This window comes from Brevibacillus sp. WF146, from assembly GCF_001673705.2.
Taxonomy (GTDB): domain Bacteria; phylum Bacillota; class Bacilli; order Brevibacillales; family Brevibacillaceae; genus Brevibacillus; species Brevibacillus thermoruber.
Genome location: NZ_CP109943.1, coordinates 143,787 through 240,000, shown reverse-complemented (window position 1 = coordinate 240,000; position 96,214 = coordinate 143,787). Strand labels below are relative to the sequence as shown.

General features: G+C 57.7%; 102 protein-coding genes, 2 tRNA genes, 1 rRNA gene, 1 other RNA gene, 1 pseudogene and 2 other annotated features (2 of these 109 only partly in view). Of the genes and pseudogenes, 85 read left to right on the top strand and 22 right to left on the bottom strand.

Annotation, left to right across the window (positions count from 1 at the left end):
* Positions 1-238: ribosomal RNA gene (locus A6764_RS01410) — 23S ribosomal RNA — on the top strand (it extends 2,736 nt beyond the left edge of the window).
* A gap of 99 nt (positions 239-337) precedes the next feature.
* Here A6764_RS01410 and A6764_RS01405 read toward each other — a convergent pair.
* Positions 338-1,342 carry a YaaC family protein gene (locus A6764_RS01405; protein WP_065067557.1) on the bottom strand — a complete coding sequence of 335 codons (1,005 nt, stop codon included), beginning with the start codon at positions 1,340-1,342 and terminating at the stop codon, positions 338-340.
* Between the two features lie 170 nt (positions 1,343-1,512).
* Between A6764_RS01405 and guaB the strand changes: the two genes are divergently transcribed.
* From guaB to A6764_RS01360, 9 genes are all read left to right on the top strand, one after another.
* Positions 1,513-2,973 carry an IMP dehydrogenase gene (guaB, locus tag A6764_RS01400; protein WP_029098099.1) on the top strand — a complete coding sequence of 487 codons (1,461 nt, stop codon included), beginning with the start codon at positions 1,513-1,515 and terminating at the stop codon, positions 2,971-2,973.
* A 177-nt stretch (positions 2,974-3,150) separates the two neighbouring features.
* On the top strand, positions 3,151-4,455 hold the full coding sequence (locus A6764_RS01395) for a D-alanyl-D-alanine carboxypeptidase family protein (RefSeq protein ID WP_264622368.1): 1,305 nt from the start codon (positions 3,151-3,153) through the stop codon (positions 4,453-4,455).
* A gap of 104 nt (positions 4,456-4,559) precedes the next feature.
* Positions 4,560-5,444 carry a pyridoxal 5'-phosphate synthase lyase subunit PdxS gene (gene pdxS, locus A6764_RS01390; RefSeq protein WP_029098097.1) on the top strand — a complete coding sequence of 295 codons (885 nt, stop codon included), beginning with the start codon at positions 4,560-4,562 and terminating at the stop codon, positions 5,442-5,444.
* Positions 5,445-5,454: 10 nt separating this feature from the next.
* A complete protein-coding gene (pdxT, locus tag A6764_RS01385; RefSeq protein ID WP_029098096.1) occupies positions 5,455-6,045 on the top strand; it encodes a pyridoxal 5'-phosphate synthase glutaminase subunit PdxT in 591 nt (196 codons plus the stop codon).
* A gap of 111 nt (positions 6,046-6,156) precedes the next feature.
* Positions 6,157-6,384 (top strand) — a binding site (T-box leader).
* Positions 6,385-6,538: 154 nt separating this feature from the next.
* Positions 6,539-7,828: a serine--tRNA ligase gene (serS, locus tag A6764_RS01380; protein WP_044899310.1), complete on the top strand. Its 1,290-nt coding sequence runs from the start codon at positions 6,539-6,541 to the stop codon at positions 7,826-7,828.
* Between the two features lie 189 nt (positions 7,829-8,017).
* Positions 8,018-8,170 carry a hypothetical protein gene (locus A6764_RS01375; RefSeq protein ID WP_160297131.1) on the top strand — a complete coding sequence of 51 codons (153 nt, stop codon included), beginning with the start codon at positions 8,018-8,020 and terminating at the stop codon, positions 8,168-8,170.
* A 96-nt stretch (positions 8,171-8,266) separates the two neighbouring features.
* Positions 8,267-9,877: a malate synthase A gene (gene aceB, locus A6764_RS01370; protein ID WP_065067559.1), complete on the top strand. Its 1,611-nt coding sequence runs from the start codon at positions 8,267-8,269 to the stop codon at positions 9,875-9,877.
* An 18-nt stretch (positions 9,878-9,895) separates the two neighbouring features.
* Positions 9,896-11,176 carry an isocitrate lyase gene (gene aceA / locus A6764_RS01365; protein ID WP_143863694.1) on the top strand — a complete coding sequence of 427 codons (1,281 nt, stop codon included), beginning with the start codon at positions 9,896-9,898 and terminating at the stop codon, positions 11,174-11,176.
* 85 nt (positions 11,177-11,261) lie between these two features.
* Positions 11,262-11,338, top strand: a tRNA-Arg gene (locus A6764_RS01360).
* 762 nt (positions 11,339-12,100) lie between these two features.
* Here A6764_RS01360 and pdaA read toward each other — a convergent pair.
* The 3 genes from pdaA to A6764_RS01345 form a co-directional block, all read right to left on the bottom strand.
* Positions 12,101-12,862 (bottom strand): delta-lactam-biosynthetic de-N-acetylase, encoded by a 762-nt coding sequence (gene pdaA, locus A6764_RS01355; protein ID WP_255309726.1) that lies wholly within the window; start codon positions 12,860-12,862, stop codon positions 12,101-12,103.
* Positions 12,863-13,067: 205 nt separating this feature from the next.
* Positions 13,068-13,220: a hypothetical protein gene (locus A6764_RS01350; RefSeq protein ID WP_176703319.1), complete on the bottom strand. Its 153-nt coding sequence runs from the start codon at positions 13,218-13,220 to the stop codon at positions 13,068-13,070.
* Between the two features lie 7 nt (positions 13,221-13,227).
* On the bottom strand, positions 13,228-13,377 hold the full coding sequence (locus tag A6764_RS01345) for a hypothetical protein (protein WP_176703320.1): 150 nt from the start codon (positions 13,375-13,377) through the stop codon (positions 13,228-13,230).
* 85 nt (positions 13,378-13,462) lie between these two features.
* On the opposite strand from A6764_RS01345, the gene A6764_RS01340 reads away from it, so the two are divergent.
* Complete coding sequence (locus A6764_RS01340) at positions 13,463-13,795, top strand: winged helix-turn-helix transcriptional regulator (RefSeq protein WP_029098090.1); 333 nt, start codon at positions 13,463-13,465, stop codon at positions 13,793-13,795.
* A gap of 134 nt (positions 13,796-13,929) precedes the next feature.
* Here A6764_RS01340 and A6764_RS01335 read toward each other — a convergent pair whose 3' ends face one another.
* Both A6764_RS01335 and A6764_RS01330 read right to left on the bottom strand, forming a co-directional pair.
* Complete coding sequence (locus tag A6764_RS01335; protein ID WP_065067562.1) at positions 13,930-14,466, bottom strand: ImmA/IrrE family metallo-endopeptidase; 537 nt, start codon at positions 14,464-14,466, stop codon at positions 13,930-13,932.
* A gap of 110 nt (positions 14,467-14,576) precedes the next feature.
* A complete protein-coding gene (locus A6764_RS01330) occupies positions 14,577-14,930 on the bottom strand; it encodes a helix-turn-helix domain-containing protein (RefSeq protein ID WP_029098088.1) in 354 nt (117 codons plus the stop codon).
* A 166-nt stretch (positions 14,931-15,096) separates the two neighbouring features.
* Between A6764_RS01330 and A6764_RS01325 the strand changes: the two genes are divergently transcribed.
* On the top strand, positions 15,097-15,315 hold the full coding sequence (locus A6764_RS01325) for a helix-turn-helix domain-containing protein (protein WP_029098087.1): 219 nt from the start codon (positions 15,097-15,099) through the stop codon (positions 15,313-15,315).
* 62 nt (positions 15,316-15,377) lie between these two features.
* The gene (locus A6764_RS01320) at positions 15,378-15,572 is read left to right on the top strand and encodes a hypothetical protein (RefSeq protein ID WP_029098086.1); all 195 of its coding nucleotides are present in this window, start codon (positions 15,378-15,380) and stop codon (positions 15,570-15,572) included.
* A gap of 66 nt (positions 15,573-15,638) precedes the next feature.
* On the opposite strand, the gene A6764_RS01315 is transcribed toward A6764_RS01320, so the two are convergent.
* From A6764_RS01315 to A6764_RS01285, 7 genes are all read right to left on the bottom strand, one after another.
* Positions 15,639-16,556, bottom strand: a complete 918-nt coding sequence (locus A6764_RS01315) for a DUF7916 family protein (RefSeq protein ID WP_065067563.1) — start codon at positions 16,554-16,556, stop codon at positions 15,639-15,641.
* Between the two features lie 114 nt (positions 16,557-16,670).
* A complete protein-coding gene (nagE, locus tag A6764_RS01310) occupies positions 16,671-18,113 on the bottom strand; it encodes an N-acetylglucosamine-specific PTS transporter subunit IIBC (RefSeq protein ID WP_065067564.1) in 1,443 nt (480 codons plus the stop codon).
* 240 nt (positions 18,114-18,353) lie between these two features.
* Complete coding sequence (locus A6764_RS01305) at positions 18,354-18,617, bottom strand: HPr family phosphocarrier protein (RefSeq protein WP_065067565.1); 264 nt, start codon at positions 18,615-18,617, stop codon at positions 18,354-18,356.
* Positions 18,614-19,123, bottom strand: coding sequence for a PTS sugar transporter subunit IIA (locus tag A6764_RS01300; RefSeq protein WP_065067566.1), 510 nt, complete (start codon positions 19,121-19,123; stop codon positions 18,614-18,616). The genes A6764_RS01305 and A6764_RS01300 overlap by 4 nt, the downstream gene beginning before the upstream one ends.
* 131 nt (positions 19,124-19,254) lie before the next feature.
* Positions 19,255-20,118, bottom strand: a complete 864-nt coding sequence (gene glcT, locus A6764_RS01295) for a glucose PTS transporter transcription antiterminator GlcT (protein WP_044899298.1) — start codon at positions 20,116-20,118, stop codon at positions 19,255-19,257.
* 247 nt (positions 20,119-20,365) lie between these two features.
* Positions 20,366-20,866 (bottom strand): ribonuclease H-like YkuK family protein, encoded by a 501-nt coding sequence (locus tag A6764_RS01290; RefSeq protein ID WP_035296550.1) that lies wholly within the window; start codon positions 20,864-20,866, stop codon positions 20,366-20,368.
* A 160-nt stretch (positions 20,867-21,026) separates the two neighbouring features.
* Entirely contained in the window at positions 21,027-21,530 is a 504-nt protein-coding gene (locus tag A6764_RS01285) for a DinB family protein (protein WP_029098079.1), read from the bottom strand.
* Positions 21,531-21,641: 111 nt separating this feature from the next.
* Between A6764_RS01285 and A6764_RS01280 the strand changes: the two genes are divergently transcribed.
* Positions 21,642-22,241, top strand: coding sequence for a nitroreductase family protein (locus tag A6764_RS01280; RefSeq protein ID WP_044899295.1), 600 nt, complete (start codon positions 21,642-21,644; stop codon positions 22,239-22,241).
* On the top strand, positions 22,241-22,720 hold the full coding sequence (tadA, locus tag A6764_RS01275; RefSeq protein ID WP_035288896.1) for a tRNA adenosine(34) deaminase TadA: 480 nt from the start codon (positions 22,241-22,243) through the stop codon (positions 22,718-22,720). The genes A6764_RS01280 and tadA overlap by 1 nt, the downstream gene beginning before the upstream one ends.
* Here the strand turns inward: tadA and A6764_RS01270 are convergent.
* Complete coding sequence (locus A6764_RS01270) at positions 22,711-23,451, bottom strand: pseudouridine synthase (RefSeq protein ID WP_044899294.1); 741 nt, start codon at positions 23,449-23,451, stop codon at positions 22,711-22,713. The genes tadA and A6764_RS01270 overlap by 10 nt on opposite strands.
* Before the next feature lie 142 nt (positions 23,452-23,593).
* Between A6764_RS01270 and A6764_RS01265 the strand changes: the two genes are divergently transcribed.
* The 4 genes from A6764_RS01265 (at position 23,594) to A6764_RS01250 (ending at position 26,581) form a co-directional block, all read left to right on the top strand.
* Positions 23,594-23,685 (top strand) — tRNA-Ser (locus A6764_RS01265).
* Between the two features lie 261 nt (positions 23,686-23,946).
* On the top strand, positions 23,947-24,255 hold the full coding sequence (locus A6764_RS01260) for a transposase (protein WP_065068439.1): 309 nt from the start codon (positions 23,947-23,949) through the stop codon (positions 24,253-24,255).
* Positions 24,252-25,133: an IS3 family transposase gene (locus A6764_RS01255; protein ID WP_264622264.1), complete on the top strand. Its 882-nt coding sequence runs from the start codon at positions 24,252-24,254 to the stop codon at positions 25,131-25,133. The genes A6764_RS01260 and A6764_RS01255 overlap by 4 nt, the downstream gene beginning before the upstream one ends.
* Before the next feature lie 407 nt (positions 25,134-25,540).
* Positions 25,541-26,581, top strand: a complete 1,041-nt coding sequence (locus tag A6764_RS01250; protein ID WP_141669827.1) for a hypothetical protein — start codon at positions 25,541-25,543, stop codon at positions 26,579-26,581.
* A gap of 98 nt (positions 26,582-26,679) precedes the next feature.
* On the opposite strand, the gene A6764_RS01245 is transcribed toward A6764_RS01250, so the two are convergent.
* Both A6764_RS01245 and A6764_RS01240 read right to left on the bottom strand, forming a co-directional pair.
* The gene (locus tag A6764_RS01245) at positions 26,680-27,900 is read right to left on the bottom strand and encodes an IS256 family transposase (RefSeq protein WP_065068429.1); all 1,221 of its coding nucleotides are present in this window, start codon (positions 27,898-27,900) and stop codon (positions 26,680-26,682) included.
* Positions 27,901-28,319: 419 nt separating this feature from the next.
* Positions 28,320-28,874 carry a hypothetical protein gene (locus tag A6764_RS01240; protein WP_065067567.1) on the bottom strand — a complete coding sequence of 185 codons (555 nt, stop codon included), beginning with the start codon at positions 28,872-28,874 and terminating at the stop codon, positions 28,320-28,322.
* Positions 28,875-29,521: 647 nt separating this feature from the next.
* Between A6764_RS01240 and A6764_RS01235 the strand changes: the two genes are divergently transcribed.
* The 4 genes from A6764_RS01235 (at position 29,522) to arsC (ending at position 31,952) form a co-directional block, all read left to right on the top strand.
* Complete coding sequence (locus tag A6764_RS01235) at positions 29,522-29,953, top strand: hypothetical protein (protein ID WP_065067568.1); 432 nt, start codon at positions 29,522-29,524, stop codon at positions 29,951-29,953.
* Positions 29,954-30,081: 128 nt separating this feature from the next.
* A complete protein-coding gene (locus A6764_RS01230; RefSeq protein WP_035296559.1) occupies positions 30,082-30,411 on the top strand; it encodes an ArsR/SmtB family transcription factor in 330 nt (109 codons plus the stop codon).
* A 35-nt stretch (positions 30,412-30,446) separates the two neighbouring features.
* On the top strand, positions 30,447-31,493 hold the full coding sequence (arsB, locus tag A6764_RS01225) for an ACR3 family arsenite efflux transporter (RefSeq protein ID WP_413541965.1): 1,047 nt from the start codon (positions 30,447-30,449) through the stop codon (positions 31,491-31,493).
* 33 nt (positions 31,494-31,526) lie between these two features.
* On the top strand, positions 31,527-31,952 hold the full coding sequence (gene arsC, locus A6764_RS01220; protein WP_065067570.1) for an arsenate reductase (thioredoxin): 426 nt from the start codon (positions 31,527-31,529) through the stop codon (positions 31,950-31,952).
* A 68-nt stretch (positions 31,953-32,020) separates the two neighbouring features.
* Here arsC and A6764_RS01215 read toward each other — a convergent pair whose 3' ends face one another.
* The gene (locus A6764_RS01215) at positions 32,021-32,434 is read right to left on the bottom strand and encodes an ArsI/CadI family heavy metal resistance metalloenzyme (RefSeq protein ID WP_065067571.1); all 414 of its coding nucleotides are present in this window, start codon (positions 32,432-32,434) and stop codon (positions 32,021-32,023) included.
* A 69-nt stretch (positions 32,435-32,503) separates the two neighbouring features.
* On the bottom strand, positions 32,504-32,830 hold the full coding sequence (locus tag A6764_RS01210) for an ArsR/SmtB family transcription factor (protein ID WP_051188101.1): 327 nt from the start codon (positions 32,828-32,830) through the stop codon (positions 32,504-32,506).
* Positions 32,831-33,030: 200 nt separating this feature from the next.
* Here A6764_RS01210 and A6764_RS01205 point away from each other — a divergent pair.
* Positions 33,031-33,255 (top strand): annotated as a pseudogene (locus A6764_RS01205) (cation transporter); the annotation flags it as partial.
* Between the two features lie 43 nt (positions 33,256-33,298).
* On the opposite strand, the gene A6764_RS01200 reads toward A6764_RS01205, so the two are convergent.
* The gene (locus A6764_RS01200; protein ID WP_065067572.1) at positions 33,299-33,607 is read right to left on the bottom strand and encodes a DUF4870 domain-containing protein; all 309 of its coding nucleotides are present in this window, start codon (positions 33,605-33,607) and stop codon (positions 33,299-33,301) included.
* Between the two features lie 266 nt (positions 33,608-33,873).
* On the opposite strand from A6764_RS01200, the gene hmpA reads away from it, so the two are divergent.
* The 11 genes from hmpA to A6764_RS01145 all read left to right on the top strand — a co-directional run bounded on the left by hmpA (position 33,874) and on the right by A6764_RS01145 (position 45,104).
* Complete coding sequence (gene hmpA / locus A6764_RS01195) at positions 33,874-35,094, top strand: NO-inducible flavohemoprotein (protein WP_264622367.1); 1,221 nt, start codon at positions 33,874-33,876, stop codon at positions 35,092-35,094.
* A gap of 216 nt (positions 35,095-35,310) precedes the next feature.
* Positions 35,311-36,606: an NCS2 family permease gene (locus A6764_RS01190; RefSeq protein WP_035296578.1), complete on the top strand. Its 1,296-nt coding sequence runs from the start codon at positions 35,311-35,313 to the stop codon at positions 36,604-36,606.
* Between the two features lie 410 nt (positions 36,607-37,016).
* A complete protein-coding gene (locus A6764_RS01185; RefSeq protein WP_065067575.1) occupies positions 37,017-38,762 on the top strand; it encodes an HD domain-containing phosphohydrolase in 1,746 nt (581 codons plus the stop codon).
* Between the two features lie 70 nt (positions 38,763-38,832).
* An RNA gene (ffs, locus tag A6764_RS01180) (signal recognition particle sRNA large type) lies at positions 38,833-39,098 on the top strand.
* A gap of 188 nt (positions 39,099-39,286) precedes the next feature.
* Positions 39,287-40,720, top strand: coding sequence for a PAS domain-containing sensor histidine kinase (locus A6764_RS01175; protein ID WP_029098064.1), 1,434 nt, complete (start codon positions 39,287-39,289; stop codon positions 40,718-40,720).
* 125 nt (positions 40,721-40,845) lie between these two features.
* Positions 40,846-42,543 carry a DNA polymerase III subunit gamma/tau gene (gene dnaX / locus A6764_RS01170; protein ID WP_143863707.1) on the top strand — a complete coding sequence of 566 codons (1,698 nt, stop codon included), beginning with the start codon at positions 40,846-40,848 and terminating at the stop codon, positions 42,541-42,543.
* Between the two features lie 32 nt (positions 42,544-42,575).
* Positions 42,576-42,887 carry a YbaB/EbfC family nucleoid-associated protein gene (locus A6764_RS01165; protein WP_029098062.1) on the top strand — a complete coding sequence of 104 codons (312 nt, stop codon included), beginning with the start codon at positions 42,576-42,578 and terminating at the stop codon, positions 42,885-42,887.
* Positions 42,888-42,900: 13 nt separating this feature from the next.
* Positions 42,901-43,497: a recombination mediator RecR gene (gene recR, locus A6764_RS01160; RefSeq protein ID WP_029098061.1), complete on the top strand. Its 597-nt coding sequence runs from the start codon at positions 42,901-42,903 to the stop codon at positions 43,495-43,497.
* Positions 43,498-43,607: 110 nt separating this feature from the next.
* A complete protein-coding gene (locus tag A6764_RS01155) occupies positions 43,608-44,582 on the top strand; it encodes a CPBP family intramembrane glutamic endopeptidase (RefSeq protein WP_065067577.1) in 975 nt (324 codons plus the stop codon).
* A 15-nt stretch (positions 44,583-44,597) separates the two neighbouring features.
* On the top strand, positions 44,598-44,834 hold the full coding sequence (locus A6764_RS01150; protein ID WP_029098059.1) for a DUF2508 family protein: 237 nt from the start codon (positions 44,598-44,600) through the stop codon (positions 44,832-44,834).
* A 3-nt stretch (positions 44,835-44,837) separates the two neighbouring features.
* Positions 44,838-45,104: a pro-sigmaK processing inhibitor BofA family protein gene (locus A6764_RS01145; RefSeq protein ID WP_029098058.1), complete on the top strand. Its 267-nt coding sequence runs from the start codon at positions 44,838-44,840 to the stop codon at positions 45,102-45,104.
* Between the two features lie 4 nt (positions 45,105-45,108).
* On the opposite strand, the gene A6764_RS01140 is transcribed toward A6764_RS01145, so the two are convergent.
* A complete protein-coding gene (locus A6764_RS01140; RefSeq protein ID WP_264622500.1) occupies positions 45,109-45,627 on the bottom strand; it encodes a hypothetical protein in 519 nt (172 codons plus the stop codon).
* Positions 45,628-45,930: 303 nt separating this feature from the next.
* On the opposite strand from A6764_RS01140, the gene A6764_RS01135 reads away from it, so the two are divergent.
* The 16 genes from A6764_RS01135 to rsmI all read left to right on the top strand — a co-directional run bounded on the left by A6764_RS01135 (position 45,931) and on the right by rsmI (position 58,867).
* Complete coding sequence (locus A6764_RS01135) at positions 45,931-46,878, top strand: NAD-dependent epimerase/dehydratase family protein (protein ID WP_065067579.1); 948 nt, start codon at positions 45,931-45,933, stop codon at positions 46,876-46,878.
* Positions 46,875-47,840: a lysylphosphatidylglycerol synthase transmembrane domain-containing protein gene (locus A6764_RS01130; RefSeq protein WP_264622366.1), complete on the top strand. Its 966-nt coding sequence runs from the start codon at positions 46,875-46,877 to the stop codon at positions 47,838-47,840. Before A6764_RS01135 ends, A6764_RS01130 begins: the two co-directional genes overlap by 4 nt.
* The gene (locus tag A6764_RS01125) at positions 47,818-49,338 is read left to right on the top strand and encodes an alkaline phosphatase family protein (protein ID WP_065067580.1); all 1,521 of its coding nucleotides are present in this window, start codon (positions 47,818-47,820) and stop codon (positions 49,336-49,338) included. Before A6764_RS01130 ends, A6764_RS01125 begins: the two co-directional genes overlap by 23 nt.
* Positions 49,292-50,014, top strand: coding sequence for a glycosyltransferase family 2 protein (locus A6764_RS01120; RefSeq protein ID WP_029098054.1), 723 nt, complete (start codon positions 49,292-49,294; stop codon positions 50,012-50,014). Before A6764_RS01125 ends, A6764_RS01120 begins: the two co-directional genes overlap by 47 nt.
* Before the next feature lie 92 nt (positions 50,015-50,106).
* Positions 50,107-51,120 carry a Rossmann-fold NAD(P)-binding domain-containing protein gene (locus tag A6764_RS01115; RefSeq protein WP_065067581.1) on the top strand — a complete coding sequence of 338 codons (1,014 nt, stop codon included), beginning with the start codon at positions 50,107-50,109 and terminating at the stop codon, positions 51,118-51,120.
* A gap of 48 nt (positions 51,121-51,168) precedes the next feature.
* On the top strand, positions 51,169-51,351 hold the full coding sequence (locus A6764_RS01110) for a sigma factor G inhibitor Gin (protein ID WP_029098053.1): 183 nt from the start codon (positions 51,169-51,171) through the stop codon (positions 51,349-51,351).
* A 105-nt stretch (positions 51,352-51,456) separates the two neighbouring features.
* Positions 51,457-52,944, top strand: a complete 1,488-nt coding sequence (locus tag A6764_RS01105) for an aminotransferase class I/II-fold pyridoxal phosphate-dependent enzyme (RefSeq protein WP_264622365.1) — start codon at positions 51,457-51,459, stop codon at positions 52,942-52,944.
* Between the two features lie 7 nt (positions 52,945-52,951).
* A complete protein-coding gene (gene tmk / locus A6764_RS01100) occupies positions 52,952-53,608 on the top strand; it encodes a dTMP kinase (protein WP_029098051.1) in 657 nt (218 codons plus the stop codon).
* Positions 53,609-53,748: 140 nt separating this feature from the next.
* Positions 53,749-54,078 carry a cyclic-di-AMP receptor gene (locus A6764_RS01095; protein WP_029098050.1) on the top strand — a complete coding sequence of 110 codons (330 nt, stop codon included), beginning with the start codon at positions 53,749-53,751 and terminating at the stop codon, positions 54,076-54,078.
* A 93-nt stretch (positions 54,079-54,171) separates the two neighbouring features.
* Positions 54,172-54,618, top strand: coding sequence for a YaaR family protein (locus A6764_RS01090; RefSeq protein ID WP_035296924.1), 447 nt, complete (start codon positions 54,172-54,174; stop codon positions 54,616-54,618).
* A gap of 10 nt (positions 54,619-54,628) precedes the next feature.
* Positions 54,629-55,609: a DNA polymerase III subunit delta' gene (holB, locus tag A6764_RS01085; protein ID WP_035296603.1), complete on the top strand. Its 981-nt coding sequence runs from the start codon at positions 54,629-54,631 to the stop codon at positions 55,607-55,609.
* Positions 55,610-55,612: 3 nt separating this feature from the next.
* Positions 55,613-56,428, top strand: a complete 816-nt coding sequence (locus A6764_RS01080; protein ID WP_029098047.1) for a PSP1 domain-containing protein — start codon at positions 55,613-55,615, stop codon at positions 56,426-56,428.
* Between the two features lie 49 nt (positions 56,429-56,477).
* Complete coding sequence (yabA, locus tag A6764_RS01075; RefSeq protein ID WP_029098046.1) at positions 56,478-56,843, top strand: DNA replication initiation control protein YabA; 366 nt, start codon at positions 56,478-56,480, stop codon at positions 56,841-56,843.
* 119 nt (positions 56,844-56,962) lie between these two features.
* A complete protein-coding gene (locus A6764_RS01070) occupies positions 56,963-57,730 on the top strand; it encodes a tRNA1(Val) (adenine(37)-N6)-methyltransferase (protein WP_029098045.1) in 768 nt (255 codons plus the stop codon).
* Complete coding sequence (locus tag A6764_RS01065; RefSeq protein ID WP_065067583.1) at positions 57,681-57,986, top strand: GIY-YIG nuclease family protein; 306 nt, start codon at positions 57,681-57,683, stop codon at positions 57,984-57,986. Before A6764_RS01070 ends, A6764_RS01065 begins: the two co-directional genes overlap by 50 nt.
* Positions 57,983-58,867 carry a 16S rRNA (cytidine(1402)-2'-O)-methyltransferase gene (gene rsmI, locus A6764_RS01060; protein WP_029098043.1) on the top strand — a complete coding sequence of 295 codons (885 nt, stop codon included), beginning with the start codon at positions 57,983-57,985 and terminating at the stop codon, positions 58,865-58,867. Before A6764_RS01065 ends, rsmI begins: the two co-directional genes overlap by 4 nt.
* A 93-nt stretch (positions 58,868-58,960) precedes the next feature.
* On the opposite strand, the gene A6764_RS01055 is transcribed toward rsmI, so the two are convergent.
* Positions 58,961-59,212, bottom strand: coding sequence for an AbrB/MazE/SpoVT family DNA-binding domain-containing protein (locus A6764_RS01055; protein WP_029098042.1), 252 nt, complete (start codon positions 59,210-59,212; stop codon positions 58,961-58,963).
* Between the two features lie 436 nt (positions 59,213-59,648).
* Positions 59,649-59,902: a binding site (T-box leader), on the top strand.
* 47 nt (positions 59,903-59,949) lie between these two features.
* Here A6764_RS01055 and metG point away from each other — a divergent pair.
* The 12 genes from metG to spoVG all read left to right on the top strand — a co-directional run bounded on the left by metG (position 59,950) and on the right by spoVG (position 70,990).
* Positions 59,950-61,980 (top strand): methionine--tRNA ligase, encoded by a 2,031-nt coding sequence (gene metG, locus A6764_RS01050; RefSeq protein WP_029098041.1) that lies wholly within the window; start codon positions 59,950-59,952, stop codon positions 61,978-61,980.
* A gap of 19 nt (positions 61,981-61,999) precedes the next feature.
* Positions 62,000-62,779, top strand: coding sequence for a TatD family hydrolase (locus tag A6764_RS01045; protein ID WP_044899275.1), 780 nt, complete (start codon positions 62,000-62,002; stop codon positions 62,777-62,779).
* A 462-nt stretch (positions 62,780-63,241) separates the two neighbouring features.
* Complete coding sequence (locus tag A6764_RS01040) at positions 63,242-64,327, top strand: resuscitation-promoting factor (protein WP_029098039.1); 1,086 nt, start codon at positions 63,242-63,244, stop codon at positions 64,325-64,327.
* Between the two features lie 152 nt (positions 64,328-64,479).
* The gene (gene rnmV / locus A6764_RS01035; protein ID WP_029098038.1) at positions 64,480-65,034 is read left to right on the top strand and encodes a ribonuclease M5; all 555 of its coding nucleotides are present in this window, start codon (positions 64,480-64,482) and stop codon (positions 65,032-65,034) included.
* Positions 65,031-65,933, top strand: a complete 903-nt coding sequence (gene rsmA, locus A6764_RS01030; RefSeq protein ID WP_065067584.1) for a 16S rRNA (adenine(1518)-N(6)/adenine(1519)-N(6))-dimethyltransferase RsmA — start codon at positions 65,031-65,033, stop codon at positions 65,931-65,933. Before rnmV ends, rsmA begins: the two co-directional genes overlap by 4 nt.
* 289 nt (positions 65,934-66,222) lie before the next feature.
* A complete protein-coding gene (veg, locus tag A6764_RS01025) occupies positions 66,223-66,495 on the top strand; it encodes a biofilm formation stimulator Veg (protein WP_029098036.1) in 273 nt (90 codons plus the stop codon).
* A gap of 173 nt (positions 66,496-66,668) precedes the next feature.
* Positions 66,669-66,851 (top strand): small, acid-soluble spore protein, alpha/beta type, encoded by a 183-nt coding sequence (locus A6764_RS01020; RefSeq protein ID WP_029098035.1) that lies wholly within the window; start codon positions 66,669-66,671, stop codon positions 66,849-66,851.
* A 271-nt stretch (positions 66,852-67,122) separates the two neighbouring features.
* Positions 67,123-68,280, top strand: a complete 1,158-nt coding sequence (locus tag A6764_RS01015; RefSeq protein ID WP_065067585.1) for a YdcF family protein — start codon at positions 67,123-67,125, stop codon at positions 68,278-68,280.
* Positions 68,281-68,368: 88 nt separating this feature from the next.
* The gene (gene ispE / locus A6764_RS01010) at positions 68,369-69,247 is read left to right on the top strand and encodes a 4-(cytidine 5'-diphospho)-2-C-methyl-D-erythritol kinase (protein WP_029098034.1); all 879 of its coding nucleotides are present in this window, start codon (positions 68,369-68,371) and stop codon (positions 69,245-69,247) included.
* Positions 69,248-69,304: 57 nt separating this feature from the next.
* Positions 69,305-70,135 carry a pur operon repressor gene (purR, locus tag A6764_RS01005; RefSeq protein ID WP_029098033.1) on the top strand — a complete coding sequence of 277 codons (831 nt, stop codon included), beginning with the start codon at positions 69,305-69,307 and terminating at the stop codon, positions 70,133-70,135.
* A gap of 7 nt (positions 70,136-70,142) precedes the next feature.
* The gene (locus tag A6764_RS01000; protein WP_029098032.1) at positions 70,143-70,526 is read left to right on the top strand and encodes a RidA family protein; all 384 of its coding nucleotides are present in this window, start codon (positions 70,143-70,145) and stop codon (positions 70,524-70,526) included.
* A 176-nt stretch (positions 70,527-70,702) separates the two neighbouring features.
* Positions 70,703-70,990, top strand: coding sequence for a septation regulator SpoVG (gene spoVG / locus A6764_RS00995; protein WP_029098031.1), 288 nt, complete (start codon positions 70,703-70,705; stop codon positions 70,988-70,990).
* Positions 70,991-71,143: 153 nt separating this feature from the next.
* On the opposite strand, the gene A6764_RS00990 is transcribed toward spoVG, so the two are convergent.
* Positions 71,144-72,163, bottom strand: coding sequence for a CobW family GTP-binding protein (locus A6764_RS00990; protein ID WP_065067599.1), 1,020 nt, complete (start codon positions 72,161-72,163; stop codon positions 71,144-71,146).
* Between the two features lie 254 nt (positions 72,164-72,417).
* Here A6764_RS00990 and glmU point away from each other — a divergent pair, with 254 nt between their 5' ends.
* The 22 genes from glmU to A6764_RS00880 all read left to right on the top strand — a co-directional run.
* The gene (gene glmU, locus A6764_RS00985; protein ID WP_065067586.1) at positions 72,418-73,800 is read left to right on the top strand and encodes a bifunctional UDP-N-acetylglucosamine diphosphorylase/glucosamine-1-phosphate N-acetyltransferase GlmU; all 1,383 of its coding nucleotides are present in this window, start codon (positions 72,418-72,420) and stop codon (positions 73,798-73,800) included.
* Between the two features lie 24 nt (positions 73,801-73,824).
* Positions 73,825-74,775, top strand: a complete 951-nt coding sequence (locus tag A6764_RS00980) for a ribose-phosphate diphosphokinase (RefSeq protein ID WP_035296614.1) — start codon at positions 73,825-73,827, stop codon at positions 74,773-74,775.
* A gap of 89 nt (positions 74,776-74,864) precedes the next feature.
* Positions 74,865-75,488: a 50S ribosomal protein L25 gene (locus tag A6764_RS00975; protein WP_065067587.1), complete on the top strand. Its 624-nt coding sequence runs from the start codon at positions 74,865-74,867 to the stop codon at positions 75,486-75,488.
* Positions 75,489-75,681: 193 nt separating this feature from the next.
* A complete protein-coding gene (pth, locus tag A6764_RS00970; protein WP_029098026.1) occupies positions 75,682-76,248 on the top strand; it encodes an aminoacyl-tRNA hydrolase in 567 nt (188 codons plus the stop codon).
* Positions 76,249-76,363: 115 nt separating this feature from the next.
* Complete coding sequence (locus tag A6764_RS00965) at positions 76,364-76,594, top strand: anti-sigma-F factor Fin (RefSeq protein WP_029098025.1); 231 nt, start codon at positions 76,364-76,366, stop codon at positions 76,592-76,594.
* 108 nt (positions 76,595-76,702) lie between these two features.
* Positions 76,703-80,251, top strand: a complete 3,549-nt coding sequence (gene mfd / locus A6764_RS00960) for a transcription-repair coupling factor (protein WP_035296623.1) — start codon at positions 76,703-76,705, stop codon at positions 80,249-80,251.
* A gap of 36 nt (positions 80,252-80,287) precedes the next feature.
* Positions 80,288-81,364 carry a peptidylprolyl isomerase gene (locus A6764_RS00955; RefSeq protein WP_044899267.1) on the top strand — a complete coding sequence of 359 codons (1,077 nt, stop codon included), beginning with the start codon at positions 80,288-80,290 and terminating at the stop codon, positions 81,362-81,364.
* Between the two features lie 283 nt (positions 81,365-81,647).
* A complete protein-coding gene (gene spoVT / locus A6764_RS00950) occupies positions 81,648-82,190 on the top strand; it encodes a stage V sporulation protein T (protein WP_029098022.1) in 543 nt (180 codons plus the stop codon).
* Between the two features lie 142 nt (positions 82,191-82,332).
* A complete protein-coding gene (locus A6764_RS00945; protein WP_065067588.1) occupies positions 82,333-83,970 on the top strand; it encodes a putative polysaccharide biosynthesis protein in 1,638 nt (545 codons plus the stop codon).
* Between the two features lie 30 nt (positions 83,971-84,000).
* Positions 84,001-85,476: a bifunctional methyltransferase/pyrophosphohydrolase YabN gene (gene mazG / locus A6764_RS00940; RefSeq protein WP_065067589.1), complete on the top strand. Its 1,476-nt coding sequence runs from the start codon at positions 84,001-84,003 to the stop codon at positions 85,474-85,476.
* A 21-nt stretch (positions 85,477-85,497) separates the two neighbouring features.
* Complete coding sequence (locus A6764_RS00935) at positions 85,498-85,791, top strand: RNA-binding S4 domain-containing protein (RefSeq protein ID WP_029098019.1); 294 nt, start codon at positions 85,498-85,500, stop codon at positions 85,789-85,791.
* A 91-nt stretch (positions 85,792-85,882) separates the two neighbouring features.
* Entirely contained in the window at positions 85,883-86,551 is a 669-nt protein-coding gene (locus A6764_RS00930; protein WP_029098018.1) for a tetratricopeptide repeat protein, read from the top strand.
* A gap of 165 nt (positions 86,552-86,716) precedes the next feature.
* Complete coding sequence (locus A6764_RS00925; RefSeq protein WP_255309727.1) at positions 86,717-88,744, top strand: copper amine oxidase N-terminal domain-containing protein; 2,028 nt, start codon at positions 86,717-86,719, stop codon at positions 88,742-88,744.
* Positions 88,745-88,979: 235 nt separating this feature from the next.
* Positions 88,980-89,264, top strand: a complete 285-nt coding sequence (gene yabP, locus A6764_RS00920; RefSeq protein WP_029098016.1) for a sporulation protein YabP — start codon at positions 88,980-88,982, stop codon at positions 89,262-89,264.
* Positions 89,261-89,833: a spore cortex biosynthesis protein YabQ gene (gene yabQ, locus A6764_RS00915; RefSeq protein WP_029098015.1), complete on the top strand. Its 573-nt coding sequence runs from the start codon at positions 89,261-89,263 to the stop codon at positions 89,831-89,833. The genes yabP and yabQ overlap by 4 nt, the downstream gene beginning before the upstream one ends.
* A 21-nt stretch (positions 89,834-89,854) precedes the next feature.
* Entirely contained in the window at positions 89,855-90,163 is a 309-nt protein-coding gene (locus A6764_RS00910; protein ID WP_029098014.1) for an FtsB family cell division protein, read from the top strand.
* Between the two features lie 42 nt (positions 90,164-90,205).
* Entirely contained in the window at positions 90,206-90,571 is a 366-nt protein-coding gene (locus tag A6764_RS00905; protein ID WP_065067590.1) for a S1 RNA-binding domain-containing protein, read from the top strand.
* 294 nt (positions 90,572-90,865) lie between these two features.
* Positions 90,866-93,340: a stage II sporulation protein E gene (gene spoIIE / locus A6764_RS00900; RefSeq protein WP_065067591.1), complete on the top strand. Its 2,475-nt coding sequence runs from the start codon at positions 90,866-90,868 to the stop codon at positions 93,338-93,340.
* A 72-nt stretch (positions 93,341-93,412) separates the two neighbouring features.
* Positions 93,413-94,168 carry a VWA domain-containing protein gene (locus tag A6764_RS00895; protein ID WP_029098011.1) on the top strand — a complete coding sequence of 252 codons (756 nt, stop codon included), beginning with the start codon at positions 93,413-93,415 and terminating at the stop codon, positions 94,166-94,168.
* Entirely contained in the window at positions 94,158-95,081 is a 924-nt protein-coding gene (locus A6764_RS00890; RefSeq protein ID WP_176703322.1) for a serine/threonine protein kinase, read from the top strand. The genes A6764_RS00895 and A6764_RS00890 overlap by 11 nt, the downstream gene beginning before the upstream one ends.
* A gap of 16 nt (positions 95,082-95,097) precedes the next feature.
* Complete coding sequence (locus tag A6764_RS00885) at positions 95,098-95,847, top strand: threonine/serine exporter family protein (RefSeq protein ID WP_065067601.1); 750 nt, start codon at positions 95,098-95,100, stop codon at positions 95,845-95,847.
* A gap of 6 nt (positions 95,848-95,853) precedes the next feature.
* Positions 95,854-96,214 carry the 5' portion of a threonine/serine exporter family protein gene (locus A6764_RS00880; protein ID WP_035288859.1) on the top strand. The gene runs 95 nt beyond the window's last position, so only the first 361 of its 456 coding nucleotides appear in the window; the start codon lies at positions 95,854-95,856; the stop codon falls past the right edge of the window.

Here is a 96,214-nt window from a genome sequence, read left to right as displayed (position 1 = left end):
GGACCGGGATGGACGCACCGCTGGTGCACCAGTTGTTCCGCCAGGAGCACAGCTGGGTAGCTATGTGCGGACGGGATAAGCGCTGAAAGCATCTAAGCGTGAAGCCCCCTCCAAGATGAGACTTCCCACAGCGTCAAGCTGGTAAGACCCCTCAAAGACGATGAGGTTGATAGGTTCGGTGTGGAAGCGCGGCAACGCGTGGAGCTGACGAATACTAATCGGTCGAGGACTTATCCACTCCATAATCCACTGCCAACCATGCGTATCCAGTTTTCAGGGAATGAGGTACGGCCTTCTCAACAATGTCGTTGGGAAGGCTGTTTTGTTTTGCCCCCTCTTATTCGCAAAAGAGGGGGTTGTTTTTTTGCATTTGCTTCAGAATAACCATAGGCAGGGTGTGCGCATGGCTATCGAGAAAGCACTCCACGAGATATCGCTCCGCATAGGCGGGAGATAGGGCCAACTCCCCCCACCACTCCGTTTCGTACCGGCAGAGCATGCTGAGCACGTACAGAATCAGGTAGTGGCTGGCCCAGATTGGCAGAAGAAGCGTTTCCGGCGCACCGTTCCAAAAGTACAGGGAGCCGTGATGAAAAGAAAACAGCGGGTGCCTCTCCCATTCCGAAAGAGCGGTCGAAGGGACAACAGCTTCCTTGCCGGTGCCGTCCACCCATTGAAACAGGAAAGCGTCGCAGCCGTCGGGAGCAAGCCGCCGTACATACTGCCGAAACGTCTCGGGAGAATACGCAAGCGGCCCGTCAGAACCGGCGGGGAACGTCACCCGGAACACGGTCCCCTGTTTGTCGTCGTGCAGCTGCGCGATGTCCAGACCAACGCGGACCCACGGCGATTTCCTTCCGGTAACGGCTGCATACGGACCGCCCAACTCCGACAAGGACGCAAACAGCTCATCCAGCGAGTACCGATCCTGCAGGGGCGTAGGGCCGAATAGACGGGCCAGATGGGCGAACAACCCTTCCTTTTGCGGACGCACTTCATCCTCCAACAGGTGGTAAGCACCGCGCTTCCGCTTGCGTGTGGTCACGCCGTGCTGCAGCACGCGGCTGTTTTGCGGATAGTCGGGGTCGCAGGTAATCAGCCATCCTTTCAGCAGATGCACATACCCGTAAAACAGCAGCAGCGGCCGAACCGAAAGCGAGGCGCCATGAGCCGTCTCGTAAAACTGCCGCGCCTGCTGCCAGGTGTAAAGAAAACGGGTGCTCTGGTGGAACGCCAATCGATCGGGGTGCGGCAGCCCCCTGGTTTGGTAGCAGTGGGACAAATACCTGCGCGCGGCTGGCTCCGTTTCCAGCAAGCGCAGCGCGGACCAAGCATCCTGCATCGACATCACCTTTGGTTAACTTTCGTATTATGGTAACGCTTTCCTGATGTTTTTTTTGATTTATCTGGATAATTGATGGTATACCCGAACGATACAAGCTTTCCTTGACAGTAAATTAAGCCGTTTGTTACACTGGCGATAAAATATTTTGGCGAAAGGAGCTTATTACTGTGCGGGAAGACAAATTCGTGAAAGAAGGTTTGACGTTTGACGACGTTCTCCTCATTCCGGCCAGATCGGAAGTGCTTCCCCGAGACGTCGACATCACGACGAAGCTGAGCGAAAACGTTACCTTGAACATTCCCCTGATCAGCGCCGGCATGGACACGGTGACAGAATCTAAGCTCGCTATTGCCATGGCTCGTCAAGGCGGTATCGGGATTATTCATAAAAACATGACCATTGAACAACAAGCCAGCGAAGTGGACCGCGTCAAGCGTTCGGAAAGCGGCGTCATTACCAATCCGTTCTCGTTGACTCCGGACCATACCGTCGCCGATGCGGACGAGCTCATGGGCAAATACCGCATTTCCGGCGTCCCCATCGTCGATGAGCAGAACCACCTCATCGGGATTCTTACCAACCGTGACCTCCGTTTTGTGCACGACTTCTCCACTCCCATTAAAGATGTCATGACCAGAGAAAATCTGGTGACGGCTCCTGTCGGAACGACGCTGCAGCAGGCGGAAGCCATCCTGCAAAAACACAAGATCGAGAAGCTGCCCCTGGTGGACGAAAACAACGTTCTCAAAGGGCTGATTACCATCAAGGACATCGAGAAGGCGATCCAGTACCCGAACGCGGCCAAGGACAAGCAGGGACGTCTGCTTTGCGGTGCGGCAGTCGGAGTGTCGGCCGACACGTTTGAACGGGCGGAAGCGCTGGTGAAGGCCGGCGTTGACGTGCTGGTAGTGGATACCGCACACGGCCACTCCGTCAACGTCATCAATACGGTGAAAAAGCTGAGACAAGCCTATCCGGACCTCACCATCGTGGCGGGAAACGTGGCTACCGGAGAGGCGACCCGCGACCTGATCGAAGCAGGCGCCTCCGTGGTAAAAGTAGGGATCGGGCCCGGCTCCATCTGTACCACCCGCGTCGTGGCCGGTATCGGCGTACCGCAGATTACCGCCATTTACGACTGTGCCCGCGTTGCCCGCGAGTACAATATTCCAATTATTGCCGACGGCGGCATCAAATACTCCGGTGACCTGACAAAAGCGATCGGAGCGGGCGCGTCGGCAATCATGATCGGCAGCCTGTTCGCCGGAACCGAGGAAAGCCCGGGCGAATTCGAGATTTACCAAGGCCGCCGGTTCAAGGTGTACCGCGGCATGGGGTCGATCGGCGCGATGAAAGCGGGCAGCAAGGACCGCTACTTCCAGGAAAACGAACAAAAACTGGTTCCGGAAGGCATCGAGGGCCGCGTCCCGTACAAAGGACCGCTGGCTGACGTTGTCTATCAATTGATCGGCGGACTGCGTGCCGGCATGGGCTACTGCGGGGCCAAAACCATTCAGGACCTGATCGACAACGCCCAGTTCGTCCGCATCACCGGTGCCGGTCTGCGGGAAAGCCACCCGCACGACGTGCAGATTACCAAAGAAGCACCCAACTACTCCATTTCCTAGGACGATCGACGCAAAAACCCCTTTCACGATTGGAAAGGGGTTTTTTTCTAGTCTCCGACACGGACAAACAGGTCGAAACAAGCTTCAAGGAAGGCCTGCTTGTATGGTACACTTACATTTGTGTGCTCATGCCAATCGTGGCGAAGAACGACAGAAACGGGAGAGTGAGTAAAGCAAATGAAACAAAAAAGATGGACAAGGCGATTGATGGGGCTGTTCCTTTCTGTCGCTGTGTTTTTGACCGCGTGGGGCGGCATGGCCGTTGGCGCAGGAGCCGCACAGCCCAACCTGCAGTTGGCGGTTAAATCGGCCATTCTGGTGGAAGCGTCCACGGGCAAGGTGCTGTACTGCAGCAATCCGGACGTGCCGCTGCCGCCGGCCAGCATGAGCAAGATGATGACCGAGTACCTCGTGCTGGAAGCGATTAAACAAAAGAAAATCAAGTGGGACGAAAAGGTCCCGGTGAGCGAATACGCCTTTTACATCGCAAAAATGCCGGATTCCGCCGGCGTCTACCTGAACATGGGCGAGTCCCATACCGTCAAGGATCTGTACAAGGCCATGGCGATCGTGTCCGCCAACGACGCGACCGTGCTGCTTGCGGAAAGAGTGGGCGGCAGCGAAGCCAACTTCGTGGCGATGATGAATAAAAAGGCCAAGGAACTGGGGATGAAAAACACCTCGTTCGTGACGTCGACCGGTTTGCCCACCGACGATCTGGGACCGTACGCACCGCAAACCGAACAAAAGGAAAACATGATGTCGGCACGCGACTCCGCGATCCTGGCCCGCGCGCTGATTCGCGATTTCCCGGAAGCATTGGAATACTCCAAAATTCCGGTGCTGGCGTTCCGTGAAGGTATGCCAAACGAGATCAAAAAGAAAAACTACAACTGGATGCTTCCCGGACTTCTCAACTACTATCCGGGGGTAGACGGCTTGAAGACCGGCTATACGCAGGCGGCGGGACACTGCTTCACCGGTACGGCAACGCGGGACGACATGCGCCTGATCAGCGTCGTCATGGGGGCAAACGGCGAGACGAAGCGCTTCGAAGAGACCAAAAAGCTGTTGGACTACGGCTTCAGCAACTTCAAGCTGACCAAACAGTTGGAGAAGGGAGCCGCGGTGAAAGGCTATGAAACCGCGCCGGTGAAAAACGGTGTGGACCTGACCGTACCGGCTGTAACGGGCGAAGAGGTAACCGTCCTGACCAAAATCGGCGAGGACACCAAGTTTACGCCGGTCGTGACCTTCCAGGATCTGAATGCGCCGCTGACGAAAGGACAGGTCATCGGGAAAGTGGCCTTTAAAGAAGAAGGGGCAAAGGACAGCGACTACCTGCAGCCGGAGGACGCGGCCAAGGCGGGCGTCAACCTCGTGGCCGGTCAAGATGTGGAGGAAGCGAGCTGGATTCGCCTGTTCTTCCGCAGCATCATCCAGTTTATTAGTAACATTTTCAGCAGCGTCACGGGCAAATAGGTGGTTGTGCCGAAAATCGCACTTCGTTTACAATGGTGAATATTAAGACAACGTTTGCAACAAACGTGCAGATCCTGAGTCCACTTGGGTAGGAGGCAAAAAGCATGGTACAAGTAGGAACGTCCCGCGTTAAAAAAGGTATGGCTGAAATGCAAAAAGGCGGCGTCATCATGGACGTCGTGAATGCCGAACAAGCAAGGATTGCGGAAGCGGCCGGTGCCGTGGCCGTTATGGCACTGGAACGCGTACCGTCTGATATTCGCGCGGCCGGCGGCGTGGCGCGCATGGCTGACCTGGGCATCGTGGAAGAAGTAATGAAAGCCGTATCCATCCCGGTCATGGCCAAGGCACGGATTGGCCACTTCGTTGAAGCGCGCGTGCTCGAGGCGATGGGCGTCGACTACATCGACGAGAGCGAAGTGCTCACTCCTGCCGACGACATGTTCCATATCAACAAAAAAGACTTTACGGTTCCGTTTGTCTGCGGCGCCCGCGATCTCGGCGAAGCACTTCGCCGCATCGGTGAAGGCGCATCCATGATCCGCACCAAAGGGGAGCCGGGTACCGGCAACATCGTGGAAGCGGTTCGCCACATGCGCACGATGCAGGCGCAGATCCGCAAAGTGCAAAGCATGTCCTACGACGAACTGATGGCGGAAGCGAAAAACCTGGGTGCTCCGTACGAACTTCTGGAATACGTTCATAAAAACGGCAAGCTGCCGGTCGTCAACTTCGCCGCCGGCGGTGTGGCTACGCCGTCCGACGCTGCGCTGATGATGCAGCTCGGGGCAGACGGCGTGTTCGTCGGCTCCGGTATCTTCAAATCGGAGAATCCGGAGAAATTTGCCCGCGCCATCGTCGAAGCGACGACGCACTACACCGACTACGATCTGATTGCCCGCGTCTCCAAAGGACTGGGTACGGCTATGCCGGGCATCGAAATCTCCAAACTGCGCGAAGCGGATCGCATGCAAGAGCGCGGCTGGTAAGGTGGACAACATGAAAATTGGCGTACTTGCCCTGCAGGGGGCTGTTGCTGAACACATCCGCATGCTGGAAGAGGTCGGAGCAACAGCGGTCCCGGTGAAAAAAGTGGAAGAGCTCGACGATCTGGACGGTCTGGTGATCCCCGGCGGGGAAAGCACCACGATCAGCAAGTTGATGCACAAATACGGCTTCATGGAAGCCATCCGCCAGTTTGGCGAAGCCAAAAAGCCGATTTTCGGCACATGCGCCGGCGCCATCCTGCTGGCCAACCGCATCAATGGCCAGGAAGACTGCCACCTCGGTCTGATGGACATGAAGGTGGAGCGCAACGCGTTTGGACGTCAAAAGGAGAGCTTTGAAGTCGATCTGCCCGTGGCGGGCATCGCTCCCGATTTTCCGGCTGTCTTCATTCGGGCGCCGTACATCATGGAACTGGGAGAAAACGGTCAGGTGCTGGCGAAGTACGAAGACAAAATCGTCGCCGCCCGCCAAGGCCATTACCTGGCGGCTGCCTTCCACCCGGAACTGACGGAGGATGCGCGCATCCACAAATTCTTCCTCGACATGGTGAAGGAGTACCGGGCCGATAAAGTTCAGGCCTGATCCCACACCGCAGCAAAAACCGGTACCGTCCGTGGTGCCGGTTTTTTTGTCAACCGCCTCCTTTACACAGGTATAGAACCTGTAGTACAGTTAACAATAGAAGTACGGATAAGGAATGCGATGATGAGGCTAGTACTTTGCATGAGCCAGGCCCAGAGAGTCGGTGGCGGGTGAAAACCGATCCGGCGTGCAAAGGAATCCACCTCGGAGTGGCAAAGGTTCAAACTTTGCCCGGAACCGTCCCGTTACGACGGATGAGAGTGGGCAAATGCGGATGGAAACGTACGACGCATTTGTCAACAAGGGTGGCAACGCGGGTATACGACACTCGTCCCTTACAGAGGGGACGGGTGTTTTTTACTGTCCTGCCCGCAGGTGCGTCTGATGCGGGAAGTGTGCCGCAGGAACGCGCGCTTTCCGATCGCCCTGCAAAAAGGGGTTCGACTGGACAAAAGAAGCTTTCCAGTGATCATAGGGATTAGGAGGGATTTCCATGCTTGACGTGAAAGTTTTGCGCAGCGATTTGGAAGAGGTAAAACGCCGGTTGGCACATCGCAACGAAGACATTTCCGCGCTGGACCGGTTTGCCGAAACGGATGAAAAGCGGCGCCAGGTGATTCAAGAAGCGGAATCGTTGAAAAATAAACGAAACACGGTCTCCGAACAGGTGGCGATCATGAAGCGCAACAAGGAAAACGCCGACCACCTGATCGCCGAAATGAAACAGGTAAACGAGCGCATCAAGGCGCTGGACGAAGAACTGCGCCAGTTGGACGAACAATTGGAGCAGATCTTGTTGAGCCTGCCCAATCTGCCGCACGAGAGCGTGCCGATCGGTACGTCGGAAGAAGACAACGTGGTGGCCTGGACCTGGGGCGAACCGCGCCGTTTTGCGTTTGAGCCGAAGCCGCACTGGGAGCTGGCTGCCGATCTGGGCATCCTCGACTTTGAAGCGGCGGCGAAAGTAACCGGCAGCCGGTTTGTCTTTTACAAGGGGCTGGGCGCGCGTCTGGAGCGGGCGCTGATGAACTTCATGCTGGATCTGCATACCGGCGAACACGGCTACGAAGAGATTTTGCCGCCGTACATCGTCAACCGCACCAGCATGACCGGCACCGGCCAGCTTCCCAAATTTGAGGAAGACGCCTTCAAGCTGGAGGGGCCGGATTACTTCCTGATCCCGACAGCCGAGGTGCCGGTGACCAACATGCACCGCGACGAGATTCTCGACGCAGCCGACCTGCCGCTCTATTACGCCGCGTACAGCGCTTGTTTCCGTTCCGAAGCGGGCTCGGCCGGCCGCGATACGCGCGGACTGATTCGCCAGCACCAGTTTAACAAGGTGGAGCTGGTGAAGTTCGTCAAACCGGAAGACTCCTACGACGAGCTGGAAAAACTGGTGAAAAACGCGGAAAAAGTGCTGCAGCTCCTCGGCCTGCCGTACCGCGTGATGAGCATGTGCACCGGCGATCTCGGGTTTACCGCCGCGAAAAAGTACGACCTGGAGGTATGGATCCCGAGCTACAACACCTATCGGGAAATCTCCTCGTGTTCCAACTTTGAGGACTTCCAGGCGCGCCGGGCCAACATCCGGTTCCGCCGCGACGCGAAGAGCAAGCCGGAGTTCGTCCATACGCTCAACGGCTCCGGTCTGGCAATCGGCCGCACCGTGGCCGCTCTGCTGGAAAACTACCAGCAGGAGGACGGCTCCATCGTCATTCCGGAAGTACTGCGTCCGTACCTGGGCGGCCTGGAAAAGATCGCGCCGAAGGAAAGCCGCTGACGGCGTGCGGCGCACAGACAACCAGCATAGGGAAAAACGGCTCTCTGTCCACGGGATGGAGAGCCGTTTTTGTTTGTGACATCAGCGGCGGAATTTTTTGAAAATGCTGTTGCTTTGTACGAATCCCTGTTATATAATAAAAACAAAACAGTTGATTATTGTATTAATACAGGAATGGAGGGAACGATAATGAACTGCTCTCGGTGTGAAGGAAACGGCGAACAAAATTGTCCGCAGTGCGGCGGGGCCGGCTATGACGAGCACGGGGTGGCGTGCCATCATTGTCACGGTGACGGCTGTGTAAGCTGCAGCCACTGCAGCGGCAGCGGGTATCTGGATTAAGGCCATTTTTTTTTGCTGGTGCTGTACTATAATAGTCTGCATCATTTGTCGTCTGTATCATAATAACGTTCCGGTTCAGGAGAGGAGGAACCTGCTTTGACTACGCTGCACACCAACCATTATCCTGCCGAAGTGACCATCACCGGCGAGCTGCCGCCGCAGTATGGGGAAATTCTCACCCCCGACGCGATTCGATTCTTGATCAAACTGGAGCGGGCGTTTGGCGAGAGGCGGCGGGACCTGTTGAAACAGCGGAGCAAACGGCAGGAGGAGATTGACTGCGGGAAGCTGCCCGATTTTTTGCCCGAGACCGCCCACATTCGCAAGGCTGATTGGACAGTGGCTCCCCTGCCGCCCGACCTGCAGGATCGCCGGGTGGAAATTACCGGTCCGGCCGGCGACCGCAAGATGGTGATCAACGCGCTCAACTCGGGAGCCCGGATGTTTATGGCCGATTTTGAAGACGCCAACTCGCCGACATGGGCCAACACAATCCAGGGACAAATCAACATGCGGGATGCGGTGAGACGCACCATTACCTACACCAGTCCGGAAGGCAAGCAGTACGCGCTGAAGGACAAAACGGCTGTGCTGATCGTCCGTCCGCGCGGCTGGCATCTGGAGGAAAAACACGTGCTGCTGGATGGGCAGCCGCTCTCCGGCAGTCTGTTTGACTTCGGACTGTATTTCTTCCACAACGCCCATGTCTTGCGGGAAAACGGATCGGGCCCGTACTTTTACCTGCCCAAATTGGAGAACCACCTGGAAGCCCGGCTGTGGAACGACGTCTTCCTGTTCGCCCAGGACGAACTGGGGATTCCGCGCGGCACGATCAAGGCGACGGTGTTGATCGAAACGATCCTGGCCGCGTTTGAAATGGATGAGATCCTGTACGAGCTGCGGGAGCACAGCGCCGGACTCAACTGCGGCCGTTGGGACTACATTTTCAGCTACATCAAAAAACTGCGCAACCAGCCCGATGTCATCCTCCCCGACCGCGCTTTGGTGACGATGACGGTGCCGTTCATGCGGGCGTATACCACGCTTGCGGTCAAGACGTGCCACAAGCGGCAGGCGCCCTGCATCGGGGGAATGGCGGCGCAAATCCCGGTGAAAAACGATCCGGTCAAAAACGAAGAGGCGCTGGCCAAGGTGCGGGCCGACAAGGAGCGGGAAGCCTACGACGGCCATGACGGCACGTGGGTGGCCCACCCCGGATTGGTGCCGGTGGCGATGGAAGTGTTTGACCGCCTGATGCCGGAAGCCAACCAGATCTGGTACAAGCGGGAGGATGTGCAGGTCACGGCTGCCGATCTGCTGGCGGTGCCGGAAGGGCCGATTACGGAAGAGGGGGTGCGGACCAACATCAGCGTCGGCATCCAGTACATCGAAGCCTGGCTCCGCGGCCACGGCGCCGTGCCGATCAACAACCTGATGGAAGACGCGGCTACGGCGGAAATTTCCCGCGCCCAGGTCTGGCAGTGGATTCGCCACCGCCGGGGCGTGCTGCCGGACGGGAGGAAGATTACCGCCGGACTGGTCAAACAGTGGTTGAGCGAGGAACTGCAAACGTTGAAACAAGCCATCGGCCGGGAACGGTACGAGAGCGGCAAATACCAGTTGGCGGGCGAATTGTTTCTGCGGCTGGTGACGGCTGACGAATTCGAAGAGTTCTTGACCATCCCGGGCTATGGCTATCTTGAATAAAAAAAGGAGTGGAAGAGGATGAACAAGCAAGAGGCGATCAGACAGTTGGAGGAAAGCTGGAAGGCGGAGCGCTGGAAGGGAATTGTCCGCCCGTATACGGCAGAGGACGTCGTCCGGCTGCGCGGTTCGGTGCAGATTGAACATACCTTGGCGAGATTGGGGGCGGAGCGGCTGTGGCACCTGCTCAACACGGAACACCACATCAAGGCGCTGGGGGCCCTCACCGGCAACCAGGCGATCCAGCAGGTGAAAGCGGGCTTGAAAGCCATCTACCTGAGCGGCTGGCAGGTAGCGGCCGACGCCAACCTGGCCGGGCACATGTACCCCGATCAGAGCTTGTATCCGGCCAACAGCGTTCCCCAGGTGGTCAAGCGGATCAATCAGGCGCTCCAGCGCGCCGACCAGATCCAGCAGGCGGAAGGGACCGGCGACATCTACTGGTTTGCGCCGATCGTGGCTGACGCGGAAGCGGGCTTCGGCGGACCGCTCAACGTGTTTGAGCTGATGAAAGGCATGATCGAAGCGGGAGCCGCCGGCGTTCACTTCGAAGACCAGTTGGCTTCGGAGAAAAAGTGCGGCCACATGGGCGGCAAAGTGCTGATTCCCACGCAGTCGGCCGTCCGCAATCTGGTCGCAGCCCGCTTTGCCGCTGATGTGATGGGCGTGCCGACCGTGATCGTCGCCCGCACGGATGCCAACGGCGCCTTTTTGATCACCAGCGACATCGACGACCGCGACAAGCCGTTCCTCACCGGCGAGCGCACACCCGAAGGATTCTTCCGCATGCGCGGCGGGCTGGACGCGGCCATCGCCCGCGGCCTCAGCTACGCGCCGTACGCTGATCTGATCTGGTGCGAAACCTCGGAGCCGAACATGGAGGAAGCACGCCGGTTCGCGGAAGCGATCCACGCGCAATTCCCGGGGAAATTGCTCGCGTACAACTGCTCCCCGTCGTTCAACTGGAAAAAGAAGCTGGATGAAGATTCCATCGCCCGCTTCCAGGATGAACTGGGCGAGATGGGCTACAAGTTTCAGTTCGTCACTCTGGCCGGCTTCCATACGCTCAACCACAGCATGTTTGAGCTGGCCCGGGGCTACCGCGAGCGCGGCATGGCCGCCTACTCCGAGCTGCAGCAGGCGGAGTTCGCGAGCGAGGCGTACGGCTATACCGCGACCCGCCACCAACGGGAGGTCGGCACCGGCTACTTCGACGAAGTGGCACAGGTGATCGCCGGCGGCACTTCGTCGACCACGGCCTTGAAAGGCTCCACCGAGGAAGAGCAGTTTACCCATAGCTGATGAAACGGAGGACCGGGGCATTGTCCCTGGTCCTCCCATTTGCAAAAAGTCGTCATCCTTCATATAATTAAGGTAGGTGCATTACGTCCTCGTAGCTCAGCAGGATAGAGCAGCAGTTTCCTAAACTGCGTGTCGGAGGTTCGAGTCCTCTCGGGGACGCCATAAAAACCGCGCGATGGCGCGGTTTTTTCTCTTTTTACGGATTGTGCTGCTGCAGAAATAGCACCCCCATAGAATCCAAACAGGCATCGCCAGAATGACACTAAGACTGATCATTTTTTATCATGAAAGTTCCTCCTTTGGTTGTAAAAACAGACCAGTTTTCCTCTTTCTTGTAATGAATCTGAAAGGAAAACGTATATGGCTATCTCACGGGATGATCCAGTTCCACTTTGGCCGAGACACACTGCAACCTTTATTAACCCCCTGATTGTAGCGTATGGCGCAGGTATTCCACTACAAAAAACTGGCAATATTTTATTAAGAATTCACACAATTTTAACATCGGGCTTATTCATTGCTCCCATTTATGAGATACAATGAAAATGACTACCGTGAGAAGAAAGGGGTATACTCATTGAACTTGGTATTGACCGAAAGACAATGTCGAGTATGTCAGGTTCGTCTAACGGAGTACGAAATTGAAAATAACAACGAGCTTTGCATGGATTGTTATAAAGAAAACCGTGAAGATACAGGAACGAAATCGGACCTGGGCAAAAAACCGTCTCTCTGATGGGAGACGGTTTTTTCGTGGCGTCCAATCCGTGTATGGGCGGTTTGGGTTCAGAAGAAAGGCGGCTTCAGTCGGGGAAGAACGCGTCGGTTTTTTCCGTGTCAAAAGCGGCATCGCTTCAAACAAACGCGCCGCTTTTTCCATGACAGGGCAGGGACGAACAGGCAGCCCTTTCCCGGCAAGCCGCTTTACGGAACAGGTGTCGGGGGCTGCTGCGGGACCAACTGATCCAGGCTCTTGAATTCGTACCCCTGCTTGCGCGCCTCGTCGATGATTGCGCCCAGCGCTTCCGCGTTGTCGCGGGAGACGGCGTGCAGCAGGATGACGGCACCCGGGTGAAGCTGCGAGATGACGTTGTCGTACGCGTACCGCCAGCCTCTCTGCACCTTGGTGTCCCAGTCTTTGTAGGCAATCGACCAGAAGACGCTGGTATAGCCCAACTCCTTGCAGGCGGCAAGGGAGCGGTCGCTGAAAATTCCCCGGGGCGGACGCAAAAAGCGCATCTCTTTTTGACCAGTGATCCGGGCAACTTCCGTCTGTACGTTTTCCAACTCCTCCCTGATGCGGGCGTTGGGAATTGTCGTCATGTCGGGGTGGCTCCAGGAGTGGTTTCCGATGAGATGCCCTTCGTCCGCCATCCGTTTGACCAGTTCCGGCTGGTCCTTCACGTAATGTCCGGTCACAAAAAAAATGGCCGGCACCTTTTTGGCCTTGAGCGTGTCCAAAATTTGCCCCGTGTAGCCGTTTTCGTACCCGTTGTCAAAGGTAAGAAACAGTTCTTTTTTGGTCGTATCCCCCAAAAAGATGGCCCCGTGCTTCTCCACAACGGACTTGAATCCTTCCTGGTCGATGGAAGGAAGCTGGCCGTCCCTGCTCTTTTTAAAGCCAAAATGGTACGCCGTATCCGGATGGGCAGCCGCATGTGCCGTAACGATGGTAACGAGCAGCAAGACAGCGGAAAGAATGGTGAAGCGCTTCAAGGTAACCCGCCCTCCTTTGTGACAATAGGCTTCCCTTTTTCTCCTAGCGATATTGTCCCAACAACGTTGGCAAGTTATGTACCTACCGTGACCAGGCTCTTTTGGAAAAAAACAACGCGACGCCACAAACAAAACGGCCTTCCCCTGCCGCATGGACCGGGAAGGCCGGACGTCCTCAGACCTCCTCCCAGGGAACGGGTCGAGGGGCCGGAATGGGATACTGCTCGGAGCGATCGGGGGTTCCGGCTCGGGTCTTGTCAACGGAACCGACCGGAACCTTGTCTTCCACTTCAAAAATGGCCTTGGCCCTGTCCTTTTGGCCGGGCATGGAGCACTCACCTCCTGACGATTCCATTCACTAGCATGCCGATCTGCAGGAGGCGGCATACGGGCGGGGGAATGGCCGCGTTTTCCGGCCCCATTTGAAATGGGCTGCAGCCGTGGACGGCATACGTCATGCCCGCCATTACGGGAATCGACAGCACGGCTCATTCCGCCTGATTGTTACAGTCCAGGTTTTGATGCAAGTAAAAAAGAGCGGTATACTGAATGAAGAATGAGGTGATTTCCATGAAGCAGTCTTCTTTGTGCCCGAAGTTTGAAAAAGCCATGCATCTGCTTGGCAAGCGTTGGACAGGGCTGATCTTGCACCAGCTTCTTTCGGGACCGCAGCGTTTTTGTGCGATTGAAGAGGCGCTTCCGATCAGCGGCAGGCTTTTGTCGGAACGGCTGAAGGATTTGGAGAAGGAAGGACTCGTACATCGGGAGGTCTATACGGATTCCGCTCCGGTGAGGGTGGAATATTCGCTTACGGATAAAGGACGCGCCCTGGAACCGATCATCAAAGGCGTCGAGAAATGGGCACAAATGTGGATCGAACTGGATCAGGAAGCAGCCAACTGAACGGACCACAAACAAAGCGCCGGACATGTGTTCGGCGCTGATTTATTGGAAAGGACCGCGTTTCGTGCGGGGACGCTTTCCTTGTCGGGACATGTTTCGGACATGCTCCGAACATGCTCCGGCGGCAGAGCGGATCAAGCGGGACGCGGGCCCCTGCCGTGGAGGCCGGCGACAAACTGGCGGTGCAGGCGTTCGCTGATGATGCGGCGGCGAATCTGGGCGAGCCGTTTTTCGGCGAGCTGCCGGGTCACTCCAAACTCCTGGGCCAGCAAGCAGGCCGGATGGGTCTGGCAGTCGGTGAGTCTCAACTTGGCTACCATGAAAAACGGCAGGGCCGCGTAAAGTTGAAACTGCGAAGCCTGAGCCTCCTGCAGGTCGCGGAACGATTTTCTCATCTCAAGCTGTTTCCCGGTGTGACCGCGCAAAATGTGACCCAGCTCATGAAAAAACTGTTCCCGCTGGACCGGCCTGGGCAGGGCGGAATTGATCGTGATGCAGCGGTAGCGGCCGGCTTCGTACCGCATCGACGGGCAAGGGCGGTACACAAGATCAATGCCGAGGGCGTCGGCGACCGCTTCCTCGCGCAGATCTCCCGCATGCCGCATCCCCAGTTCGGCATAAAAAGCGCCCACCCATTTTTCCAGATCCGTTTGTTTGTAATCGCGGAGCATGTTCATTCCCCCTTTTTGTAAAAGAACATATGTTCGGTTTTGCGACAAAAAGAAAATGCCGTGCACGGGACGGGACAGGTGTTCGGAATGGCACGTCCTGCCCCTGCCGGTCATTGTTTGTCCGACTGTCGGGCTTTCCACCGCAAATAGTCGATGTGCTTTTTCACTTCTTCAATCTCGGATGGGCTCAATCCCTCCAAGTCAAAGAACGAAATATGCTCCTCCGGGTTTTTCCGGGTTCCCCACGACGGTGTCGGGTCATCCGTTTTGCCGAGGAGGAAATCGGCGGAGACGTTGAACACATCGGCAGCTTTCGAAAGCAGATGGTTGTCCACGCTCTTTTTCTCACCCGACTCAATCCGCGAGAGCACCGTGTTGTGAATCTGCAATTTTTCGGCCAATTGGATTTGGGACCACCGCCTTTGTTCCCGGAGCCATTTGATCCGTTGACCGACTGTTGACATCATTCGTCACAACCTTTCCGCTATGGCAATAATCATTCTAACAATTTTCCATAACGGAAAACACAACTTTGTTAATTTGACAAAGAACATGTTGACTTTGTGAAAATTGAAACGGTATGATAATGGTTAAGAATTTGCTGATTTGGCAAATAAAGGGGGATGCCGATTGGACAGGGTCAACCTGGAGTTCATCGCAAGACGACGGCTCGAAACGGGGATCACGTTGCAGGACATGGCGGAATCGCTGGGCTTCAAGAACGCGTCTACCTACCTGAAGTACGAAAAGGGCGAGTACGACTTCAAGGCGAACCATCTGCCGGTATTGGCCAGAAAGCTGAAATGCGAACTGCGCGACTTGTTTCAGTGTTTGATTTTGCTGATATGACAAACAAAGAGGCGAGCAGACCACAGAACGATACGGCGAGAGATCAGTCGGGGGGGAAAGAGGTGGAAGCCCGGGAAGCCAATAAACGGCAGTTGGAAATCTGGAAAAAGACACTGGCGTACGAGCTTGCGATGATGGAGCCCCAAAGCGTTCCTGCCTGCCAGGATTTTCTCCGGCGCTTGGAGTCGTTTGAGCGGGAACTGCAAAGGGAGAGCGAAGCGGCGCTGACCGCCCCGTTTGCCGGGCGGGTGCCGTGATGAAGAAAAGCGGTTTCCCCGAACGGAAGTGCCCACGGGGAAACCGCTTCGTTGTGCTGCCTGGCGTTACCGCAGGACCGATGCGGCCATCCGCACATAGGTATGCCGTTTTCCGCGTACGGCGATGGAGTAGTGCATGATGTTTTCCGGGATGGCGATGCCGGTGTAGCCAGCGTCGCCGATGTGATACAGATCGGCCCCGGCCATTTTGCTGTTCAGCGCGATCTGGCGAATGGTCGCCTCGTCCGCCCCTTCCTGGCTGGTACCGGTGGCCAGCAGGGCCAGCGCGCCGTGGCGGTGGACCCGATCGACCATGGCTTTGGCCGCATCAAGCGTGATGCCGGGAATGGTACCGGGTGAGGGGAGCAGGATGATGTCCGCCCCCGCTTCGATAAACCCGACGATCGTCTGCTCTCCCACCAAATCACCGCCGGCTTCGCCTTCCACGCCGGCGCCGTGCATTTTCCCGGCCATGATCAACATGTCTTCGCCCATGACTTCACGGGCGGTGCGGATCGCCTGCCCGATTTCCCGGTTGGTCACTCCGGTCTTGGGGTTGCCGGTCAGGCAGAGGAAGTCAAATCCGAGCTGTTTCGCCTCGGCAAAGGTCTCCGCCGAGGCCAGCCGCCCTGGGGGCAGGGTGAGCAGTTGTTCCGCCGGTCTGGCCTGTGGATCGACCGGTTCCAGATTGAGGCCGACGGGACGTCCGATGAGCCGTTTCAGCTCGTGTACCGTCTCATCGGGCGCGGAGGCGGTCAGTCCCTCCACGTGTGGCTGAAACACGTCAAAGAAATTGAGCAGGATCATGTCGGCTCCAAAGGCGGCGGCCAGTTCCGCGTTGGTGACGCTGGGGTAGAGCGGGGCGACGGCGGAGATCACCTCGGCCACCAGCACCCGCCCTTCCGAGGCCTTGATCGCCCGCTTCAAATCCTGCCCGGTCATCTGCGAAAAATCGGAAGCAGTGCAGTCCAACAATCGTTTCATCGTCTTCCTCCCTGTGACAACAATGTCGTGCCGACATAAAGCAGCCCACCCGGCGCGGCAGGGCGTGGCCGGGTGGGAAAGTGCATCGTCGTCTGGCGAGCGTCGATACGGGGCTTACATCTTTTTGATTTCGTCCTTCAGCGCTTCCGACTGGGGACCGAAGACGACCTGTACGCTGCCCTGCCCCAGTTTCATTACGCCGGCCGCCCCGAGATCGCGCAGGCCTTTTTCGTTGACGACCTTGTCATCCTTCAAGACCAGCCGCAGGCGGGTAATGCACGCGTCCACGCTGACGATGTTTTCCTTGCCCCCGATGAGGGCCAGCACTTTTTGCGCCTTTTCCTGCATCGTGCCGCTGCCGGCCGCTTGGGCTGCCGTCCCCTCTTCGTCGTCTTCGCGGCCCGGCGTCTTCAGGTTCAGCTTGACGATCAGGAAGCGGAACAGGAAGTAGTAAACCGCGGCGAATGCCAGGCCGACCGGAATGATCAGCAGCGCGTTGGTCGACAGATGGAAGTTGACCAGATAATCGATGAGGCCCGCGGAGAAGCCAAAGCCGTGTTTGATGCCCAGGGCGTACACAACATAGCCGGAAATACCCGTCAGGACGGCGTGAACCACGTAGAGTACGGGAGCCACAAACATGAACGCGAATTCAATCGGCTCCGTAATACCTGTCAGGAAGGAAGCCAGGGCCGAACTCAGGAAGATGGCGGCGACGGCTTTCCGCTTTTCCGGTTTTGCCGTGTGGATAATGGCGAAAGCACCTGCGGGCAGGGCAAACATCATGATCGGGAAGAAGCCGGTCATGAACATGCCGGCTGATTTGTCACCGGCAAAGAAGCGCCACAGGTCGCCGTGAACCACTTTTCCGGCGGCATCGGTAAAACTGCCGATTTGGAACCAGGCGATGGCGTTGAGCACGTGGTGCAGGCCAAACGGGATGAGCAGACGGTTGCAGAAGCCAAAGATGGCCGCGCCGATGCCGCCCAGCCCGACGACCCAGTTCCCGAAGGCGTCCAATACGGATTGAATCGGTCCCCAGACGCAGCCGATGACGATCCCGATGACCACCATGAACAGAGAGGTCACGATCGGCACAAACCGCTTGCCGCTGAAGAAACCGAGCCAATCAGGCATCTTGACGTCGCGGTACTTGTTGTAGCAGTAAGCCGCTACACCGCCGGCCAAAAATCCGCCGAGAACGCCCATGTTCAGTTCCACCTTGTCATCGATGAACGGCATGGCGGCGGGCACTTTGGCCAGTACCCCCACCAGCACCTGGTAAGCCAGGACCGCCGCCAGGGCGGCAATCGCGTCCCCCGCAAAACCAATGGCGACACCCACCGCAAAAATCAAGGCCAAGTTACCGAGAATCGCAGTGCCGCCGGCATTGAGGAAGGGAGCGACGTACGTGTTCAGAAAGCCGCCCACTGTGGAGCCGAGCGGGATGTTCTTCTCGTAGTCGAGAAGACCGATGGACACCAGCAGCGCCGCTGCCGGCAGGACGGCTACCGGGAGCATGAGTGCTTTCCCGAGCCTTTGCAGAAAAGCAAGCATAGAGAAAACCTCCTTGGGATGAAAGTGATATTCAGAAAGCCGCTCTCCGGCGGAGTTCAGAAAGGAGCGATAAAATAAGGACACAGCCGGAGAGTGACTCGTCTGACGAATGGAGAATAACAGATGAAAACGTTTGCAAACGGGTGACGGCAAAACCGGTGATTCGGTTTTGCCTTTCAGTTAACGGGATACCTCTTCTGCCGTGGACAGAGAGAGCGTGTTCCACGGAGGATATACCTGTTACATCTTACATTCTTTGTCGAAAAGCTCCTTGATGGCCGCGGCCACTTCTTCCTCGTCGGCGCCGTCTACCTGTACGGTCAGTACGTCGCCCTGTGCGGCTCCCAGCGTCATGACGCTGAGGATGCTGCGGCCGTCCACCTGTTTGTCTCCTTTGGCCAGCGTGACGGTCGACCGGGATTGAGAGGCCCGGCTCACCAGCAGGGCTGCCGGGCGGGCGTGCAGCCCGCCTTCCGCCGTGACGGTTACCTGAAACTGAATCATGCTGTGCCTCCTTTTACCACGACGTTCATCAGAGGCTCCTGACCGGCATGCACGTTGGGCGGGGCGACCACCTGTTTCTCGGCGACCACATCGCCGTTGGTGATGACCACGGGCGTCACCGTGGCGCATCCTGCCTGCCGGATCGTTTCCAGTTGAAATTCGATCAGCTTGTCGCCGGCTTTTACCTGATCGCCGACGGCCACAAACGGCATAAACCCTTCCCCTTTCAATTTCACCGTATCAATGCCGATGTGCATGAGAATCTCCAGGCCGCTGTCGCTGGTCAGGGCGATGGCGTGATGGGTGGGGAACAGATGGGTTACTTTCCCGTCGACGGGGGAGACGAGCACCCCTTCGGTCGGGTCGATCGCTACGCCGTCGCCGACAACCTGCTGCGCGAAGACCGGGTCGGGCACTTCGCTCAACGGCACCACCACGCCCGTCAAGGGGGCCAGGATCGTCACTTCTTGCTGCTTTTTTTTGCGGGAAAACAAACTGCGTAACATAAGCTCCTCCTTTTGCGTCTGCTGTACGAAAAAAGGCATGAACGGGGAATCCATGCGGCATTCTTGCTATGTCCGCATGCTCTCACCGCTCATGCCTAGTCGAACTAGTAACACGCAGGTATTGATTCTGTTCATTCGCAGGGCTGCTGGGTCAGCCGGAACACGTGCATCGCCATGTACCCGATCTCATCTTCGGGTACGTTCATGTCCAGCCGCTTCGAGATGTGCCGGGCCAATTCCTCGGCCACGGCGTAGGCCTCCGGAGCGGTCTCCTTCAACCGGTCCAACAGCGGGTTGTGAATCGATTTCTGCTGCCGGATCCGTTCGCAGGCAAACCGCAGATGCGTGATGAGGCGGACGTAATCGATCGTGTTGCGTTCGATGGATCTGCCCGTCCGCTCCTCGATAATGCCGACCAACTCGGTGATGATGTTGGTGAATTGGACCGCTTTGCTCACCGGCATATAGCTGACGGCAGAATGGATGTGCAGCGCCAGAAAGCCGATCTCGCTCTCCGGTATCTCCAGGGAAAACGCCGATTTGATCATCTCGGCCGCTCGTTTGGCCAACGCGTATTCCTTGCTGTACAACGTCTGTATCTCAAACAGGAACGGGTTGACGATTTCCATGCCGTTGCGCAGGCGGTACATGGCAAACTGGATGTGATCCGGCAGGGCGACATGGACGTGTTCGTTTACGTGCGGCGTGATTTCCTTGGCAATCAGGGCAATGATTTCTTCGGCGATCCCTACTACGGCCGGGTCCACCTGGCTGAGCAGGGTCCGGTACTGCTGCTGGTGGTTTTCATTTTCCAAGCGGAAGCGTTTTTCGACACGTGCGTCGTGGGGAAGGATGGTGTTCCCGGGTTTGGTGCCGAAGCCGATGCCTTTTCCGAACAGCACAATCTCCTGGCCGGAGCCGGGTTCTTCGACGAGAACGACGTTGTGGTTCAGAACGCGCGTGATCGTATACGGTTTTTCCTGTTCACGAGACACCCGTTACCACCCACCTTACCAACAAAGAAAGAGCTGAAAAAACCTTTTTTGGGTAAAAAAAGATCTTCTCAGCTCATGCCTGCATTACCAGTAACACGCTTATGTGAAAACGCTTCACTCCATTTTCATGATAACGCACCGGATTGCCGTTGTCAATCATGCAGGGAAAAGACGCGGGCGAAGCGAAATCGTTCCCTGCCGCACAAAAAAGGCGGAAGGCTGGGCAGCGTTCCGCGAAGGGTGTTTCCTATCTGGTAAACTTGTCTGCAATGGTGGAAGCGCAATACGCGTATGGTTTGATTTCCGCCCGGAAGTGGTTGGTTCTTGCTAGACTTAGCAATGACTGGATAAACTTACGGGTAGGACCGTTTTTGCCGATGTCAAAATGCAGGCTGATGGGGATGTCGATATTGCGTTCACGCAGATAGTGGCGCAGTTCGGAAGCCAACCCCACGGCGTAAAACGCCTCCTGGAAAATGCGCTGCTGAAGCGAGGAATAATGCCGTTCCTGAAACGTATGGTAAAAAAACTTCCCGCCGCGACCGTGACGGATCAGCGTGATGACGATGGCAAAGGACGTGCCGCGGTTCCGCAGTTTCGAGTCGGCGCCGACAATGATTTCGTACGTCCCGGCTGTCGAGGATACGGTTTGCTCGATGTTGGAAAAGACGGCTGCCTTGTCCAGAAGCCCGATCGTCGGACTGTGAAACCGGTCGAACAGGACGGGGCTAACAGGGGTTACTCCCACTCACATCCCCCCTCACAGAGGTTGTATACATTCGTGCGCTTACACTGTTAATGTATGTAAACACAAAGAGAGTATGTGAATGGAAGGAGACGAAACCTCGCGCGGAACTCGGCGTTCTTTCCGGAGACGCGGAGAGCGAGGCGGCGGATTGGTTGGGCGATTACAGGGCAGGCGGCTCCATGCCCATCTGGCTCCATTCTTCGCGTGCGGGTCCGTACACGCCCGGCACGCGAAGACCGGCCTGGCGCATGAGGACGGTCATCTGTCCGCGGTGATGGACCATGTGCAGGATCAGCAGGTACAGGGTGAGGCCGTTTGGCCATTGCTCGCCGTACATCTCGCGTACTTCCTGCAGGGTGGCGTCGCTCCATTGGGACTGGATGGCTTCTACAAAGGAAGCGCTGGTTTTGCGCCACGCTTCGGCGATGTCGCGGGCGGAGGACGGCACGGGCTGGTGCTCGTCGGCCGCTTCAAATTGCAGGCCGGTGCGGGACATCATTTCGTGAACGGTGGTCACGATGTGCCAAGCGATCCGGCCCAGCGTGCGATCTTCGGCAGTGACGCGCTGCTGCAGGGACTCGTCGGTACAGGCGTCGAGAATCCGCTGGGTCGCCTGCGCCTCGTTTTCCCATACCTGGACAAAAGACGAAATGCTTGAAAACATGAAGAACCCTCCCTCAATAAAGTGATAGGAACATTTGTTCTCTATTATACTCCAGGTTGGCAGGTTTTATCCAGTACCTTTCTGTAAAAAAATGAAGGAGGTTTGGTAACGATGATGAACAAGTACCTGCCCCAGGTGGAAGAAAACCGGAAAGCGTCCTACGAGGTGGACCCGGTCTTCCTCAATCGCTGGTCGCCCCGTTCGTTCAAGCAGGACCCGGTTCCCGACGAGGTTTTGTTCAGCCTGTTTGAAGCGGCGCGCTGGGCACCGTCGGCCAGCAACGAGCAGCCCTGGCGGTTTATCCTGGCCCGCAGCCGTGAGGATAAGGAGCGCTTTTACCCGTTCATCGCGGACGGCAACCGCGTCTGGTGCGAAAAAGCGCCGGTGCTGGCCCTGATCCTGTCCAAAACGGTCAACGTCAAGGGAGCGCACAACCGGGCCCATGCGTTTGATGCCGGCGCGGCATGGGGATACCTGGCCCTGGAGGCAACCCGGCGCGGTCTGATTACCCACGCGATGGGCGGCTTTGACCCGGACAAGGCACGCGAAGTGCTGGGCGTGCCGGACGAATACGAGCTGCACGCGGTAATCGCCATCGGCTACCAAGGGGAAAAGGACGCGCTGCCCGAGCATTTGCAGGAGCGGGAAAAACCGTCGGGACGCCGGGAACTGTCCGAGACTGTGTTTGAAGGGGTATTTGGACGCACGTGATGGAGATGCAGGAACACGAGACATACATGAGAGCCGCGATGGAAGAGGCGAAAAAGGCGGCGGCCATCGGCGAGGTGCCGATCGGGGCGGTCATCGTGCGCGGCGGGGAAATCGTCGGACGCGGCTACAATCTGCGGGAGACGCAAAAAGATCCCACCCTGCACGCGGAGATGATCGCCATCCGGGAGGCAAGCGCCCGGCTCGGCGGATGGCGGCTGATCGGCTGCACGCTGTACGTGACGCTGGAGCCGTGTCCGATGTGTGCGGGAGCGATTGTGCAGAGCCGCATCGAACAGGTGGTGTACGGGGCCCGCGACCCGAAGGCAGGATGCGCAGGCACCTTGATGAACCTGCTGGATGAGCCGCGATTCAACCACCAGGTGCCGGTAGTGGAGGGCGTGCTCGCAGAGGAGTGCGGCCAGATGCTGAAAGACTTTTTTCGCGGTCTGCGGAAGAAAAAACAGCCCGGTCAGGATTGAACCGGGCTGTCCTTCTGGATATGGCGGCGAAGTAGTTCCAATTCTTCCTCGCTCAGTTCCCGGTATTCCCCGGGCAAAAGCGTCGTGTCGAGATGAAGCGGCCCCATGCGGACGCGCTGCAGGTAGACCACCTGCAGGCCAAACGCGGCAAACATCCGCTTCACCTGATGAAATTTTCCTTCCATGATCGTGACCCGGACTTCCGAGACGTCGCCGGAGGAGAGAATCTCCAGTTTGGCCGGCAGGGTCGTAAAGTCCTCCAGCTCGACGCCCCGGGCGAACGCCTCCACGTGTTGTTCGGTGACGCGTCCCTGGATGCGGGCGAAGTACTCCTTTTCCACCTTCTTTTTCGGCGACAGCAGGTTGTGGGAGAGCTGTCCGTCGTTGGTCAGGAGCAGCAGTCCTTCCGTGTCGATGTCCAGCCGGCCGACCGGGTGTACCTTGTGGCCCCACTCGTACGGCAGGAGATCCACCACCGTCTCGTGCAGGTTGTCTTCCGTGGCGGAGACGACGCCGGGCGGCTTGTTCAGCATGATGTACAGCCAGCGTTTGTAGTTGAGCGGTTCCCCCTCGACCGTGATCTCCTGCTCTTCCGGTATCACGTGCATGCCGGGGTCAGTGGCGAGGGAACCGTCTACTTCCACCAGCCCTTGCTTCACCAGTTGTTTCACTTCCTTGCGCGTCCCCAATCCCATGTTGGCGAGGACCTTGTCCAATCGCTCTCGCTTCAATTGAATTCCCCGTTTCTCATCGTTTTCGCTGTGCTGTTACTATATTGGCCCAACGCCGACGGCAAATCAAGGGGTGGCATGGATTTACTCTTGCGCTTTGGACGATCTTTTGCTATATTTAATTTTGTTTCAAGCACACAGTGGAGAGATACCCAAGTGGTCATAAGGGGACGCACTCGAAATGCGTTAGGCGTCGTGAGGCGTGCGTGGGTTCGAATCCCACTCTCTCCGCCATACAGATTGCAAGCTAAGCACAGGTTGGCAGAATCGTCCAGCTTGTGCTTTTTTATTTCCATGATTTTAACCATTTTGTAACTATTATACAAATAAAAGGATATAAAATGGAATTACATACCGAACAAGTATTACCAAAAATATTTGGATATTTCCTCTGGCTATGTTGTTTCAAACCCAATAGCTGGTTATGATATTATCCCCTTTAAGTAGACAGTAAAGGATAAGCCCCTTTACAGTTTACTTGGAGGGGATTTCTTTATGGGGAAAGTAAGGCAGACATTCCCACTGGAAGTGAAACTAAGAGCCATACAACTATACGAAGAGGATGGAATGGGATCGAAAGCTATCGCAAAAGAACTTGGGCTCACTTGCCACAAAATTGTCCTGAGATGGGTGAAGCATTACCAAAACGAGGGTTTTTCCGGACTTGAGGAAAAACGCGGTAAAAGCATAGGCCCGTATACAGGAAGACCAAGGAAACGTCCCTTAAGCTTAGAAGAGGAAAATATGAGGTTACGAGCGGAGAATGAATATCTAAAAAAGTGGCTTGGACTCGAAAGGCGGTGAAGAATCAAAGAGGACAAACCAAAGCCTACGCCATCATAAAGGAACTGTCTGAAAGATATCCGATTCTTTTGCTGTGTTCCCTCGCAGGTGTTTCGCGAAGTGGTTATTACAAGTGGGTAGCCCGGCAACAGGATCTGTCTCGCAAGATGGTGGAGAATGAGGATTTGAAGGCAAAGATTTTGGAGTGTCATCAAGAGGTAAACAAAATATACGGTTATCTTCGAGTAAAGGTGTGGCTTCGCCAAAAGTATGGGATTCATGTGAATCATAAGCGGGTGTATCGACTCATGAGGGAACTAGGCATCCAGGCTTGCATTCGGAAGAAGCGAAAACATTTCGGCCGCAAAGAGAAGGTCGTGATTTCCGAAAACAAACTGAACCGTGAATTTACTGCTTCACGTCCGAACGAAAAATGGGTAACGGATATTACTTACGTAATCTTCAATGGACGCCGACTGTATCTATCCGTGATTTACGATTTATTCAACAACGAAGTTGTTGCCTACAAAATGAGTAAGAGGAACGATCTGAAACTAGTGATAGACACAGTAAAGGCAGCCATAAAAAAAGGAGATGTGAGTGGGGTCCTGTTGCATAGCGATCAAGGATTCCAATACACATCCCGACAATATAATCACCTACTCCAACAATATAACATCACAGTGAGTATGTCCAGAAAAGGAAATTGTCTGGACAACGCTTGTATCGAGAGTTTTTTCAGCCATCTGAAATCAGAGTGTCTGTATTTGCACAACTTCCAAACGGATGAAGAAGTACAAAACGCCATTCGTAGCTACATTCGTTTTTACAATCACAAACGTTTTCAGTCCCGTTTAAACAACCTGAGCCCGGTACAATACCGAGCTCAGGCAGTTTAAAACTATAGGGCTTGTTAAAGTCTGTCTACTTGACAGGGGTAAGACCATTATTTTACGGGTTTAGTTTTAAATGACTTACAGTCTTCACTCCAAGGGAAAGGTGATGCCGTTTCGTGTCGAACCGCGAGATGCTTTGCTTTGGTAGCAACTACGCTGGTTCTGGGGATCCATCGTGAGCGATTGAACTATAAAAAAACAAAAAATACCTAGTTATACTAAATCTTACAAAAAAGGTTTACATATCTTTTCTGTTGTGTTATATTTTGGAACTAGAAGGGAGAGGTTGGTAAATCCTCCAAAGACATCCCTGGTGAATAAACTAATTATTCGGAAACTACGTTCCCAAAAGACTGGGAATGTAGCAACAACCTATGCCCCTTTACCAAATCAAAATAAGGAGTGGTTTTATGAGGTTTTCTAAGTGTTTTAAAAACTCATTGGCTTCATTGTTAGTAATGTCTACTCTATTTTTGAATATTGGATTTACAGAAGCGAAAAATAACCATCATAATCCAGTGATTGCAAAAAGTTATGATTTTCCTGTTAAACCTGGAAGCAATGAATGGAAGAATCTAAGTTCAAAAGAAGAAAAGTTGAAATTGACTCAGATTCCTGAAAACGATCTAAAAAATTTATCAACAAGTGATTTGATTGAGACGGTATTAAATTACCCTCTCATAAGTGATCTGTTTGTTTTTGATTCATATGAGCAAGGTTTTAAAGCTGTTTCTTCGAATTTTAATGGTCTTTCAGAGTTGGTTAAAAGAGAAGATGCAGGGACACATCTAATTCAAGCATATAGTGAACTTAAATCGTCTCAAAAAAAGAAAAAAGTAAGTGATGAGACAAGAATTAAATTAATGGTTTTAGAAATATTATTGACACAAAATGAATTTGCATCAAAACTAACACCAGAAGAACTAGAAAGTTTTCATGCTGAAACAAAAAATAAAATTGAAGATCATGTTTCTATTGCTGCAACACAATATGTAACAACTCCTAATGGAACAAAAGTTGAAGTAATGCAACTAGGAGAGCAACTAAGCTCTAGTGATAAAACAGCCATTGCAAACATGATAAAAGCTAGTTACCCTAATGCTGTTTTACTTAGTCCAGCTACTACAAATTATAATTGCCATTCTTATGCTTGGTATAGTCAATCTACTAGTAACACTTATTGGATGAATGATCCAAGCGCTTACTGGACTGATGGTAGTTATAAAAGAACTACTAATCCTGGAGTAGGAAACAAAATTTACTATTCAACTTCTGGAAATGAACATACGGGAGTAATAACTTCAAGAGTAGCCGGGCCACCTTCCAATGGAGATATGGCAGCCTTACTCACAGTAACTTCAAAATGGGGACAAGCTGGTTTATATAGACATAATGCTAAAGATTGCCCTTATTATGTTTCAGAATCAGCTATAAGATATTACTATAGATAGCCAATAAATTCTGACAAAATTAGAACCCTGCTCACCCGAATTAAGCGGTGTGCAGGGGTCTGTCAATGATTTTGTGTAAACTCCAATAGCCGTTAGGCTCAGCGGAGATATGGTTGAACTCGCTCCGGAAACTGAACGGACAGTTGTAACAGAATTTGGCCCCAGTTCTGAACTCTCCCCGTCCACTTTCGTAACACATCCATGGTTGCCAGGTAGAGCATTTTGAGCAGGGCTTCGTCTGTAGGGAAAATGGCTTTTCCTTTGGTGACCTTTCTGAGTTGGCGATGGTAGCTCTCAATGACATTGGTTGTGTAGATCAGTTTGCGAATTTCGGGTGAGTACTTGAAGAAGGTGGAGATTTCCGCCCAGTTCGTACGCCAGGAACGGACAATAAGGGGGTACTTTTGTCCCCACGTCTGCTCGAATTGATTCAGTTCTTCCAAGGCGGCCTCTTCCGTGGCCGCTTTATAAATCGGCTGCAGGGCCGACGTGATCTTCTTGATGTCTTTGTAGGAAACGTATTTGATCGAGTTGCGAATCTGGTGGATGATGCACTTCTGGATTTCCGTGATGGGATAGCAAGCGGAAATGGCCTCGGAGAAGCCGCGAAGATTGTCCACACAGGTAATGAGGATGTCTTGCACGCCCCGGTTTTTCAACTCGTTTACGACATGAAGCCAGAACTTTGCCGATTCATTTTCCCCGATCCAGATGCCAAGTACATCTTTGTGGCCTTCCAAGTCAATGCCAATGGCCATGTAGGCGGCTTTGTTGACGATGGCACCGTCTTGTTTCACCTTGAAGTGAATGGCATCCAGGAACACGACCGCATATACCGCCTGCAAGGGACGGTTTTGCCATTCTTTGATCAGGGGGACGATCTTGTTGGTCACGTTGGAGATGAGGGTAGGAGAAACCTCGATGCCGTAGAGCTGCTGCAGGTGATCCTGAATGTCGCGGGTAGAAACACCCTTGGCATACATGGCAATGATTTGGTCTTCGATACCCGTCACGTTCGTTTGGTTCTTTTTGACGATGGTCGGCTCAAACTCACCGGCCCGGTCACGCGGAATCTGAATGTCCACATCGCCGTACTCGGAACGCACCTTTTTCTTGCTGTAGCCGTTCCGGCTGTTGGTGGTTTTCTTATTTTTCGTGTCGTGCTTGGCGTAGCCAAGTGACGTCTCCAGTTCGGCTTCCAGCATTTCCTGAAGGGTCTCGGCAAACAACTCCTTCAAGGCCGACTGGACGTCTTCCACCGATTGCATGTTCTTTTCCTTGATCCACTGCTTCAGTTGCTCTTTGGACATCAGGCTCATGGGCTCTCCCAACCTTTCTTTGAATTCATTGTACCCTATTTTGAAGGTTAGGAGTTTACACAAAATAGTTTATAGACTCGTGTGCAGGGTTTTTTGCTCTTCCGAACGAGGGGGAGAGTGAAGTGTCATTATCCAGAGAACAGATCACATTTATGAATCGGTACAGTCCATTCATTACGGAGGAGCAGCTCAGGTATCATATCCAAGCACGGCTGAGGCAAATCAGCATTCACCTGCCTAAAACCACCATGAAAGTCCTAGATGTCCTTTTAGAACGAACTCATTAAAAGCCCAGGGAGTAGATTTGCACATGAATGTAATCAGTAACAGCAAGGGTTCTTCAAGTTCATGTATATCAATTTGTACATCAGCGTGATTTTCTACCTATAAACAATCCTATAGGACTGTGACAATCAAATTTACTTAGTGGTGGAAGGTTTGTAGGCATCAGTTTTTATGACAAATACAAATTCCTGTGTTCGGTCTTCCCATTTACATACTAAGCGAAAACCTCGGATTGTCCCGCCTGGTTTATAATCCGAACTGTTAGAACTCAAGCGGGCATAAATGTTTTCATTAAGATTAAAGGTTGCTGATTTATTATTAAATTTGATGTTTACTGGCTGTTGCTGCGCTGGTTGACTTTTATATTTAAAAACGCCATCTGTATTAAGAATACTCTCCCTTAATTCATATGATTTTGGTTCCTTATTAAAAGAAATATATACGGTCTCACCAAGCTTGACGTAAGGAATCTTTATCTCAGGATCATTCATAATGGATTGGAAAAGTGAAGTATCTTCAAAATCAACTGTATCTAATGTTCTTGACTTTATTGTAGAGCTGATATTATCGTTTCCGACTTTCAGAGTGATCTCTGGAACAAAATTTGAATTCTCGCTATTCATATGATTACAAGCAGAAAAAAAAATCATAATAAACGCACTCAATGTCAATAAATATATTTTTTTCATTTTCATTCCTCCACTTCTTTTTAATCATGCCCAAATATGTAATTATTATACAATGAATCATTTGTGGATGTTGTCGAGACATACCAAGAAAAGGAGGAAATCTATGTTGTCTATTGATTTTAGCACAGTGTTCATCGGACTTCCATCGTTCGAGATTGTCAATTGGGAACGCCATTCTGAGTTGCATTGGACAGCTTACCTAGAGCCTGTTCATGAGCTTGCTGGATCTATTCTCGTGACCGTCCTTCCATAACTTCCAGGTATGGCCGGAGAGTGCATCCATCAGGTTCAGGTCATACGTATGCCCCTTTTGAAGAGCAAATTCATCCAGACAAATCACTTCGGGTGCTACGTGATGCTCGGGTTGAGCCAAGCGTTCCGTAGCCACTTGGTAGTACTAACGCAAGGGTTGTATAGGGGATGTCAAGTTGTTTGGAAACGGAGAGGATATCCCGGTTACTACACATCTGGACACTCATTTGTTGGTACGCTTGTGTGGCGATCCCACGGCTAGGGACCCCTTCCCACTCTACCGTCCACGAGAGGTCACAAGACAAACAACGCTGGCAGTATATGGGGACTGAGACGTAGACTGTACCCCATGAGGGGACAAACCGATGGCGTAAACGACGGCGACCAGAACGGGCATGGTTAGTGTTTTTGGAGTGACAAAGGGGGCAAAAGGAAAGTCTACAGAGCGAAACGATAAGCAGATTGCGGTTCTGACCGCAAAAGCGCAAGAGATCAAAGGCGAGATGAAGCGTGTGAACGTCGAGCTGCGCCGGATCCAGGAGCGATTGCGGTACTACGCCGAACAGCAGCAGCGGATCGCCGAACGCGCTCGTTTTGAAAAGCAGATTCGGGAAAAACTTGGCCGCCCCAGAGTCGAGGTGAAAGAGGTAACAAATTCTGGAGACGAAGCGCAGGTATTGGCAGCTTTTGAGATCATCGACTATGATCACCACAATCAAATCCGTGCCATTTATGCCGGAAATCTGGTGTTCACATTGCGTAACGTATTCTTTCTTGCATGGGAAATACAGGGGGTTGAAGTGAAGAGAAAAATGGAGGCGCAATAATGTTTTTATTCACGACACCCAATCACAACAGGATGGACGTGGACACCATTAAAAAAAATTACATATTGATTTATTGTCCGCATAAAATAACAATATAGTTATATGATCATAATGTATGGGAGGCAGCCATGACCGATCACTTTGAAACCATCGCTGACGCGTTGAAAGCCCTCGCCGATCCCACCCGGCTGAAGATCATTGCCTTGCTGCGCGTACGCGAGTGCTGCATATGCGAGCTGGTGCCGATCTTCAACATTTCCCAACCGGCCGTGTCGCGGCATATGAGCCGCCTGAAAACGGCTGGTCTGGTGCGGGAGACGCGAAAGGGGCAGTGGGTGTTTTATTCGTTGAACGAACATAGACTGGAGGAAATCGGTTTCCATCTGCGTCATCTGCCCGATATGTCCGGTCCCCTGAAAGAGTTGGAGGACAAAGGGCTGTTGGTCACATGCGAGTAAAACCGGAAGGAGTGAATGAGCGAGTGGCCGGGGGTGTGGGGAAGCAATTGTCTTTCCTTGATCGTTATTTGACTGTGTGGATTTTCGCCGCCATGCTTGTCGGAGTGGGGGCGGGTGTGTTCCTCCCCGATGTCGTCGCCCGTCTCAATCAGTACCAGGCAGGGACGACATCCATTCCGATCGCGATCGGGCTGATTTTGATGATGTATCCGCCGCTGGCGAAAGTTCGTTACGAAGAACTGGGGCGCGTATTTCGAAACGGAAAGGTCCTGGCCCTGTCGCTCGTGCAAAACTGGATCATCGGTCCGGTCCTCATGTTTGTGCTGGCCCTTGTCTTTCTGCAGGGGTACCCGGAATACATGGTGGGGTTGATCATGATCGGCTTGGCCCGCTGCATTGCGATGGTGATCGTCTGGAACGATTTATGCAAAGGAGACACCGAATATGCGGCGGGGCTGGTCGCGTTCAACTCCATCTTCCAGGTGCTGTTCTATTCCGTGTATACGTATGTGTTTGTAACGGTCCTGCCCGGCTGGTTTGGCCTAAAGGGCATGGTGATCGACATCACGATGGCGGAAGTGGCCAAGAGCGTGTTCATTTACCTGGGCGTCCCGTTTCTGGCGGGCATGCTCACCCGCTTCCTGCTCGTCAAGGCAAGGGGGCGTGACTGGTATGAACGCGTGTTTATCCCGAAAATCAGTCCGATCACCCTGCTTGCCCTGTTGTTTACCATCGTCGTGATGTTTGCCCTGAAAGGGGAGGTCATCGTTCAACTGCCGCTGGATGTCATCCGCATCGCGATTCCCCTGCTGATCTATTTTGTCGTCATGTTCTTCATCTCGTTTTTCATGGGGAAAAAGGCAGGCGCGGATTACCCCGTGACGTCAACCCTGGCGTTTACGGCGGCGAGCAATAACTTCGAACTCGCCATCGCCGTGGCGGTCGGCGTCTTTGGCATCCACTCGGGTGCGGCGTTTGCGGCCGTCATCGGACCGCTCGTCGAGGTGCCGGTCATGATTGCCCTCGTCAACGTCGCCCTCCGGTTTCGGCAAACGTTTTTTCCGCACAAGTCCCCGGTGTGAACGAACCGGAATCACGAATAAAGGAGAATCGGAATGAACAAAAAACCGCTCGTCTACTTTCTTTGCACCGGAAACTCCTGCCGCAGCCAGATGGCGGAGGGATTTTTGAAAGCGTTGGGCGCAGACCGCTATGAAGTGCGCAGCGCCGGTTTGGAAGCGCACGGCCTAAACCCCCACGCGGTACAAGTGATGAAAGAAGCCGGTGTCGACATTTCCGGCCAGACGTCGGACGTGATTGACCCGGAGGTGCTGAACCGCGCCGATTACGTCATTACGCTGTGCGGCCACGCAGATGAACACTGCCCGGTGATTTCCAACAAGCATGTGGTCAAATGGCACTGGGGCTTCGACGACCCGGCCAAAGCCTCCGGTACCGAGGCGGAGATCATGGACAGCTTTCGCAGCGTCCGCGATGCCATCAGGAACCGCATCGAACGGTTTCTGAGAGAAGGCGAATAACCCGAGAGAGAGCATTCAGGAAAAACCAATCACTTCCCCGTCCGCAGGGAAGTGATTGGTTCGTTTTTTCAGGCCGTGCAGCAGCTTTTGTCGGTTTGGATGCTGCGGACGTCGGCGTCCTGTTTGGTGTAGAAAAATTCCCACTCGTTGCCGTCGGGGTCCACGACCCAAAACTTGTCTTGAACGGCATAGCAGCAGGTCGTATCGGCCTCCACTTTGGCAATCGGCAGGCCGGCATCCTCCAAACGCTTCTGGTGAACGAGGACCTCGTCCGCCCGCTCCACCTGAAACCCGAAGTGATTCACCTGATTGCCGCTGACGGCGTCGACGAGGTTCAGCGTCAGATTCAAACCGGGAGCATCGAGCAAAAATTTGGCGTAGTCCGCCTTTTTCTTTACGGGATCGGTTCCGAACAGCTTGCTGTAAAAGGCGACCGATTGGTCCAGATCGGTGACGTTGATGCCGACATGCACGTACTTCATGGCAGCTCCTCCTAAATCAAATATTTTTGAAATAAACATCAAAAAAATTTGATGAAAAGAGAAAAAAAATCAGCAGCAGCCGCTGCGGCGAAAGATGCAGCACAGTTCGTCGGAAAGCAGGCGGTTTACTTCCGCGTGGTTCAAGCTGTAGTAATTCCAGACCCCGTCCGATTCCCTGGTGATCAGTTCAGCGTCCAGCAGGATTTTCAGGTGGTAGGAAAGTTTCGATTGCGCCATCCCCATCACGTCCGCCAGATCGCAGACGCACACGCTGCCCCGCCGGGTGAGTTCGTGCATGATTCGCAGGCGCTTGCTGTCCGCCAATGCCTTGAATTTGGCTTCGTACTGTTCAAAGAAGGCGTCGGTAGGTTCAATGGCTGCCTGAGGCTGTTTCATGGTGTCGTCCCTTTCATCAATTTTTTTTGATGTAATAAGCATACACCCTGCGGTTTTTCGCTGTCAAGAGATGACACTTCGCCAGTTTGATCGCCTCCAATTTTTTTTCTACAATCATTTCCAAACGAAGGATTTCGATACAGGAGAGGCTGATTGCCTCCCATGTTCCATATTGTGTGATGACTGAAAAGGGGGGCCTCATGGAATCCATCTGGAAGTGGATCAAAAAGGGGAATACGTCTTCCGCCACGGCAGCGGTGGGAAATGCCGGTTTGGCCCTGGTGAAAGGGGCAGCGGCCTTTATGAGCGGAAGCGGGGCGATGTTTGCTTCGGCCATGCACTCCGTTGCCGATGCCGTCAATCAAGGGTTTGTCTTCGTTGGCAGCGTGCTGGCGGAAAAAAAGCCGACTCCCCGCTTTCCGACCCGGGAGTGAAGCGTTTCACTCCCGCCTTTTCCGTGGTATCCGTCTAGCCGATCAGCGATCCGATGACCGGATAGCGGAACGGTCTGTCCTGCAGCGCGTAAATGATCCCCTTGATCGGATAGTAGAGTGCCATAAAGCCGAATGCCAGCAGGAACGGGATACCGATCAGGACAAACGACAGCGCCCAGGAAATCGAGAGGAGTACGCTCATGATGATATGAAACAGCAATGCCTGCAGGGCCAGGTTTTTTACGTTCCGGTCCTGCATCAGCAGCCAGACAACCAGCGGCACCAGGATTGGCGCGAAAAACGTGCTGGCATGGGTGATCGCCTTGACTCCCTTGTGATCCATTTTGCTACCTCCCTGTCGTGATGAACATTCATGACTGCTACTTTATTGTACCTCATATTTCCAAATCCCCCCAACCGGCGCAAGCGCGATCGGCAGGTCAGACCGGAGACGGAGGGATTGCGGCAGGCCGACACGCATCATTCGCGCCGCTCAGGTGTTCACAAAACCTCCACTTGCGATGTGATTGCAATCACAGTGAAAAAGATCGCAACGCCTTATACTAAAGGCGTCACGAATGATCACGGAATCATCGAGGAGGAGCGAACATGCTGAACCGACATACAATAGAAATCATCAAGTCGACTGTTCCTGTACTTAGGGAACATGGTAAGGCGATTACGACCCGTTTTTACAAGATGATGTTGACCAACCATCCGGAACTGCTGAATATATTTAACCACGCCAACCAAAAACAGGGGCGTCAGCAGACGGCGCTGGCCAACACGGTCTATGCGGCGGCGGCCCACATTGAAAACCTGGAAGCCATTCTGCCGGAAGTCAAGCGAATCGCCCACAAACACCGCAGTTTGGGCATCAAGCCGGAGCACTACCCGATCGTCGGGAAAAACCTGCTCGCGGCGATCAAGGACGTGCTCGGCGACGCGGCGACCGACGAGATCATCAACGCGTGGGCGGAAGCGTACGGCGTCATCGCCGACGTGTTCATCAGCGTGGAGGAAGAGATGTACCGCGAAGCGGAGCAGGCGCCCGGCGGCTGGCGGGATTTTCGCAACTTTGTCGTGGCCCGAAAGGTGAAAGAGAGCGACGTGATTACCTCGTTCTACCTGAAACCCCAGGACGGCGGCCCCATTTCGACGTTCCAGCCGGGGCAGTACATCAGCGTGAAGCTGGCGATTCCGGGCGAAACCTATACGCACATCCGTCAGTACAGCTTGTCGGACAGCCCTGGCAAGGATTACTACCGGATCAGCGTCAAACGGGAAGATGCCGCGGAAGGCAGACCGGCGGGCATCGTCTCCACCTACCTGCACGACCACGTCCGGGAAGGAGACGTGCTGCCCATCAGCGCGCCCGCAGGCGACTTCGTGCTGGATACGTCAAAAGAGACGCCGGTCGTCCTGCTGAGCGGGGGCGTCGGCCTCACCCCGCTGGTCAGCATGCTGAATACGCTGGTGGAGCGGCAGCCGCAGCGGCGCGTTCACTTTATCCACGCCGCGCGCAGCAGCCGGACGCACGCGCTGAAGGAGCACGTGGCCGCGCTGGCCGATCGGCACGAGGCGCTGACCTTCCATGTAGTATATTCGCAGCCGACCGAAGACGACCGGGCCGAGCGCCGTTTTGACAAGGAAGGCTACATCGACCTGCCGTGGCTGCAGTCGATTCTGCCCGACAACCAGGCCGATTTTTACTTCTGCGGACCGGTGCCGTTCATGAAAACCGTCTACCGGGCGCTGCAAGACTGGGGCGTGCCGGAAGAACGCATCCACTTCGAATTCTTCGGGCCGATGGGCAGCCTGAACGCGTAACGAATCGTGATCCCGGCAAAAATCCTCCGAAGCCGACGGAGGATTTTTTGCTGTGGATTTTTTGCTGTTTTCGACACCGCGCTGGTGTGCTGGCCGCGGAGCCTGCGCCGCAGCCGTTCTGCCCGGCCGGGACCGCCGTGCCCCTTGATACGGTGAGCTCGGATCGTACATACTGGTAACGTGTGAATCTAGTAACGGACGGGAGAACAAGTCATCATGAAAGCTCATCGGTCGTTTTCATGGAAAAAGGAACTTCTCGCGGGGGTTACCACGTTTTTCACCATGGCCTACATCATGGTGGTCAACCCGCTGATTCTCGCGGACGCCGGGCTCCCGTTTGAACAGGGATTTACGGCGACCATTATCGCCACCATCGTGGGAACCGCGATCATGGGATTGTGGGCCAACTACCCGATCGCCATCGCGCCGGCGATGGGGCTGAATGCGTACTTTGCCTACTCGGTGGTCAAAGCGGAGGGCGGACTGACGTATGCGATCGCCTTTTCCGCCGTGTTTGTGGCGGGGGTGCTGTTTGTGCTGCTGTCGCTGACACCGCTGCGTTCCAAATTGATCGAGGTCATCCCGGACAATCTGAAACACGCCATCACCGCCGGGATCGGCCTGTTTATCGCCTTTATCGGCCTGCGTTTGACCGGTCTGGTCACCGCCCACCCGACCAACCTGGTGACGCTGGGAGATCTTCACTCGCCAAAGGTTGTGCTGGCCTTGATCGGCTTGTTCGTCACCCTGGTGCTGCTGTCGCTCAATGTGAACGGCGCGCTGTTTTTCGGGATGGTGGCGACCGGGCTGATCGCCTATTTCACGGGTCAGCTCTCGTTTGAAAAGGGGATCGTGTCCGTGCCCACGCTGCCGGAGGGGCTGATCGTCTCCAATCCCGTACAGGCCTTTTCCGACGTCGTTCAATACGGGCTGTACGCGGTCGTCTTCTCGTTTTTGCTGGTGACCTTGTTTGACACGACAGGGACGGTGCTCGGCGTGAGCAAACAGGCCGGGCTGCTGGTGGACAACAGGCTGCCGCGGGCGGAGCGGGCGATGTTTGCCGACTCGGTGGCCACCTTGATCGGCTCCGTGTTCGGCACCAGCCCCACTTCGGCGTACATCGAGTCGGCCTCCGGAGTGGCGGCGGGCGGACGCACGGGGGTGACCGCTCTCGTGGTGGCCGTGCTGTTCGGCCTGTCCGCGTTTTTCAGTCCGCTCGTCAGCGCCGTCTCCGGCCTTTCCGCCATCACCGCGCCGGCCCTGATCGTCGTCGGTTCGCTGATGCTCGGCAGCGTGCGTCATATCCATTGGGAGGAGATGGACGAGTCGTTTCCCGCCTTTCTCGTGATCGTCAGCATGCCGCTTACCTCCAGCATTGCGACGGGGATCGCGCTCGGCTTTATCTCCTATCCGTTGATGAAGGCGCTCAGGGGCAAGTGGCGGGAGGCCCATCCCCTGGTGTACCTGTTTGCCGCTTTGTTTGCCTATCAATTGGCGTTTCTGCCGCACTAGCATGTCCGGCAGGCGCAAGGAAACTCCCCCGGTTCCCGTCGTTGCGGGAAGGAGGGAGTTTTTTGTTTTCCCGGCAGCGGGACCATGCCGGGCAGGCGATGCCGAGCGGGATGATGGCGACGCCAGTCCCCTGCAGCAGGCTGACCGGCTCTCCCGGGACAGCGCGGGAGGAGAAGACGGCCGTGGGCAGTTCGGCGGCGTGCGGTTGTCCATGTATGAAAAGGATTGGAACCTTTCTGCAAAAACGCCAGGAAGAGGTTTACGCTCTGCTTCCGCGTGGTAGGTAAAGAATGTCACCGATGTGAGCATCGTTCCCGGACGGCTGGAGATTTTCCCAGCGTGTGCAGAGTCGGAGGGAGCCTATGCCGTCCACCTCGGGAAAGGAAGCAGGCGAAACAAGGGGGAGGCCGTTGTTTACCAAGGTAAGAGACCGCTTATTTGCAGCACTGTTGTGCTTGTGCCTGATCCCGATACTCGTCGTCAGCTTTGTCAATTACGACGCGGCGAAAACGGCGGTGTACGAACAGTACGCCACCAGCATTCGCGAGCGTTTGCGGCACACGGACGAGCAGTTTTCGCTGTATGCCCAGCTTTTGCTGGACAGCGTCCAACGGCTGGCTGACGAACCGGCCGTGCGCGGAACGGAGGGACAGGTGGCGCTTTTGCCGCGCAGCGCACAAACGGCTGCGGCGGAGAAACTGTTCCGGGACTTTCAGCGCAGGAACCCCTCCGTCCGCAATGTCCATCTGCTCGCCGACGACGGTGGACGTCTCTCCCTGTTTCCCGACGCGCACTGGACGGGCGGAGACTTCCCCCGTCTGTCATGGTACCGCGACACACTGGAGGATGAGCGCGGCGCTCCCCGGCTGCTGCCTGGAGCGGAAGCGGGGGCCGATCCGTCCTGGCTGTACGCGGTGCAGCCGGTAACGAACGCGCAGGGGCGGCCGTTCGCCGTGCTGGTGGCGGAATGGAAGCCCGATCTCCTGGAAAGGTGGCTGAACACGGACACCAAGCGGCACCACTGCACGCTGCTGGTGTTTGCCTCAGACGGACACCTGCTGATTCGGGTCGAGCCGGAGCCATCGGGTGCAGGGCGGCAGGAGGAGTCCTATGCCGATTTGGGACGGATGCACAATGCGGGCCAAACGGAAGAAGTGCGGTATGACAGCCGGCTGAACGAGATGGTGCACCTCTTTCGATACGTGTCCCCGCATACGGGAAACACCTATGTGGAACTGCTGCCGGCCGCGGCGATTGACCGTCATCTCGGCCGGCTGGAGCTGATTTTGCTGATCGGCACGCTGCTGGTGGTGCTGTTTGCCGCCATTGTGGCCCGGCAGGTCGCCCGTTGGATTGACCGGCCGATTTCCACCCTCGTCGAAGCGACGGAGGCCTTGCAGAAAGGGGATTTTTCCATTCGCGTGCCGGTGGACGGGATGGAGGAGCTGTCGCGCTTGGGAAACAAGTTTAACCAGATGGCTGAACAGTTGGACACGCTGATCCGGCGGGAACGGGAGTACATGCAGAAAGGGATGGACCAGATCGTCCGCAGCTTTTACCTGGCCGTCGAGATGAAAGATCCGTACACGGCCGGCCACAGCGAGCGGGTGACCCGGTACGCGCTGCTCATCTACGACTATTGGGATGACGCGAAAAAACGAACGATTTCCCGGAACGATCTGCGTTATGCCGGGCTGATGCACGATATCGGCAAGGTGGCCATTCCCGACCGGGTGCTGTTGAAGGAAGGCAAGCTGAATGACGAGGAGTACGAACTGATCAAGCTGCACACCACCATCGGAGCCGACATCGTGGAACGGATCGAGAGCCTGGCCCACGTCAGTCCCGGCGTCCGCCATCATCACGAGCGCTGGGACGGAAACGGGTATCCGGACGGACTGAAAGGGGAGGACATTCCCCTGCTGGGGCGCATTCTGGCCGTCGCCGACACCTTTGACGCCATGACATCGACGCGTTCCTACCGCAAGGCGATGACGGCAGAAGAAGCGTATGCGGAAATCGTCCGCTGCTCCGGCACTCAATTCGACCCGGAGATCGTCCGTGCGTTTTGCCGGGCGTATGAGGCGATTGCCGCGGCCATGACTTCGCCCGACGCCAGGAATGATGTGCAGACAACGGCGGCCAACGTCACGTAAGGGGACCCTTTCCTGTTATGGATGGCTTTTTGCCTTGCGATCATTCCTGTTCTTTGGTATGCTAATTGTGCCGTGCTAGACGGGGAGGTTGCGGTGCCCTGTAACCTGCAATCCGCAATAGCAGGGTCGAATTCCTATCAGAGGTCTTCTCATGTAAGGCTGCCATATGGGCGGCGGTGTTGAGGATCGGGTCCTGTGCAACGCGAACCCATGAACCTGGTCAGGTCCGGAAGGAAGCAGCCATAAGTGGATCATCGCGTGTGCCGCAGGGCAGCCTGGTCTGAGCTGCCTCCATATGTAACGCTTGGATGGGGAGTATCGAAGATAGGTGCACGGTCTTCTCCAGGAAAGTCGAGTGGCCTGTTCGTGAGGAACAGGCCACTTTTTGTTGATTTCTGACGATCCCTAGCGAAACATTTCCTTTCAGAATCCTTCTGTTCAGGCAGGTCATTCCTGATGGGGTGACGAATGTGTAGAGAGCGGTGATTGCCTGTAAAAACGTCAAGGGTCAGGGGGGACAAGCTGTGAGTGCATCATTCTCGTTACATCTCGCCGGTTCGTCCAAACGATTGCAGAAATTTTTGCAATACTTCCCGACTGCCGTATTTCTGGTGGCGCAAACGGGATGTATCGTGGAAGTGAATGAACAGCTTCTTCGCGTCACCGGGTACCAACGCGGAGAACTCGTGAACCAGCCGTTTCACGTCCTGCTGCCGTACCGGGGTTCCATCGAACAACTGTATCAGGAACTGCTGCGCCGGGAAGCGGAGGCAGACATGCCGGCAGAGGTGGAATGGCGTGACAGGCAGGGCAGAAGCGGCAAAACGCCAGCCATGATTTTGGTGCAGCAGACGGAGGAGGAGCCGCTGTTTCTGGTTCACCTGTATCAGTTGACCAAAGAGACGGATTACGCGCTGTCGCAGCGGCTCATGGAAAAACTGACCACCGATACCAGCCTGGGGTTGTTCGTGCTCAACGAACAGGGACGGATCGTCGAAGCCAGCCATGCGGCCTGCAAACTCCTCGGAATGGAGCGGCTGCAAGTGCTCAACCGGCACGTGGACGATGTGTTTGTCGGCATTCCCGAAGAGCACCGCCTGATCAAGCGGGAGCTGCTCGACGGGGTGAAGCTGCACAATATCGCCACGTCCTGGACAAACGACAACCAGCGCTACGAATTGATCGTGGACGCCCATACGCTTCAGGACGAGGCCGGCAAAACCGCCGGTGCTTTCGTCCTGTTCAAGGATATTACCAACCTGCGCTCGTTTGAACAGAAAATCGAACGGAACGAGCGGCTGGCGATGATCGGACAAATTGCCGCCGGCACGGCTCACGAGATCCGCAATCCGCTCACGTCGATCAAGGGCTTTCTGCAGATGTTCCTGCAATCCTTCAGCGACAACGGCATGGAGCGGGAACGGACCTATACGGAAATCATGCTGACGGAGATCAACCGGATCAATTCGCTGGTGAGCGAATTTCTGCTGCTGAGCAAGCCGCGCGACGTCCAGTATTCCCTGGTCGATTTGAACACGGTGTTTGAGGAGATTCTCCCGATTGTGGAGTCGCAGGCGCTCCTGTTCGGCATCGACGTCCAGTTCTCCTCGCGGGGACAGCTTCCGCTGGTGGTGGGGGACACGGAACTGCTCAAACAGGTCTTCATCAACATCTGCAAAAACGGCATCGAGGCCATGGGGGAGCAGGGGACGCTGCACATTTCCCATCACATCGATCCGGACGGGGACAAGGTCAGCATCGACATCCACGACACCGGTCCGGGCATTCCGCTGTACATCATCGACAAAATTTTCGATCCATTCTTTACGACCAAGGAAGAGGGGACGGGGCTGGGGCTTTCCGTTTGTCAGAAAATCATTCACGACATTGGCGGCCAAATCCGCGTTTCGTCCAAAGGATACGGCACCACGTTTCACATCTTGCTCCCGTATCTCTGACAACCGTCATCCAGCCCGGCGTCCCGTCGTCCGCACGGGGCGTTTTCTTTGTAAGAGCAAGGGCGGATGGTGTATAATAGTTAGGATTCGGAAGAGGACTGTGCAGATTGGAGTGTCACACCATCATGGCTTATACCGCGCTGTATCGCGTATACCGACCGCAAACCTTTCAAGACGTGGTGGGACAAGAGCATGTGACGACCACTTTGCGCAACGCGTTGCGTGAAGGCAGGCTGTCCCACGCTTATTTGTTCAACGGTCCCCGTGGTACGGGCAAAACGAGTGCGGCCAAAATCATGGCCAAAGCGGTGAACTGCGAGCAGCCGCAGGACGGCGAGCCGTGCAACCAGTGCGCCACCTGCCGGGCCATTACCGATGGTTCCGTTACCGACGTGCTGGAGATTGACGCCGCGTCCAACCGCGGTGTCGAGGAAATCCGCGACATCCGCGACAAGGTGAAGTTTGCCCCCAGCGACGTCCGGTACAAGGTGTATATTATCGACGAAGTGCATATGCTGACGACGGAGGCGTTCAACGCGCTGTTGAAGACGCTGGAGGAACCGCCTTCCCACGTCATCTTTATCCTGGCTACCACCGAGCCCCACAAGCTGCCGGCGACGATTATCTCGCGCTGCCAGCGGTTTGATTTTCACCGGATTCCCCTGAAGGAAATGGTGAAGCGGCTCACATACATCTGCGAGGCCCAGGGAGTGCGGGTGGAACCGCAGGCCCTCCACCTGGTCGCCAAAATGGCCGAAGGGGGGATGCGGGACGCGCTCAGCCTGCTGGACCAAGCGATCAGCTACAGCAAAGACGAGGTTCGGGCCTCCGACATCATGCAGATTACCGGCACCGTCTCCCAGGGGCACTTTTCCGTTCTGGCCAAATACGTCGCCGAACGGGACGTGGCCCGGGTGATGGAGCATTTTGACCGGGTGATGGTGCAGGGAAAAGATCCCGAACAGTTTTTGCAGGATTTTCTCTACTACTACCGCGACATGCTGCTGTTCAAGACCGCTCCGCAGTTGGAAGAGATTGTCGAGCGGACGATGCTGGACGACCAGTTTGCCCAGGTGGCCGGGATGTACGCGCTGCCTGATGTATACGCCGCCATCGAAACCTGCAATCAGGCGTTGGCCCAGTTGAAGTGGTCCACGTACGCCCGCGTGCTGGTGGAGCTGACGCTGGTCAAACTGTGCCAGCCGGTCAAAGAGGCTGCCGCTGCGCCGGAGACGGCCGCGGCCGGAGGAGGAGAGCTGGCCGCACTGGCCAACCGGGTCCGTACGCTGGAGGAGCGGCTGGCCCAACTGATGCAGGGACAGGCGCACGCGAGCGCCCAGCCGCGAACGGAAGAGCCGCGCAGGGCGGAACCGCGCCGTCCGGCTGCCGCCGTGGGAAGTTCCCGCACGCCGATGAACAAGGTGCGAGAGGTGGCCAAGGCGGTTGATGAAGCACTGACCCGGCAGGTACGCGGGCAGTGGAGCCAGATTTTGGCCGATGTCAAAAAGATCAAGATTCAATATCAGGCCTGGTTGGTGAACGGGCAGCCGGCTGCTGCCGGCAGCGACGCCGTCGTCGTCACCTTTACCAGTCCCATTCACTGTGAGAAAACCATGGAGCCGGAATTGAAGGGCGTCGTGGAGCGGGTGATGCTGGGCGTTCTGGGGCGGCCGCTGCAGCTTCTCTCCGTGATGGAGGAAGAGTGGCAGAGCGTTTGCCAGCAGGCCGGGCAGGGAGAACAGCCCGCCCAGGAAGAGCAGGATCCGTTTGTCGCCGAGGCGATTCGCCTGGTCGGCGAGGGACTTGTCGAAGTGAAAGAATAAGCTGAACCGGCAAAATGAAGGAGGACACCCCGATGAAAAACATGCAACAAATGATGCGACAAGTGAAAAAGATGCAGGAAGAGATGCAAAAGGCGCAGGAGGCCCTGAAGGAAAAAGTGGTGGAAAGCTCTGCGGGGGGCGGTGCGGTAACCGTCAAGGCGAACGGCCACAAACAGATTGTCGACATCGCGATCAAGCCGGAAGTGGTCGACCCGGATGACGTGGAAATGCTGCAGGACCTCGTGCTGACCGCTGTCAACGACGCGCTGCGACAGGCCGATGAAATGATCGCCAAGGAAATGGGCCGATTTACCGGAGGATTGAATATTCCGGGTCTGTTCTAAGGAGTACGAGGCGATGTTCTATCCCGAACCGGTATCCAAATTGATCGAAGGCTTTATGAAACTGCCGGGCATCGGGCCGAAAACGGCCAGCCGCCTGGCGTTTTACGTGCTCAACATGAAAGAGGACGACGTGCTGGATCTGGCCAAAGCGCTGGTCAACGCCAAACGGCAGCTCCACTACTGCTCCGTCTGCAACAACATCACCGATATCGACCCCTGCCACATCTGCCGGGACAAGCGGCGTGACGCTTCCATCATCTGCGTCGTGCAGGAGCCCAAGGACGTGGTGGCGATGGAAAAGACGCGGGAGTACGACGGGTACTACCACGTCCTGCACGGAGCGATTTCCCCCATGGACGGCATCGGGCCGGAGGACATCCGCATCCCTGACCTCTTGAAGCGGTTGAGCGACGATCAAGTAAAAGAAGTGATATTGGCGACCAACCCGAACATCGAGGGCGAGGCCACCGCCATGTACATCTCCCGGCTGATCAAGCCGTTCGGCATTCGCGTGACGCGGATTGCGCACGGACTGCCGGTGGGCGGCGATCTGGAGTACGCCGACGAGGTGACGCTGACGAAGGCCCTGGAAGGTCGCCGGGAATTGTAGGACAAGAAAAAGACGGGGACTCCCTGTCTTTTTTCGTGTTCGCAAGAGATGGGGAGCGCGAGGACTTTTTTGTCTGGACAAGACATAGATTGAAGTAGGAGTGTGAGGAGATGCTGACAGGACCGGGGATGTCGCTGCGGGGCGGGACGGAGAAGCGCAGGTCTGCGCCTTGGGCGATTCCGCTGTTTGTCGGGTACTGGATCGTGTTTGCCGCCGAATTGATGATGCTCCGCTTTGAACGCGGACCGGATGGCCGGTGGATCGTGTCGACTGCAGAGGTTCCTGAGCTGTGGCTGTCGCTGACGGTGCTGGCCGTGGCGGTCTTCAGCTTTTTCGCGGCCATCGGCTTTGCCGTCAACGTCTGGCGGGACAGACGGCGGACGGCCTGGCTGCGGCATCGCCCCGCACCGGCGTGGGCGGATCTGCTGCATGTCGTCGCCTGGCTGCAGGTGTTTCACGCCTGCACGCTGCTGCTGTACGGCCTGGTACTGCCGCACCCCGTGTTTCCCGAGGGATCGGTCGGCAGCTTTTTCGAGTCGGCGTCGCTTCAACTGTTTATCCTGGTCGTGGTGCCTTTGTGGTTTCGCGGCCGGATGGACGAGATCGGCGTCTGCCGTCCCCGCCGCATCGGGCGCATGATCGCCGCGCTGGTGGTGGTGCTGCTGCTGATCACGCGGGTGTTGGACGCGGTCGTCACCACCCCGGTGGCCGACTGGTTCCACCTGTCGCTGGACTCGGAGCGGGAGCGGCAAATCGAACAGGAAATCGTTCAGGCCAAAGACGGCGATATCTGGGCGGTCGCTGCATCCGTGCTGGTCATCGGCATCCTGGTGCCGATTGCCGAGGAACTGCTGTTCCGCGGCGTGATTCAGACCTGCCTGGTTCGGCGCTGGGGCGCGTTTGTCGGCATTGTTCTCAGCAGCCTCTGGTTTGCGTTGATGCATGTGGATGTCGCCCTGCTGGCTCCGCTGTTTGTCATCGGCCTGTGCCTGGGCTACCTGCGGCATCGGTTTCAGTCCATCTGGGGGGCTGTCGTGCTGCATGTGATCAACAATCTGACCGGTGTGCTGCACTACTTTCACTGAAGGGGCGTGGGAGAAGTGAGTTTGTGGGGAAAACCGCGAGCGGCCGTCCATTGGGGGCCGGAGGCGTTGGACGAAGCCGTCGACCGCGCACGGTTGGATTGGCAGCACGCCCGTCATCTCATGGAAATCAGCGAGCCGGACAACGGGCTGGAGGATGCCATTTACTATTTGCAGTTGACGGAAAAGCGCTACATGTTCCTGCTCGCGCAAGCAAAACGGGAGCGGGAACGCCGGCACGCGCAGGGAGGATGAGTCATGAGTACGGGATGGGTCATCGCCTTGATTGTCACGGGTCTGTTGTTGGTGATTGCCGCGAGCAGGTCGGTCATGGGGCCGATCCGCTGGGCGGGGTTTGTCGCCGTGCAGTTGGTCATCGGCGCGGTGCTGCTGTTTTTCGCCAATCTGGTCGGAGAACTGGCCGACTTCCACATTCCGATCAATCCGGTGACGGCGCTGCTGACCGGGCTGCTGCGGCTGCCGGGTCTGGCCGCGCTGATCATCATCAAGCTGTGGGTGATGTAGGCGGTCAGCCGTCGGTCAGCAAAAAGGCGACGCTGCCGCTCTCGTACTTGACCCGGCAGTGCGGAGGCTGGCGCAGCGAGGCCAGCAGCGCAAGCAGGCGGGGCAAGCCCAGCACGGCTGTTCCCCAGAGCAGCGCCATTCCGTACGGCAGCGGCACCCAGACAAAGACGGCGGCCGCCAAAAACAGGCTGCCAGCGAGGACGGTCGCCTCCGCCCCACGGTATGCGCGGAGCGGAACGGGATGGCGGCAGCCGGCGCCCCACCAGGGAGACACGAGCAGGTCCGGCGTGGTTTGCGGGTGGTGCGAACGCAGGCGGGCGTAAAGCCGGAACAGGCAGAGATGGCTGACGGCGATGGCCGGGAGCACGGCCAGCGTCACCATCAGGCGATCAGCCGGAATCTTCAGCCAGAGAGAGGCGGCGACCGGAAACAGGCCGATCAGCAGGAGCTGGAACAGCCAGCCCGCCAATCGCCAGCGAAAGCGGCGAAGCAGTTTGTAGCTGTAAATGGTTTGCTCTTTCATCACGTCAATGACCTCTGCGATTACATGTGTACGAGCGGGGTCAGACCCGATCCGGGTCCGGGGAGAACCAGGCTTTGTGCAATTGACAGGGCAGGGTTCTCCCTATATAATTCTCACTGAGAATGATTATCATGATTAGGAATTCTTTTTTCGGTTTTCCCCTATTATCTCACAACCTGCGGGCGCCGGAAAAGCTTCCGAACCGGAAGCGCGTTTGCCGTCGCACGCTCATTCACGGACAGACAAGAACGTTCGAGTCGGTGGCCGTCAGCCATCGGCTTTTTCTGCAAGGAGCCACCTGCCATGAAAAACGTTTTGGTTACGGGCGGAGCGGGCTTCATCGGCTACCACACGTGCCGCTTCCTGCTGGAGCAGGGGTACGCTCTTGCCGTGGTCGATCAGCTCCATCCCTATTACGATCCGTCCCTCAAACGGGCGCGGATCGACGAACTGCGCCGCCACGGCGACTTTTCCTTTTACCGGACCGATATTCTCGATGAAGCGGCCATGCGGGAGGTCTTGTCCCGGCACAGGCCGGATGCGGTGATTCACCTCGCCGCGATTCCCGGCGTGCGGGGGTCTCTGGAGCAGCCGCTGACGTACGTGGACATCGATGTAAAAGGAACGGTGCAGCTGCTGGAACTGGCCCGGCAGTTCGGCGTCGGCCGCTTTCTGTTCGCCTCGTCGTCGTCCGTTTACGGGGAGCGCGCCCTGACCCGCCCGCTGCGGGAAGAGGAGGCGGACCTGGCCGTCTGCTCGCCGTATGCGGCCAGCAAGCTGGCGGCGGAAGTGTTTTGCCGGACGTACGCCCATCTGTACGGGATGGCGGTCACCTGCCTGCGCTTTTTTACCGTGTACGGACCGCACCAGCGGCCGGACATGGCCATCTCCCGTTTTCTGCGGCTGCTCGCGGACGAGCAGCCCTTGCCGCTGTATGACCCGCACTCCATGCGCGATTACACGTATGTGGACGACATTGTGGACGGGATCGGGGCGGCATTGGCACACATGGACGGCTATCAGGTCTACAACCTGGGCAGCGGCCGGCCCGTCGGCCTGCTCGAACTGGTGCAGACGCTGGAGCATGTGACCGGCAAAAAGGCCCGTCTTGAGATTCGCGGCGCCCAGCCGGGGGATGTGACCGGCACCTGGGCGGACATCGCCAAAGCGCGCGGGCTGCTGGGATGGACGCCGCAGGTGACGCTGCAGGAGGGCTTGGAACGGTACTACAGGTGGTGGCGAAAACAGTGAGGAAGAAGATCGTTCGGGCGGTTGGCTGGCTGCTGCTGGTTGTTTCCGGTTATCTGATCGCAACCCGCATGGAGGCGTCGGCGCTGATCGACGGCGTCCAAAAGCTGGCCGCCCATCCCGGCCTGCTGCTGACGATGACCGTCTGTTACGGAGCCGCCTTCTGGCTGCGCAGTTGGGCATGGCAAAAGCAGACGGTCCATCGGGTGCCGGTCCTGCGCTTGTGGTACTACCATCACATCGGGCTGCTCTTGAACCATCTGCTGCCCGTGAAGGCCGGCGAGCTGGCGCGCATGGCCCTCTTGCGCCGGCGCGAAGGATTTGCGTGGAGCGCGGCGGTCGTCAGCGTGGCCGGCAACCGGTTGATGGACATGGCCGGCCTGGCTGCCCTGGCGGCGGCCGCGCTGCTGTTGATCGCTCCCCGGCAGATCCAGCTCTGGTACGGGGAGAGGCTTGCCTGGGCCGTCGCCGTGTCGGCGGCTGCGGCTGCAGCCGTACTGGCCGGTTCGCGGTACGCGGAGCGCCGCTTTCCGGCTGTCGCCCGCTATCGCCGGGCGTTTTTTCAAGGGCCGCACGGGCTGACCGCCTTTTTCCTGACGGCGGCCGGCTGGCTTTTGGAGGCAGCGGTCGTCTGGTCGGTCGTCAGGGCGCTTGGCGGGCAGTTGGAAACGGCGTCCGCCCTGTTGGTCCACGTGCTGACGATTATCGGGCAGACCTTTCACGTCACGCCGGGCGGCATCGGCACCTACGAAGCGGTCATGGCCTCCCTCCTGCACGAGACGGCAGGCCACTCCCTGGCGTTTGCCCTGCAGGTGGCGATTTTGTCGCACGGATTCAAGTTTTGTTATTCGTTTGTCGCGGGCGGGCTTGCCGCCTGGCGTCTGTCGCTATCGCCCCTGGCGCTGTTCCGGGAGGCCCGCGAGGCGAGTGAGGAGGGTCACCATGACAAAAGCGTCGACATTTGAAAAGATCGCCGCTCGGTGCTGGAATGTGCTGAATGAAGGAAAGCCGTTTACCCCCGTCTTTGTGACCGGCATCTTTCTCCTGTACCACTGGGAGTCGTGGGGGCTGTCGTCCTTTTGGGCGGATGCGGCACTCGCGCTCCTCTGGACGCTGCCGCTTTTGGCTGTCTACTTTTTGTACGATTTTCCGCTGCGTTTGCGGTTCTTTCTGTGGCTGCCGCTGCTGGCGGCCTGCGCGCTCTTTGCCCAGGCGGGGGTATGGCCGCTCATATGGCTTGCGATCGGCATGTACTTTTTCTTTACGGTCATCTTCTGGGGCACGATCTACTACCATCTGCGCATCGGTACCACGCTGTGGAACTTTACGCGGTTCTGGAAGCTGGTGTTGAAAAACAGCGACTCCACCAGCGGCAACGCGCAGGAACAGATTCCGAAGTTCCTGACGGCCCTGTTGGTGATGGAGTGGTGCTATCGCTCGGCGGCCGAAGCGGGGATTGCCGGACCGGGTCTTGCGCCGCTGTTCTTTGCGGCAGCCGTCGGGGTGTACGCTTTTCTCATCCACCGCTGGCTGTTCACCTGGAAACCGATGGAAATCCCCACCTACACCCACAATGTCCAACCGTCCAAGCCATTGGCGAGCAAGGTGTATATGATAGTGATTGATGGCTGCAACAAGGACCGGCTGGCTCAGGCGAAAACGCCGTTTCTGGACTGGCTGAAGCAGACCGGCACCGAGTACGCCAACATGGAGACGGTCTACCCGGCGCGCACGGTCGTCTGCTTTTCTTCCATGTTTACCGGCACGTATCCGCGCGAGCACGGCATTACCAGCAACATGGTGTACAAGCTGGGCGTCAGGACGGAAAGCCTGTTCGACAGTCTGCGCAAGATCGGGAAGAAGGGCGTGATGCTCGCCTGCGCCCATTTGGTCGACGCGTTTGGCGAGGACGTGGAGACGTTTACGGCGGTGATGAAAAACGACGTCGCCGATCCGACGATCATGCGCCGGGCGCGGCACATCGTCGAGGAAAGCGACCCCGACGTCCTGATCGTGCAGTTGATCGCGACCGACCAGACCGGCCACAGCCGGGGCGTCTTTTACGATGAATACCTGGAAAAAATCGCGGAGGCGGACGCGCTGATCGCCTCGTATTACGAGTGGCTGCGGGAGCGGGGCAAACTGGAAAAGGCGGCGTTTATCGTCTGTGCCGACCACGGCCAGTCGGACGGCATCGGCGGTCACGGCCACCTGGACGAAGGAGAGCGCTACGTACCGTTTATCATGCACGGTCCGATGATCAAGCAGGGCGCTGTCATCCGGGAGTGGAACTCGCTGGTGTCCGTCGCTCCCACGATCGCGTATCTGATGGGGGCGCCGTATCCGGACAAGTCGCGCGGCCCCGTGCTGGTGGACGCCCTCCGCACGCAAGGTTACGACACGGGAGAGAACATCCATGAGGCAGCAGGCCCTTCTATACATTGTGATACCGGCAAAAAATGAAGAGGAAGCGATCGGCGAAGTGATCCGCAACGTGCCGCGCTCCTTTTTCCCCGGATTGACGGTGAAAGTGCTGGTGGTGGACGACGGCTCGACCGACGGGACGGTGGACGTGTCGCTGGCAGCGGGAGCGGACGAAATCTACACGATGCCGATCAATACCGGCCTCGGCGCGGCCGTTCGCGCCGGACTGCGGGAGGCGTACGAGCGGGGCGCCGACTATGCCGTCATGATCGACGCCGACAACGAGTATCCCGCGGAGCAGATTCCCGAACTGGTCGCGCCGCTCCTGGCGGGGGAAGCCGATTACGTCATGGGCTCCCGTTTTATGGGTACGATAAAAGGGATGAAATGGCACCGCCGCCTCGGCAATTACCTGTTTACCGCGCTGCAGATGATCCTGCTGCGCCGGTTTATCTCCGACGGTCAATCGGGGATGCGGGCGTTCAACCGGGCAGCCCTGGCCGATCTGGAAATCATTCACGACTACAACTACGCGCAGGTGATGACGCTCAACCTGGTGCGCAAGGGCTACCGGATGAAAGAGATTCCCATCCGCTATCAGGTGCGGACGACGGGCCGTTCGTTTATCCGCTTTGTGCCCTACGTCACCAAGGTGCTGTCGGCGGTCTGGCGGGAGATGCGCCGGCCGGTCTCTCCCCGCCAGCCTGACTCGTAATCAGAAGGCATGCCCGGATCAGAAGGCATGTCCGGCCTGGCGGGCGCGGTCGAACAGGGGAGCGGCGGCGGGAAAAGGAGGCAGTGCATGAGGTGTCCAGCAAAGGTGTGACGGTGCTCGTACAGGTGTCGGAGAAACCGCTCCCTGACGCGCTGGTGCGGGAGTTGGCGGCGATCGGCATATCCGTCGCGCCGGCCGAAAACCGGAGACGGACAGCGGCCGGGGCGTGCGGCTTCCTGGTCGCGGGGGAGTCGGATGCCGCGCGGCTGTCGGCGGGCCTGGCCGAGTGGGACCGTCCCGGACTGCTGCTCGTATACGGCGACCGGGTTGCGAACACAGCGGCGGAAGTTCTGGCGGCCCAATATCCCGGCTGGGAAGTGGTGCGCCTGTATCGCTTTGCCGGCGGCGAGCGGGCGCTGGTCGGCGGAGATCCCAACAGCCCCTGGACCCGCATCCTCTGCCGCCAACTGGCGGAGCATGACGTGATCGCGATGGTGTGCGGGATGCGCGAAGCGGAGGAGGTCATCCGCCAACTGCCGCGGTTTCTGGCCTGGAAGGAACGGTTTTACCTCCGGCTGGGAGAGAGCTGCGACCGGCGCGGCGTCCGGCTGCAGACGGTCGCGCGTGCGTTGGGCATGGACAGCCGCGTCGGCCAGGGCTGGCTGGATCCGCAGCGGAACGATCGTGCGGCGCTGCGAAGGTGGCTGGTCCGCCAGTGCCGCTTCGTCATGAGCAAGACGAACGTGCGCCGCGTCGCCTTGTGGGGGCCGACGAGCCTGTGGCAGCAGATGCCGTCAGGCTGGCTGGCGGACAAGGAGGTGCGGCTGTACGTTCCCCGGGACGAGCAAATTCCGAACGGTGAAAGCACTGCAGGGGAGCGGTGCACCACCTGGCAAACAGCGCTTGCCCAGGCCGATCTGCTGGTCGTCGCCTCGCCTGACCCCGACCTCATGGAACTGCCCCTGTCCGAGCTGATCAGGCAGATGCGCCAACCCATCGTCGTCGATGCCTGCGCCTGCTTTCCGCTGCCGGAAGCGGAGGCGCTGCCGATGATCTACCGAACCATCGGGGAAAAGACGAACGTTTGGGAATGGAGTGGATTATAATGGGGTATAATGGTTGGTAGATTGAGGAAAAGGGCAGGCGTTTGCACAATGGAAAGAGTCGCTCAGCGATGTATCGTCTGTGAAGAGGAACGGACGGACGGAATCGCCATCTGTGAGCAGTTTATCTGTCAGCATTGCGAACAGGAAATGGTCAATACGGACGTGCAGGATAAAAAATACACGTTCTTTATTCATCAGATGCGGCGCATCTGGCTCACGGAAGACGCGTAGACACGTTCGGCCAAAAGGCATCGGCTCCCCCGATGCCTTTTTCCGTTCCGCGGGTGCAAATCGTGTTACAATAAAAGGTACTCTGAAAAAAGGACGTGAATGACCGTGCGGGAAAGAAGCGCTGACTTTTGGGAGAGGCAGCGGCGGGCTCCCTTGTACGAACAGTTGGTACGGCACGCCATGCGCCGTCCCCATCCGTTTCACGTGCCCGGTCACAAGATGGGGCGAAGCTTTGACCATCACGGCAGAGAGCGGTTTGGGCCCGTGCTCGAACTGGACATGACCGAGATCACCGGCATGGACGACCTGCATCAGCCGGAGGGCGTGATTGCCGAGGCACAGGCGTTGGCGGCGGAGGCTTTTGGCGCGGAGGAGACGCGCTTTCTCGTCGGCGGGAGCACGGCGGGCAACATCGCGCTGATCATGACCGTCTGCCGTCCGGGAGACAAGATTCTCGTCCAGCGCAACTGCCACAAGTCCGTGTTTCACGGCATCATCCTGGCGAGGGCGACGCCGGTGTACATCGTGCCGGCGGTGGATCCGGCGACCGGCACCGCCGTCGGACTGCGGCGGGAGGACGTGGAACGCGCCCTGCAGGCCCATCCCGATGCCAAGGCGGTCTTTTTGACCAATCCCACCTACTACGGCATGGGGATTGACGTGGCCAAGATGGCGGCGGCCGTCCACCGGTTTGGCGTGCCGCTCCTCGTCGATGAAGCGCATGGGGCTCACTTCGGCTTTCACCCCGCGTTTCCCCCTTCCGCCATGCAGAGCGGAGCGGATGCCGCCGTGCAGTCCACCCACAAAATGACCGGAGCGCTCACCATGTCGTCCATGCTGCATATCCAGGGCGAGCGGATCGACCGGGAGCGTCTGGCGCGCAATCTGGCGCTGATACAGTCGTCCAGCCCGTCGTATCTGCTGATGGCTTCGCTCGACCTGGCGCGCCGCCACCTGGTGACGGAAGCGGCCCGGGAGTGGGAACGGCTGCTGCCGCAGTTGGACAAGCTTCGCGAGCGGCTGGGTCGCGTCTCGTGGGTGGAGCTGGCGGGGCCAGTGCCAAACAGCGTCTGCGCGACATGGGATCCGCTCAAACTGCTGCTGGTGCTGCGCTCCGCCGACGTGGACGGCTTCGAACTGAAGCGGCTGCTGGAGGAACACGGCATCTATCCCGAACTGGCCGAGAGCGGCCTCGTCTTGCTGGCCGCCTCCGCCGGGACCTCCGCGGATGATCTCGACGCGCTGGCCCGGCTGCTGGAATCCGTCTCCCCCGAGAGACGGCCGGGAGCGGTGCGAATGGTGGAGCCGGGCGTGGTGGCCTCCAGCTTTTTGCGCGAACAGGCGATGCCGATGCACGAAGCGGTCGACGCCCCCCACGAGGCGGTGGCACTGGAACAGGCACTGGGACGGATCGCCGCGGAAATGGTGATCCCCTATCCGCCCGGGATTCCGCTGCTGGTGCCGGGTGAGCGCATTGACGCCGATTTGCTGGAGCTTTTGCTGGAGCTTCGCAAGGGACAGACCCGCTTCCACGGGGTGCAGGACGGCCGGCTGCAGACGATACGGGTAATTGATGAGAGACAACGAGTGTGAAAGGAGCATGTGTGTGACAACAAAGGGAAAAGGCCGGTTTATTACCGTCGAGGGAGGCGACGGAGCGGGCAAGTCGACCGTCATCGCCCGCCTGTACGACGAACTGCGGGCGCGGGGACGGGACGTGATCCTCACCCGCGAACCGGGCGGCATCGAGATCGCGGAGAAGATCCGGTCGATCATCCTTAATCCGGAGCACGTCACCATGGACAAGCGGACGGAGGCGCTGCTGTACGCGGCGGCACGGCGTCAGCATTTGGCTGAAAGGGTGCTGCCGGCGCTGGCGGCGGGGAAGCTGGTCCTGTGCGACCGCTTCATCGACAGTAGTCTGGCGTACCAGGGGTATGCGCGCGGCCTGGGCATCGACGAAGTGTTTGCCATCAACCGCTTTGCCGTGGAAGACTGCATGCCCGACCTGACGCTGTTTTTCGACGTGCGGCCGGAAGTGGGTCTGGCCCGCATCAACGCGACCAAGGGGCGGGAGGTAAACCGGCTCGACATGGAAGACCTGCGGTTCCACGAAAAAGTGCGGGAAGGATACCGGTTGGTGATGGAGCGCTTTCCCGAGCGGTTTGTCGTCATCGACGCGGAACAGCCGATGGACCGGGTCTTTGAAGAGGCGCTGGCTGCGCTGGAGGCGCGTCTGCAAGGTTCGCGTCTGTAAGGTTTAAGTACCGTCCGGGTATGTACATGCTGTATACTATGTTTTAGAAGAATATCGTTACACCGTCCAGCCTTTCTTCATACAATGAAGGAAGACAGGTACCCCCAGATACCAAACGCGTGCGGAAAGGGTGAGAGCCGATGAAGATGGTGGTTGCTGTTGTTCAGGACAAAGACAGTGGTCGTCTGTCGCAGCAGTTGGTGAAAAAAGGATTTCGTGCCACGAAGCTGGCCAGTACGGGAAGCTTTTTGCGGGCCGGCAACACGACGTTTTTGATCGGAACGAGCGACGAAAACGTGCCGGAAGTGATCGAGATCATTCAGCAGCACTGCAAGTCCCGCAAACAGATGGTCACGCCTGTCTCGCCGCTGAGCAATGCCGTCGATTCGTTCATGCCGTATCCGCTCGAGGTGCAGGTGGGCGGTGCCGCCGTGTTTGTGCTGGATGTCGAGCAGTTCCATTCGTTCTAGGCGTCTGATGGAAGGGGAACCCCCTCCTTTTTCAGCCAGCTTTCGTTTATACTGAAGGAAGAAAACGATCGGACAGGGGACGGAGGGAGCGGCATGAAAATCGGAGACGGGCCCAGGCCAAAGGTGGATCTGCTCAAGGCGGCCGACATGCGCAAAGGGCCGCAGGTGGAAAAAGCGAATTTCGGGGAATTGATCAAGGGCGAGGACCAGCGCATGTCGCAGGAGCGGCTGACCCGGCTTTTGCAGGACATTGACAAACAGGGACAGATTTTGGCCCGTTCCCGCTCTATCCGCGACTTCTACCATTACAAAAATCTCGTCAAGCAGTTCATGGAAGAGGCCGTCAAGCACGGCATCGCGCTGGACGACAGGCGGGGCGTAAACCGCCGGGGACGCAGCCGGCTGTACAAGATTGTCAAGGAAGTGGACGCGGAACTGCTCAAGCTTGCCGACGAACTGTTAAGCGATCAGGCGCCGATGATCGATCTTTTGGCCCGCATCGGCGAAATTCGCGGCATGCTGATCAACTTGTACTTTTAGGTGGAACAAGATGACATGGACGATGTTTGCGCAGCAGCCGCGTGCGGCGGAACTGCTGCATCATAGTCTGCAAAACGGGCGGCTGGCGCACGCTTACCTGTTCGCCGGTCCCAAGGGTGCAGGAAAAAAACGGATGGCCCTGCATGTGGCGAAGTCTCTTTTTTGTCCGGAAAGGGAGGCGGACGCCTGCGGGGCCTGTCTCACATGCAGGCGGATCGAGGCGGGCAACCATCCCGACGTGCTGCTGATCGAGCCGGACGGGGCCTCGATCAAGATCGACCAGATTCGCGCCCTGCAAAAGGAGATGGCGATGCGGGCGGTGGAATCGGCTCACAAGGTGTACATCGTCGAGCACGTGGACAGAATGACCACCCAGGCGGCCAACAGTCTGCTCAAGTTTTTGGAAGAACCGCCGGCCGGAGTCGTCGCGCTGCTGCTGACGGAGCACAGTCACGCCATTTTGCCGACCATTCTGTCGCGCTGCCAGATTGTCCCGTTCACGCCGCTGTCCGCCGACGTCATCGCCGAGCAGCTGCAGGCGGAAGGCGTGCCGGCCGGGATCGCCCGGGCGGCTTCCCACATCACAACAAATCTGGAAGAAGCTCGTGTGCTCAGCCAGTCAGATTGGTTTGCACAGCTTAGAAATCTAGTGATACAATTGGTGCAGGAGTGCAAACAGCGCAATGCTGCTGCGCTCTATACCATTCACGATTTGTTGCAAAAAAGCGACAAAATAAAGGAGGAACTGCCCCTCTTTTTGGATTTGCTCATCCTTTGGCTGCGCGATATCCTGTACGTGCAAGTAGACAGGCATGCCCATCTCATCAACAGCGACCAACAGGATGTGCTGCAAGGACAAGCCCTGGTCTGGACGAAAGCCGAGCTCTTGCATGGGATCGATCTGGTCATGGAAACGAAAAATCGGATAGAGCGAAACGCCAACGCACAGTTGGCCCTTGAGCGGTTGGTTCTTCAAATCCAGGAGGGATAACCTTTGTATGAGGTTGTGGGCGTCCGCTTTAAAAAAGCGGGCAAAATATATTACTTCGACCCCGACCGACTGCCGATCGAAAAGGATTCGCACGTCATCGTGGAAACGGCGAGAGGGGTCGAATACGGCAAAGTGGTGATCGGCCGCAAACAAGTGGCCGACAAGGATGTCGTACTGCCGCTGAAGAAGGTCATCCGGATGGCGGACGAGCGGGATGCCAAGCAGGTGGAGGAGAACAAGCAGGCCGCCAAAAACGCGTTTTCCATCTGTCAGACCAAAATCAAGGAACACAAGCTGGAGATGAAGCTGGTCGACGTGGAGTACACGTTTGACCGCAACAAAATCATCTTTTATTTTACCGCCGATGGGCGGGTGGATTTCCGCGAACTGGTCAAGGACCTGGCCTCTGTCTTCCGCACCCGTATCGAACTGCGCCAGATCGGCGTGCGCGACGAAGCGAAAATGCTGGGCGGCATCGGGCCCTGCGGCCGGCTGCTCTGCTGCTCTACGTTTTTGGGCGACTTCGAGCCGGTGTCGATCAAGATGGCAAAAGACCAAAACCTTTCGCTGAATCCGGCCAAAATCTCCGGTCTCTGCGGCCGGCTGATGTGCTGTTTGAAATACGAAAACGACAACTACGAAAGCACCCGGGACGAAATGCCGGACATCGGCGCGACGGTGACCACGCCGTTGGGCGAAGGGCGTGTCGTCTCCGTCAACGTGCTCGACCAGTCCGTTCAGGTAGAGCTTTCGGAAAACAAGCGCGTCATCGAATTTGCGCTCGATGAGATTGTCGTGGGTCATCCGACGTTTGACTAACGAGAGAACAGAGCAGGTTAGATTTGGGTAGCGGGGATGAGGTGAGCAAGTGGACAAACGGGAAATCTTCGTCAAGATGGCCAGCATCGAGGAACGAATTGGCGATCTGTATCGGGAAATTGGCGAATTGAAAGACGTCATCGTTGTCTTGATGGAGGAAAACGCCCAATTACTCGTGGAGAACCAACACCTTCGCAATCGGCTGGACAAGAAGACAGCCAGTCCGCCGCCGGAACCAAAAGAAACGGTCAAGCAGGAAACCGCCAAGAAGAAAGTGGTCGGAGAAGGCTATGACAATCTGGCGCGGCTGTATGCGGAAGGTTTTCACATTTGCAACGTTCATTTCGGCAGCCTGCGCAAAGAGGGAGATTGCCTGTTCTGCCTCTCCTTCCTCAGCGGCGGTGTTCACAAATAACAGGATAGCATGGCCTTTTTGTACCGAAGCGACCTGAGCATTGCGGCAGGTCGCTTTTTGCAGACAACGTGCAGAGGCCGTTACAGACTGATGGTGGAAAAAGGAGTATGGAACAACGGATGCAACCGGAAATCAACGTGCCGCTCTACGAGACGGAGCGCATTGACGACCTGCTCACCCATGAAATGAAAATCATCCAGAGCCGCGAAGTGTTTTGCTTCTCCATGGATGCGGTGCTGCTGGCCCGCTTTGCGTCGGTGCCCAAACGGGGACGGGTGCTCGACATGTGCACGGGCAACGGCGCGATCCCGCTGATCATGACGACGCGGTCGCCGGAAGCGGTGTTTGAAGGCATCGAGATTCAGGAGCGGCTGTATGACATGGCCAGTCGGAACGTCAAGCTGAACAGGCTGGAATCGCGCATCACGATGCACCACGGCGACGTGAAGGACGCCGTGCAGTTGTTCGGGCACGGCAAGTTTGACCTGATTACCTGCAATCCGCCGTACATGCCGGCGACCAGCGGCGAGAAAAACGTCAGCGAACACTTTGCCATCGCCCGCCACGAAATCTTGCTGTCGCTGGAAGACGTCATTCGGGTGGGCAGCCAACTGCTGAAAAACGGCGGGAAGATCGCCCTGGTGCACCGCTCGACGCGCCTGGTGGACATCATCACGCTGATGCGCCAGTACGGCATCGAGCCGAAGCGGATGCGGCTGGTCTACCCGCGCCGCGACGCCGAGCCCAACATGCTCCTGATCGAGGGGATGCGCAACGGCAGGCCGGAACTGCGCATCCAGCCGCCGCTGATTGTCTACGAAAACGGAGAGGAATACTGTGAAGAACTGCAGGAAATCTATTTCGGAAAGCGGGATTCCCTCGCATAAAAGCCACTTTGTCTACATCCTGCGCTGCGCGGACGGGACCTATTACACCGGGTATGCCACGGAATTGGCCCGCCGCATCCGGGAGCACAACGAGGGCAGAGGGGCCAAGTACACGCGGGGCCGAGGGCCGGTGGAGCTGATGTATTGGGAAGAAGGGACGGACCGCTCGTGGGGAATCAGGCGGGAGGAAGCGATCAAACGCCTGACCCGCTCTCAAAAGGAAGAACTGATCGAGGAAGGTGGTCGTAAGTCATGAACGTCCAGCGCAGTTTCGCCGACGAACAGACGGGAGTCCTCTACCTGGTGGCCACGCCCATCGGCAACCTGGACGACATCACGGTTCGCTGTCTGGAGACGCTGCGGGCCGTCGATGTGATCGCCTGCGAAGACACCCGGCAAACCCGCAAGCTGCTGAACCATTTTCAGATTGAGAAGCGGACGGTCAGCTACCACGAGCACAACAAGGAGGCCAGCGGCAGCGGTCTCTTGCAATGGCTGGCGGAAGGAAAGCGGATTGCCCTGGTGAGTGACGCCGGTCTGCCCGCCATCTCCGACCCGGGGGCCGATCTGGTGCGGGATGCCGTGGCGGCCGGCTTTCCCGTCGTTCCTGTCCCCGGCGCAAACGCGGCGCTGACTGCGCTGATCGCCTCCGGCCTGCCGACGGACCGCTTTGTGTTTTGCGGCTTTTTGCCGCGCGACAACAAAGACCGCCGGGAAGAACTGCAGCGGCTGGAGCGCTATCCGGAGACGCTGCTGTTTTACGAAGCGCCCCATCGCATCGTGAAAACGCTCCAGGCGATCCGGGAAGCCTGGGGCGATCGCCGGGCCGTGCTGGCGCGGGAGCTGACCAAGCGCTACGAAGAGTTTGCCCGCGGCACGCTGGGGGAGCTGATCGACTGGCTGGCGGCGGGGGAGGCGCGAGGCGAGTACTGCCTGATCGTGGAAGGATACCGCGGCGCGCCGGCCGCTCCGGAAGAAGAAGCGGCCTGGTGGCAGCCGCTTGACATCCGGGAGCATGTCGACCGCTACTGCGAACAAGGCATGAGCAAAAAGGAAGCGATCAAGAAGGCAGCGGACGACCGGGGCCTGTCCAGGCGGGACGTCTACAATGAATACCACCGCGATCCGGAAGCGTGATCGCATGAAAAAAGGCCGGGGAGTCATCCCCGGCCTCCATCGTCTTACCGGCAGCGCTTCGTACAAAGCGGCTCTGTATGGTTGAGCGGACGATTAACGCTTGACCGCAGGCAGTTCGTTCAGGCAGTCCTGGCAAATGATTTTGCCTTTGAAATAGGAGACCCGGTCCGCATTGCCGCAGAAAATACATGCAGGCTCGTACTTTTTCAGGATAATGCGCTCTCCGTCCACGTAAATTTCCAGCGCGTCCTTTTCGGCGATGCCCAGGGTGCGGCGCAGTTCAATCGGAATCACCACGCGGCCCAGCTCGTCCACTTTACGTACAATCCCCGTCGATTTCATCATGAATCGTCTCTCCTCTCACAATGTTGCCCAGTGTCGTTTATTGTGCAAATCGGATTATTAATCGTCAATATTCGACAATTTCCGTTGTTCTCATCATACCAGCGATTCCCAAAGGTGTCAATATGATTTTTACAAATCTTTGAAGCCACATCTGGCGCGGGTTTGATAGATATGTACAGCATCATTGTTTGCATGTGCTCGACATCAATATTCATCGGTATCTTGGAAAAAAGTAACTGGGAGCGTGGAGGGGCGAATTCGTCACTTTATGTCGAATGATAGAGAAGGTGGTTCGACAAAAGTGGCCTTTTTTCCCCTTGATTCCTTTTTTTGCCCTTTTGCCCGTCAAGCGTCTGTCCCGCCACAAAGTTGCAGGCGGGTGGTTTACAAAATGAGGCGGTTGTGTACAATAGAGGGTGAATCAGGTATTTCATAGCGAACGACGATGACGGGAAGAGTAGGCTTGCCATCCTTATGACAGAGAGCCGGGGTAGCTGCGAACCGGTATAAGCGATCAAGCCGAACATGGCCCCCGAGTCTCGCGGATGAACCGCCGTTTCCGGCGCCAAGTAGTCTGCGACGCAAGCCTGCGTTACGGGTGAGTCAGCAGCAGTCTGACTCGACAAGTCCGCTGTTCGCGAGAAGGCGGAGCATTTGGGTGGTACCACGAGAACAAGGCTCGTCCCAATCTGGGGCGGGCTTTTATTTTTTAACGTATGTCAGGAGGGTTTTGTTGCATGAAACCGACGTACTACATTACCACGCCGATTTACTATCCGAGCAACAAGCTGCACATTGGCAACGCCTACACCACCATTGCCGCCGATGCAATGGCGCGCTACAAACGGCTGCGCGGCTACGACGTCTACTACCTGACCGGTACGGACGAGCACGGGCAAAAGCTGCAGGAGCGGGCGGCCGAAGACGGTAAGCAGCCGCTTGAATTTATCGACCCGATTGTCGACTGGATCAAGGATCTGTGGGCAAAGCTGGACATCTCCTACGACGATTTTATCCGTACGACCCAACCGCGCCACAAGGAAGTCGTGCAAAAGGTGTTCAAACGGCTGCTGGACCAGGGAGACATCTACCTGGGCGAATACGAGGGCTACTACTGCGTACCGGACGAGGCGTTCTGGACCGAGACGCAGTGCAAGACGGACAAAGGCTACTTCTGCCCGGACTGCGGCCGCGAAGTGAAAAAGGTGAAGGAGAAAAACTACTTCTTCCGCCTGTCCAAGTACCAGGACAAGCTGCTGAAGTTCCTGGAGGAGAATCCGGACTTCATCCAGCCGGAGTCCCGCCGCAACGAAATGATCAACAACTTCCTCAAGCCGGGTCTGCAGGACCTCTCCGTCTCCCGCAGCAGCTTCGACTGGGGCATCAAGGTGCCGGACGATCCCGAGCACGTCATCTACGTCTGGATTGACGCGCTGACCAACTACATCTCCGCGCTGGGCTACCTGTCCGACGACGACAGCAAGTTTCGCAAATACTGGCCGGCGGACGTCCATCTGGTGGGCAAGGACATCCTCCGTTTCCACACCATTTACTGGCCGATTCTCCTGATGGCGCTGGACGTGCCGCTGCCGAAAAAGGTGTTCGGCCACGGCTGGCTGCTGATGCCGGACGGAAAGATGTCCAAATCCAAAGGCAACGTGATCGATCCGAAGCTCCTGATCGACCGCTACGGCTCCGACGGCGTGCGCTACTTCCTGCTGCGGGAAATCAACTTCGGCCAGGACGGGGTCTTTACGCCGGAGTCGTTCATCCAGCGGCTCAACTATGACCTGGCCAACGACATCGGCAACCTGCTGAGCCGCACCGCGACGATGATTGAAAAATACTTCGACGGCATCGTGCCTGCTCCGCAGGAGGCGGGCGAACCGGACGACAGCCTGATCGAACTCGCCACCAAGACGAAAGCGCTGGTGGAGGAGCACATGGACGAAATGCGCTTCAGCAATGCGCTGGCCCACATCTGGGAGCTGATCGGCCGGACCAACAAGTACATCGACGAGACCATGCCGTGGAACCTGGCCAAATCCGACGAGACTAAAGGCCGCCTGGCCACCGTCATGTACAATCTGGCGGAATGCATCCGCATCGTCTCCATCCTGATTCAGCCGTTCATGACGAAAGCCCCGGCGAAAATCTGGGACCAATTGGGCATCCTCGACAAGCCGGAAGCACTGACCTGGGAGTCCGCCGGCGTCTGGGGAGGCCTGCCGGTCGGCAGCACGGTCAGCCGCAAGGAGCTGCTCTTCCCGCGTCTGGACGTGCAGGCGGAGCTGGCGTTCATCGACGAATCCACGGCGGAAGCGCGCCGTCAGGCAGAAGAGAACAAGCGAAAACAGGAAGCGTTGAAAGGAGAAGCATCCGTGAACGAGACAACCGCGAACCAAACCGAAGCACAGGCAAACGACAAACCGGCGGACGCGAAAGAGGAAATCACGATCGACGATTTTGCCAAAGTGGAACTGCGCGTGGCGCAAGTCGTCGAGTGCGTGAAGCACCCCAACGCCGACAAGCTGCTGGTGCTCCAGTTGGACCTCGGCTATGAGAAGCGCCAGGTGGTTTCCGGCATCGCCAAGTACTACACGCCGGAAGAAATGATCGGCAAAAAGGTGATCCTGGTCGCCAACCTGAAACCGGTGAAACTGCGCGGCGAACTGTCGCAGGGCATGATCCTGGCCGCGTCCGCAGGCGATCAACTGACGCTGGCGACCGTCGATCCGAGCATGCCGAACGGAGCAATCGTGAAGTAGGGAAAGGAAGGTCGATCCCGTGTTATTCGATACGCACGCGCACCTCAATGCCCGGGAGTTTGACGAGGATCGTGAGGACGTGATTGCCCGCGCGCGGGAAAACGGCGTGAGCACCATCGTCAACATCGGCTTCAACGCCGAGACGATCCCCACCTGCCTGGAGCTGGCGGAGCGCTACGACTTCATCTACGCCGTGGTCGGCTGGCACCCGCAGGACGCCAAGGACATGACCGACGAGCATCTGGAGTGGCTGGAGGAGCTGAGCCGCCACCCGAAAGTGGTCGGACTGGGAGAAATGGGTCTGGATTACTACTGGGACACCTCGCCGCGGGACGTGCAGGCGGAGGTGTTCCGCAAGCAGATCCGCCTGGCCAAAAAGCTGGGCCTGCCGATCATCATTCACAACCGGGACGCCCACCAGGACGTCATCACGATTCTGAGGGAGGAGAAGGCGGCCGAAGTGGGCGGCATCATGCACTGCTTTTCCGGGAGCTGGGAGACGGCCAAAATGGCGCTCGACATGAACTTCTACATCTCGTTCGGCGGTCCGCTCACGTTCAAGAACGCGAAGCAGCCGAAGGAGGTGGCGGCCAAGGTGCCGCTCGACCGGCTGCTGATCGAGACCGACTGCCCGTACCTGACCCCGCACCCGTATCGCGGCAAGCGAAACGAGAGCGGGTACGTCCGCTACGTCTGCGAGGCAATGGCCGACATCCACGGCCTGTCCTACGAGGAAATGGCCCGGATCACCGCCGAGAATGCCCGCCGGCTGTTCCGGCTGGAGGCCCGTACGGAATAACCGTGTCCGAAGCCGCATGACCAATGACGAAAGCCCTTCTGTGTTCGCGCATCAGCGCATCGCAGAAGGGCCCTGTTTTTTTCCAAAACAAATCCCGGCTTGTTCTTTGCGCACATCCGGCGGCGTTTTCCGGCAGGCGGCTGAGCGTTTCCCGCCAAGCCAGGTTCTCCCACCGTTTTGCCCTGCATACCATAGTCCATATGTCGAACGATTCCATTCTCCTCGACAGAGCTGCTCGACACAAACTTGCTTCCATTCGCCATTCGCTTTTTGCTAGGCTGGTAGCAATCATCATTTGGATCTAGGAAGGGGGCAATTTGACAAACCGGAGAAAGTAGCATACAATCAAGACCGACCTTGTTCAGAACTGGCCAATTTCCAAAATATTGGTGCGATTTCATCACCCTTGCCTGACCAGACAGGAAAAGCCTTGTGCTTTTCTAGGAAAAAGGAGTGTGGGAAATGGAGTTACGCACGGTATGGGAACGGCAGAAGAAGCGAGCGATTGCCGTACTGGGCGGTCTCGCTCTGGTGCTGGTACCCATGATTGGCTATTTTTCTGCCCAAGCAACGCAACCGAAGCAGGTCACGTTTACCTTGGACGGCGTCACCCAAAAGGTGGGGACCAAGGCGCAAACCGTCGAGCAGTTTTTGGAAGAACGACACATTGCGGTGACAGACAGCGATTACCTGCAGCCAGACGCAGACACCAAAATCACCAACGGAACAACCATTACCTTACATACACGCTGGGCAATCCCTGTCCACGTGGACGGGCAGACAAAAGTCGTGCAAACGCTCAGCCGTGACGTCGCCGGCGTCTTGAAGGACGCGGGAATCACGCTGGGCAAACAGGACCGGGTGGAACCGGCACTGACAGCGTCTCTCTCCAAAGACTCGACGATCTCCGTTACGCGCGTCAGCGAACGGATCGTCACGGTGGAGGAGCGCGTGCCATACCAGGAAATTCGCAAAAGCGATGGTTCTCTGACAAAGGGACAGACCCGCGTACTGCAAAGCGGGCAGGAAGGGAAGGCCATCGCGCACTACAGACTGGTCACGGAAAACGGCAAAGAAATATCCCGTGAACTGGTAAAACGAGATGTCATCACACCGAAAAAAGACCGTATTGTCGCGGTGGGAACGGCCGCATCCGTTCAAGCCGACACGTCAAAACGGGTCGTTGCCGCAGCGGGGTTGGTCTCCCGCGGCGGCAAAGTGTTCCGGCCGAAACAGGTACTGAACGGGGTTACTTTGACCGCCTACTCTCCGGCAGGAGGAGGCAAACCCGTCGGCTCGCCGGGTTATGGCCGCACGGCTACCGGTGTCAAGGCGAAAGCCGGGCACACCATTGCCGTCGATCCCAAAGTCATTCCACTGGGATGGTGGGTGTTTATCGACGGAATCGGGTATCGTCGGGCGGAGGATACGGGCGGAGCGATACACGGTCACAAGATCGACGTGTTCGTCAGCACCGAAGCGGAAGCGGTCCAGTTCGGCCGCAAGCGAAATCGCACGGTCTACATTATCGGACCGCACAAGCCTTAGGGACAGGAGCCTGCGCTCCTGTCTTCTGTTTGCTGTCTTACCAATATGACGGGTGGGGAGCGGAAACGTTTCAGCCACACGGACAGAAACGGAACTTGTTTTTGGTGTACACTAATACCATTCCAACACGGTAGGAAAGCGGGAGCAGCGACATGAAGATCAAAGAAGTCATCGTCGTGGAAGGGCGGGACGACACGGCCGCCATCAAGCGGGCCGTCCAGGCGGACACGATCGAGACGGGCGGGTCTGCCATCAACCCGAAAACGATCGAAAAGATTCGCCTGGCCCAGCAAAAACGCGGCGTCATTATTTTTACCGACCCCGATTACCAGGGAGAGCGGATACGCAAGATCATCAGCCGGGCGGTACCGGGCTGCAAGCACGCGTTCATCACCCAGGAGGACGGGACGAAAAAAGGGGACATCGGCGTGGAGAACGCCTCCCCCGAGGTAATCGTCCGCGCGCTCTCCGAGGTGCGTACCGAGATGGCCGATCAGGCTGGGGAGATCACGCCCGACGACATGATCGCCTACGGATTGACCTCGGGTCCGGATTCCAAGGAGCGGCGAATCAAACTGGGCGAACGGCTGGGCATCGGGTACGCCAACGCCAAGCAGATGCTGCAGCGCCTGAACGCCTTTCAAATCAGCCGGGCGGAGTTTCTCGCCGCCATGAAGGCCATTGACGAAGGAGGGGAGCAGCCATGACCCGAGCCGTCGGCAAAGATATCGCCACGCCTACGCGGACCAGGGAAATCCTGGAGAAGTACGGCTTTTCGTTCAAGAAAAGCCTGGGCCAAAACTTTTTGATCGACACCAACATTCTGCACAACATCGTGGCGGCGGCCGAACTGGACAAGGGGAAGGCGGCGCTGGAGATCGGTCCCGGCATCGGCGCGCTGACCGAACAGTTGGGCAGAGCCGCCGGCCGTGTCGTGGCGGTCGAAATCGACCAACGGCTGCTGCCCATCCTGGCGGAAACCCTGGCTCCCTATGAAAACGTGGAAGTGGTGCACGGGGATGTGCTGGAGCTGGATCTGCGGGCGCTCCTGGCGGACAAGCTGGCCGGCTACGAACAGGTGAGCGTCGTGGCCAACCTGCCGTACTACGTGACGACGCCGATCCTGATGAAGCTGCTGGAGGAACGGCTGCCGCTGGAGCATATCGTGGTGATGATCCAGAAAGAGGTGGCGGACCGGATCGCCGCCAAGCCGGGTACCAAGGACTACGGCTCGCTCAGCGTTGCCGCACAGTTTTTCGCGGAGACGGAAGTGGCGATGGTGGTGCCGGCCAGCGTTTTCATTCCCCGGCCCAATGTGGATTCCGCCGTGATCAAGCTGACGATCCGCAAGCAGCCTCCTGTCGAGGTGGACGACGAAGCGCTGTTTTTCCGCGTGGTACGGGCTTGTTTTGCGCAGCGGCGGAAGACGCTGCTCAACAACCTGATGAACGGTTTGTTCGACAAAACTCAAAAAGACGATGTGGTTGGGCTGCTGGCTGAGCTGGGGATCGACCCCGGCCGCCGCGGCGAGACCCTGGGCATCGAAGAATTTGCCCGGCTCGCCAACGCCATCCGCCGCAGCAATCTGATGCCGCATCGAACATGAGGAACGCCCCTTGGAAACAAGGGGCGTTCGGATTGTTGGGACAGTCTCTTTTTTCGGCGAAAGGGGACTGTCTCAGCCATCTGAGGGCACGATGATAATGGGACGGAAGTCGGTCGGGAATTTTTTTGCCGGACGTGCCTGTCCCCGGACAAGCCATGTGACAAAAATCCGCTGATTTCACGAAAAAAACACCGTTGACAAGAACTGATTTTGGTTGCTATAATTTTTTATTTCTTTGACAAAATAAGCATAGACTGTTATAATGGAATCAAGCGAGGTGGATGGAACAATGGCAAGAAACGCGTTACTTGACATTAAACGCAGTTTAGACGAGCACATTGGCGAACGCATCCTGCTGAAAGCCAATGGCGGTCGCCGCAAAACCGTCGAACGGACGGGCATCCTCGAAGAAACGTACCCATCTGTATTCGTTGTAAAGCTTGATGACGACCAATTGTTTGAGCGAGTTTCATACAGCTATGCTGACATCTTGACGGAAACAGTAGAATTGACAGTGTGCCGTGACAACGAGCACATTCGCATTACTTTTGTACAGCAGTAGAGCCCTGGCGGCTCTGCTGTTTTGTTTTTGCCTTCCTGTCGTCCCCGGTCCGGTGTACTCGATATCATATACGTCCGGCGCCGTTTCGGTGTATGCTGAATCGAGACAGCGGCCGGGGTTTTTTTGCCCGGCCTCGCGCATACTAAGGCTGTCAACGGGAAAAGGAGGATGTTATGGGTCGCAGACGAGGCATCATGTCTGAAGCGTTCAAGATGGAGTTGGCCAAGGAGCTGGGGTTTTACGACACGGTGAAAACCGAAGGCTGGGGCGCCATCACCACGCGCGATGCCGGGAATCTGGTCAAACGCGCGATTCAGATCGCCGAGGAAGCGTTAGCCAAACAGAATGCCAAATAAACTCGTTGACGGGCCGGGGCAACCCGGCTTCTTCCTGCGTTTTTGGTTTCGCGGCAGTTGCTCCGCATTGCCTATTATGATAGAATATTCAGAAAAATACACACGCGTGTCACTAGGCGAACTAGGCATGAGCGAACGGAAGCGGCAAGGGGCGAGTCCTCCTGCTCCGGACGCTCATGCTTTTTTCAGGAGGTGAAAGCGGGCAGCAGACCGGGAACAGGCGAGGGTTACGCACCAAACAGATCGATCAGCGACAGGAGGAATGGGAAGCATGTGGAAAAGAAAGGGAATCGTACGGGGAACAGTGGCCGCTCTTGTCATCTCTACGGCGCTCTATACGCCAGTTTCGGCCCAAACGGAGGCGGTATCTCCCGCGGCGCCGCCATCAGCGTCTGCGGAAGCGCCGGCGAGCGTCATCCAAAACGACGAGCCCACATCCGTCCGCATCAATCAGTTGGTCGACACGGCCATGTACTACTACTGGCACGGCGGCGACCTGCAGCAAGCGGAAAAGGAAATCTTCAAGGGCATCACCCTGAAAGGCAAATACGATGTGGTCGAACACGCCTTCCGGGAAGCGACGATCCTCGATCCGTACAATCTGGATCTGAAGTTTTCGCTGGCGTCGACGCAGGTCATCCAGAAAAAGCTGCCCGAAGCCCTGCAGACGTACCGGCAGATCCTGCGCCTGGACCCTGACAATTTCAACGCCACCCTGCTGTTCGCCGTCTACTCCAAGGCGAACGGAGACGAGCGGGCGTTTCAGGAGGCCGTGTCCAGGCTGCGGACGATCGATCCGCAAAGGACGGCCGCCTATCTGGAAAAGCTGCGGGCGACAGACGAGATCCTGGCCGGCAGGCTTAATACCGCGGTTCCGGCCGGGCTGCCGCAAACCCGGCACGCGATCGTGATCCTGGGCTACGCGCTGGCGGACGACGGTTCGATGCGCCAGCCGCTCGTGGACCGGCTGAAAACGGGCCTGGCGGTCGCCAGACAATACCCGCAGGCCAACATCATCGTTACCGGCGGAGTGCCAAAGCAGGGCGTCACCGAAGCGGATGCGATGAGCCGGTGGCTGGTCTCCCAAGGGATTGACCAGGACCGCATCCTCCTGGAGAACAAGTCGACGGACACGGTGGAAAACGCCCTGTTTACGACGGCGATCCTGGAGCGGGAAGGGATCCGCGACGTCACGCTGGTGACCAGCGCGAGCCATATGAGACGGGCATTGACCGTCTTTCGCGAAGCCGGCGAATTATACGCGAAGATGAACGGCGGCAGCGGGAGCGTCAGATTTAGCCATGCGGCCAGCCTGGATTACCCGACGATCGAGGAGGCGCAGCAGGTGACGAAAGACGAGCGGCTGGTCACCTACCGTGACCTGCTGAGAGCGTCGGGCATCTGGGCGTATCCCGGAAAACAGCGATAGGCTTTTCTTCCGTCCAACTGGCATGGCAGAGAACCCCTGTGCTACAATAAGAGACTAGGAAATCTGAACGTAGGCAGAGGTGAACAACATGCGTATCTCGGTCAAAGCGCCCGCCAAAATCAACCTGACTCTCGACGTGCTGGCCAAACGGCCGGACGGTTATCACGAAGTGGAAATGGTGATGACCACGGTGGACTTGGCGGATCGCGTAGACCTGACCTTGCGCCAGGACGGCGCCATTACGCTGGACTGCTCTGCCAGTTTTGTACCGGACGACATACGCAACCACGCCTACAAGGCGGCGGTGCTGCTGCGTGAACGCTATCAGGTGCGCCAGGGCGTACATGTGTATATCGACAAACAGATTCCCGTAGCCGCCGGACTGGCCGGGGGAAGCAGTGACGCGGCAGCCGCCCTGCGCGGCCTGAACAAGCTGTGGAACCTCGGGCTGAGTCTGGACGAGCTGGCCGCCATCGGGGCGGAAATCGGGTCCGATGTGCCGTTTTGCGTCTACGGCGGCACGGCACTCGCCAGGGGGCGGGGCGAGCAGATCACCCATCTGCCGGCTCCCGCTCCCTGCTGGGTCATTTTGGCGAAACCGCCGATCGGGGTCTCCACTGCTGACGTGTACGGCCAGTTGCGCGTTCAGGAGATCGCCCGCCATCCTTCGACGGAACAGATGATCAAGGCGATTCGCGAACAGGATTTTTCGCTGATGTGCCGCTCCATGGGCAACGTGCTGGAAGAGGTGACGCTGGCCATGCACCCGCAAGTGCGGCAGATCAAGGAGCTGATGGAGCAGTCGGGAGCGGACGGCGTGCTGATGTCGGGGAGCGGCCCGACCGTGTTTGCCCTCGTACAAAAGGAAGCGAAGGTGCACCGTATCTACAACGCGCTGCGCGGGTTTGTCAAAGACGTGTTCGTCGCCCGCATGCTGGGGATGCCGGATGGGGAAATGCTTGCATGAACCCGTATGGAAATGATACATTAGCACCATAATATTCGGTTTTTTGGAGGAAGAATCATGAAGAAAATGCGCAGAAGTGCGCGTCTGGTCGACATGACGCAGCACTTGCTCGCCCATCCCCACACGTTGATTCCACTCACCATGTTTGCCGAACAGTACGGGGCGGCCAAGTCGTCCATCAGCGAAGACCTGTCCATTATCAAGGAAGCGTTTGAGAGCCAGGGTGTGGGCGCGCTGCGAACGGTAGCGGGAGCGGCCGGCGGAGTGAAGTACATTCCCCAGATGAAGACGGAACACGCCCTTCACTTCATGCGCGAACTGATCGGCCATTTGGAAAATCCCGACCGCCTGCTGCCGGGCGGCTACCTGTACATGTCCGACATCCTCGGCCACCCGGCCACCATGGCCCGGATCGGCAAGCTGTTTGCCACCGCCTTTGCGGAAAAGAACGTGGAAGTGGTCATGACGGTGGAAACCAAGGGGATTCCGCTCGCCTACGCGACGGCCGCTTATCTGAACGTGCCTGTCGTGATCGTCCGGCGCGACAACAAGGTGACGGAAGGGTCCGTGGTCAGCATCAATTACGTGTCCGGCTCGAGCAAGCGCATTCAGACGATGTCGCTGGCCCGCCGTGCGCTGGCCGAACAGTCCCGCGTCCTGATCGTCGACGATTTCATGAAGGCCGGCGGCACGATTCGCGGCATGATCGATCTCCTGCAGGAGTTCCGCGCCACCGTGGTGGGCTGCGGCGTGTTGGTGGAGACGGCTGACGTCACGGACCGCCTCGTGGACGAGTACGTCTCGCTGGCCAAGCTGCGCGATGTGGACGTCAAGGGCAAGCAGATCGAGATCGAGCTGGGCAGTTATTTTCACGAGAGAGAGGAGTAATGGACAGATGGCGATTTCATTTGTTTCGACGGACAAGGCGCCGGCGGCAATCGGTCCGTACAGTCAGGCGGTCAAGGCAGGCCCGTTCCTGTTTGCTTCCGGCCAAATTCCGCTGCGCCCGGACGGCACCCTGGTCGAAGGGGATATCGTGGAACAGGCGCACCAGGTGTTCGCCAACATCAAGGCGATCCTGGCCGAAGCCGGGCTGACGCTCTCCGACGTGGTGAAAGCGACCGTGTTTATCAAGGACATGAACGATTTTGGCCGGCTGAACGAAGTGTACGCCGAATACTTCGGCGATCACAAACCGGCCCGCTCCACGGTGGAAGTGGCCCGTCTGCCGCGCGATGTAAAGGTGGAAATCGAAGTCGTTGCGTACACGGGAAAATAAAAAACAGGGATGAGAAGCCCGACACCAGGCAGTGTCGGGCTTGTTTTTTCCAGTTTATTCGGCAGGGGAGATAAAATAATAGTTTTTTTTGCAAAAATTCGGTAACCAGGCAGGAATATTTACCCAGAGCGTGGAATTACTCCTAAACGCTTTGATAGATAAAGGGAGTGAACTTGATGGAAGTAACAGACGTAAGACTTCGCCGCGTGAATACGGATGGTCGAATGAAAGCCATTGCGTCCATTACGATTGACCATGAATTCGTGGTTCATGATATCCGTGTCATTGACGGGAACAATGGCATGTTTGTTGCGATGCCCAGCAAACGCACCCCGGATGGGGAGTTCCGCGACATCGCACATCCGATCTCCTCTGCCACGCGCGAAAAGATTCAAGCTGCTGTACTGGCTGAATACGAGCGTGTAGGCCAAGAAGAGGAGAACACCATCGAAGCAGGCGCTTGATTCAAGCCCAACAAAAGCACCCGGTCGCGACGACTGGGTGCTTTGTTCTTGCCTGAGCAGCCGGCAGGGGAGAGCCAGGCGCGGCTGTTCGGCCGGTCCCGGCCCGGCTGCCGACCCGCCGCCGGCCAAGAGCCGGACGGCAGCGGCCCTCCGCTAATAGCAGGCCTCCAGATCGGCTATGATTTTTTCCCTGTCCAACCCTTCGCCGATAAAAACGGCGACCATCTTCGGGCCGAAGTTTTCGAAGGGAAACAGGTTCACCTGATTGTCGGTGTGCTGAAACGAAATCAGTTCCTCCCGCCCTTTAAACAGCACGTATCCTTTGGCGCGGTAGACGTTTTTCGGCAGATCCCAGAGAAAATCCTCAAACTTTTTTGCGTCCACCGGTCCAGTAAAATGGTAGGAAAAGGTCTCAATGCTGTTGTACAGCGACGGCTGACCGGCTGAAATGCCGAGCGATCGTTTCACTTTTTCCAGGGCGGACATTCGTCCTATGCTTTTTTGCACAGGAGAGCCGGCCGCCTTGTCCCGGGCCCGTTCCGCCGCGCTGCGTTCGGCGGCGCGCTTGACGCTCAACAGTTCCCGCAGGTCCATGTCGCTCTGGATCGTCTGGTGGATCGGGGCGTGCGGATTCAGCTCAAGCAGCTTGGCCTTTACTTTTTCCAACACCTCCGGGGTGACCAGATCGATTTTATTTAATAGAAGCAAATCGGCGTACTTCACCTGGTTGCGGATCGTCTTGACCAGCGAGCCGCTCGACTGGAAGCGGGAGTTGAGGTCGCGGAAGCGGGAAGCGTCCACGACGCTTATGATTCCCTTGAGCTCCATCCTGTCGTACAGCTCCGGATGGGTAAGCGCGTCCACCACGTCAACCGGATCGGCCACGCCGGTGGTTTCGATCAGGATGTGGTCAGGCTCGAAGGAGGAGAGAACGTCCTTCAGTCCATCCGTCAGCTCCCCGCGAATGGAGCAGCAGATGCAGCCGTCCAGCAGCTTTTTCACCGGAAAGCCGAAGCCCTGAATCTGCTCGCCGTCGATGTCTTCTTCGCCCATTTCATTCATCAGGACCACGACCCGGCCGTCCTGGTTCCGCAGATAGGCCAGCAGTTTCTGCATCAGCGTCGTCTTGCCGCTGCCCAGATACCCGGTCAAAATGTATACGCCAGCGCTCAACGCGTCCATCCCCCTTGCCTTTTCATGTAACGGTGAGAACACGGAGGGCGGAGGTGGGAAGTCCGTTTTTCTTTTTCGGAAAAGACGGACGATTCCTGCGGCGATCCGCTCTCGGTTCCCTTCCCATCATAATCCAGGCGGGAAACAGGCGTCAAACGTCTAAAAATCGCCATCGGAAACCAGTGCCTACCGTCTTGAAATCACCATTTGATTAAGATATAGTCATTGTGGAACTTATACGCTGGAGGGTTGACATGTCTAAGATCCATGCCGTGGTACTGGCTGCGGGCCAGGGAACACGGATGAAATCGAAGCTGTACAAGGTTCTTCACCCCGTCTGCGGCAAGCCCATGGTTCAGCATGTGGTGGACACGCTGGCTTCCATGCGGGTGGAAGATGTCATTGTCGTCGTAGGTCACGGTGCTGACGCTGTCCGTTCCACGCTGGGCGAACGCGTCACGTACGCTTTGCAGAAGGAACAGTTGGGTACGGCCCATGCCGTGCAGCAGGCGGTACCGTTTTTGCAGGCGAAAGAAGGAACTACGTTTATTTTGTACGGAGATGTACCCCTCCTGTCCGAGGAGACGCTCACTGCTCTCTTGCGCTATCACGAAGAGCAGCAGGCGGCCGCGACCGTACTGACTGCCGTCGTCCCCGACCCGACCGGTTACGGACGCATCGTGCGCAGTGAAACGGGCGAGGTGCTGCGCATTGTCGAGCACAAGGACGCTACTCCGTCGGAACGGGCGATCAGAGAAATCAACACAGGCATATACTGTTTTGACAATCAAAAATTGTTGAAAGCCTTGGCACAAGTGAAAAATGACAACGCTCAAGGCGAATACTATGTGACGGACTGCATCGGCATTCTGCGGCAGGCGGGCGAAAAGGTGGCCGCCTTCGAAGCGGTGGACCCGGATGAAACGATGGGCGTCAACGACCGCGCGCAGTTGGCCGAAGCCGAAGCGTACATGCGCAGGCGCATCGCCGTGCGCCATATGAAAAACGGCGTGACGATTGTCGATCCCGCATCCACGTACATCGAAGCGGACGTGGTGATCGGTGCGGATACGGTGATTCAGCCCGGAACGTTTTTGCGTGCAGGGACAACCATTGGCGCCGATTGCGTGATTGGTCCGCAGGCGGATTTGACCAATGTGCAGGTGGCGGATCGCGTCACCATCTCCTACTCCGTCATGGTCGACGCCCGTGTGGAGGCAGACTCTACGGTCGGACCGTTTGCCTATGTGCGGCCGGGAACGGAAATCGGCCCGCATGTCAAAATCGGCGACTTTGTCGAACTGAAAAATGCGAAAATCGGCAAAGGCACCAAGGTGCCGCACCTCAGCTACGTGGGCGACGCCGAGATCGGCGAGGGCGTCAATATCGGCTGCGGCACGATTACGGTCAACTATGACGGCGCCGTCAAACACAAAACGGTCGTGATGGACGGCTCCTTTATCGGCTGCAACACCAATCTCGTTGCGCCGGTTACCGTGGGACAAAACGCGTACGTGGCCGCAGGTTCCACCATTACGCAGGACGTGCCGGACGAAGCGCTGGCCATCGCTCGTGAACGTCAGGTAAACAAGCCGGGTTATGCCAACAAACTGCCGCGCAAAGGCAAGAAGGATTAACAACGGGGGGTTTTCTTAACTATCATGGCTAACTACCGCGATCCTAAACTGAAGGTCTTTACGTGCAACGCAAATCGCCAACTGGCGAAAGAGATTGCGGAGCACATCGGCGTGCCGCTGGGCAATGCGGAAGCAGTCCGCTTCAGCGATGGCGAGTGTCAAATCAAACTGAACGAAAGCGTTCGCGGTTGTGACGTGTTTGTGATTCAGCCAACATGTGCTCCCGTTAACGAACACCTGATGGAACTGCTGGTGATGGTCGATGCGCTGAAACGCGCCTCCGCCAAGAGCATCAACGTCGTGATTCCGTATTACGGGTACGCCCGCCAGGACCGGAAAGCCCGCGCGCGCGATCCGATCACGGCCAAGCTGGTCGCCAACCTGATCGAGACCGCAGGGGCGCACCGCGTCATCACGATGGACCTGCACGCGACGCAGATCCAGGGCTTCTTCGACATCCCGGTCGACCACCTGTTGGGCGTGCCGATTCTGGGGAAATACTTTTCCGAAAAAGGTCTGCAGGACATTGTCGTCGTCTCGCCGGACCACGGCGGCGTAACCCGCGCCCGCAAGCTGGCGGAGCGCCTGGAAGCGCCGATCGCGATCATCGACAAGCGCCGTCCGGAACCAAACGTGGCGGAAGTGATGAACATCGTCGGGAACATCGAGGGCAGAACGGCGATCATCATCGACGACATCATCGATACGGCCGGCACGATCACGCTGGCGGCCAACGCGCTGGTGGAAGCGGGTGCGCGTGACGTGTACGCGTGCTGCACGCATCCGGTGCTGTCCGGCCCGGCCATCCAGCGGATCAACGACTCCAAGATTCGCGAGTTGGTGGTGACCAACACCATTCCGTTGAGCCAGGACCGGATGATCGACAAGATCAAGGTGCTGTCCGTGGCGCCGATCATCGGGGAAGCGATCATCCGCGTTCACGAAGAGCTGTCCGTCAGCAAGCTGTTTGATTAGTACAACCCGGTCAGGGGATTGAAATACGCCTCCGCTGGACAAGCTAGGGAGTAGGAAGAATCTGCTAGCTGTCCAGAGGAGGTTTTTTTGTGGAAACGATCAAGGCGATCATCCGCCGCAAGGGAGAACAGCCGACGAACAACGAGCTCCGCCGCCAGGGCTGGGTCCCGGCCGTCGTCTACGGAAGCGACGTCCAGAACCTGTCGATCCAGGTGAATGGACGGGAGCTGGATCAGGCCCTGCGCCATCAGTCGACCAACAAGCCGTTCAAGCTGGTGATCAACGGCAACGAACATCCCGTGATGGTCTACGAACTGCAGCGTCATCCCGTGAAGGGCAGCATCCTGCACGCCGACTTCAAGAAAATCAGCATGAATGAAAAAGTGCACACCAGCGTACCGGTTTTACTGTCGGGCGACCCGGAGCTGGGGGTGGCCACCCTGGTCCGCCACAGCGTGGAAATCTCCTGCCTGCCCGGCAGCATCCCCGAATCGTTTACCGTCAACGTCGACGGCCTCAACATCGGGGACGTGGTGCTGGCCAAAGATCTGGAGATCCCGCCCGATGTCGATCTCGGGATTGACGAGATGGAAGTGATCGTCAGCGTGCTGCCGGTGAAGGCCCAATCGGACGAATCGGTGGAGGCGGAACAGTCGGCCGAGGCTGTGGCCGAAGAGGCGGGATCGCCGACAGAGGAAGCCAAAAACGCATAGAGGCTCCTGCCCCGGGACGTTCGGGGCTTTTTTTGTGGCCGCGACACCTCCTTGGCGTTGACGCAGGAAAGGCGGAGCGGGAAAACGGCCCGCGCCGGCCGATGTGGACGGATGCCGCACCACGGGGCACCGCATCGGCTTGGCGGAGCGAGGTTTTCTATGTACAATGAGGGGAGGTTAGGAGGGAACAACCGTGAAAGTGATCATCGGACTGGGCAACCCCGGCAAAAAATATGAAGATACAAGACATAATGCAGGGTTTATGGCCATAGATAAAATTAGCGACAAGTGGAACATTCCCGTACAGCAGAACAAGTTTCGCGCCATCGTCGGCGAGGGCCGGATCGAAGGGGAAAAGGTGCTGCTGGTCAAACCGCAGACCTACATGAACCTGTCCGGAGAGTCCGTAGCCGAGGTGCTGAAGTTTTACAAGCTGACTCCGGACGATGTCGTGGTCATTTACGACGATCTGGATCTGCCTCCGGGCCAGCTTCGCCTGCGGTTAAAGGGCAGCGCAGGCGGACACAACGGCATCAAATCGCTGATCCAGCACATGGGCACCCAGGAGTTCAAGCGAATCAAGGTGGGCATCGGCCGCCCCGAACCGGGAAGGAGTGTAAGCGATTACGTCCTGCAGTCTTTTTCCGCCGCCGAGCGTCCGGTGATTGACGCCGCCGTGGAGCAGGCGGCCGACGCCGCCGCGATGTGGGCGAGAGAACCGTTTGAGATCGTGATGAACCACTACAACAGTCGGAAGTAACGCGGATAAGCGCCCGAGAGCCAAAGGACCCGCTTGCGCCAGGCGGCGGGTCTAGTATGTTTTTCCACCCCCTCGGCCATACTAAGCGGTAGAATGGCCGGGGGGTGTAATGCGAGTGAGCTTTCGCTATGTCTGCCGCTGCTGCGGCATCAGGATTGCGGAATTTGACGACACGCGCGTGACGGAAGCACAGTTGGGGTTGGATTCCTTGACCCCGGAAGAACGTGCTCTTATAATAACCAAAGAACCAGAGGGGGACACGGTTGTCAGCATCACGTGCGCCTACTGCCGTGAGGCGCTGGATCTGCACCCGGAACTTTCCCTGGTCGGCAATCCGCTCCAATAACATAGGAAACGAAAGGCTTTCGGTGGAAGGCTTGCAAGGACAAGGCCTTGGCTTCTTGAGCTAAGGCTTCTTTTCGCATGACAGAAAAACCAGAGAGGGGACTAATGGATGCAAGTCATCATTAACCCGATGAAACAGGACGCCAACATCGGGACAATTGTCGCCGGCCTGGAAAAGGGGCTGCACGAACAGCTCGTCTCCGGTTTGGCCGGTTCCGCCCGGCAGGCGCTGATGGTCGCGCTCAAACAGATGGCGGGCCGTCCGATGTGCGTCATCACTCATAACATGTTTCAAGCGCAAAAGGTGTACGAGGACCTGATCGAACTCCTCCCCGCCGACGAGGTGCTGCTCTACCCCGGAAACGAATTGATCGGCTCCGAATTGGCGATCGCCAGTCCCGAGATGCTGGCGCAGCGCATTCACGTGTTCAACCGTTTAGCCCAGGGCTTTACGGGTATTTTGGTTGCGCCGTTTGCCGGCGTGCGCCGTCTGGTCGTGCCGCCTCACATCTGGCGGGACGCGCAGATCGAACTGCGGGTCGGCGAAGAACTGGACATCGACACGTTTTTGCTCCGCTGTGTGGAGCTGGGCTACGAGCGCGTCGACATGGTGGAGCGAAAAGGCGAATTCAGCGTGCGCGGCGGGATCATCGACCTCTACCCGATCGACTCGGAATGGCCGGTGCGGATCGAGCTGTTTGACGTGGAAATCGACTCGATCCGCACGTTTGACATGGGGACGCAGCGCTCGCTGGAGTCCGTCCAGTCGTTTACGATCGGGCCGGCCAAGGAGGTCATCGCCACGACCGCGCTGCTGCAGGAGGCGGCTGTCCGGCTGGAGCAGAAGCTGGGCGAAACGGTGGCCAAGCTGAAGGACGGGGCGGCCAAGGAAAAAGTGGTGCAAAAAATCGGCGCCGACGTGGAGCGAATGATGCAGGGACAGCGGTTTTCCCATCTCTACTCCTACATCTCGGTCATCTACCCGACAAACGACACGCTGCTCTCCTACATGCCGTCCGACACGGTGCTGATCGTGGACGAACCGTCCCGCGTGCTGGATACGGCGGCGCAGCTCCAAAAAGAGGAGGCGGAGTGGCTGACCGGCCGGATCGCCGAAGGGGAGTACATGGCCAACCTGAGCCTGTCCCGCTCCTACGAGGAGACCGTGGGCGCGAAAAAGCGGCAGATCGTCTACCTGTCTTTGTTTTTGCGCCAGTCGCCGAAGACGCAGCCGCAAAACATCGTCAATCTCACCTGCCGGACGATGCAAAACTTCCACGGCCAGATGAACGTGCTGAAAACGGAGCTGGCCCGCTGGAAAAAATCGCAGGACCAGATCGTCTTCGTGGCCGCCGATCTGGAGCGGGCCAAGCGTCTGGAACGGGTGCTGCACGATTACGAGATGGAGGCGGACCTGTTGACGGAGCCGGTGGAATCAGTCCCGCCCGGCCGTCCGACCATCATTCTCGGCAACCTGCAAACCGGGTTTGAACTGCCGCTGAACAAGCTCGTCGTCATCACCGAGGGGGAAGTCTTTACCCCGAAACAGCGCAAGGCGCGCAAGGTCCAGCAGACGATGACCAACGCCGAGCGGATCAAAAACTACCTGGAGCTGAAGCCGGGCGACTACGTCGTGCACGTCAACCACGGGATCGGCAAATACCTGGGGATTGAAACCAAAGAAATTCTCGGAATTCATAAAGATTACTTGCATATTCAGTACGCCGGCGGAGACAGCCTGTTTGTGCCGATCGACCAGATTGACCACGTGCAGAAATACGTGGGCAGCGAAGAGGCGGAGCCGAAAATCTACAGCCTCGGCGGCAGCGAGTGGAAGCGCGTCAAGAACAAGGTGAAGTCCTCCGTCAAGGACATTGCGGAAGACCTGATCAAGCTCTACGCGGCCCGGGAAGCGGCCGTGGGCCACGCGTTCTCGCCCGACACGGAGGAACAGCGGGAGTTTGAGGCGATGTTTCCCTACCAGGAGACGCCGGACCAGCTCCGGGCGATCGCCGAGGTCAAGGCGGACATGGAAAAGCGCCGGCCGATGGACCGGCTCGTCTGCGGCGACGTGGGCTACGGCAAGACGGAGGTGGCGATCCGGGCGGCGTTCAAGGCGGTCATGGACGGCAAGCAGGTGGCCGTGCTTGTGCCCACCACCATTTTGGCGCAGCAGCATTACGAGACCTTCCGCGAGCGCTTTGCCGACTACCCGATCCGCGTCGAGGTGCTCAGCCGGTTCCGCTCGCGCAAAGAGCAGAACGCCGCGCTGAAAGGGCTGAAGGAAGGCACGGTGGACGTCGTCATCGGGACGCACCGTCTGCTGTCCAAGGACGTTCAGTTTCGCGATCTCGGGCTGCTGATCGTCGATGAAGAACAGCGCTTCGGCGTCAGCCACAAGGAAAAACTGAAGCAGATGAAGACCAACGTGGACGTGCTGACCCTGACCGCGACGCCGATTCCGCGGACGCTGCACATGTCGATGATCGGCGTGCGCGACCTGTCCGTGATCGAGACGCCGCCGGAAAACCGGTTCCCGGTGCAGACGTACGTCATGGAGTACAGCCCGGCGCTGGTGCGGGAGGCGATCGAGCGGGAACTGGCCCGCGGCGGCCAGGTTTTTTTCCTCTACAACCAGGTGCAGGGGATCGAGCAGATGGCGGAGCAAATCGCCGCGCTCGTGCCGGACGCCCGCGTCGCCGTGGCGCACGGCCAGATGAACGAGAGCGAGCTGGAAGGCATCATCCTGGACTTTTTGGAAGGCAATTACGACGTGCTGGTCAGCACCACGATCATTGAAACGGGCGTCGACATCCCCAACGTGAATACGCTGATCATCTACAATGCGGACAAAATGGGCCTGTCCCAACTGTACCAGCTCCGCGGACGGGTCGGCCGGTCCAACCGGATTGCCTATGCCTACTTTACCTACCAGCGGGACAAAGTGCTGACCGAAGTGGCGGAGAAGCGCCTGCAGGCGATCAAGGAGTTTACCGAGCTCGGCTCCGGCTTCAAGATCGCGATGCGCGACCTCTCCATCCGCGGCGCCGGAAATTTGCTGGGCGCCGAGCAGCACGGCTTCATCAACTCGGTCGGGTTTGACCTGTACAGCCAGATGCTGAAAGAGGCGATCGACGAGCTGAAAGGGGAAGTGAAGCAGGAGAGCGTCTCCCCGGTGGAGATCAACCTGCAGTTGGACGCCTACATCCCGTCGCTCTACATCACCGACAGCCGGCAGAAAATCGAGATGTACAAAAAATTTGTGGCCGTCTCCTCCCTGGAGGACGTGGACGACCTGGCGGAAGAGCTGCTGGACCGCTTCGGCCCCGTGCCGAAACCGGTGGAGAACCTGCTCACCATCTCCCGCCTGCGCGTCTACGCGCTGAAACACCGCATCACCGAGATCAGCCAGAAAAATCCGGACGAGATCAAACTGTATCTGCACCCCAGCCAGAACAACAACATCGACGGCGGCGCGTTGTTCGCGCTAGCCAGCAATTGGAGCAGGCGATTGGGTCTCTCGGGTGGACAACAGATCGTCATTACTGTTAAAGTAAAAGGGTTACAGGAAGATGAAGGCGTGCAGCTTGTAGAAAAGCTGCTGCGTCAATTTCACTTGGTGCGCAAGGACACCAGTACGGAAAGCACCGTCTCCTGAGGGGGAAAGGGCTTTTCGGGAAGGGAGAGCCATTCCATGAAACGATCTGTAGCCATTTTGTCTTCCGCCGTCCTGGTCGTGGCGCTGCTGACCGGATGCGGAAAAGGAGACGACAACGCGGAGGCTTCCAAACCGACCAACCAGAACCAACCGGCACAAGCGGGTGATCAAGCCAATGCCAACGATCCGCTGGCGCAGTTTCCCAAGCTGAACCTGCCGTTCAGCGTCGATCCCAACGCCGCCGTCGTCGAGTACCAGGGAGGCACCCTGAGCGGGAAAGAGTTTGAGACGTTCCTGCGGGTGATCAACTTCCTCAATCCGATGCAGGGCCAAATGATTGAGGCGGCCGACCAGGAGATGCTGAAAACGTTCGCCCGCGAATTCACGGCGACGAAAATCCTGGCCGCCAAAGCCGACGCTGCCATCGAGAAAGAGTCCAGGGAGACGGCCGAGAAAAGCTTCGACAAGATCAAGGGGCAGTATCTCAGCCTCTTGGGCAAGGACGAAGCCAAGTTTGACAAGCTGATGGAGAACCAGGGCGTTTCCAAGGATGTCGTGATCGATCAGATGACGCTCATCAACAACTCGATCAACGTGCTGAAAAAGAACATTGATGACGCGGCGCTGAAAAAGATGTACGACGGGATGAACAAGGAATCGCTGACCGTCGCCTCTGTCCGCCACATCCTGATCTCCACCGAGAAACGGAAGCCGGAAGAAGCGCTCAAACTGGCCAACGATCTGGCGGCCCGCCTGAAAAAAGGGGAGGATTTCGCCAAACTGGCCAAAGAGTACAGCGACGACCCGGGCAGCAAGGACACCGGCGGTCTGTACGAAGACGCCGACGTGAGCCAATGGGTGCCGGAGTTCAAGGACGCCGCCCTGAACCTGCCGATCGGCCAAATCAGCGAACCGGTGAAAACCGATTACGGCTACCACGTGATGAAGGTGGAAAGCCGCAAGCAAAAGAGCTTCGACGAGATGAAAGAACAGCTTCGCGCGCAGGCGTTGGAGCAGGAGTACGACAAATTCGGCAAAACCGAGCTGGACAAGCTGATCACCAAGTACAACCTTCCGGAGCCGAAACCGGCTGCGGGACAAGCCAAAAAGTGACGGGGTCCTTCGACGTCCCGTCCCTTCACCGATGGGGGACTCGTTCGCCCATGTCCGTCGAACAGACAGGGAACCTGAGTTCCCTGTTTTTTCGTTTTCTCGCATATTCTTGAAGCACCGGCGAATACTATAGTCACTCGCTACCGCCCGGGGGAGAGTAACGGAAACAAGCTGGAAAATGTTGCAGTCGTCACCCGTCGTTAAAATGAGAATCTGAGGAAAAAATACAGGTAACCACCAACCCTTTCACAACCCACTTCTCACGAAAGCGAGGCAACATGACATGAAAGCAACTGGTATTGTTCGTCGCATCGACGACCTCGGCCGGGTCGTGATACCGAAGGAGATTCGTCGCACCCTGCGCATTCGCGAAGGCGATCCGCTGGAGATCTTCGTGGACCGCGACGGGGAGGTTATCCTGAAGAAGTATTCGCCCATCGGAGAACTGGGTGATTTCGCCAAGGAATATGCTGACTCGCTGTACGAAAGCCTGAACCATATCGTCCTGATTTCCGACCGCGACAGCGTCATTGCCGTGTCCGGCGCATCCAAGAAGGAGTACCTGGAGAAGGCGATCGGCAGCATCGTGGAAAAATGTCTGGAAGAGCGGAAAACGCGCGTCGAGAAGAATACGGGCACGTATGAAATCTGCCGCGACCTGAACGAAACGTACGGGTCCTTTGTAATCGCGCCGATCGTGGCCGGCGGCGACCCGATCGGCTCGGTGATTCTCCTCACGAAAAACGAGGGGACCAAGATGGGCGATCTGGAAATGAAAATGGCGGAGACAGCGGCCGGTTTCCTGGCCAAGCAGATGGAGCAGTAACGCTTCAAACAGCCTCGCGCGGCGGGGCTGTTTTTTTACGTCCGGATGCGGGGCGCGCGCGTGAATCCCCGGCTTTTCTTCCCGTTGATCGGTTGTGATATAATGGACGCAGTTTGTGTTTGGAGAGGAGAACATCACGCGCATGGCTCAGGAAAAGGCATCCGTCCAATTTGTGAAAGGAGCGGCCATATTGGGGGCAGCCGGGCTGGTCTCCAAGCTGCTGGGGGCAGTGTACCGCATCCCGTACCAAAACATTGCCGGCGACATCGGCTTGTATGTCTACATGCAGGTGTATCCGCTGTACACCACGCTGCTGATCCTGGCGACGGCCGGGTTTCCCATCGCCATCTCCAAGATCGTCTCCGAACGCGTCGCAGTCGGGGATGTGCTCGGCGCGCGCAAGGCGTTTCGTGTCGCCAGCGTCACGCTGGTGGTGCTGGGGTTCTTTTTCTTCGCGCTGCTGTACGGCGGGGCACCGTTGATCGCCAGGTTGATGGGGGATGAACACCTGGTCACCCCGCTCCGGGCGGTCGCCTGGTCGCTGCCCATCGTGCCGATGGCAGCCATTTTGCGAGGGTACTTTCAAGGTCATCAAAACATGATGCCGACCGGGGTATCGCAGGTGATCGAACAGCTTATCCGGGTCGTTTTCATTCTGCTGGCCGCCTACTGGGCAATGAGCGTCTACCAGGACGCCTATTTGGCCGGGACGGGCGCGGTCTTTGCCGCATTTCCCGGGGCGGTGGCCGCGGTGCTTGTCCTGTTGTGGTACTGGAAAAAGGACAAGCAGGCCGGACCGATCGGGGAGGGCGTGACGCAATCGGCCGACGTGGCGGTCTGGGGCAACCGGCAGGTGTTGAGAAGCCTGGTGTTTTACGCCCTGCCGATCTGCATGGGGGCGCTGGTGCTGCCCTTGATCCCGCTGGTGGACTCGCTGACCGTCGTCAACATGCTGCAGTGGAGCGGCATGGAGGAAGGATTGGCGAAAGTGGCAAAGGGCGCCTTTGACCGGGGGCAGCCGTTGATTCAGTTCGGCACGTTTTTTGCCACCTCCCTCTCGCTGGCGCTGGTTCCGGCGATCAGCGAGGCGGCGGCACAGCGGCAGTACCGGCTGATCGCCGGCCGTTCGGAAGTGGCGATCCGGCTCACCTTTTTGCTGGGACTGCCGGCTTCGGTCGGACTGGCGCTGCTGGCGGAACCGATCAACGTCATGCTCTACGGCGACGACAAAGGAACGGAAGCGCTGGCCATCCAGGCCTTTACCATCCTGTTTGCCACGCTGAGCATTGCCAGCGCCGGCATCCTGCAGGGATTGGGACGGGTGATGCGCCCGGCCCGCAACCTGTTGATCGGAGTGGTGGTCAAACTGGTGCTGAACCTGGCGCTGGTGCCGTTCTGGGGCATTGCCGGCGCTGCGTTTGCCACTGTGATGGCGTATCTGGTCGCCATGGGGCTCAACGTGCTGGGTGTCGTCAAGTACACCAAGGCGCGAATCGGCTGGCGGCAAATCGCCGGGAAGCCGTTTTTGTCGGTGCTGATCATGTCCGTCGTCGTGCTTGTGGTGGAATGGGGATGCATGCTGCTGCTGCACGACACGATCCCGTCCAGCCGGCTGGCTTACACGCTGGTGGGCCTGGCGGCGGTCGGTTCCGGCGCGGTGGTCTATCTGCTGGCGCTGTTAAAAACGGGCGGATTGACGCGGGCCGATATCCGCTTTTTGCCGAAGGGGGCGCGCATCGCCGCGCTGCTGGAACGGTTTGGTTTGCTGCGCGAACCATGAGACGAGATGGAAAACAAGGAGGGACGGCGCATGAGTGATGCGGCGGGCACGATTACGGTCGTCGGACTCGGCGCGGGCGACCTGGAACAACTGCCGTACGGGGTCTACCGTACGCTGAAGCAGGCAAAACGGCTCTACCTCAGGACCCGGGAGCACCCGGTGGTGGCCAGTCTGGCCGCGGAGGGTGTCGCCTACGAGTCGTTCGACGAGATTTACGAACAGCACGGGACGTTTGAAGAGGTGTACGAACGGATTGTCGAGACGCTGTTGGCAAAAACGGCGGAGGAGGGCAGCATCGTCTACGCCGTGCCCGGTCATCCGCTGGTGGCGGAGCGGACCGTCCAACTGCTGCTGGAGCGGGAGGCGAAGGGAGAGATCCGCGTCGTGATCGGCGGCGGACAAAGTTTTCTCGACCCGCTGTTTGCCCGCCTGCAGATCGATCCGATCGAGGGGTTTGCCCTGCTGGACGGCACGGACATGCGAGCCGATCAGGTAAATCCGGCGCTGCACACCATTATCGCCCAGGTGTATGACACGTTTGTGGCCTCCGACGTCAAGCTGACGCTGATGGAGGTGCTGCCGGACGAGTATCCGGTCACGGTGGCGACCGCGGTCGGCGTAGCCGGACAGGAGCGGATCGAAACGGTGCCGCTGTACGAGCTGGACCGGTTGGATCACTTCGGCAACCTGACGCTGGTCTACGTGGCGCCGACGCAGGAGGAGCGGGTGCGCTACCGGCAGTTCTCCTATCTGAAGGAGATCGTCGCCATCCTGCGCAGCCCGGATGGCTGTCCGTGGGATCGGGAGCAGACGCACCAGAGCATCCGCAAGAATCTGCTCGAAGAGACGTACGAGGTGCTGGAGACCATCGACGACGACGATCCCGACGCGATGTGCGAGGAGTTGGGAGACCTCCTGATGCAGATCATGCTGCATGCCCAGATGGCGGCGGAGGACGGCTACTTTACCGTGGACGACGTCGTCGCCGGACTGAACGAAAAGCTGATTCGCCGTCACCCGCACGTGTTTGGCGACAAAAGCGCGGGCAACGCGGAGGAAGCGCTGGCCAACTGGCAGGAGATCAAGGCCCGGGAAAAGGCGGCCAAAGGCATCGAGCCGGGCTCCCGGTCGCAGTTGGACGGCATCCCGCGCGACCTGCCGGCGTTGATGTACGCCTACAAGCTGCAGAAAAAGGCGGCGGAAGTCGGGTTTGACTGGGACGACATCGCCGACGTCTGCCGGAAAGTGGAGGAAGAGTTCCGGGAGCTGCGGGAGGCCGCGCCGGAAGAGCGCGCCGGCGAACTGGGCGATCTGCTGTTTGCCGTCGTCAACCTCGCCCGCTTCCTCAAGCTGGACCCGGAGGAAGCGCTGGCGAAGACCAACCGCAAATTCAAGCGCCGCTTTGCCTACATCGAGGAGAAACTGCGCCAGGCGGGCCGTACCTTTGCCGAGACCAATCTGCAGGAGATGGACGCCTGGTGGGAGGAAGCGAAACATCACGAATAAAAGAAGGGGGGAACCGTGACCATGAGGCTGGACAAATACCTGAAAGTGTCGCGGCTGATCAAGCGCCGCACGCTGGCCAAGGAAGTGTGCGACCAGGGGCGCGTGGAGATCAACGACCGGCCCGCGAAAGCCTCCAGCACCGTCAAGATCGGCGACAAGCTGGCGATCCGCTTCGGCCAGAAGATCGTCGTGGTCAAAGTGGAGGACATCAAGGAAAACCCGCGCAAGGAGGAGGCCGCTTCGCTCTACACCGTAGTGGGCGAAGTGCCGGTGCCGCGCGACGAAAAGGAAGAGGAAGACTACCTGAGAGGGTAGTCTTTTCTTTTTCTCACAAAAATTGACAATGATCGGGGAGCCTCTTAATAGTAAAAGCGAACAACACACGCGAAGAATAGAGGGAGAAACCGTGGGGAAAGTCTTCTTGTTTTCGATCTTGTGGTGGCTGACCGGCAACCCGTTTGCGGCCCTGATCATCATTTTGCTTCTTTTGTATCTGCTTGATCTTCGCTTTGTCCGGCTGCTGCCCGACATCACCAAACCGTTTCGCCAAAACCGGCGTCTGGCTGCGCTCAAGCGTCAGGTGGCGCTCAATCCGCACGACACCTCGGCAAAGCTGGAGGCCGCCCGGCTGCTGATGGAGAGGCGGCGGTACCAGGAGGCATTGGCCTACCTGGAAGAGATCGCGCCGTTGATGGGAGAATCGGCCGAGTATCTGAGCGATCGCGGCATCTGCTGCCTCAAACTGGGCCGGGTGGAGGAGGGAGAGCGGCTGCTTCAGCAAGCCCTGACGCTCAATCCGCGCGTCAAATACGGGGAACCGTACCTCCGGCTGGGCGAAGCCTATGCCGCCCACAACCAGCGCGAAAAGGCGCTGGGGTTCCTGGAAGAGCTGGCGTCCATGCACACGTCGTCGTGCGAGGTCTATTACAAGCTGGGGAAGCTGTACGCGGAGCTTACGCAGAAGGAACGGGCCAAGCAGGCGTTTCGCGAGGCGGTTGAGGTCTATCGCGGACTGCCGGCCTACAAGCGGCGCACGGAACGGCGGTGGGCGCTGCTGGCGTGGCTGAATCGATGAAGATGGACGTGTGAATGGCGGCCTCCTGGCCATCAGGGTGTCGAGAACACGGCTGCGGGAAACAAGCCGGAACAAGCGGTTCGCAAGGATTTGTTACCTGTTTGTAACGACTTCCTTCCCACTCATTTCCTATCATGGAGAGAGTTGCAGGAAAAGGAGGCGTTTATGGTGAACAAAAGCGCGAAAACAGGCTTGTCCGCGCTGTTGGCCGCCACGGTGTTGACCGGGCCGTTCGCGGCGGTTCCGCAGGCCGCCCATGCCTTGACCGTGGAGGACGTATCCGCCGACGATACGGACACGGATGAGGAGACCGAATACACGATCGAGTTTGAAATCGACAAAGAGCTGAAGGCCGGAGACGAGATCATCGTCAAGTTTCCTGCCGAGTACAAGGTTTACAAAAGTCTGAAACGGTCGGACGTCAGCCTGGAGGATGACCGGGGCGGCACGATCGACATCAAGAGCGTGTCGGTGAGCAAGACCACCGTCTACGTAACAGTGGATGAACGGGTGAAGGCGGGCACCACGCTGACCCTGACGGTCGACAAGATCACCAACCCGAAAAGCAAGGACGACTACACCATCAAAGTGGAAACCTCAAACGAGTCGTCGAAAAGCCACAAGATTTCCATCGGCAAATCCACAAGCAGCAGCAAGACTTTCGAGGTCGGCCAAAGCAGCCATGAAGCAGGAGCGGCCACCTCGCTGACGCTGGGCAAAATCAGCTTGTCCTCGTCAGACAAGTTGAAAAAGGGCAAGTACATCTACGTCGACTTCCCGGCCAAGGACATGCTGCCGAAGAGCATCGACCGAGCCGACGTCAAGGTAAACGGCTACAAGGCCCAGAACGTCTCCGTCACGGACAGCGACACCGTGCGGATCGAAGTGCCCAGCGGCGCGGACGGAGACAACTACATCAAGCTGGAGTTCGCCACATCGGCGGATATTCAGAACCCGTCCGAGGCCGGCACCGGATACGTGTACAAGGTGTCGTACAACAGCCGTACCTACCAGTCGGAGAAGGTCGAAGTCAAGGCTTCCAAACGGGCGTCCTTTGACGTTGCCCTCTCCGACAAGGCCCCGGGAGCCCGCAGCAGCTACCGGATGGACCTGGATCTGGACGCCAAGGTGAGCGCCGGCACCGATATCACGGTGGAGTTCCCCAGTGCGAACATGGTCCCGCCCTTCATCTCCGACTACGCGGTCACGGTGAACGGCGAACAGGCGTCCAACGTCGGCGTCAGCGGCGGCAAGGTCTCATTTCGCACGCCCAGCCGGTTCACCAGCAGCAGCAAGCTGAGCATCGTGTTTGGCCTGGAGGCGTTTGTGACCAACCCGAAAACAGCGGGAACGTACGAGATGGTCGTCACGGTGGACAAGAAAAAGTACTGGTCCAAGCCGTTCGACATCACCGGTTCGGCAGCTCCCGCCACGCCGGTGGCAGTGGACAACAGCACGGCGACGGTGGGACTGACCAAAACGGCGGCGCAGGCGGTCACCGGCCTGCAGGTCGGAATCAAGGCGCTGGGCGTGCCGCTGGTGCGAAACAAGGACTTTGTCGAAATCGTGCTGCCGCTCGAATTCCGCGTACCGGCGTACATCCAGCCGAACAGCGTGACGGTCAACGGGGTCGCCGCCGCGTACGTCGGCGTTCGCGGGCAGAACCTGCTCGTCTACCCCGCGCAGGACATTCCGGTCGGCGTGCCGGTTCAGGTCAACGTGCTGGAGTCGGCGGGCATCGCCGCACCGGCGGCGCCGGGCACCTACAGCATCGGGGTCTATTCGTCCGAAGAGCCGGGACTGCTGTTCGCCCGCCCGGTTACCGTCGTGTCGCCAAACGGGGTCAGCTTCAAGGCGAACGTGGCGTCGTTTACCAAACAGGGCAAGACGCAAGCCCTGGCGGCTGCGCCGTTCACCGTAAACGGCCACACCCTGATGCCCGCGTCCTTCTTCCGCGACGCGCTCGGCATGTCCGTGACCTGGACCAAGACCTCCGCGCGGATCGTCAGCGGGGGCACCACCATCCAGTTCACAGTGGGATCCAAGACAGCGACGGTCAACGGCAAGGCGGTGACGCTGCCGGTCGCCGTACAGGCGCGCAACAACATGCCGGTGGTGCCGCTCCGGTTCGTCGCCGAGCAGACGCAGTACAAGATCACCTACTACAACGGCAACTACACCGTGTACAAGTAAGAGCACGACAGCACGGTCCGAGCCTGCCCCGTTTCCGTGGAAACGGGGCTTTGTTTTGTGCATGCCTGCGTCAACGTCCGCTTTCGCCTGCTCCCGTTTCCGTCCAAGCCCCGCAGCCATGCAGGACGTGCCGACCGGCAGCCTCACCGTCATCGCGGTGGGGCTGTTTTTTGGTCTAAAAGGACATCCCCCTCCATACGATGGTACAAGAAGCGGTACGTTAGGAGGGAGCACGATGAACGACCAGATGAAGCGGCCTCGCCACGAAGTCGTGATGATTAACCGCCGCAGCCTGGCGATTTCCGGAGTGAAAAACGTCGAAAGCTTTGACAGCGAGGAGTTTTTGCTGGAAACGGAAGGCGGCTTTTTAACCATACGCGGCCAGAACCTGCATATGAAAAACCTGAGTCTGGAGACCGGAGAAGTGGCGATTGAAGGCCTGGTTCACGAGATGGCCTATCTGGAACAGGGGCAGGCCGGCGATCGGTCCAGAGGATTCTTCGGGAAGTTGTTCAAGTGAGCATTGCCGTTCAGTTTCAAACGGTTCTGGTCATGTCGGCGTGCGGGGCGTTGATGGGGATGGGGTACGACACCTACCACGTCTTTACGGGAAGAAGCAGGCTCCCGGCGTGGCTGTTGTTTGTTTTTGACGTGTTGTTCTGGCTGGGCAGCATGGGGCTCGTCTTTTTCATCCTGGTCAAGGTGAACGACGGCATTGTGCGGTTTCCCATCTTTATCGGCATGCTGTTCGGGGCCTGGGTGTATTTTGTCATAGGAAGTAAGAAGTATATCCAATTCCTGAGGGCCGTGATAAAATTTTGTAAGTGGTTATATCGAACCATATTGCGGGTGATCGACCTTCTCGTCATCCGGCCCATCCTGTTTGTCTACCGCCTGGTCTTCATGCTGCTCGCGTTTCTGTACGCGGCCGTGATGACCGTGTTCGGGTTTGGGTGGAAGCTGGCGCGCTTTGCCGCGTCTCCTTTTGCCAGATGGGGTCGGCATTTGGGGAAAAAAATGTACCGGAAATCAACAGGATTTTGGACCAATTGGAAGAATTGGTTTCACTCTAAGAAGAAGCAGGAGTAACGACATCCGAGGTGGCCTGACATGACTACACCATCCCCCTCTCACGTCAACAGAAAAGGGCAAAAGCGGAGAATTCGTCTCTTTCTGTTCTTCGTCCTCTGCCTGTTTGTCTGGATCGGCTACACGCTCTACCTGCAGGGTGGAATGCTGTCCGAGAAGGAAGCGGAGCTGGAAACCCTGAAGAAGGAAGCGGCCGAGGTACAGCAGCAGCAAGCGGAGCTGGCGTACAAGGCAAGCCGTCTGTACGACCAGGAGTACATCGCCGAACTGGCGCGGAAAGAGTGGTTTTTCACCAAGCCGGGGGAGAGCATATACGTGATTCCGGAATAGTCGCATAGGATATCTACATGCAGAGGGAGGCTTTCCACTTTCATGGGAGTCGAGGTAGGGAGCAAGCTTGAAGGAAAAGTGACTGGCATCACGAAATTCGGCGCGTTTGTGGAGCTGCCCGGCGGTGTGACCGGTCTCGTGCACATCAGCGAAATTGCGGACACGTATGTGAGAGATATTCACCAGTACCTGAAAGTGGGCGATGTCGTGACGGTGAAGGTATTGCACGTCCGTGACGGCAAGATCGGCCTGTCCATCAAAAAAGCCCAGGACAAGGAGCGGGGGCCGCGTCCCCAGCGGGAGCGCGGAGACGGGTTTGAAGAGAAGCTGAGCCGGTTTCTCAAGGACAGCGAAGACCGCCAGTTGTCCCTGCGCAAAAACCGGGACAAGAGAGGACGAGGGCGTTAGATAAAAGTTTTGACTTTTCCTACTTTTCTTTCTAACAAAAATGCGCAATTTGACGATAAATTGAGGAAGGGCATTTTAAAAACGTGACGAATGGTAATAATAAGCCCGTTTCGCTAAGCGCGAATCACCTGTCAGCCGACGTTGACCGCCAAAAACGTCGGTTTTTTTTTGTCCCATTGCGTCAATGAATTTGTCGCACGATTCTGTGAATACGCCAAGGTATTTTGACAAAATTTACAAGGCCGCCTCCGTATAATGGTAACCACATTGAAGCCAGAACGGGGTGGTGTAACGATGATCGCAAACAAGAACGTAACCGGCACGGGCCATGTATGGGCGCGCCGCGTCTCACATCAATGGAGTGCGGCGACGGTAAGCTGGGGAGAGAAGGTCGCCGATACCGCGCAAAAATGGAATGTCCTTCCGCTGCTGATGGGCTTTTTGCTCGGACGGGCCCTGATCCTGGAGGAGCTGTCGCCGTTTGTTGTGCCGTATCTCATGGTGATGTACTACCTGCGGCGGGATTGCGTGATCATTTCGGCCGCGGCGCTGATCCTCGGCGCGTTTACGCAGACGATCCCGCTGGGCCTGCAGGCGGCCGTCAGCGTCGCGCTCAGTCTGTTCGTTTGCAAATGGAGTGAACGGTTCCGGCGCAAGGATTTTTCCCGGACGCCTCTTTTGGTGTTCGTGACGGTGTTCGTCAGCCATCTGCTGTTTGCCGCCATTACCAATCAGGTGACCACGTACAAACTGGTGATGGTGGCGGTGGAGGGCGTGCTCAGCTTCGTGCTGACGCTGATCTTTATCCAGTCGCTGTCGATCGTCCACTTGGCCAAACCGTACGAACCGCTGAAAAATGAAGAAGTGGTGTCGCTGGTCATCCTGCTGGCGTCGCTGATGACGGGGACGGTGGACTGGATCATCGAGGGCGTCTCCATGGAGCACGTGCTCACCCGCTACCTGCTGCTGCTGTTTGCCTTTACCGGGGGCGGGACGATCGGGGCGGCGGTGGGGGTCGTCACCGGCCTCATCCTCAGCCTGGCCAACGTCAGTGCGCTGCTGCAAATCAATCTGCTCGCCTTTTCCGGGCTGCTGGCCGGACTGCTCAAGGAGGCGGGCAAGGCGGGGGTCTCCGCCGGGCTTTTGATCGGCACGGCGATTCTGGCGATTTACGGCGGGGCGGAGGACACCCTGTACCTGTCGCTGGTCGAATCGGGATTGGCGATCCTCCTGTTCGTCCTGACGCCGGCGGCCGTGTGGAAAAAAGTGGCCCGGTTTATCCCCGGCACGCCGGAAAACCTGCAGTCCCATCAGGAGTACATGCGGCGGGTGCGGGACGTGACGGCGGGGAAAATCCAGCAGTTCTCCGAGCTGTTCACGCAGCTTTCCAAAAGCTTCGCCCAGACGTCCGACGGCGAGGAGCGGGAAGAACAGGCGGACGTGTTCCTGAGCCGGGTGACCTCGTTTACCTGCCAGAAGTGCTGGAAAAAGGAACAGTGTTGGGAAAAGGAAACGCAGGCCACGTATCAGGGGATGCGCTGGCTGACGGAAAAACTGTACGAAACCGGCACGCTGGCCGGCGTGACCCCGCCGCGCGACTGGGAGCGCAAATGCGTCAAGGTGGAAAAGGTGCTGACCGTGATGGAACAGGAGTTCGACCGGGAGCAGTCCTTTGAGCAGTTGAAGCGGCAGGTGCGGGAAAGCCGGAAGCTGGTGGCCGACCAACTGTCGGGCGTCTCCCGGGTAATGAGCGATTTCGCCCGCGAGATTCAGCGGGAGGGCATGGAGCTGACCCTGCAGGAAAAGCAGGTGTCGCAGGCGCTGGAAGGACTGGGGCTGTCCGTGCGCCGTGTGGAAATCCATAATCTGGAAGAAGGCAAGGTGGACATCGAGATCAGCCAGCCGACCTGCTACGGACGGGACGAGTGCGCCAAAATCGTCGCCCCGATGCTGACGGAGATCCTGGGCGAGAACATCGTGGTGAGGGAGCGGCACTGCGAGCCGCAAAAGGACGGGACGTGCCGGATGTGCCTCGCTTCCGCCAAAGCGTTCGACATCGACATCGGCGTGGCCGGAGCCGCCAAGGACGGCAAGCTGCTGTCCGGCGACAGCTTCCGCACGATGGATCTGGGCAACGGCAAGATGGCCTTGGCGATCAGCGACGGCATGGGCAACGGCGAGCGGGCGTTTCTGGAGAGCCAGTCGGCGCTGGACATGCTGCAGCAGCTACTCCGGTCGGGAATCGACGAGAAGCTGTCGATCAAGACGGTCAATTCCGTCCTGGCGCTGCGCTCCACCGACGAGATGTTCGCCACGGTCGATCTCGCGCTGATCGACCTGCAGACCGCCCATGCCAGGTTTGTCAAAATCGGCTCCACCCCCAGCTTCATCAAACGGGGCGACGACGTCATCACCGTGACCGCCAGCAACCTGCCCGCCGGCATTTTGGAGGAGATCGAGGTGGATGTGGTCTCGCGGACGATGAAGCCGGGCGACCTGCTGATCATGATGTCCGACGGCATCTACGAGGCGCCCCGCCACATCGAAAACAGGCAGGCCTGGATGAAGCGGTTGATTTCCGAACTGCAGACGGACGACCCGCAGGAAGTGGCCGACCTGCTGCTCGAGCGGGTGATCCGGCAGCACTCCGGCAGCATCGTCGACGACATGACTGTGCTGGTGGCCCGCCTCGACCGCTTCGTGCCGCAGTGGTCGGCCATCCAGGTGCACGGCATGCCCAAGCTGGAACGGCCGCGGGTCGTGAGCTGAAAGGTATGATTCTCTCCCCCCCTGTCGATACTGGTACCAAAATACAAATATAGGCAGAATGGGGAGATTTTTGTGAAAGAAGCTACACTGCGGCAGATTCTGGTCGTCACGGACGGCTGCTCCAATGCCGGCATGAGCCCGGTGGCGGCGGCGGCGCTGGCCAGGGAACAAGGGATAACGGTAAACGTCATCGGCGTCATTGACAAAGGCGAAATGGGCGAGCAGGGGGAAAAGGAAATCCGCGAGATCGCGGATGCGGGCGGAGGCCTGTACGACATCGTCTATCCGCAGCAGTTGGCGCAAACGGTGCAGATGCTGACGCGAAAAGCGATGACCCGAACGATCCATCATGTCGTCAACAAGGAATTGAAGGAGATTTTGGGCGATTCCGCCATGGACGTGCTGGCGCCGGAAAAACGGGTCCAGGTAGCCGGCATGGTGGACGAGCTGGGGGAACGAAGCCGCCTGGACGTGGTCATGCTTGTCGATACCTCCGGCAGCATGAAGCCGAAGCTCAGCGCCGTACAGCAGGCAATCCACGATTTCAGCATCAGCTTGCGCTCGCGCAGCGGGCAGAGCCGCATGGCCGTTTGTTCATTTCCTGGGAAACAAAAGCATCTGGATGTGCGCATTCCGTGGACGGATCAGGTGGATCAGGCACATCAATTGACATCAGGGCTGACCATGAGCGGAATCACGCCTACCGGCCCGGCGATCGTGGAAGCGATTGCGCTCTTTGAGCACGTCCAGCTCCCGGCCCCGCTGTCCGACCGCTACCGCGCCGAAGCGGAAGACGACGACGGCAGCCTGCGCGACCATGTCTTCTAACAAACCGGCGATACCCGACCTGCCCCTGCAGTTTTGCGGAAAATGGAACCAAAAGTCGTACCGCGTCCTGCGGGAGCTGGGACGCGGGGCGAATGGCGCCGTTTATCTGGCCGCTCAGGGGGGCGTGCGCCGGGCCGTCAAAATCGGGGCGGAAGGCATGGATCTTTTAATGGAAGTGAACGTGCTGAAAAGCGTGCAGCAGGGGCGGGACGTCCGCGTCGCGCCGCTGGTGAGCGACGTGGACGACCTGGTCATCAACGGCAGGACCTTCACCTTTTACGCCATGGAGTACCTGGAGGGGGAGCAGTTGGATCGCTATGTCAAGCGGATGGGGACCGAATGGGTGCCCATCCTGATGATCCAACTGCTGGCCCGGCTGGAGATTTTGCATCGGCACGGCTGGGTGTTTGGCGACCTGAAACCGGAAAACGTGATGGTCACCCATGCGGACAAGCAGGTCCGTCTGATTGATTTCGGCGGAGTAACCAAGATGGGGAACGCGGTCCGCCAGTTCACCGAGGAGTACGACCGCGCCGCCTGGCAGGCGGGTGACCGGCGGGCGGACATCGCGTACGACCTGTTTTCCCTGGCGGTGATGGCCGTGCGTCTGTCGGCCGATCCGGAGGTGTGGAAAAGCAGGCGCCAGGAACCGCGTCAAACCGGTCTGCTCTGTGATATAATACGGAACAGCGACAGCCTGTACCCGTACCGGGTGTCCCTCGTAAAAGCGTTTCACGGCAAGTACGCGTCGGCGGGGGAAATGCGGTCGGAGATGCTCGCCATCGTGCGCGAGCGTACGACCGGCCATCGGGGCAAACAGGCGTCCGACTCTGCAGGCAAGCTGGTGGGTGGGCTGTTTGTCGCCTCCTTGCTGCTGCTTGCGGGGACTCTGTATTACGCATGGATGATGTGAAGGGTGTGACTTGTCGGTGTCCCCAGACCTGGTTATGGATACGTGCCTGTTGGCAGGCGAAATCATGTTGAAGAACGGCGGCGAGACGTACCGCTCGGAGGAGACGATGACGTTGATCGCGCGGGCGGCCGGCATGGATTCGGTCAACAGCTCGGCGACGCCGACCAGCATTATTCTTTCGTTCCGCGCCAACGGGCAGGACCATACGCGCATGATCCGCACCCCCCACCGGACCATCGATCTGAACAAGGTGACGCTCGCCAACGACGTGTCCCGCCGCTTTGTCTCCGGGCAAATCACTCTGGAGCAGGCGTATCGGATGCTTTGCGAAATCGATCGAAAAAAAACCATCTATCCGCAGTGGCTGCAGCTTGTGGCGGCTGGCGTTGCCAGCGGCTCTTTTGCCATGCTCACCGGCGGATTTTGGTACGAAGTGCTGCCGGCGGCGTTGGCGGCATTAACGGTCAAGATCAGCTCGGATTTTTTTGAACAGTTTTTACGGGTAAAATTTTTCTTTGAGTTTGTCTCCGCGCTGTTGGGCGGAATGCTGGCGCTGCTGTTCGTTGCGCTGTTTCCCGAACTGCGCATCAGCGTCCTCATCATCGGGGCGATGCTGCCGCTCTTTCCCGGGATTGCCATTACCAACTCGCTTCGGGACCTGATGGCCGGCGACCTGGTGGCCGGCGTGTCCAGAGGAGCGGAAGCGCTGCTCACGGCACTCTCCGTGGCGGCGGCGACAGCGGTTACCCTGTGGTTTACGAGGTGAGGTGCGATGGTACTGTTGAAAGGCTTGGGATTGAGCTTGTTCTCTTCGATCGCGTGGGGGATGCTGTTTAACGTGCCCGTCCGCACGCTGTTGGCCTGCGGCTTGGCCGGCGTGACGGGGTGGCTGGTCTTTTCCCTGCTTCCGCTGGGGGGTGCGGAAGTGATCCTCTCCACGTTTGCCGCGGCGACGGCAGTCTCGCTCTTGAGCCAACTGCTCTCCATCTTTTTGCGCGTCCCGTCGACCAACTTCAGCGTGGCCGGCATTATTCCCCTGGTGCCCGGTTCGCTGGCCTACAAGGCGATGCTCGCGTTCGTCAACGGTCAGACCATGGAGGGGATTTCGCTGGCGACGCAGACGGCGATGGTGG

What these genes read in the sequence shown, in the direction of transcription:
- A6764_RS01215 (WP_065067571.1), bottom strand. Translation starts at nt 32,434, where the DNA reads ATGAAGTACGTGCATGTCGGCATCAACGTCACCGATCTGGACCAATCG.
- aceA (WP_143863694.1), top strand. Translation starts at nt 9,896, where the DNA reads ATGAACAAGCAAGAGGCGATCAGACAGTTGGAGGAAAGCTGGAAGGCG.
- spoVG (WP_029098031.1), top strand. Translation starts at nt 70,703, where the DNA reads ATGGAAGTAACAGACGTAAGACTTCGCCGCGTGAATACGGATGGTCGA.
- nagE (WP_065067564.1), bottom strand. Translation starts at nt 18,113, where the DNA reads ATGCTTGCTTTTCTGCAAAGGCTCGGGAAAGCACTCATGCTCCCGGTA.
- veg (WP_029098036.1), top strand. Translation starts at nt 66,223, where the DNA reads ATGGCAAGAAACGCGTTACTTGACATTAAACGCAGTTTAGACGAGCAC.
- A6764_RS00925 (WP_255309727.1), top strand. Translation starts at nt 86,717, where the DNA reads ATGGTGAACAAAAGCGCGAAAACAGGCTTGTCCGCGCTGTTGGCCGCC.
- yabP (WP_029098016.1), top strand. Translation starts at nt 88,980, where the DNA reads ATGAACGACCAGATGAAGCGGCCTCGCCACGAAGTCGTGATGATTAAC.
- A6764_RS01240 (WP_065067567.1), bottom strand. Translation starts at nt 28,874, where the DNA reads ATGAAAAAAATATATTTATTGACATTGAGTGCGTTTATTATGATTTTT.
- tmk (WP_029098051.1), top strand. Translation starts at nt 52,952, where the DNA reads ATGTGTGTGACAACAAAGGGAAAAGGCCGGTTTATTACCGTCGAGGGA.
- A6764_RS01250 (WP_141669827.1), top strand. Translation starts at nt 25,541, where the DNA reads ATGAGGTTTTCTAAGTGTTTTAAAAACTCATTGGCTTCATTGTTAGTA.
- spoVT (WP_029098022.1), top strand. Translation starts at nt 81,648, where the DNA reads ATGAAAGCAACTGGTATTGTTCGTCGCATCGACGACCTCGGCCGGGTC.
- A6764_RS00905 (WP_065067590.1), top strand. Translation starts at nt 90,206, where the DNA reads ATGGGAGTCGAGGTAGGGAGCAAGCTTGAAGGAAAAGTGACTGGCATC.
- metG (WP_029098041.1), top strand. Translation starts at nt 59,950, where the DNA reads ATGAAACCGACGTACTACATTACCACGCCGATTTACTATCCGAGCAAC.
- A6764_RS01285 (WP_029098079.1), bottom strand. Translation starts at nt 21,530, where the DNA reads ATGTTTTCAAGCATTTCGTCTTTTGTCCAGGTATGGGAAAACGAGGCG.
- A6764_RS00945 (WP_065067588.1), top strand. Translation starts at nt 82,333, where the DNA reads ATGGCTCAGGAAAAGGCATCCGTCCAATTTGTGAAAGGAGCGGCCATA.
- A6764_RS00955 (WP_044899267.1), top strand. Translation starts at nt 80,288, where the DNA reads ATGAAACGATCTGTAGCCATTTTGTCTTCCGCCGTCCTGGTCGTGGCG.
- A6764_RS00980 (WP_035296614.1), top strand. Translation starts at nt 73,825, where the DNA reads ATGGCTAACTACCGCGATCCTAAACTGAAGGTCTTTACGTGCAACGCA.
- pdxT (WP_029098096.1), top strand. Translation starts at nt 5,455, where the DNA reads ATGAAAATTGGCGTACTTGCCCTGCAGGGGGCTGTTGCTGAACACATC.
- mazG (WP_065067589.1), top strand. Translation starts at nt 84,001, where the DNA reads ATGAGTGATGCGGCGGGCACGATTACGGTCGTCGGACTCGGCGCGGGC.
- A6764_RS01300 (WP_065067566.1), bottom strand. Translation starts at nt 19,123, where the DNA reads ATGTTACGCAGTTTGTTTTCCCGCAAAAAAAAGCAGCAAGAAGTGACG.
- A6764_RS01070 (WP_029098045.1), top strand. Translation starts at nt 56,963, where the DNA reads ATGCAACCGGAAATCAACGTGCCGCTCTACGAGACGGAGCGCATTGAC.
- purR (WP_029098033.1), top strand. Translation starts at nt 69,305, where the DNA reads ATGAAGAAAATGCGCAGAAGTGCGCGTCTGGTCGACATGACGCAGCAC.
- A6764_RS01020 (WP_029098035.1), top strand. Translation starts at nt 66,669, where the DNA reads ATGGGTCGCAGACGAGGCATCATGTCTGAAGCGTTCAAGATGGAGTTG.
- A6764_RS01210 (WP_051188101.1), bottom strand. Translation starts at nt 32,830, where the DNA reads ATGAAACAGCCTCAGGCAGCCATTGAACCTACCGACGCCTTCTTTGAA.
- A6764_RS01015 (WP_065067585.1), top strand. Translation starts at nt 67,123, where the DNA reads ATGTGGAAAAGAAAGGGAATCGTACGGGGAACAGTGGCCGCTCTTGTC.
- mfd (WP_035296623.1), top strand. Translation starts at nt 76,703, where the DNA reads ATGCAAGTCATCATTAACCCGATGAAACAGGACGCCAACATCGGGACA.
- A6764_RS00935 (WP_029098019.1), top strand. Translation starts at nt 85,498, where the DNA reads ATGAGGCTGGACAAATACCTGAAAGTGTCGCGGCTGATCAAGCGCCGC.
- A6764_RS01200 (WP_065067572.1), bottom strand. Translation starts at nt 33,607, where the DNA reads ATGGATCACAAGGGAGTCAAGGCGATCACCCATGCCAGCACGTTTTTC.
- A6764_RS01120 (WP_029098054.1), top strand. Translation starts at nt 49,292, where the DNA reads ATGAGGCAGCAGGCCCTTCTATACATTGTGATACCGGCAAAAAATGAA.
- A6764_RS01280 (WP_044899295.1), top strand. Translation starts at nt 21,642, where the DNA reads ATGATGAACAAGTACCTGCCCCAGGTGGAAGAAAACCGGAAAGCGTCC.
- A6764_RS01140 (WP_264622500.1), bottom strand. Translation starts at nt 45,627, where the DNA reads ATGAAAGAGCAAACCATTTACAGCTACAAACTGCTTCGCCGCTTTCGC.
- A6764_RS01090 (WP_035296924.1), top strand. Translation starts at nt 54,172, where the DNA reads ATGAAAATCGGAGACGGGCCCAGGCCAAAGGTGGATCTGCTCAAGGCG.
- A6764_RS01165 (WP_029098062.1), top strand. Translation starts at nt 42,576, where the DNA reads ATGAAAAACATGCAACAAATGATGCGACAAGTGAAAAAGATGCAGGAA.
- recR (WP_029098061.1), top strand. Translation starts at nt 42,901, where the DNA reads ATGTTCTATCCCGAACCGGTATCCAAATTGATCGAAGGCTTTATGAAA.
- A6764_RS01245 (WP_065068429.1), bottom strand. Translation starts at nt 27,900, where the DNA reads ATGAGCCTGATGTCCAAAGAGCAACTGAAGCAGTGGATCAAGGAAAAG.
- A6764_RS00890 (WP_176703322.1), top strand. Translation starts at nt 94,158, where the DNA reads ATGTCTTCTAACAAACCGGCGATACCCGACCTGCCCCTGCAGTTTTGC.
- serS (WP_044899310.1), top strand. Translation starts at nt 6,539, where the DNA reads ATGCTTGACGTGAAAGTTTTGCGCAGCGATTTGGAAGAGGTAAAACGC.
- A6764_RS01340 (WP_029098090.1), top strand. Translation starts at nt 13,463, where the DNA reads ATGAAGCAGTCTTCTTTGTGCCCGAAGTTTGAAAAAGCCATGCATCTG.
- rsmA (WP_065067584.1), top strand. Translation starts at nt 65,031, where the DNA reads ATGACCCGAGCCGTCGGCAAAGATATCGCCACGCCTACGCGGACCAGG.
- A6764_RS01260 (WP_065068439.1), top strand. Translation starts at nt 23,947, where the DNA reads ATGGGGAAAGTAAGGCAGACATTCCCACTGGAAGTGAAACTAAGAGCC.
- A6764_RS01145 (WP_029098058.1), top strand. Translation starts at nt 44,838, where the DNA reads ATGAGTACGGGATGGGTCATCGCCTTGATTGTCACGGGTCTGTTGTTG.
- A6764_RS01135 (WP_065067579.1), top strand. Translation starts at nt 45,931, where the DNA reads ATGAAAAACGTTTTGGTTACGGGCGGAGCGGGCTTCATCGGCTACCAC.
- A6764_RS01055 (WP_029098042.1), bottom strand. Translation starts at nt 59,212, where the DNA reads ATGATGAAATCGACGGGGATTGTACGTAAAGTGGACGAGCTGGGCCGC.
- hmpA (WP_264622367.1), top strand. Translation starts at nt 33,874, where the DNA reads ATGCTGAACCGACATACAATAGAAATCATCAAGTCGACTGTTCCTGTA.
- A6764_RS01350 (WP_176703319.1), bottom strand. Translation starts at nt 13,220, where the DNA reads ATGCCCGGCCAAAAGGACAGGGCCAAGGCCATTTTTGAAGTGGAAGAC.
- A6764_RS01000 (WP_029098032.1), top strand. Translation starts at nt 70,143, where the DNA reads ATGGCGATTTCATTTGTTTCGACGGACAAGGCGCCGGCGGCAATCGGT.
- arsC (WP_065067570.1), top strand. Translation starts at nt 31,527, where the DNA reads ATGAACAAAAAACCGCTCGTCTACTTTCTTTGCACCGGAAACTCCTGC.
- A6764_RS01230 (WP_035296559.1), top strand. Translation starts at nt 30,082, where the DNA reads ATGACCGATCACTTTGAAACCATCGCTGACGCGTTGAAAGCCCTCGCC.
- pdxS (WP_029098097.1), top strand. Translation starts at nt 4,560, where the DNA reads ATGGTACAAGTAGGAACGTCCCGCGTTAAAAAAGGTATGGCTGAAATG.
- A6764_RS01125 (WP_065067580.1), top strand. Translation starts at nt 47,818, where the DNA reads ATGACAAAAGCGTCGACATTTGAAAAGATCGCCGCTCGGTGCTGGAAT.
- rnmV (WP_029098038.1), top strand. Translation starts at nt 64,480, where the DNA reads ATGAAGATCAAAGAAGTCATCGTCGTGGAAGGGCGGGACGACACGGCC.
- spoIIE (WP_065067591.1), top strand. Translation starts at nt 90,866, where the DNA reads ATGATCGCAAACAAGAACGTAACCGGCACGGGCCATGTATGGGCGCGC.
- A6764_RS01405 (WP_065067557.1), bottom strand. Translation starts at nt 1,342, where the DNA reads ATGCAGGATGCTTGGTCCGCGCTGCGCTTGCTGGAAACGGAGCCAGCC.
- A6764_RS01095 (WP_029098050.1), top strand. Translation starts at nt 53,749, where the DNA reads ATGAAGATGGTGGTTGCTGTTGTTCAGGACAAAGACAGTGGTCGTCTG.
- ispE (WP_029098034.1), top strand. Translation starts at nt 68,369, where the DNA reads ATGCGTATCTCGGTCAAAGCGCCCGCCAAAATCAACCTGACTCTCGAC.
- A6764_RS01335 (WP_065067562.1), bottom strand. Translation starts at nt 14,466, where the DNA reads ATGCTCCGCGATTACAAACAAACGGATCTGGAAAAATGGGTGGGCGCT.
- glmU (WP_065067586.1), top strand. Translation starts at nt 72,418, where the DNA reads ATGTCTAAGATCCATGCCGTGGTACTGGCTGCGGGCCAGGGAACACGG.
- A6764_RS01235 (WP_065067568.1), top strand. Translation starts at nt 29,522, where the DNA reads ATGGTTAGTGTTTTTGGAGTGACAAAGGGGGCAAAAGGAAAGTCTACA.
- A6764_RS01040 (WP_029098039.1), top strand. Translation starts at nt 63,242, where the DNA reads ATGGAGTTACGCACGGTATGGGAACGGCAGAAGAAGCGAGCGATTGCC.
- A6764_RS01155 (WP_065067577.1), top strand. Translation starts at nt 43,608, where the DNA reads ATGCTGACAGGACCGGGGATGTCGCTGCGGGGCGGGACGGAGAAGCGC.
- rsmI (WP_029098043.1), top strand. Translation starts at nt 57,983, where the DNA reads ATGAACGTCCAGCGCAGTTTCGCCGACGAACAGACGGGAGTCCTCTAC.
- A6764_RS01330 (WP_029098088.1), bottom strand. Translation starts at nt 14,930, where the DNA reads ATGTCAACAGTCGGTCAACGGATCAAATGGCTCCGGGAACAAAGGCGG.
- tadA (WP_035288896.1), top strand. Translation starts at nt 22,241, where the DNA reads ATGGAGATGCAGGAACACGAGACATACATGAGAGCCGCGATGGAAGAG.
- A6764_RS01305 (WP_065067565.1), bottom strand. Translation starts at nt 18,617, where the DNA reads ATGATTCAGTTTCAGGTAACCGTCACGGCGGAAGGCGGGCTGCACGCC.
- A6764_RS01110 (WP_029098053.1), top strand. Translation starts at nt 51,169, where the DNA reads ATGGAAAGAGTCGCTCAGCGATGTATCGTCTGTGAAGAGGAACGGACG.
- A6764_RS01190 (WP_035296578.1), top strand. Translation starts at nt 35,311, where the DNA reads ATGAAAGCTCATCGGTCGTTTTCATGGAAAAAGGAACTTCTCGCGGGG.
- A6764_RS01315 (WP_065067563.1), bottom strand. Translation starts at nt 16,556, where the DNA reads ATGAAACGATTGTTGGACTGCACTGCTTCCGATTTTTCGCAGATGACC.
- holB (WP_035296603.1), top strand. Translation starts at nt 54,629, where the DNA reads ATGACATGGACGATGTTTGCGCAGCAGCCGCGTGCGGCGGAACTGCTG.
- A6764_RS01375 (WP_160297131.1), top strand. Translation starts at nt 8,018, where the DNA reads ATGAACTGCTCTCGGTGTGAAGGAAACGGCGAACAAAATTGTCCGCAG.
- A6764_RS01395 (WP_264622368.1), top strand. Translation starts at nt 3,151, where the DNA reads ATGAAACAAAAAAGATGGACAAGGCGATTGATGGGGCTGTTCCTTTCT.
- dnaX (WP_143863707.1), top strand. Translation starts at nt 40,846, where the DNA reads ATGGCTTATACCGCGCTGTATCGCGTATACCGACCGCAAACCTTTCAA.
- A6764_RS00910 (WP_029098014.1), top strand. Translation starts at nt 89,855, where the DNA reads ATGACTACACCATCCCCCTCTCACGTCAACAGAAAAGGGCAAAAGCGG.